Here is an 85,752-nt window from a genome sequence, read left to right as displayed (position 1 = left end):
GTGCCGACTACCGGAATCGAACTGGTGACCTACTGATTACAAGTCAGTTGCTCTACCTACTGAGCTAAGTCGGCACACTTTATTCTTTGTGCTTTTGTCCGTGTTATAACATTTCGTTAAGACACCAACAAATCAAATTGTGGTGCCCGGAGGCGGAATCGAACCACCGACACGAGGATTTTCAATCCTCTGCTCTACCGACTGAGCTATCCGGGCAACGGAGCGCTATTAAACGGATTTTCCCGCGTTGCGTCAACCACTTTTTTTAAATAATTTCAAAAAAGTGGTTGTTCGAACGCTTTTTATTCAACTGTCACTACAAAGTTTGCTTCGAGTTAAATTCCTTTTTGAAATTTGTAACTTTTTCTAGGTAGCGACGCGCTTCTGCGTTCGGGTGTTTCTTGGTTAACGCCCAATAAACTTGGTTGGGTTGCAATGAATTAAGATCTTGCATTGCGCGTTTGCGATCACTGCGATGAAATGTGTTTAAAACTCCTCCAGTACCGCCATTGTAAGCTGAAATCATGCTGTACTCGAGAGAGGTAGGGTGGCGGACTTCTCTTAAATAACGATTTTTTAAGATATAGAAATACGCAGTACCAGTATCTATGTTGTTTTCTGGATTAAACAAATATTCAGGGCTTGGTTGGCCCGAGCGCTTTTTCACGAGTTTGAACACATCTCGTCCCGCTGTTTTAGGTACAACTTGCATTAGGCCATATGCATTTGCCCAACTTACCGCGTATGGGTTGAAACTGCTCTCGGTTTTAATAATGGCGTATATCAAGTCTTCTGGAATGTCGTATTTCTTGGAAGCTCGACGCACGATATCGGCGTATTGGTAGCTGCGAGTTGAAAAGTGGTCTTCAACCATGGGAATTTCGACGTAATACGCTTTCTTGAAATCTACATTTTTGGTTTTTATTTTATTTGCGATGAGGTATTCCGCAAATCGGTTTGCCCGCCAAGACCATTGAATTGGCTTATTGTCTTGGTCGACAACTTGTTTATACAGGAATGGTTGCCCCTCTAACGTGATACCTTTAGAGGAGAATAAGTCGACGTGAGCGGGATCGTCTGGTGTTAATAAGGTGGTGACAATCGCGTCTTTTAGGTGTTTTTGGGGCTCTGTCGGTGATACGGTCTCTATCGTGATCACGCCTTTGCGAAAGTCGACCTCGGCGCGGCTAAGGTAGTTATCGATGTACTTAACGTAATTACTCTTGCCTGCGTACTTGATTTCTTTTTTACCCCAGCGCTTTTGAATATTGCCTGAAAAGCTATTGATTAAGGCATCTAGCGCCGCAGTATCTTTTTCAAATTGTCCTGGTAGCTCAGCTAAGTTATTGGCAAAACGGTTTGTTGGCTCGTAGTTGACGTCATAAATCTTTTCGACGAATTCACGGCTACAGCCTGCCATTAAAAGTGCGGCAGCAATAAAGACAATTTTTTTCATAAGTATCAGAGTTATTGAAGGTAATAGAAAAATGACACCACAAATGGTTGTGATGTCATTGTTTAACTCAAGCGACTTTATTCGCTCGGCGGTGTGTAACCTTCGATATGAACGTCTTTTCCTTCAAAGAGGAAATTTACCATTTCTGTTTCGATCAGTTTGCGGTGTTCTGGATCCATCATGTTGAGTTTCTTCTCGTTGATCAACATGGTTTGTTTGTGTTGCCACTGAGCCCACGCTTCTTTCGAGATGTTGTCGAAAATGCGTTTACCTAGTTCACCAGGGTAAAGTTGAAAGTCTAGACCTTCGCCTTCTTTCTTTAGTCGAGCACAAAATACAGTGCGGCTCATAATGACTCCTTGTATTCAATTAACGAAGTTCGTGGGGTAGCGTTTCCAGCAATAGTTTTACTGGCGCGGCTAAACCGACTTCTTCAGGTTTAGATAAGTTATACCAAAGACCTTTGTTGCCTTCCATTATCACGTCCGGTTGCTTTGATAAATCAATCAAAATTGGCGTGATATCTAGGTGGTAATGGCTGAATGTATGACGAAAGGTAATCAGTGTTTGCTTCTGTTTGATATTGCTGGCTTGAATGCCGCGTTGATCCAGTAGCAATTCAATGTCGCTTTCTGCATCCACATGTTCGGTTTGTGGGAAGCAGAATAAGCCACCCCAAATGCCTGTTTGTGGTCTTTGCTCCAACCACACCTCATGACCATTTTCGGTGTTGTGGTGAAGCATCACGAAACGAGTTTGCTTGATTGGCTTATCTTTCTTCGGTTTTTTGCCCGGGTAGTCGAGCACATTACCTTGTTGCTTTGCCACACACAGGTCAGCAACAGGGCAGAGGCTACATTTGGGTTTGCTGCGTGTGCAGACCATTGCGCCCATGTCCATCATTGCCTGGTTATACTTATCTACATCCGTTTGTGGGGTGTGCGTTTCGGCAATTTCCCACAGCTGGTTTTCAACCTTTTTTTGTCCTGGCCATCCTGCAACTGCGAAACAGCGGGATAGGGTGCGCTTCACGTTACCATCAAGAATCGCGTGTGGTTGTTTATACACAGACGATAAAATGGCGGCAGCGGTAGAGCGACCAATCCCCGGTAGGGCGTTCATTTTCTCTATATCAAGAGGAAACTCACCATTGTATGTAGAGGCGACCTCTTGTGCTGCTTTGTGAAGGTTACGGGCTCGGGCGTAGTACCCTAAGCCAGTCCAAAGGTGTAGGACTTCATCTTGCTCAGCATTGGCAAGATCGATCACGGTTGGAAAGCGCTCCAAGAAACGTTGGTAATACGGAATAACCGTAGTGACCTGAGTTTGCTGAAGCATAATTTCAGACAACCAGACACTGTATGCGGTCTTATTTTGTTGCCACGGAAGATCTTTTCTTCCATATGCGTCATACCATTCTAGGATGGCACTGGCGAAAGGTGTCACGACTTGCTCTGTATTCTATTATTGGTTAGGTGCAAAATTGCACCACATAATGGGCAAGAAGTACAACGGATAAACAGTAGGGATATAAAGAGGTGTGTCGTTGCTTTTGGGTTGCCATAGACCAAGAGCTCAACAAATACTTGCACCTAAGTAAATTCTTTGGATAATCCCCGCTTTGATTAATCAATGTGCAGGCAAAATCAATGAGTGAAGTAACCACTAACGAATACAACGAAGACGGAAAGCTGATCCGCAAAATCCGCAGCTTTGTACGCCGTGAAGGGCGTTTGACTAAAGGTCAAGAGAGCGCGATGAATGAATGCTGGCCTACGATGGGTATTGACTTCAAAGCTGAACTTCTCGATTGGAAAGAAGTGTTTGGCAACGATAACCCAGTAGTGCTTGAGATCGGTTTTGGTATGGGTGCTTCATTGGTTGAAATGGCAAAGAACGCGCCAGAGAAAAACTTCATCGGTATCGAAGTTCATAGCCCAGGCGTTGGTGCTTGTCTTGCCGATGCTCGCGAAGCGGGAATTACTAACCTGCGTGTAATGTGTCACGATGCGGTAGAAGTATTCGAACACATGATCCCAAATGGCAGCTTATCGACACTGCAATTGTTCTTCCCAGACCCTTGGCATAAGAAGCGTCACCACAAGCGTCGTATTGTTCAATTAGGTTTTGCGGAAATGGTGCGTGAGAAGCTTATCCCTAATGAAGGTATTTTCCACATGGCGACCGACTGGGAAAACTACGCAGAGCACATGATTGAAGTGATGAACCAAGCGCCAGGTTTCGAAAACATTGCTAAAGATGGTGATTTCGTTCCTCGTCCAGACGATCGCCCGCTAACGAAGTTTGAAGCTCGTGGTCACCGTCTTGGTCACGGTGTTTGGGATATCAAATATAAGCGTATTGCGTAACCAGAGGAGTTCATGGGATGTACCATTACGCGATATTAGCGAATCCGGGTCATAACCGAATTTACTTTGATAGCGCAATGACCATTGCCTGTTCTGAGCTAAAAGCAATTTTAGCTTCACAAGGCGTGGATGTGACAGAAATTGGTAGTAAAGACGTTGGCTTACCTGCTGCGTTGGTGTTTTCTTGTCAGGAAGCGCTAACCGATGAGCAGGCGCGAAGAATCGCAGCCTCTTCGATTTACTATGCGCTATTTGAAGTGCGCGAAGATGGTTTACTTCGACCAGTTCAAGCGCCCGTATTTAACACTTTCCCGGAAAGCATGAGCCAGATTTTGCGCTACACCGGGAAAACAAATGAGCAGTTTACCCGTTTGATGGTGAATATCGGCATTAGTGCGTCCAATACGGGAAGTGAACAACTGACCTTAATGGATCCAATGTGTGGTAAAGGTACAACCTTATTTGAAGGCTTGATCCACGGTTTGAACGTGGTAGGGGTTGAGATCAACGCCAAGTGGGTGCAAGAGATCCAAACCTTTATTGTTAAGTTCATGAAGAATGGCCGCTTTAAGCACAAAGTGAGCAAAGAAAAGCGCACTGCGGGTGGCAAGAAAGTGGCGGATGGTTTCGTGGTTGAAGCTGCAGCAAATAAAGAAGATTACAACCAAGGCAATCTTCAGTTTATGAAGCTGTATTCGGCTGATACTCGTATCGCTGATCAAGTCGTGAAAAAGAACTCAGTTGATGTGATGGTGTCTGACTTGCCTTATGGCGTGCAGCACGGCAGCAAAAATGCCAAGGACAGCAAACTGAACCGCAGTCCACTAGAGCTTTTAAAAGAGGCTCTGCCTGCATGGAAAGTGGTATTGAAAAAACAAGGTTCAGTGGTGTTGTCTTTCAATGAATTCACATTGAAATGGAAAGATGTCGCGGCATTATTTGAAGAGCAAGGTTGGAAGGTACTTTCAGAAGAGCCTTACATCGGTTATCTTCACCGTGTTGATCAATCTATCAACCGCAATATTATTGTGGCAGTAAAACCATAATCGACTTGAGTCGAACGAACCCTATGGAAAAGCCAACGACACGTTGGCTTTTTTTACCTCTGAGCTCAACGAGTTCTCTTGTAAATAGAAGGTAGAGAATGAAACCGACAGTGGAAATTTTGACAGATATTTTGGCGGAAGTACGCCCTTTAATCGGCCAAGGTAAAGTGGCTGATTACATTCCTGCTCTGGCAAAAGTACCCAGCAACAAGTTAGGTATTGCGGTATACACCAACGAAGGTGAGGTTATTAAGGCGGGTGATGCCGATGAACCTTTCTCTATCCAATCTATTTCAAAAGCATTGAGCTTGACGTTAGCGATGTGCTTGTACAAGCAAGAAGAAATTTGGTCTCGAGTGGGAAAAGAGCCTTCGGGGCAGGCATTTAATTCGCTAATTCAGCTAGAAATGGAGCAAGGTATTCCTCGTAATCCATTTATAAATGCTGGAGCGATAGTAGTGGCAGATTTGTTACAAACTCGCTTATCTGCACCTCGTCAGCGCCTGTTGGAATTTGTGCGTCAGCTTTCTGGTGATACCCATATTGTGTATGACAAAGTCGTTGCGGCATCCGAAATGATGCATGGTGATCGTAATGCGGCGATTGCATATCTCATGCGTTCGTTTGGCAACTTCGAAAATGAAGTGATTCCAGTACTACAAAACTACTTCCACGCTTGTGCGCTGAAGATGAGTTGCGTTGATTTGGCTAAAACGTTTAGCTATTTAGCAAACAAGGGCACATCGGTACAAACGGGTAAGCCTGTAGTTTCTCCTGTGCAAACCAAACAACTTAATGCACTGTTAGCAACGTGTGGCTTGTATGATGGCGCGGGCGAGTTTGCTTATCGCGTTGGTATGCCTGGTAAGTCTGGTGTTGGTGGTGGCATTATTGCGGTAGTACCTGGTGAAATGACCATTTCAGTATGGTCTCCAGAGCTTGATCCTTCAGGTAACTCGCTTGCTGGTACTAAGGCGCTTGAGCTGCTCTCAGAGCGAATTGGCCGTTCAATTTTCTAATGTTGGAAATGTGTCAACCTTATTTAGGACGGCACACAGTTTCTAAATAAAAAGCCTCTCAATTGAGAGGCTTTTTTTGTTTTGGGGTTGCGTTACTCTTCGCTTTCTTCGGCCATAAAGGCTTCGAGCAAATCATTAAGGAAGAGCTTCCCTTTTTCAGTAATTTGCCAGTGGGTAGGCGTTTCACTCAGGTAGCCCATTTCTATCGCCCAGTTGATGGTTTCTTGAATCGTACTGAGCGGTAAGCCCGTGGTGTCTACATAATCTTGCTTCGGACAGGCTTCGATTAAGCGGAATCGGTTCATAAAGAACTCGAATGGACGATCTTCATCCACGACGACATGTTCTGTATGCAGATAAGGTTTGACCATATTTTGATAAGCCGCTAAATAGCCTCGCGGGTGTTTTACCTTTGTCGTTCGAATAATACGTCCGTCGGTAAAACTGAGTTTGCCATGAGAGCCACAACCGATACCAAGGTAATCACCAAAGCGCCAGTAGTTGAGGTTGTGCTGACACTGATAGCCCGGCTTACTGTAACCGGAGATTTCATACTGCACATAACCCGCAGCTGCAAGTTTTTGGTGTCCGAGCTCGAAAATATCCCACAAGTCATCATCGTCAGGTAGCGTTGGTGGCTTGTAGTAAAACATGGTGTTTGGTTCGATGGTCAGCTGATACCAAGACAAGTGCGGCGGTGCCAACTCAATCGCTTTGTCCAAATCTGCCAAGGCTTGTTCGATGCTTTGATCAGGTAAGCCGTGCATGAGATCGAGGTTAAAGCTGTTCAAACCGATTTGGTGCGCCAGCTTAGCAGCATTGACGGCTTCGTCTTGGCCGTGAATGCGCCCCAAACGCTCAAGCTTCTGCTGCTCAAAGCTTTGCACGCCGATAGAGATACGCGTTACCCCGGCTTTACGGTAGCCAACAAAACGCTCTGCTTCGATGGTGCCTGGGTTCGCTTCCATGGTAATTTCGATTTCAGGCTTGAACGGAATACGCGCTTCAATGCCCTTAAGTAGACGCTCGATACCTTCTGCCGAAATCAAACTCGGCGTACCACCACCAATGAAGATTGAATGCAGTGAACGTGGCGCTTCGTTAAGGCGGTATTTCTCAATGTCGGTATCCAAGTCTTCAAGAAGGGCATTGATGTACTCTTCTTCTGGGATCTCGGCTTTAAGCGCGTGAGAGTTAAAGTCGCAATAAGGGCACTTTTGTACACACCACGGGATGTGTACATACAAGCTCAGTGCTGGGGGCGTTAACATGGTCTAATTCGCTCGCGATTACTGAGACACTTGCTCAGACAGTTGAGCAAACAACGACTTGAGTGCTTTACCGCGGTGAGACAGTTGCTTCTTACGTGCTGGCTCAAGTTCGGCAGACGCGCAGTTGTCTTCAGGAACGAAGAAGACTGGGTCGTAGCCAAAGCCATTTTCACCGTGTGCTTCAGTTAGAATGCGACCTTCCCATTTACCGTGACAAACGATAGGGGTTGGATCGTTCTCGTGACGCATCAAAACCAATACGCAGTGGAAGCGAGCGGTGCGATCTGCTTCTGGTACGCCTTCCATTGCTTTAAGTAGCTTCTCTAGGTTCTCTTGGTCAGAGGCTTTTTCACCCGCGTAACGTGCAGAGTAAATGCCCGGAGCGCCTTTTAAGAAATCGACTTCTAATCCAGAGTCGTCTGCAATGGCAGGAAGCCCTGTTTCTTGTGCGGCATGGCGAGCTTTAATGATTGCGTTTTCAATGAAAGTTGTACCCGTTTCAGCTACTTCCGATACATTGAATTCACTTTGCGCTAATACTTCAAAGCCGAAGTCAGACAACAAATCTGCCATTTCACGAACTTTGCCTTGGTTACCAGTTGCTAGCACAATTTTTTTCATGGGAATCTCTTTTAATAGTGATAGAGGAGAACAAATCGTTCTCCTCTAGATATTCTTTAACTAATAAGTGGTTTTTAGCCTGCTTAGATCCAAAAGCTTTTGGAACATCACAACCCAATTACTCTTCAACATAAAACTTCTGGGTGAATTTAAGCTTACCTGAGCCTTTGTTTCCAGCTTTTACGTCAATATCGAAAGTAAAAGTTTCTTCGTGGGTAATTGGCAGTTCGGCTAAATAGTATATCGCATTGCCTTCTTTGACTTCACGAAAGGTCAAGGTCTGAGTTTGGCCGATAAGGTTCTTCGCGCGTCCAGCAATTTTTGCTTCTAATGCTGGCTTACCCAATGAAGCTCTATCTAACACGCTAATATTAACCACAGCGAGGTATCCATTACGTTTGATATCGTAGCTACGTGCGACTTTGGGTGTTAGGAATGTTGAGTTAAACGCGACATAGTGGACTTCGATATCTTTCATATTTTTAAACTGATCGGCGAAGCTTGGTAACGACAACAGGCTAATCAGTAATGCGGTAATCCATTTGCTCATTGTTACTTCCTCAAAGCACTTGTTATAAAACAACCATAGCTGCAATTTTACCTTGGTCAGGGGGTAAAAAATGCGTACTCAGTCGTTGGTATTAGTAAGTGTGGTACAAAATCGTAAATAAAAAGCCATCATATGATGGCTTTAATTTCTGTCGGTATCTGGGTAGGCGATTCTATCCGAATTTGTTTGTGCCGTCCTAATTCACCTTTTTCTATGTGAACCAAGCCCTTAGCGATTTTAAACTGCTTGGCTAAGAACTTAGTTAGGTGTGCATTAGCTTTGCCATCGACAGGTGGAGCAGTAATGGCGATTTTTAGCTCTTCACCATGCAAGCCAACGATTTTATCGCGGCTAGCTTTAGGTTGAATATAGAGCTTCAGGATGATGTCCTCACCATCTTGCCAAACTGCAGCTGACATTATAGCTGGAACCAAATTGGACCAATGATATCGCCCATTAAGAAGTTCGCGAACTGCAAGCCGATAAATAACACCAGTACGCTTAAATCAAGACCACCAATAGCCGGAAGAATACGACGGATTGGAGCGCACATTGGCTCGGTCAGTTGATGGAATACGTACTCGATAGGGCTGCGGCCTTGGCTTACCCAGCTCAAAATTGCACGGATCAATAGTACCCAGAACAATAGGCCACCTGCGGCTTTGATTAATGATAATAAGCCCAAGAATAAGAAGTCAGCGCTGAAAGAGACGGAACCGTTCGAAGCTATTAGGATAAGCACGACAAATTTAAGCACACACAACACGTAGGCAAACAACACGGTTGCTAGGTCAATATTCCCCACGGAAGGGATAACGCGGCGCAATGGACCAATGACCGGCTGAGTCGCTTTTACTATAAATTGCGAGAATGGGTTGTAGAAGTCTGCGCGCGCAGCTTGCAACCAAATTCGCAAAATTACGACCATGATGTACAGGTCAAATAGGGTTGAGATGAGAAAACTCATTGAATTCATAAGGTACCCTTAACAAGTGATGGATGATACTAAACGGAGTTCATCCAAATAATTAAAACAGTTTTTCCATTTCTTCCGCGCGAGCCACAGCAGCTTGCATGGCTTTAGCGACAATATCTGAAAGTTGATGTTCGTTGAATGTACGCAGTGCTTCTGCCGTTGTCCCACCTTTCGAAGTTACGTTCTCACGCAGGGTCGATAGCTCAGTTTCTGGGTTGCTAACCACCATACTGGCCGCGCCCAGTGCCGCTTGCTGAACCAATAGTCGAGCGGTCTCTTTATCAAAGCCTTGCGCAATCGCTTCTGCTTGCATCGCTTCCATAAACAGGAAGAAGTATGCTGGAGCACTGCCCGCTGCGGCAATCACATTATTGATGCCAGACTCTTGCTCAACCCAACATACTTTACCGACCGCTTCCATTAACTCTGCGGCAAAAGCTTTGTCGTGCTCGGTTACATGAGTTGGTGCGAACAACCCACTCATACCCAACCCAAGTTGTGATGGCGTATTTGGCATAACACGAACCAAGTTCAATTTGGTGGCTAGCATATCATCCAATCGTGAACAGTTGATGCCTGCGGCAATAGAAATCACCAGTTTATTAGTGAAATCGATCGATTGCAGTGGTTTACAGACATCCGCCATCATTTGCGGTTTTACAGACAATACCACCACATCCGCCTCGGTCGCAGCTTGGATGTTATCGCTGGTGGTACGGATGCCAAAATCTTGTTCTAGCAGAAGGCGGCGAGCCTCTGAAGGAGCCGTCGCGGTAATGTTTTGCGCTGGATATCCGTTAGCAACCAAGCCGGAAACAATGGCTCTCACCATGTTGCCAGCACCAATGAAGGCGATTTTTTTATGTTCCATTTGTCTGATTTCCATCATGATATTTAGAATTTGTTGTGCGCTCAGGTGTATAATGGCGCCGCTGTTACTTACTGCTCCTATTGGCGAGTAAGATGATTGCGCATTTACGCTCTAACGATTGACGACATAACTTATGTCGCGAGTGAGCGTTTTGTTGATTTAGCTGTAGTCTCGTGCGCCGAAAATAGCGGTTCCAATACGAACCATTGTACTACCAGCTTCGATTGCAGCGGTCATATCACCACTCATTCCCATTGATAATGTATCGATTTCTGGGAACTGTGCTTCGAGTGTTTGCTTCAACGTAGCCAACTTCTGAAATTCACGGAGTTGTGATTCGTAGTCAGACACGTTGGCAGGAATCGACATCAACCCTCTTAAAGTGAGGTTGGGTAGGCGAGAAATCAACTCCGCCAGCTCGAATACTTCCGCTTCAGTGACACCAGACTTAGATGCCTCACCACTGGTGTTAACCTGAATCAGAACTTGTAGCGGTTTAAGTTCGCTTGGCCGCTGATCATTCAGGCGTTGAGCAATCTTGGTTCGATCGATGGTGTGAACCCAATCGAAATGTTCAGCAACAAGTCGCGATTTATTCGATTGAATCGGGCCAATGAAGTGCCATTCGATTCGATTATCTGGATAATGCACGGCAAAGTGCTGAACTTTACTGACGCCCTCTTGAACGTAGTTTTCACCAAAGGCGGTTTGTCCCGCTTGGTAGGCTTCGAGAATTGCCTCGACAGGTTTAGTTTTGCTTACCGCTAGAAGTTGCACTGACTCTGGAGTTCGACCACATTTTTGCTCGTCATATCGAATTTGAGAGGTGATATGTTCAATATTTTGTTGAATACTACTCATAGCTGTACTTTAGACTTAAGGATTTTAAATGGATATCACTGAGTTACTGGATTTTAGTGTAAAACATAATGCCTCGGATCTACATCTTTCTGCAGGTGTCCCACCAATGGTTCGTATTGATGGGGATGTAAGAAAACTAGGCATTCCAGCGTTTACACACCAAGAAGTGCATCGTTTGGTTTTCGAAATCATGAACGATGCCCAGCGCAGTGAGTTCGAAGAAAAACTCGAAGTCGATTTCTCTTTTGAGTTGCATAACGTTGGCCGTTTCCGTGTCAACGCTTTCAACCAATCTCGCGGTTGTGCGGCAGTATTCCGTACCATTCCAAGTAGCATTCCAACTCTGGAAGAGCTAGAAGCGCCAGAGATCTTCAAAAAAATTGCGAACGCTGAAAAAGGCTTAGTTCTGGTCACTGGCCCAACAGGTTCAGGTAAATCGACGACCTTAGCAGCCATTGTTGACTACATTAACCGTAATCACAACAAGCACGTACTCACAATTGAAGATCCGATTGAATTTGTTCACAACAACAATAAATGTTTGATTAACCAGCGTGAAGTTCACCGTGACACCCATAGTTTCCAAAACGCACTGCGCAGCGCATTGCGTGAAGACCCGGATGTCATTCTGGTTGGTGAGATGCGTGACAAAGAAACCATCAGCCTTGCGTTAACGGCGGCGGAAACGGGGCACTTAGTGTTCGGCACGTTACACACCAGCTCGGCGGCAAAAACCATTGACCGTATTATCGATGTGTTCCCTGGCAGCGATAAAGACATGGTGCGCTCGATGCTTTCTGAATCCCTTCGTTCGGTTATCGCACAAAAATTATTGAAACGTAATGGTGGTGGCCGTATTGCATGCCATGAAATTATGATGGCAACGCCTGCGATTCGTAACTTGATCCGCGAAGACAAAGTCGCGCAGATGTATTCGATCATTCAAACAGGTGCGGCTCACGGCATGCAAACCATGGAGCAAAATGCTCGTCAGTTAATGGCGCAAGGCATGGTTGCTCGTGAAGAGGTCGATAGTAAGATCGGATTAGAAGTGCAGCAATTCTCGTAACGTTCATACAGATAATGGTGAATACGGAAGATGGATCTAGATAAATTTCTCGAAGGCATGTTGGCGCTGAAAGCGTCGGATCTTTACATCACGGTTGGAGCGCCAATTCTATTTCGTGTGGATGGCGAATTGCGTCCGCAAGGGGAAAAACTCACCGAGAGTGATGTGGCTGCATTACTCGACAGCGCTATGGAACCAGATCGGCGTCAGGAATTTCGTAAAAGTCGCGAGTCAAATTTTGCCATTGTGAGAGATTGTGGCCGCTTCCGTGTGAGTGCCTTTTTTCAACGCGAGTTACCAGGCGCAGTGATTCGTCGTATTGAAACCAATATTCCTACTTTTGAGCAGTTAAAGTTACCGTTAGTGTTGCAAGATTTGGCAATAGCTAAGCGTGGTTTGGTGCTGGTGGTCGGTGCTACTGGATCGGGTAAATCGACCACCATGGCGGCGATGACAGGCTATCGAAACAGCAATAAAACCGGGCACATTTTGACGGTCGAAGATCCGATCGAATTCGTGCATGAACACAAGCGCTGTATCGTGACTCAACGCGAAGTTGGGTTAGATACGGAAAGCTATGAAGTTGCGCTTAAAAACTCGCTGCGCCAAGCACCAGATATGATTTTGATTGGTGAGATCCGTAGCCGTGAAACAATGGAATACGCGATGACCTTCGCCGAAACGGGTCACCTGTGTATGGCAACGTTGCACGCCAACAATGCAAACCAAGCTTTAGAGCGCATTCTTCACTTGGTACCGAAAGATCAAAAAGAACAATTCTTGTTCGATTTGTCGATGAACCTAAAAGGCGTGGTTGGTCAGCAGCTGATCCGAGATAAAAATGGGCAGGGACGTCATGGTGTATTTGAGATCTTGCTAAATAGTCCACGTGTGTCGGATTTGATTCGTCGCGGAGATTTACATGAGTTGAAGTCAACCATGGCTCGCTCAAATGAGTTTGGTATGCTGACGTTCGATCAATCTCTTTATAAGTTAGTGATGCAAGGTAAGATCAGCGAAGAGGATGCACTACATAGCGCCGACTCGGCGAATGATCTGCGCTTGATGTTGAAAACGCAGCGTGGTGAAGCATTCTCTACGGGCAGTTTGGCAAACGTTAAGATCGATATGGATTAATCCAATCCAGAAACAAAAAAAGGTTGGCAGAAGCCAACCTTTTTTCATTGTGCTTGAAGTGTTTACTCACCCTAAAGGGCTTCAAACCAGCTTTCTAGAATCACCACCGCTGACTGGCAGTCAACATTACCTTTCGATAGGGCTTTGTAGCCGCCCATGCTGAACAACTCCGCACGAGCTTCTGCAGTAGATAAACGCTCATCATGCAGTTCAACTGGCAATCCGTATCGGCCTTGCAGACGCTTAGCAAATTTTCGTGCACGAGGGGTTATGGTCTCAAGGTCTTTACCATGCAGATCGGTCGGTAAACCGACCACTAGCAAATCTGGTTGCCACTCTTTGATTTGCTTTTCGATATCGTCCCAGTTTGGAATACCGTCATTGGCTTTAAAGGCTTTTAATGGGGAAGCTGTACCAGTAATTTCTTGGCCAATAGCGCTACCAATGCTTTTGGTTCCAAAGTCAAAAGCCATAATTGTGCGTGACATAAGGTGTCTCTATCTAATGTAACTGTATATTTGGACTAAGCATGTCCAGAGTCTGCTGAAAGGTGACTTGGGTCGATGCCCAGCTTTTCGACCGCTTTCTTCCAACGCTCGTTGATTGGTGTATTAAAGATAATTTCAGGCGTCGCTTCAATGGTGAGCCAAGAGTTTTCGACCAGCTCACTTTCTAATTGGCCTGCACTCCAACCGGAGTAGCCAAGTGCCACTAAGTAATCACTTGGTTCTGCTTCTGTTCCTAACACCGACAGAATATCACGCGAAGTGGTTACCGCGAGGTCATCGGTCATTTGGACGCTGGACTCGTAGTAATCTTTGGGTTTATGCAAAATAAAACCACGATCTTCCGAGATTGGGCCGCCATTGTAGACTGGTCTATCTAGACTGGCTTCAAATAGGCGCGGGTGTACTGGCTGAACTTCCACCTGCTTGAGCATGTTGCCGACGGTGATATCAACAGGAGCATTGATCATCAGCCCCATAGCGCCGTCTTCGTTGTGCTCACAAACGTAGATCACGCTGTTTTGAAAGTACGGATCTTTCATCCCAGGCATGGCAACCAAAAAGTGATTTGTGAGATTCATACTCATATTGACCCTTAACTCTCGTAAATGCCCTTAAGCAAACATCATACAATTTACCATCTAGGTATGTGCATGAGTTTGCTTAAGTTAATGTACTACGCTCTCTATTAACTGTAATACAGTTTGAGTTATTCGCCTTTTACTCGACGTTCAATCGCATCCATCAGCTTGCCTGTGATTGAGATATCAAAAGCTGCTTCAATTTCGCGAATACAGGTTGGACTGGTGACGTTGATCTCTGTTAGCTTGTCGCCAATTACGTCAAGGCCAACAAAGATAAGGCCTTTTTCTTTCAGTGTCGGAGCAACGGTTTGCGCAATTTTGAGGTCGGTTTCGCTTAGCGGACGAGCTTCACCAGTACCACCAGCGGCTAGGTTGCCGCGCGTTTCGCCTTTAGCAGGAATGCGTGCTAGACAGTAAGGCATAGGTTCGCCATCTACCACTAGGATACGTTTGTCACCGTTGCTGATGTCTGGCACGAAGGTTTGTGCCATTGCGTAGTTTTGACCGTGGTTAGTCAATGTCTCGATGATTACAGAGACGTTTGGATCGTTTTCTTTTACACGGAAGATGGACGCGCCACCCATACCATCAAGCGGTTTCAGGATGACATCACCATGTTTTTCACGAAATTCTTTAATTTTTTCTGCTTTTCGCGTCACGATCGTTGTAGGTGTCAGCTCTGGGAACCATGCTGTAAACAGCTTTTCGTTACAATCACGTAAGCTTTGAGGCTTGTTAACGATCAGTGCACCCTGTTCTTCTGCACGCTCAAGGATGTAAGTCGCGTAGATGTATTCAGTATCAAACGGAGGATCTTTACGCATTAGCACCGCGTCTAGCTCAGACAGTTTGATAGTTTGCTCTGATTTGAACTCGTACCAACCGTTTGGATCTTCTTTTAGTTCTACCACTTTAGTATCTGCAATGGCAACGCCTTGATCGAGATGCAGATCATTCATTTCCATGTAGTGGATTTCATAGCCGCGTCGTTGCGCTTCAAGCATCATGGCAAAGCTAGAGTCTTTTTTGATGTTAATGGACGAGATTGGGTCCATTACGATACCGAGTTTGATCATTATTTTTCTCCGTTTAACCAAGATCGCCGAAACGAACTTGTAAGGCTGTAATTGCTGTCAGAGCCGCTGTTTCGGTACGCAGAACGCGAGGGCCGAGTAGCGTTTCTTCAAATTGGTATTCTCGAGTCATCTCGATTTCTTCAGACGATAAACCGCCTTCAGGACCGATCAGTAGGCGCACTTTTTCAACCGGGGTTGGCAAAGTGTTGATTGAGTATTTAGCACGAGGGTGAAGGTTAAGCTTTAAACCATCGTACTCTTCTTTACACCACTCTTCCAAGCTCATAATTGGACGAATTTCGGGCACGACATTACGCCCACATTGCTCACAGGCACTGATGGCGATTTTCTGCCATTGCGCGAGTTTTTTCTCAAAACGCTTTTGGTCAAGCTTGACACCACAACGTTCAGAAATCAGAGGAGTGATGGTATTGACGCCAAGTTCAACAGACTTTTGGATGGTGAACTCCATCTTATCGCCACGTGAAATGACTTGACCAAGGTGCAGATCTAAAGGGGATTCAATACTGTTTTCTACGCGCTCGGTGATGTTAACCAAAACTGATTTCTTGCTGACTTCACTGATAACCGCTGGGAACTCTGCGCCACTGCCGTCAAAAAGGAGAACGTCTTGGCCTTCTTTCATGCGCAAAACACGACCGATATGGCCTGCTGCGTCGTCACTTAAAGCAAGTGAGCCAAGTTGATGAATGGATTCTGGATGATAAATTCGAGGGGTACGCATGAGATTTCCAGCAAGAGAATAAACTTAAACCCTAACATGGATGCTTTGCACCGAAAAAACAAGGGGCAAGAAGCGTTTCAATATCAGTAATTGAAACGCTTCGAGGTCGGAGGTTACAGTGCGCGGCAGGCTTCTTGAACAAATGGGTTGTGATTGCCCTGTACTTTTGCAATGCGCTCGTCACGCTCACATTCCCATTTATCGACAGGATAGGTTTTGTTCCAAGCACTCATTAATTGCGTTTGCTGCTTCGACAGTTTGAAACCGTACTCTTTGCTCATGTATAGATAGGTACGAGCAATTGAGCCACGCGCACGGTCTGGTGGCATGACTTTACGCTGCTTAAAGTTCACTTGCATCTCACAGCGACCATAACTCACGCCATCCATACCGTTCCATTGGCTGAAGTTGTAGTTCGAACGGTCACCGTTTACTTCACCAATAGCAGGAGTTAGGTTGTGCAAGTCTGCTTCCATCAAACGAAAAGTTTTGTCTTTTTTCTTACAGTTTTTACGTCCGCCATCTTGCCAGCATTGACGCTGGTGGCCAAATTGCCACGCAGGAACAACGTGCTCCCATTCGATTCGTGCAGCCCGTTTTTCTTGTTTACGGACTTGGTAACCGCAAGAGGCTAAATCGGGTGAGCCTTTCTTGCCTTGCCATTGAATGTTACAGCCACAGTAGAAGCTTGTTGGGTGGTCTTGATAAATTTTGACCGCCTCACGTTTGGCTGCAGAGAATGAGCTCGGTGGCGCGGCAATCGCAGTGCTAGAAAGCGCGATAAGCAACAGAGAGAATAAGTATTTCATGATAAAAGTCTTTATAAAGTATGACTTTATTCATGATAACACGCATAAAATAGCTTTAGTGATGAGTAAGTTAACAATAAGTGGCGAAGGGAAGGTTTTGATCAACTCGATCTTTATTTTGGGAACGCAAGTAACACTATGAGGTAAGGGCTACGATAACTGAATACCGGTGAAGTTAAGTGGTTGGCGGCATTTTTGACAAGAGTACGTCGCCTCTTTGCGCAGCACTTTATTATGACGGCGAATCGATAGAGGGTAGGTCATACAACCACAACGATACTCAAAGGTTTTACCTTGAACGGATTTTACTTCAAAGCTGTGAGTGGTTTTGGCTGGTACGTTAAATACGGCTTCCATGACGCCTTTCCATTCTTTACCGTGAGGCCTAACTCGCCCGTAAACCTGATAAGTAATCAGGTGTGCTACTTCATGAGGAATGACTTCATCTAAGAATGCTTGGGTGTTTTCGCGAAATAAAACAGGGTTTAGGCGTACTTGATTTAATTGAAGGTAGGCTTTTCCTGCCGCTTTCCCACGGACGTCGAAGGTGATTGTTGGAATCGGGAAAGAACGTTTGAAAGCTTGTTCCGCCATCGCGATACAGCCCGCCATCACTTGCTTGGCTTTATAGCTGAGTTCTATATCCACAATTCACCTCGATAAATCAAATAAAAAAGCCCCCGCATTTGCGAGGGCCAGATCATAGCATCAGTTAATTATGGTGTGTGTTTTTTCTTGATGGTGGCATGGTAAGCGTGCCATGTACCGTAGCCTAGAATTGGCATGGTAAACAACATTCCGATCCCGTAGGTCGCAAAGCCGATAAGAATACCGCCACAGATGATCGCTGCCCAAACAATCATTGCTGGAATGTTGGATTTCACTGCATTAAAGCTGGTAAATACAGCGGTCATCATGTCTACGCGACGCTCCATCATGAGCGGAATAGAAAAGGCTGAAATGCTAAACACCACACAAGCCAAAACAAAGCCAACTAAAGAGCCGATGACAAGGAAGGGTAGGAACTCACTTAAAGGTGCCCCTTGAACAGAAGGGTAGAGCGCATGAAGTAGAGCGGCAATGCGCATCCAAAATATCATACACACTGCGAGTAACACGGCGAACGCCCATTGAGATGTTGAGTTACGACCGATCGCTTTCATTGAATGGAGCAAGCTTGCTTTGTGTCCGCGCTCTCTCTCCCAACTGGCATCATACAAGCCCAGCGCGAGAAACGGACCGATTAACATGTAAACAATCAAACTGGGCATGACGACCAAGTGTGTGCCTTGCCACTGTACGAGCAAAACAATGCCTATCGCAGCTGCCATAAAACAGATGCCATAGAAAGCACTAATAAGTGGCATTCGCACGAAATCATGCAGACCTAATGCTAGCCAATGAAAAGGTGCAGAAAGATTGACCGTATTGCACGGTATGGTTCTGGCGTATTCGTTGTCTGGCACTTCCTTTCGCTTGTTGTGGAAGTCCGATGGATTAACAGTTCGAGGCATAACTCCTCCTTGATTTATTCCCACATTATCCGCTTATACCAACTGACAGCGGTTTTTGTTCAGTCAAACTTGAAGCGACTTTTTCAAGTTTACATCTGAGCATTGGCTTAGTTTGGTATCGGCCATAAAGATGCCTGACTCATGTCTTTACTTAAGTGTTGCTTCCACAGTCGCCAGCATCCGACGTCTCTATTTAAATTGGAGTTAACAATATTTTAACTATTGGCGGAGATGGGATAATTTACAAATAATTGCTTAAAATTTATTCGGTATAAAAATGAGGGAGAAACAGGACTGCTTTGTGGGGCAGGGCGGTATGAGCCGAAATGGCTGGATAAAAGTTGCTGAAAATAAAAAGCCCCCGCCATAGGCGAGGGCTTGATTGATTCTTGCTTGGCTTGATTATTTGATGCCAGCGAAATCGCGTAGAAGTGCAGCTTTGTCTGTCGCTTCCCACGGGAATTCTTCACGACCGAAGTGACCGTAAGCCGCTGTCTTCTTGTAGATAGGTTGAAGAAGGTTAAGCATTTCTTGTAGACCGTATGGACGTAGGTCGAAGAATTGACGAACCGCTTCAATGATGATGTCGTGAGATACTTTCTCAGTACCGAACGTTTCCACCATGATAGACGTTGGATCAGCAACACCGATTGCGTAAGAAAGTTGGATCTCACAACGGTCAGCCATGCCTGCCGCTACGATGTTTTTCGCTACGTAGCGTGCTGCGTATGCTGCACTACGGTCAACTTTTGATGGATCTTTACCAGAAAACGCACCGCCACCGTGACGAGCTGCGCCGCCGTAGGTATCTACGATGATCTTACGACCAGTTAGGCCACAGTCACCCATAGGACCACCGATTACGAAGCGACCGGTTGGGTTAATGAAGAAGTTTGTTTCTTTGTTGATCCACTCAGAAGGTAGCACTGGCTTAATGATCTCTTCCATTACCGCTTCACGCAGGTCTGAAGTTGAGATTGAGTCACAGTGTTGAGTTGAAAGAACAACCGCGTCGATACCAACGATGTTACCTTGATCGTATTGGAATGTTACCTGAGATTTTGCATCAGGACGCAACCAAGGTAGTGTGCCGTTTTTACGAACTTCTGCTTGCTTTTGAACAAGACGGTGAGAGTAAGTAATTGGCGCTGGCATTAGTACTTCAGTTTCGTTACAAGCGTAACCAAACATGATGCCTTGGTCGCCTGCACCTTGTTCTTTAGGGTCAGCTTTATCAACACCTTGGTTGATATCTGGCGACTGTTTACCGATTGTGTTTAGTACCGCACAAGAATCTGCGTCAAAGCCCATATCTGAATGTACGTAGCCGATTTCACGAACGGTTTCACGAGTTAACTCTTCGATGTCTACCCATGCTGAAGTCGTGATTTCACCACCCACCATTACCATACCGGTTTTAACGTAAGTCTCACATGCAACACGAGCCTTTGGATCTTGCTCTAGAATCGCGTCAAGAACCGCATCAGAAATCTGGTCTGCAATTTTATCTGGATGACCTTCTGATACTGACTCAGAAGTAAACAGGTGCTTAGCCATGTTAGCTCCACTATATCTGGTTTAAAACTGGGGAATGATAAACTCTCCAGCGCAAATTAATACTAATTTTTGTAGGTGTATCTACATCTAGACGTCTATTCTAAATTTGATTGCTCGAATTACAAGCTCTTTTTTGGTTTTTGTTATAACCAAACGTTTGCCTGATTTATTGATAATTTTAAGAACTTCGAACGATTTGGCGCGAAAGGTGCAATATTTGTGAGGTTTTGGACTGGAAAACGTTTGCACACCCAACAGGGCTTTGAGAGAATTATGACCTACTTTTCGTTTCGCTTAATGTACTCAGGAGCAGACATGTCGTCTCGTAAACATCTTGCCAATGCAATTCGTGCTCTAAGCATGGATGGTGTTCAACAAGCTAACTCAGGCCACCCAGGCGCACCAATGGGTATGGCTGATATCGCTGAAGTTCTTTGGCGCTCTCACCTAAACCATAACCCTTCAAACCCAGAGTGGGCCGACCGCGATCGCTTTGTGCTGTCAAACGGTCATGGGTCAATGCTTATTTACTCTCTACTGCACTTAAGCGGTTACGAGCTATCTATTGACGATCTGAAAAACTTCCGTCAATTGCACTCAAAAACCCCAGGTCACCCAGAGTACGGCTACGCGCCTGGTATCGAGACAACAACGGGTCCTCTAGGTCAAGGCATCACTAACGCTGTTGGTATGGCGATCGCAGAGAAAGCACTAGCGGCACAGTTCAACAAAGAAGGTCACGATATCGTTGACCACTTTACGTATGTGTTCATGGGTGACGGCTGTCTAATGGAAGGCATCTCGCATGAAGCATGCTCTCTTGCAGGTACTCTTGGTCTAGGCAAGCTGATTGCATTCTGGGATGACAACGGCATCTCTATCGACGGTCACGTTGAAGGTTGGTTCTCTGACGATACACCTAAGCGTTTTGAAGCGTACGGCTGGCATGTAATCCCAGCAGTCGATGGTCACGACTCAGACGCGATCAACGCAGCAATTGAAGCAGCAAAAGCGGACCCACGTCCTACGCTTATCTGTACCAAAACAATTATCGGTTTCGGTTCTCCTAACAAGTCTGGTTCGCACGACTGTCACGGTGCACCACTAGGTCACGATGAAATCCAAGCGGCTCGCGAATACCTAGGTTGGGAGTACGGCCCATTTGAGATCCCGGCAGATGTTTACGCTGAGTGGGATGCAAAAGAAGCGGGCGCCGCGAAAGAAGCAGCTTGGAATGAAAAATTCGAAGCATACGCTGCAGCTTACCCTGCAGAAGCGGCAGAGCTTAAACGTCGTCTAAACGGCGAACTTCCTGCACAGTGGGAAGAAAAAGCGAACCAAATCATTGCCGATCTTCAAGCAAATCCAGCGAACATTGCATCACGTAAAGCATCGCAAAATGCACTAGAAGCGTTTGGTCAAATGCTTCCTGAGTTTATGGGTGGTTCTGCTGACCTAGCGCCTTCTAACCTGACCATGTGGTCTGGTTCTAAGTCTCTAGAAATGGAGGACTTCTCTGGCAACTACATCCACTACGGTGTGCGTGAATTCGGTATGACCGCTATCATCAACGGTATCGCATTGCACGGTGGTTTCGTTCCTTACGGCGCAACATTCCTAATGTTCATGGAATACGCTCGTAACGCAATGCGTATGGCTGCGCTGATGAAAATTCAGAACATCCAAGTTTACACGCATGATTCGATCGGTCTTGGCGAAGATGGCCCAACTCACCAACCTGTTGAGCAAATGGCGTCTCTACGTGTAACTCCAAACATGAGCACATGGCGCCCATGTGACCAAGTTGAGTCTGCAGTTGCATGGAAACTAGCGATTGAACGTAAAGATGCACCAACTGCACTTATCTTCTCTCGTCAAAACCTAGCGCAACAAGAGCGTACTGCTGAACAAGTCGCAGACATCGCGAAAGGTGCTTACATCCTGAAAGATAGCGAAGGTAAGCCTGAGCTAATCCTTATCGCAACAGGTTCTGAGGTTGAGCTTGCAGTGAAAGCCGCTGAGCAACTAACTTCAGAAGGCAAGAAAGTACGCGTTGTTTCAATGCCATCAACAGATGCTTTCGACAAACAAGACGCCGCTTACCGTGAAGCTGTACTGCCATCAGACGTAACGGCACGTATCGCTATTGAAGCGGGCATTGCTGATTTCTGGTACAAGTACGTTGGCTTCGACGGTCGCATCATCGGTATGACAACATTCGGTGAATCTGCACCTGCTGGTCAGCTATTCGAGATGTTTGGCTTCACGACTGAAAACGTAGTGAACACAGCAAAAGAATTGCTAGCGTAATTGCAGGACCGTCTAAACAGTCGAACGTAAACGACGATTGTTAAACGCTAAAGTTAGAAAGGCCATCATTATGATGGCCTTTTTATTTTTGTCAGGTTTTCCAACCTTGTGGAATGCTTTGGTGAATGCAGTCTAAAAGTACGGATAAGCGCAGTGGTGGTCGTCCTGCTGGTGTATAGCAGTTAATGGAAATAGGCTCAGAAAGCCAACCTTCTAAGCAAGGTGTGATTCGCCCTGGGTGATGTTTCTCATAGCCGCATGCTGTCCAAGTCGGCAGCAGTCCAATACCATGACCATTCGCGATACTGTCTATTTGCATTGCTATGTTGTCGCTGTATAAGCGACTAACAAAGGGTTCTAAAAAGAACTCACCGTGTTGAGGGTGTGCTAGCATCAATCCATTTTCTTGCACTGAACCAAAATCGATCCATGGATGTGCTTCAAGTTCTTTGGGGTGCGGTATAGGCCCATGTTGTTTTAGATAATTTGGAGAGGCAAAAGGCGTATAGCGAAATACCCCCAGCACTTCTTTTCGCCAGTCTAGCTCTTTACGTTCACCGAGCCAGATGAACAAATCTGGGTCATGATGTGCCTCAGAAAAGTCACTGGTAAGTTGAACTCTAACATCGGGATTATCAGCAAGAAAACGATTGAGTACGCCGCCGAGCCAGCTTCTAACTAAGGCAGTGTGACAAACAATATGCAGTGGCCCTGAAACTTGGTTCGTTAAACCTTGCAGTGCATCATAACTCTCTTCGCTTAACTCAAGAATCTGGCGGCTGTAGTGGGCAAAGATCTCTCCAGCTCTTGTCAGAACTAATCGATTACCTTGTCTGGCGGTTAGAGCCTGACCGAAGTCTTCTTCTAATTGTGCCAAGCGACGACTTAGCGTTGATTTTGGCTGATTAAGGGCTTTAGCAGCGGCTGTCAAACTTTTATGCTGATTGAGCGCATCAAAGGCTCTAATTGATGCTAAGTCGTGCATATTTCTTTTACTCCTTACTGCGTTATGTACGAGTTCCATAAATGGAAAGAACCGTTCCATAACTCTCACTATGCATCTCATTCTATTTGTGAATAATTCACTTTCGAAAATAATAATCATTATCAATTATGGAGATGTAGATGTCTACTCTTAGACTGCCAGTTATTACCGCAACTGGTATTTTAGCCTTCGTCAGTGTCCCTCATGTTTTTGCCAATGATGCAGTTTCTAAAATGGAAACAGTGGTTGTAACTGCATCAAGCTACGAGCAATCTCAAGCGGACGCGCCTGCAAGTATTAGTGTGATTTCACGTGAGGAGTTGGACTCCCGTTATTACCGCGATGTGACTGATGCACTAAAAAGTGTGCCAGGTGTTGTCGTGACAGGTGGTGGTGATACTACCGACATTAGTATCCGTGGTATGGGTTCTAAATACACTTTGATACTGGTCGACGGTAAACGTCAAAGCACGCGTGAAACTCGTCCAAATAGTGACGGTCCTGGTATCGAACAAGGTTGGTTACCTCCTCTTCAAGCGATTGAGCGAATCGAAGTTATTCGTGGCCCAATGTCGACGCTTTACGGTTCTGATGCGATTGGTGGTGTGATTAACGTCATCACACGAAAAGATGCGCTAGAGTGGACGGGTAATGTTCAACTGGGCACGGTAATACAAGAGAATAGCCGCTCAGGTGGAGAGCAGAGCGCGAATTTTTTCGTTAATGGTCCGTTGGCTGAAAATTTATCTCTCCAAGTATATGGTCAGTACACAACCAGAGAAGAAGATGACATCGAATACGGTTATGAAGATAAAGATATGCAGAGTATCTCTTCAAAGCTGACTTACCAGATTAATGAGCGCCACTCGGTGCAATTAGAAGGTGGCACCTCGGCACAAAGTCGTCGTGGTAATGTGGGCCTTTCAGTGCCGACCACTGGGTGTCGTGGTGGGTGTGAAGATTCACTGAATGAATATCGTCGTAATTACGTAACGGTAAGCCACAACGGTGATTGGGATTCGGTGGGAATTTCAGATACTTACTTACAGCGAGAAGAGAGCGAGAACAAATCTCGTGAGATGACGATCACCAACACCACGTTCAAATCGAGCTTGGTGACTGGTATTGGAAACCATACGTTGACGACGGGTGTGGACGCTACTCATGCAGAGCTTGAGGATTTCACCTCCAACAAAGCGTCATCGAAGACTGAAACATCGAATACGCAGTGGGCTGTTTTCATTGAAGATGAATGGAGAATTGCTGATCCGTTTAGCGTTACGCTTGGCGGCCGTCTAGATCATGACGAAAACTATGGCGCGCACTTTAGTCCGCGTGTCTATGGTGTATGGCGAGTTGACCCGTCTTGGACTGTGAAAGGCGGTGTGGCAACAGGTTTCCGTTCTCCGCAATTACGTGAAATTACTCCTGGTTGGGCGCAAGTCAGTGGCGGCGGTAATATCTACGGTAACCCAGACCTTGACCCTGAAACGTCGCTAAACAAAGAAATCAGTGTCTTGTATCAAGGTGACTCTGGTTTAGATGTCTCTTTGACTGCGTTCCATAATGAGTTCAAAGACAAGATCACACGTGTTGTTTGTCCAGATACCATCTGTACAGATGGACCAAACCAATGGGGTGCAGATCCAACGTACCGCATTAACGTGGACGAAGCGGTCACACAAGGTATTGAAGCGACCTTAGCATCGCCGTTAACGGAAACCATTTACCTTAGCTCGAGCTACACATTTACCGACTCAGAGCAAAAAACAGGTGAATACAAAGGCATGCCGCTGCAGCAGTTACCAAAGCATCTGTTTAATGTGGATGTGACTTGGCAAACGACAACGGATCTAGAGAGCTGGGCGAAAGTCACGTACCGAGGTAAAGAAATGGATCCGGTTACTGGCCCATCAAGAAACAGTATCGTAGAACCAGCTTATACCTTTGTGGACGCCGGTGTGACATACCAGTTAACCGACAATACTCGTATTAAAGGCGCTATCTATAACTTGCTGGACGAGGAAATCAGTTACGAAGAATACGGATATATTGAAGATGGTCGTCGCTACTGGTTAGGTTTAGACGTCGCATTTTAATTATCTATCGTTGTAATAAGGTCGAGCATAGTCTCGACCTTTTTTAATCCTGCTTTACTGTGATTCAACAGGTGCGTTTGTCAGCCTGATCAGGTAATATCTGTGACACGAAATTTTTGGTAGGGCGAAGGATAAATGCTAAAGGTTGCGATCAATGGATTTGGACGTATAGGTCGTAATGTTCTGCGAGCGGTGTATGAAAGCGGAAAACACCAGCAGATCAAGGTTGTGGCGGTAAACGAACTAGCACAGCCAGAGGCGATGGCACACCTACTGCAATATGACACCAGTCATGGTCGCTTTGGTAAAAAAATTTCCCATGACCAAGAACATTTGCATGTTCATCATGACAGCGGTGAATATGATTCCATTCGCATTCTCCATCTCTCCGAAATCGAATTACTTCCTTGGCGTGATTTAGAAGTTGATATCGTCTTGGATTGCACTGGCGTATTTGGTTCGCAAGCGGATGGGCAAGCGCATATAGAAGCTGGCGCTAAGAAAGTACTGTTTTCGCACCCGGGCGCAAACGACCTAGATAATACGATTATCTATGGCGTGAACCACGAAACTCTGAAAGACGAGCACCGTGTTGTCTCCAATGGCTCTTGCACCACCAACTGTATCGTTCCCATCATTAAAGTATTAGACGAAGCCTTCGGCATAGAGTCTGGCACCATTACCACAATTCATTCGTCCATGAACGATCAACAAGTAATTGATGCGTATCATAACGACTTACGCCGTACCCGCGCTGCAAGCCAATCTATTATTCCGGTGGACACTAAGTTGCATAAGGGGATTGAAAGAATCTTCCCGAAATTTTCCAACAAATTCGAAGCAATTTCTGTTCGTGTTCCAACGGTTAACGTCACTGCAATGGATTTAAGTGTCACAATTAGTACAAATGTGAAAGTTAATGACGTAAATCAAACCATTGTTAACGCATCTCAGTGTACATTACGTAACATTGTTGACTATACTGAATCGCCACTCGTTTCCATCGACTTTAACCACGACCCCCATAGTGCGATTGTGGATGGAAGCCAGACTAGAGTGAGTAACGGGCAACTCGTAAAAATGCTCGTTTGGTGCGACAACGAATGGGGCTTTGCTAACCGGATGCTGGATACTGCCTTAGCAATGCAAGCTTCTTCGCAAGTGGAACAGTAATGACGAAGAAGTGATGGAGAATTTTTATTTCAAGCCTTGAAATAAATCCATAATATCTCCATATCTATAACCAGTTTGAAGAATTAACAGGCTTGGCAGGGTTGCCGAGTTTTCAAAAACTTTAATTATTAAATATTTGAGAGGACACATCATGTCTGTAATCAAGATGACTGACCTGGATCTTGCAGGTAAACGTGTATTTATCCGTGCTGACCTAAACGTGCCAGTAAAAGACGGTAAAGTAACTTCGGATGCACGTATCATCGCATCTCTTCCAACTATTAAGCACTGCCTAGAAGCAGGCGCTAAAGTAATGGTTACGTCTCACCTAGGTCGCCCAACTGAAGGTGAATACGCTGAAGAGTTCTCTCTACAACCAGTTGTTAACTACCTAAACGACGCACTAGATTGCGAAGTGAAGCTAGCAAAAGACTACCTAGATGGCCTAGAGCTAAATGCGGGTGAACTTGTTGTTCTTGAAAACGTTCGCTTCAACAAAGGCGAAAAGAAAAACGACGAAGAGCTATCTAAGAAATACGCAGCACTATGTGACGTATTCGTAATGGACGCATTCGGTACGGCTCACCGTGCTCAAGCATCTACTCACGGCGTTGGTATGCACGCAGACGTAGCATGTGCTGGTCCTCTACTAGCGAACGAACTAGAAGCGCTAGGCAAAGCAATGGACAAGCCAGCTCGTCCAATGGTTGCTATCGTAGGTGGTTCAAAAGTTTCTACTAAGCTAACGGTTCTTGAGTCTCTATCTAAAATCGCTGACCAACTCGTTGTTGGTGGTGGTATTGCTAACACATTCATCGCAGCTGCTGGCCACAACGTTGGTAAGTCTCTATACGAAGCAGACCTAGTTGAAACAGCTAAGAAGCTAATGGACGAGTGTGCAATTCCAGTAGCAACTGACGTTGCATGTGCGAAAGCATTCGACGAGAACGCAGAAGCTGAAATTAAGCACGTTTCTGAAGTACAAGACGACGACATGATCTTCGACCTTGGTCCAGATTCAACAGCTGAACTAGCTGAAATCCTTAAAAATGCTAAGACTATCCTATGGAATGGTCCAGTAGGCGTATTCGAATTCAAGAACTTCGAAGCAGGTACTAAAGGTATCTCTGAAGCTATCGCAGCTTCTGAAGGCTTCTCTGTTGCAGGCGGTGGTGACACGCTAGCAGCTATCGACAAGTTCGGTATCAAAGCGGATGTATCTTACATCTCTACTGGCGGTGGCGCTTTCCTTGAGTTCGTAGAAGGTAAAGTTCTTCCAGCAGTAGAAATGCTAGAAGCACGCGCTAAGTAATTAAAGCAAAGCGGGGGAGTGATTCTCCCGCTTTCTTGTTTGCTGCAACGTGTGAGGAACTCTGCTAGAATAGCCTCAGTTGTGAGCAAACGTTTGCAAGATTTTCAACTTAACAAGTTTTGTTTAAAAACGACAGATAAATAGGATTACATCCATGTCTAAGATCTTCGACTTCGTAAAACCAGGTGTTATCTCTGGCGATGACGTTCAGAAAGTATTTGAAGTTGCAAAAGAAAACAGCTTTGCACTTCCAGCAGTAAACTGTGTGGGTACTGACTCTGTAAACGCAGTACTTGAAGCAGCTGCAAAAGTTAAAGCTCCAGTTATCGTTCAGTTCTCTAACGGTGGCGCTGCTTTCTTTGCTGGTAAAGGTCTAAAACTTGAAGGTCAAGAAGCTCAAATCCTAGGTGCTGTTGCTGGTGCGAAATACGTTCACGCTGTAGCTGAAGCTTACGGTGTTCCAGTAATCCTACACACTGACCACGCAGCTAAGAAACTACTTCCTTGGATCGACGGTCTACTAGACGCTGGTGAAGAGTACTTCGCGCAAACTGGTAAGCCACTATTCTCTTCTCACATGATCGACCTTTCTGAAGAGTCTCTAGAAGAGAACATCGAAATTTCTGCTAAGTACCTAGAGCGCATGGCTAAAATGAACATGACTCTAGAAATCGAACTAGGTTGTACTGGTGGTGAAGAAGACGGCGTTGACAACTCTGATATGGATGCGTCTGAGCTATACACTTCTCCAGAAGACGTTGCATACGCATACGAGAAACTAAGCGCAATCAGCCACCGTTTCACTATCGCAGCATCTTTCGGTAACGTACACGGCGTATACAAGCCAGGTAACGTTGTACTAACTCCAACTATCCTACGTGATTCTCAAGCGCACGTTTCTGAGAAATTCGGTCTTCCAGCGAACTCTCTAAACTTCGTATTCCACGGCGGTTCAGGTTCTTCTCTAGAAGAAATCCGTGAATCTATCGGCTACGGTGTAATCAAAATGAACATCGATACTGATACACAGTGGGCTACTTGGGATGGTATCCGTAAGTTCGAAGCTGAAAACCACGATTACCTACAAGGTCAGATCGGTAACCCAACTGGTGAAGATGCACCAAACAAGAAGTACTACGATCCACGCGTATGGCTACGTGCAGGCCAAGCTTCAATGGTTACTCGTCTAGAGCAAGCATTTGCTGACCTTAACGCAGTTGACGTACTATAATCGTTACTGATTAAGTTACTTAAAAACCCGCTCTTTGAGCGGGTTTTTTTATGTCTATCACTTTCTTCCCTGCTGCTTTCTCCCGATATTTTTATGCGTTAGATTGTATTTGCTAGTGAGATATCTCACCTTTAACGTTTTTTTAAAGAAAACATGGGAATATCAGTCTTAAGAGTGGCGAAATCAGAGTGCATTGCGTAACCTGTAACAAGTCAGTGTCAGAAAGCTCTGATAAAGTCTTGTTTTGCATATCTTTGCGAAACTCTGACTTTGAAAAAAGTCAGAGTTGGGATATTGTGCCAAAAATCTGACACTGTTCAGTGGAGCAATAGGGATGTTGTTTTAGAAAAGAGCCTTTAAAAAACAAGGTTCATAAATTAACGGCAATTGGATTTATATCTCTTTATTTTTGAGGATAAGAATTATGGCAGGTGAATCGGTGGGTATCGATACCACTTTAACGGATGGTCTAACTCAGGCTGAAACTTGGCTGACAAACAATTCAGATCTACTGGTTCAGTACGGTGTGAACATTATCTCTGCGCTGCTTATTCTGTTTATCGGTAATCTTATCGTTAAGGCAGTCGCTGGTAGTGTTTCTAAAGTACTAGAAAAGAAAAACATGGATAAGGCCGTCGTTGAATTTATTCACGGTCTTGTTCGTTACTTGCTATTTGTAATCGTGCTAATCGCGGCTCTTGGTCGATTAGGAGTTCAAACCGCTTCTGTTGTTGCTGTGATTGGTGCGGCAGGTCTTGCTGTTGGTCTTGCACTACAAGGTTCGCTATCAAACTTTGCAGCAGGCGTACTTATTGTTGCGTTCCGTCCATTCAAATCAGGCGACTACGTAGAAATCGGTGGTGTAGCGGGTAGTGTTGAAGCAATTCAAATCTTCCAAACCGTTCTAAAAACACCAGATAACAAAATGGTTGTTGTGCCTAACTCTTCAGTTATCGGCGGTGCCATTACTAACTACTCTCGCCATGCGACACGACGTGTCGACCTAGTGATTGGTGTTTCATACAAAGCAGACCTTAAACTAACCAAGAAAGTGATTCGTGAGACGCTAGAGAAAGATCCACGTATCTTGAAAGACCCAGATATCACAATTGGTGTACTTACGTTAGCAGACTCTTCAGTTAACTTTGTGGTTCGTCCATGGGTGAAAACTGCAGATTACTGGGGCGTATACTTTGATGCAATGCAAGGTATTAAAGAAGCATTGGATGAAAATGGTATCGAGATTCCATTCCCACAAATGGATGTTCACCTGAACAAAGTCGACGCTTAATCAAAAGCAGTCGATATTCAAAAGCGAGGCCAATAGGCCTCGCTTTTTTATATTTCGTAAAGGGTGTGATGACCAGCAAGTAAGAGGCGTTTTAGATGTTTACCTGCAAATCCAAATGTGAACTCAGGTAAGCCAGGCGTATAGAGCAACTCTTGATGTTGATAGAGATTGGTATCAACAATGATAGTGATGTATTCCGGTAAGCCTATTGGGCAAACCGCGCCGGGTACGCAACCTAACACTTCGACCATTTCATCGTCATTACAAATAGAGGGACGTTTACCTGTAATCGCTTTAATCTGCTTGGCATCGAGGCGCGAGTCCTTATCTGTCAGATAAACCGCGTAACCTTGTCCTTTGAGGGTTAAAAAGAGGCTTTTGGTATGCGTACCCGTCCAACCAAGCTCTCTCGCAATGCGTATATCTGTCTCAAAGTCTAAGATGGCTTCGTGCTGCCATTCCCGAAAAGGAATAGAGAGCGCGTTGAATCGCTCTCTATTGTTGTTATAAATACGTTTTAGTGACTCCATGTCTTTGCTGCCTTACTACCTGGTGATTACCAATACTTATCAATAAGCTCACTCGCTAAGATATATGCGATTGTGAACATCATCATTGCGATTGCAATGTCGATGGTTTTTTTCACTTTTGGTTTAGAGAGTGTTGGACCTAGTTTGGCTGCTCCTATCGATAAAGTGTAGAACCAAACAAAGGAAGCCATAATCGTACCTAGTGCAAAAGCAATGCGATCATGGCCTTCAAATTGTCCACCGATCGAACCTAGAATAACGACAGTATCTAAATATAAGTGCGGATTAAGCACAGTGACGGCTAACGCACCTAGAATAACCGTTCGACGACCTCGAGCTACGATCTCCCCTTTTGATTCCGATTCACTCTCTGGCTTAAAAGCACTTTTTAGTGAGAGCAGTCCATAGAAGCTCAAGAAAGCAATACCACCAAGTGTCACCGACGTCAGTAAGATTTCATTTTGAGACAGAATTGCACCACCACCAAAAATACCTAGAGAGATGAAAATCATATCTAGCACGCTACAAATAGTGGCGGTTGTTAGGTGGTGGTTACGCTTTATGCCTTGATTCAAAACATACGCATTTTGCGCGCCGATCGGAATGATCATTGATGCTCCTAAACCAAAACCTTGCAATAGAACCCACAAGCTCACACTTCACCTCACTTCAAAATAACAAATACATTTACAGAAAAGGGAAAGATAAAGCGTTTATCTAAATAAGTATAATTAATGATTTTAATCTTACATTAGATAGACTAATTTAACGGGAGGCGTTTGATCAAGAGTGAGAGGAAAGGTATGCGAGGGTTAGATTACAAATGGATTGAGGCATTAGACGCTATAGTTTATCAGGGTAGCTTTGAGCGTGCTGCCGAGCATTTATTTGTTTCTCAATCCGCCATTTCTCAACGTATCAAGCAGTTAGAGAAGTTTCTCGCGCAGCCTGTTTTAATTCGAAGCCAGCCACCTAAGCCAACGCCAATTGGTAAAAAATTGTTGGGTCTTTATCGGCGAGTACGCTTGCTAGAGCATGAAATTCTCCCCGAACTAAAAAATGATACCAGTACGCGACCTGTGCAACTCTCTTTAGCGACTAATGCAGATAGCCTTGCAACATGGCTACTGCCAGCGCTGCAAAATGTTATGAAGCAGCGTCAAGTTGAACTAAAACTGACTATCTATGGTGAATACCGCTCTATTGAAAAACTCAAAAGTGGCGAAGTGACAGGAGCGATCAGCTTGGAGTCCCAGCCAATCCCCGGATGCAGAGCAGACTATTTAGGTCGCATCGATTATGTTTGTGTCGCGAGCCCAGAGTTCTATCAGCGTTATTTTTCTAAAGGCGTAAATAATCAGACATTGGCAAAAGCACCGGCCGTTTCATATGACCAATATGATGATCTACATAAAACATTTCTTACCGAGCATTTTAACGTCAATCCTGACAGCGTTATTCATCACAACATCAGTAGTTCTGAAGCGTTTCTAAAAGTGGCGTTAGCTGGTGTTGCTTATTGCTTGATCCCCCGCTTGCAAATTACCGACGAATTAGACAGAGGTGTGTTGGTTGATGTGACTCCAGGTTTTTTAATGTCCCATCGGATTTATTGGCACCACTGGCAGTTAGAAACTGGGGTATTACAAGAAATCTCACACGCGATAGTGGGGTATGCGCAGCAGCATCTACCTCAATAAGTTTGTCAGAGCTGCATATCGTTAACTTAGTGTGTTTTGTTTAAAAATTACGCCAATGTTACATAGTCAAAGTTGTGTTAGAAGTCACTATGGGTGCTTGGATAATCGGCGGAAGTTTCTATTATGAAACCACACGCTTTCTCAGCCATGATAGTGATGTTGGAATCTGAGATTAAGTACTTAATTTTGTATGGATGGATTTATTGAATGAAATTGTATTCATTTTTGCTGGCTTCAGCACTCAGCCTTACCAGTGCTTCAGTTTTGGCGAATACGCCAGAGTTTGCTCATGTTACGACAACGGGGTATGGCGAAGTGACGGCCACACCTGATATGGCTACGTTTTCTGTAAAAGTAGTCGATACGACAATGACGGCCGAACAAGCGAAATTGTCCGTAGATAAAACCGTTGAAGAGTTTCTAAAAAGCTTATCGGATGCCGGCTTGTCAAAAGACAATATTACTAGCTCGAATTTATACCTTGCTCCTCAGTACCATTACCCTAAATCAGGAAAAGCAGAACTTGTTGGGTATCGAGCATCTCGCAGTATTGATGTCACGGTGACGGAGCTGAAAAACCTTAACCAATACCTAGATATGGCGTTAGAAGCGGGAATTAATCAGGTTGATAATATTCAACTTAAGGTAAGCAACCAAGCCGAGTATCAGCAAAAGGCACGAATGGCTGCGATTAAGGACGCAAGAGAAAAAGCAGGGTCATTAGCGACTGGTTTTGAGAAAAAGTTGGGCGATGTATGGCAGATCAATTACAGACAGATGCACGTTCAGCCTGTGTTAATGCGTTCAATGGCGATGGATAGTAAAGAAGGAGCGAATAGCTACCAAGATTCAACCATGATCATTCGCGATCAAGTCGATGTCATTTATAAGCTAAAGTAAGGCTTAGCAAACAGTAAAAAGCAAAAGGCAGGGAGTTACAACCCCTGCCTTTGTCGTTTCTGTTTCACTGTTTAGTGAAGGATACGAGCACGGATTGTGCCTTCAATGTTTTTGAGCTTTGTTAGAGCTTCTTCTGCTCGTTCAGTTTCAACGTCGATCACTACGTAGCCTATTTCAGCGGCTGTTTGTAGGTACTGCGCGGCAATGTTAATGCCTTCTTCAGCAAAGATGGTGTTGATCTGAGTTAGAATACCAGGACGGTTCTTGTGAATATGAAGCAGACGAGAGCACTCACCACTGTGTTCTGGCAATGACACTTCAGGGAAGTTTACGCTTGAAAGTGTCGAGCCGTTATCAGAGTACTTAGCCAGTTTGCCCGCCACTTCTAAGCCGATATTCTCTTGTGCTTCTTGCGTTGAACCACCAACGTGTGGAGTGAGAATGACGTTATCGAATTTTTGTAAAGGAGACTCGAACGGGTCAGCATTTGTTTTTGGTTCAGTTGGGAATACATCAATTGCAGCGCCGGCAAGGTGACCAGCTTCTAAGCTATGGCAAAGTGCAGGAATATCCACAACGGTGCCACGTGCCGCGTTGATAAAGATGGAACCTGGTTTCATTCGAGCAAATTCAGCTTCACCCATCATGTTTTTCGTTTCCGGTGTTTCGGGAACGTGCAAAGAAATCACATCACATTTGTTCAATAGTTCACTCATGGTATGTACTTGCGTCGCATTACCAAGGGACAGTTTGTTCTCAATATCGTAGTAGTAAACGCGCATACCTAAGTTTTCGGCAATAATACCAAGCTGCGTACCAATGTGACCGTATCCGATAATGCCAAGGCACTTACCACGAGCTTCGTAAGAGTTGTCTGCACTTTTCTTCCAAATACCGCGATGTGCAAGAGCATTCTTTTCAGGAATACCACGCACTAGTAAAAGGATTTGCCCAAGTACAAGCTCTGCCACGCTTCGAGTGTTAGAGAATGGTGCATTAAAGACAGGAATACCGCGTTTTGCTGCTGCGTCTAGGTTTACTTGGTTAGTGCCAATACAAAAACAGCCAATTGCAACCAGCTTGTTCGCCGCATTGATTACCTCTTCGGATAGGTTCGTACGGGAGCGGATACCAATGAAGTGCACGTCTTTTACCGCTTCAATTAGTTCTTCTTCCGGAAGGGAACCTTTATGGTATTCAATGTTGGTATAACCAGCTGCTTGAAGAACTTCAACTGAAGAAGGGTGGAGTCCCTCTAACAAGAGGATCTTAATCTTTTCTTTTTCCAGTGAAACTTTGGCCATTTTTTCTCGTCCTTAAAATGGAAAGGTGGGCTAATGTGGCGCACATTGGGCAAAACTATTAAAAAGGGGATAATTAACAGTTTTGTAGGAAGACAAACGTTTCCCTGTGCGTCTTCTGTTCAATAAAGTAACAAAAAAAAATTGCTTTGGGTAAGAAAATTACGGAATAAGAGATAATTTTCTTATAGAAAGGAATAAAAAACGGTGCCTTGCAGCACCGTATGTAATGAAATAACAGAAAAGTGAACCAGATAGGTTCATTTTAGGCTGTTATTTACTCTTCAATTTTTGTACCTTCTGGTGTGCCAGTGATCACTACGTCTGCACCACGATGAGCAAAAAGACCCACAGTCACCACACCAGCGATGCCGTTTATTTTGTCTTCCATTTCTTTCGGGTTGGTAATTTGCATATTGTGCACATCCAGAATCACGTTGCCGTTGTCAGTCACAACGCCTTCACGGTAAGCTGGATCACCACCTAGTTTTACCAATTCACGAGCCACGTAAGAGCGTGCCATTGGGATTACTTCAACAGGCAATGGGAACTGGCCAAGTACGTCAACTGCTTTAGTGCCGTCAACGATACATACGAACTTATCAGAGATTGCTGCGAGTATTTTCTCACGAGTCAGAGCCGCGCCGCCGCCTTTGATCATTTCACGTGCTGGGTTGATCTCATCTGCGCCATCAACATACACATCCAGCTTCATTACATCGTTACACTCGTATACTTCAATACCAAGCTCTTTAAGGCGCTCAGTTGAAGCGACAGAGCTAGACACTGCACCTTTAATATCATCTTTGATAGTGCCTAGTGCATCGATGAAGTGATTCACGGTAGAGCCAGTACCAACACCGACAATGCTGCCTTTCTCAACATATTTTAGTGCTGCCCAACCAGCCGCTTTTTTCATTTCATCTTGAGTCATGCCAATCTCCTGAATAGATGTTCGTTAACGTTTGCGGGCGTGATTATAGCGGCTTACTTGTCACTTTCCCATTGCCATATTTGGCTTGGGGTCACGATCTTAGGTAATGGAATGTCCCAGCTTTCAATTGGTAAGCGTTCTACATGTTGGCAGTCATGAGCGATACCAACAGGTTTAGCTCCCTCTCCAGTTATAAACCAACGTGACAGAGTACGATCGTAGTACCCTCCGCCCATGCCTAAGCGGTGTCCGATGCTGTCGAACCCAACTAAAGGCGTGCAGATTAAATCAAGCTGGCGAACGGGTTTGAGGTGTCTGATATCGAGCTTGGGCTCTAAGATGCCGTACTTGTTGTAGACGAGCTGTTCATCACTTATATACTGAAGAAACAGTAACTGACCTTTAGAAAAGGGATGGATGACGGGCAGATAAACCGATTTTCCCTGTTGCCATAACCATTCAATGAGCGGTTTAGTATCAAGCTCACCGTCTGCAGAAAGGTAGATGGCAATATGTTGCGCCTGCTCGATTTCAGGAAGTTGGGAAAATTGAGTAATAAGGTCGATTCCCGCTTGGTATTGTGTATCACTGCACAGAGCGTTGCGCTTTTCACGAATCAGTTTGCGGAAGTCTTGTCGAGAGAGGTCTGACATAGAGAGAATACCCCAGGGTGCCGTTGAGGATTGTGGCCCTTGAACCAGCTGGTTCAAGGCGGATCAGCAATGACAACCGTAGGCTTCTCGGTGCATGCCGAGCTTGCTCAATAGTTACCAAATACTAACCCTTAGGTATTGCTTATCGGCTCAGGGACTTAAATCCTGCTGACGCACACCCCAGGGTAAATTTTGTATTTACTGCTGTCCTTGCGTAACTTTGCTTAGTGCGTTCTCTAAAGACGCGGTGAGCTTTTCCATTCGCTCAGTAATTTCTTGCTGTTGACCATTGGATTCGTATGACTTGGTGTGCAACTCATAGCAAATATTCAATGCAGCAAAGGTCAGCAGTTGGATTTCATTGGTTACCTTAGTACGTTCGCTCATTTCTTTCAATCGGCGATCAAGATCTTTTGCCGCTGCAACAAGAGACTCTTCTTGTCCTGTCGGACAATTCACACGTGTAAGTTTGCCTAATATTTCAACGTCGATCGCTTGATTGCTCATGATGAATAAACTCTATATTCGCGCTATCTAAGGTGTTGCTTCATACAACTACCGAGGAGCAAACTATAGGAAAACCGCTATTAAGATTCAAGCATTTCCCATCACAGAAAGAGAAATGATGACGAGATCACACAGGAATTGGGCAAATTGAACAAATGCTGTCCAAAATTGAATTTGATAGCCGTTTCAGACCACTAACCTTGATGGTAGGATATACCAATACATTATTACGCAAGAATGAGCCAAGTTATGAGTGAAATCACCCTTCCTGAATACCAATCTATTGCTGCTGAACTGCAATCGGCAAGCCTGGCTGTGACACCGGCGGAGTTACATGGCTTATTTGTTGGCATGTTAAGTGGTGGATTGGCGATCAATGATCAAACTTGGCAGCCGATTCTTTTTGACTACACCAATGATGGGATGGGGTGGCCCTCGACAGCACTCACTTTTGCTCAGAGCATATTCAACGTTACTGTTAATGAGCTTACTGGCACATCAATGGAGCTGTCTTTACTATTGCCAGATGAGCCGGGCGAAGAAGGCTTATTCGCATTAGCCGACAGTGTGTCCGACTTTGTAAACCACTTTATTTCTGGGCTAGGTCTAGCAGGCGTTGCGCTTAACAAAGCATCTGATGACGCTAAAGAAGCACTGGCTGATCTAGAAGAGATTGCCAAATTAGGCATTGATGAAGATGACGATCTTGGTGAACAAGCGCAATTGCTAGAGCAAGTGATTGAGCACATCAAAGCTTGCGTACTAACGATTCATGCTGAATTTGGTGTTCGTCCTGAAAGCAGCGACAAAAAACCTACTATTCACTAATCGTAGACCGTCCAGAGGTTAGTATGAAGCAATATGATGTAGTCATTGCTGGTGGTGCCATGGCTGGTGCAACGTTAGCATTGGCGATTGACCATTTGTCTCAGGGAAAGCTCCGCATTGCCGTCGTTGAGCCTTTTAAAGCACAATCAGATATGCACCCTGGTTTTGACTCTCGCTCAATCGCATTGTCTTACGGTACTGTCAATCTGTTGCGTCAACTACAGCTCTGGACGTCAGTAGAACCGTTTGTCACACCCATTGAACATATCCACGTTTCTGACCGTTCTCATGCTGGGATGACGGAGATTACCAAGCAAGAGGTTGGGGTTGAAGCTCTAGGGTATGTTGTAGAATTAGCCGATGTTGGGCGTGTATATCAAGAATTATTAGACAGTAGCGAGTCAATTACGCTGTTTTGTCCTGACTCCGTTACCGATATCGAGCGCGAGCAAAACTGTACCCATGTGACGTTGAAAAGTGGTGAGCAACTTGAAGCAAAACTGCTGGTGGCTGCAGATGGTGCTGTTTCGACCTGTTGTCAGAAAATTGGTCTAGAACTTTCTGAGCAAGATTTTGAACAAGTGGCTGTCATTGCCAATATTGTGACTCAAGAACCTCATCAAGGTAGAGCCTTTGAACGTTTTACTGAGAATGGCCCAGTTGCTTTATTGCCAATGAGTGACAATCGAATGTCCTTAGTTTGGTGTTTGCACCCTGAAGAAGCCCAAGCCGTTCTTGAGTTATCTGATCAAGCATTTCTCCAGCGTTTACAGAACGATTTTGGTTGGCGTTTAGGCGCGATGAAAAAAGTGGGGCGCCGTGCAAGTTACCCATTGCTTCTTCGCCATCGAAAGCAAAATATTTCACATCGCTTTGCGATTGTTGGAAATGCGGCGCAAACGCTGCACCCGATAGCTGGACAAGGCTTTAATCTCGGTATTCGCGATGTAGTCTCACTAGCAGAAGAAATTGTGCAGCAAAGTGAGGATGTGGGTCTTTATCAAGGCCTGATGCGCTTTAGTCAACGTAGAGAAGCAGATCGAAGCGAAACTATTTGGCTAACCAGTGCCTTAGTGCATGTTTTTTCAAATGATTTACCCGCGATGCGAATTGGCCGAAATACTGCCTTAGCAGCGATGGATAACCTTTCTATTTTTAAGCAGCCGCTACTACGCCATACACTTGGCTTGGTAAAACGATGAACGGCCGCACTGAATTAGGTAATAAAAAGCAATGATGCAAAGTGTAGATATCGCCATCATCGGCGGAGGGATGGTTGGGTTGGCACTTGCTGCCGCGTTCAAAGACAGTGATCTGCGTGTCGCCGTTATTGAAGGTAAAGTGCCAGATGATTCGTTGAAAGAATTACCCGATGTTCGTGTGTCTGCGCTGAGCCGCTCTAGTGAGACGATTTTGCGTAAACTTGGTGCTTGGCAGGGCATAGAACAGCGCCGAGCTTCACCTTACCATGGCATGGAAGTATGGGAACAAGATAGCTTTGCCAGCATTGAATTTAATGCACAAAGTATGGCACAACCTGATTTAGGGCATATTGTTGAGAATCGTGTGATTCAACTTGCGCTGCTTGAACAAGTCCAAAAGCTCGATAACGTCACTATGTTTATGCCTGCACGTTGCGCGACTCTCGCGGTCGGTGAGCAAGAAAGCTGGCTGACGCTCGATAATGGCCAAGCCATGACCGCTAAATTAGTGGTCGGAGCCGATGGGGCGAATTCGTGGCTTCGCCATCAAATGGATATTCCATTAACGCATTGGGACTATGGTCATCATGCTTTGGTCGCGAATGTCAAAACTGCTATGCCACACAACAGCATTGCGCGCCAGATATTTACTCCTCACGGACCGTTGGCATTTTTGCCAATGTCGCAACCAGATATGTGCTCTATTGTTTGGTCCACGGAGCCAAATCGAGCAGAGCAGTTAGTGGCGATGAGTGAACATGATTTCAATAAAGCGTTGACGAGTGAGTTTGATGCTCGACTTGGTCTATGTGAAGTAGTGGGAGAGCGTGCTGCGTTTCCTTTGAAAATGCGCTATGCGCGAGATTTTGTTGTCGAGCGAGTCGCGCTGGTTGGTGATGCGGCCCATACCATTCACCCATTAGCGGGGCAGGGTGTGAATTTAGGTTTATTAGATGCGGCCAGTCTTGCTCAAGAAGTATTAGCACTTTGGAAGCAGGGTCAAGATATCGGCAGTAAACGCAACCTAAGAAGCTACGAGCGTTGGCGAAAAGCGGAAGCGGCAAAGATGATCGCTACTATGCAAGGGTTTCGAGATTTGTTCTCTGGCGAGAACCCTGCTAAGAAGCTTGTTCGTGGCATTGGCTTGAGTTTAGCGGGGCAACTGCCGGGAGCGAAAGATGAGATCATGAAGCGCGCGCTTGGTTTAAAGGGACACTTGCCGGATCTGGCGCGTCAGTAAGTGCAAAGCGAACTTCAAATACACAAAAGGCTGGTTAATCCAGCCTTTGTTTTATCAACATTTTGCTAAGCATATGCGCATCGGAGTTTCATTATTTCTTGATTGATCTCTTTGACCGCTCGGAAATGGCGTTGCTCTGCTTTCTCCGGCAGTATTAACTTACCGTTATCAAACTCGAATCTACCGACCCCGTAAATATAAATTCTTCCTTTAAAAAGACGACTTATATGTTTAGCAATCATACTTGGTGTATAGCGCTTAAACAGTCTCATATTTACTTTCCTTTTATCTAACCTAGCCTAGGTATTCTACGTTCTGGACGCGAAAATTATTGTGACAGCAATAGTATTAAATACAGATGTAGGGTGTTGCGTCAGAGAATTGTGTTGTCTTAGACAATTTGACAGTGTCATCTCTTAAATAGCGTGAGGATTACCCCAAAAATAACCTCTCTAAAGGAACCCTTACGCCAATACACTCCTTTTTACGTGACGCATTAAGCAATAGTTTTGTTACAGAATTAAGAATAGAACGAAAACGGTTGTTTGCTAGTTGTTTCTATTAAGGTCGTGCTTCGCGTAACACACTTTACGTTCTAACGATTAGAGGAAATGAAAGAGAAAAAGTTCCACGTAAAAAAAAGCCCGCTTCAGCGGGCGAATAGTCACAGATGCATTACACAAAAGTGGATAACTAACTGCATGAATGCTGTCACTCAGCTAGCTGACTCACTTTATATTGGTTAAGTGCTTGTTTGAAACTTAACCAACAAATTCAGCATATACGAGTTTTATCTTTGTGACTATTTATGTTTTATATGTGATTAAAAATTCTCATGTCTATTTTTGTAGATATGAGCGAGATCACGCAGTGATAGAAACACTACGTGTCATTACATTGTTTTTAGACGATTAACGACAGATCTCAGCTACGGTCGGCTGGCACAATTGGATAAGATCTTGAATAGAAAGCGCCAGCCCAGCCATTCGATCGCCACTGCTGATCGTGACTTCCTGTTCTTCTAGTAAGCTAGGGTCGAACACGATTGGCATATGACGTTTGAGTAGCAGAGGAGTGACAGTACCAATTTTGTAACCAGTGATGGACTCAACATCGGCTTGATCAACACAAGTCATCCGGCGATATTTCAGTAACGAGCGCACTTTTTTGGGATCAACGCTACGATCACCTGGCGCACAGGCGAGTGCATATTGATTACCCATGTCTCGTAGCAAGATTGCTTTCACCATTTGAGAGGGGCGAATGCCGCGTTGGTGCGCGGCATCCTCAATGGTGGTTGCTGGTCTTTGATGCGGTAACAGACGAAACGGAATGTGTTGGTCTGTGAGAAATTGCATCAAAGGAGTATTGATTGTATTACTCATCATCAAGACTGTAAGGCAGTGATTCGATTGTCCATTCACATTCTGGTTGCGCAACCAAACGAAGACGAGTGTCCTCATCGAGATTATTAGGCAGTACGATCAGGCCAATCGCGTGATTGTCACTGAACTGGTAGTGATTTAATAAAGCACCTACTGAACGCCAGTTTTCACCTACGCTGCGTTCGAGCTCAATTGGTTCGTCACTGAATGGAGCAGAAGTTGCACCTTTTACGATATACATCGCACGTTTATTGGTACCGCGATACTTCGCTCGTGCTACCGTTTCTTGTCCCGTGTAGCAGCCCTTTGTGAAGCTTATGCCTCCTAAAGCTTGCACGTTAAGTGCTTGTGGAATGTGAGCATTCTGCGCGGATGCAGAGACAAATGGTAAACCTGCCTCAATATCGAAACGATTCCAAAGCTCATTTGTCGTAAAGACAGCGTCGGTAGTTTCAACGATTTGCTGTGCTTCTGGCGCACTTAATATCAGTAACCAGCGATCTTGTGCAACTTGCACTGCTGTGCCACCGTCAACTGGGCGAACGCTGCCAGTTGTCTTGCTCATTGTTGAAATGAATTCGTCGGCTTTGACGCCAGCAACACCTAAGATAACGTCATCAGAAGCTTCAATCGTTACTTTAGAGAAAATAGCGTATTTCTTTATTTCATTAAGTTCTACGTCAATCGCCGATTTTGGTTGGATCATGCCGTAGCCATCATGATGATGGAAAAGGCGGAACACGCTCCACACTTTTCCTTTCGCATCACAATGTGCGCCCAGTGTTGATTGGTCTTGTTCTAAAGAAACAACATCGCAGGTAACCTGACCTTGTAAGTATGATTTTTTATCATCACCGATCATGGTGATCATGCCGAAGTTATCCAGCAGTGAGATAGATAACTCTGGAAGTACGTCTTGAGTTGAGAGAGGTAATGCTGAAAAACGAGTTTGCCATTCCATAATTACAATGCCTTTTGAAGATATTTTTCCGCTATGTTATACCCAAATAACCTTGAGATACTAGGGGAGCGATTTACGAATCAACATTTGTCTGCTTTCACTATCGTATTGTGACCCGCACACTAGTGACGTAGCACATCCCTTGTTACACTCCGCACTAACAACAAGACATCTATGAAGGAATAGTGAATGTACACTCCGGAAGAAAAAGCGCGTATTAAATGGGCTTGTCGTCGAGGCATGCTTGAGCTTGACGTAGTAATTATGCCGTTTTTTGAAGAGTGCTTTGATACTCTGAGTGAACAAGAGCAGCGTGACTTTGTTTCTTTACTTGAATGCGATGATCCTGATCTGTTTACTTGGGTAATGGGGCATGGCCGTAGCGAAAATTTAGGTCATGCAGCAATGGTTGATAAAATTGTCGCCCATAACCTCAGCAAAGTTCGTTAATTTTACTGCTTCTCCCTCTCTGACTGCCCGAGTCTTCAATGTTGTACTTTTCTTATTGATGACTTGGGCTGTTATCCTCTCTAGCATTCCGCTCGTATTATCGACTTATTTGTTATTACTGATTGTTAAGGCTCTCTCAAGCCAAGGCCTTGTTCAACCTACAAGTCATGGGCATTGGTATGTGCACTGCGATGGCTCGGTTAGGTTGGATGCCCTTGAGTGTGGCGAATGCTCGGAAGATATTGAGTCCGAAAAGGGTCATTTACAGCGAGTCGATACATCGGCATCACCATTCAAGATAACATTCCAATTGCAATCTGGCCGTGTTGTTACGATTTGGCGTGATAGCTGTGACGATGAGCAGTATCGTCAACTATCTTTGGTATTACGCCAATGGGAAATGAAACAGGGAGCTAATGCTCCCTGCTGATGTAATAGTTTACTTGGTAAAGTTAAAGCTGTTTAGCTGGAACCAAAATCGTTGGGCCGCTGTTTTCCAGTTGGTTCGGATAGTCAAGCGTGTAGTGCAAACCTCGACTCTCTTTACGCTGCATCGCACAACGAACCATCAACTCTGCTACTTGTAAAAGGTTACGCAGTTCTAATAAGTTGTTCGACACTCGGAAATTGCTGTAGTACTCGTGTGTTTCTTGTTGCAACAGTTGGATACGGCGTAAGGCGCGCTCTAAACGCTTGTCAGTTCGCACAATGCCCATGTAGTCCCACATAAACAGACGAAGCTCGTGCCAGTTGTGCTGAATGATCACTTCTTCATCACTATTGGTTACTTTACTTTCATCCCAACATGGCACCTGTGAGGGTAGCTCAACGTTAGTGTGATGTTTTAGAATATCTTTTGCCGCAGACCAAGCATAAACCACGCATTCGAGAAGTGAGTTTGATGCCATGCGGTTAGCACCGTGCAGCCCGGTGTAGCTAACTTCACCAATCGCATACAAATTTTTCAGATCGGTGCAGCCATTTCTATCCACCATGACACCGCCACAAGTGTAGTGTGCAGCAGGTACGATTGGGATTGGCTCTTTAGTCATGTCAATGCCCAAGTCCATCAAACGTGAATAAATGGTAGGGAAGTGTTTCGTAATAAAGTCAGCAGGCTTATGACTGATGTCGAGATACATACAGTCGGCGCCTAAACGCTTCATTTCGAAGTCGATAGCACGAGCCACGACGTCACGCGGAGCAAGCTCTTTACGTTCATCGAAATCTGGCATAAAGCGAGAACCATCTGGACGACGCAGGTAAGCACCTTCGCCACGTAACGCTTCAGTTAGCAAGAAGTTACGTGCTTCTGGGTGATATAAACACGTCGGATGGAACTGGTTAAATTCCATATTAGCCACACGACACCCTGCACGCCAAGCAATCGCAATACCATCACCAGACGACACATCTGGGTTAGAGGTGTATTGATAAACCTTTGAAGCACCACCTGTAGCGAGAACCACAAATTTGGCTCGCACGGTTTCGACATGCTCTTCGTTGCGGTTCCAAATATAAGCACCGATAACTTTGTTTTTATCACCGCCAATTTTGTCTTCGGTGATTAAGTCCAGAGCATTGTGACGTTCGAGAACATGAATGTTTGGATGGTTATGAGCGTTATCTTGCAGGGAGGTTTGCATCGCCATACCTGTCGCATCTGCCGCGTGAAGAATACGACGACGGCTATGACCACCTTCACGAGTTAAGTGGTAGCGAGGTTCATCGTCAGAGTCATCTTCTTCACGATCAAATGGGACACCACCGTCAATCAACCACTGTACACACTCTTTTGAATGCTCAGCAATGAACCTTACGGTCTCCTCATCGCAAATACCATCCCCGGCGATTTGCGTGTCTTCAACGTGTGAATCAATGGTGTCTGACTCATCAAATACGGCAGCGATACCGCCTTGAGCATAGTAGGTCGCCCCTTCGCTGCGTGGTCCTTTACTCAGCACCATCACCTTACAGTGGTTAGCAACGCGCAAAGCCAACGACAAACCTGCCGCGCCACTCCCTACCACTAATACATCACACTCATGTTCACGATTTGTGTTCATATAACTTTTATAATCCCAAGCTAAGGTAACAAAGTTACCTTGTGTATTATTTGCACACCATGTGCATTCCATTATCGCGACATCTGTCGCTAAGGGCTAAGTTGGGAGACCTATCGACGTCCGTGTTACTGCGGTGACTGAGCCACTCTTCTTTTTCATGCAGAGCATGAGCATGCTTCCTAAGTTATAATTTGTAACGCGGTGTTCAGATAGCCATTAGCCATGCAAATGAAAAGTAATAGTTTGTCAATGCCATTGCTTTTCCATGCTCGACCCAGCACAATCTGGGACAGAGATCATTCATTATACCCATTTCCCTCCAAGATGCTCGCTTGTCAAACTTAGACTAAAGTCAGGCAGCGGTGGTCATTTGGGTACAGACATCACACTGTGAAAAAACAATGACAAAAAACTTGAGAAACCATGGAACTTTCTCATTCACGTTAGGGTCACAATAGTGCTCAAGTAAGCAGTGGTGTCAATACTACGTTTTGCATAATTAGTACCCATATCTGAGAAGAGTAGGGGCATAACAAATAGGAGTATCCGCTCGAATGAACGAGCAGCTGACCGATCAAGTATTGATTGAGCGAGTTCAGAATGGCGATAAGCAAGCATTCAACCTGTTGGTAACAAAGTACCAGAATAAGGTATGTAATCTTATTTCCAGATACGTTAGTAATCCTGGCGATGTACCAGATGTAGCACAAGAAGCGTTTATTAAAGCTTACCGAGCTATCCCTAGCTTTCGTGGGGAAAGTGCGTTTTATACGTGGCTGTATCGCATTGCAGTGAATACTGCGAAAAATCACATTGTTGCTCAAGGGCGTAGACCTCCAGCGACAGATGTCGATGCTGAAGATGCTGAATTTTACGAAACAGGTAGTGCACTTAAAGAAATATCGAACCCTGAGAACTTAACGTTGTCCAAAGAATTGCAACGGGTGGTGTTCAGTGCAATCGAAGCTTTACCTGAAGATTTAAAAACCGCAATGACATTACGAGAGCTCGATGGCTTGAGTTATGAAGAAATTGCAGAAGTGATGGATTGCCCGGTAGGAACGGTACGATCGCGTATCTTCCGTGCTCGTGAGGCGGTGGAAAAGAAAATCAGACCTCTTTTGCAACGCTAGTACAAGTAATAACTATGGTGAAAATAATGGCTGACAAAGAAAAACTTTCAGCTCTCATGGATGGAGAATTGGTCGATAAGGCTTTAATTCAAGAGTTAGAGCAAGACCAAGAGAGCCGTGATGCTTGGCAGAACTATCACCTGATTGGTGATGTGATGCGAGGCGAAGCGCCAGCAAAACCTGAGTGGAATATTGCTGAAAGCGTGGCGTTAGCGTTAGAAGATGAACCTGCACACCGTGCGTTTGATTCGCACAGTGCAAATGTTATCTCAATTGCGGATACGCCAAAAGAGTCGCAACCAGAACCGCAAAAAGCAAAACGTCAGTTGCCAGGTTGGTTGACGCAGTTTGGTCAAGTTGCTGTTGCTGCATGTGTATCGCTTGTTGTTATTTTAGGTGTACAGCAGCACGGTGGTAGCGATTCAATGTCGCCGCAAACAGATCAATTACCTGTATTGCAGACGGTTCCGTTTGCTGGCAGCGCAGAACCAGTGAGTTTGACTCGTGAGTCTGTAGAACGTTCTGTAGGCGAGGCAAATATGCAAGAGCAGCGCAAGCGTGTTCATGCTATGCTGCGAGACTACGAATTGCAGTTACGAATTAACAGTGATGCATCTCAACAAGATGCAAATCTGAATCCGGATATTGAATGAAAAAATTTCTGATCAGCGCTTGCGCTCTGTTCAGTATGATGTCTTCTCAAGCCTTTGCTGGTGATAAGCCAGCGGAGGCTTTATTGCATCAAATGAGCGAGGCGAGTAAGAATTTAAGTTACGAACTCTCTTATATCCTTATCAAAAAGAACAGCATTGAGCCGTTGCTGTATCGTCATGCCACGCATGGTGACGATCAATATGCTCATCTTGTCTACTTAAGTGGCCCAGTGCGTGAAGTGATTCGTCGCGGAACTGAAGTAAGTTATATCGAAACGGGTTTAGAACCGTTCACCATCGAGTCAGGTAAAATGGTCGCTCCGACTATGCCTATGCTCAACACCAATATCGATGAGCTAAACTTGTATTACGACTATGTAAAAGTGGGTAGAGCTCGTGAAGCTGGTGTGGCAACACAAGTGCTGCGTATTGTTCCTAAAGACGGTCTGCGCTATTCATACGTACTATGGATCGATGAAAAGAGTAAATTGCCGTTACGTGCCGACCTTGTGGACCGCGATGGTGAAATGCTTGAACAATATCGCACTATTTCTTACACGGTAAACCCAAAAATCGCAGAGTTAATGAGTGGCCTGCAAGATGTTCAATTACCTGCTGTTCTCACCATGCCAAAAGGCGATATTGGGACCAGTAATTGGCAGGTTGGTTGGATCCCTGAGGGTTTCGAGCCGAACGAGCTCAACCGCTATCGTATGGCCGTTACTAACCAAATGGTGGAGAGTCAGCTGTATTCTGATGGTCTGTTTAGCTTCTCTGTTTACGTAGCAAACAAAGATGAGCATTCGTTAAAAGGGCAGTTGGTTCGCCAAGGCAGAAGAACGCTACACAGTTTTGTGAGCGGTCAACATGAAATCTCTGTTGTAGGAGACATTCCACCGACCACAGCACAGCGTATAGCCCAATCTGTCACATTTAATGTAACAAAGAGTAAATAACAATGATGACCGCGTTGGCTACCGTGACAGACGTGCATCGTCGCGGCAAGCAATACGAAATTGATTTAAGTTGCGAACAGCAGACCAGTTGCAGTAGTTGCTCTTCACAGAAAAGCTGTGGAACGGGCGTTGTTACTAAAGCCATTGGTAACAAGAGTTTATCTTGGCACCTGCGCACGGATAAATCGGTGAAAATAGGTCAAGTCGTCGAGATTGGTTTTCCTGAGTCGAGCCTAATAAAATCAGCAATGGCGGTTTATTTACTGCCATTGTTTGGTTTGATTATCGGTGCGATGTTTGGTCACGTCCTATTAGCGCCGCTGACAGCCGGCGGGGAAGGCATCATCATATTGGCATCGGTATTGTTTGCCGCTGGTGGAATGTGGATCGCAAAACGTGTTTCTCGTCCGTTAGAAGATGAATCTAAGCGCCAAGTTACCCTCGTTCGGGTACTTGGAGAGCCAATCCAGTAAGTGCTGTCCCCCTCCACTAAAGGTTATTTGGGTATGTACTTTAAATTACGTGCGCCCGTTAACGAAATTCGGTAGAATCTGCCAACTTGATTGAAATGCCGTCAGTAGATGGCGTTTCTTACTGTCCCTATTTGTAAAGAGTTAGTCACCCTAAATCTATGAAGCACATTCGTAACTTTTCGATTATCGCCCACATCGACCATGGTAAGTCGACCCTATCAGACCGTCTAATCCAAGTTTGTGGCGGGTTAACCGATCGTGAAATGGCCGCACAGGTTCTGGATTCAATGGATCTTGAACGTGAGCGTGGCATCACCATCAAATCTCAGAGTGTGACGCTAAACTACACCGCTAAAGACGGTGAGACGTATCAGCTGAACTTCATCGATACTCCGGGGCACGTTGACTTTGCATATGAAGTATCACGTTCTCTAGCGGCTTGTGAAGGTGCGCTATTGGTTGTGGATGCGGGTCAAGGTGTTGAGGCTCAAACACTGGCTAACTGTTACACCGCGATCGAAATGGATCTAGAGGTTGTGCCAATCTTAAACAAGATTGACCTACCTGCAGCTGATCCTGAGCGTGTAGCGGAAGAAATTGAAGAAATCGTTGGTATCGATGCAATGGAAGCAACCCGCTGTTCTGCGAAGACAGGCATCGGTGTTGATGACGTTCTAGAGAACATTGTGTCAGCGATTCCAGCACCGGAAGGTGATCCAGATGCGCCACTACAAGCGCTGATCATTGACTCATGGTTTGATAACTACCTTGGCGTTGTTTCTTTAGTGCGTATTAAAAACGGCGAACTGAAGAAGAACGATAAGATCAAAGTGATGAGTACGGGCCAAGTTTGGGGTGTAGATCGTCTTGGTATCTTTACGCCAAAACAAGTAGATACCGATATCCTTCGTACTGGTGAAGTAGGTTGGGTTGTTTGTGGTATCAAAGACATTCTTGGTGCCCCTGTTGGTGATACGCTGACTCTAGCGAAGAATGGTTGTGATAAACCGCTACCAGGCTTTAAGAAAGTTAAACCTCAGGTTTACGCAGGTCTGTTCCCTGTATCTTCTGACGATTACGAGAACTTCCGCGACGCACTAGGCAAACTAAGCCTAAACGACGCATCGCTATTCTACGAGCCAGAAAACTCTGCAGCACTAGGCTTTGGTTTCCGTTGTGGTTTCCTTGGCATGCTACATATGGAAATCATCCAAGAGCGTCTAGAGCGTGAATACGACTTGGATCTTATTACCACAGCACCAACGGTAGTTTACGAAGTTGAGAAGACGGATGGCGATCTGTTGTATGTTGATAGCCCAGCAAAACTACCAGCGATCAATGATATTGAAGAAATTCGTGAACCGATTGCGCGTTGTAATATCCTTGTGCCTTCAGAGTACCTAGGTAATGTAATCACCCTGTGTGTTGAAAAGCGAGGCAGTCAAGTTGATATGGTTTACCACGGTAACCAAGTCGCTGTGACTTACGATATTCCAATGGCTGAAGTGGTACTGGATTTCTTCGATCGTCTGAAATCAACATCACGCGGTTACGCATCTTTGGATTACAACTTCCAGCGTTTTGAAGCTTCGAACATGGTACGTGTAGACGTTCTTCTTAACGGTGACACTGTTGATGCATTGGCGATGATCACACACAAAGATCAGTCTCAGACTCGCGGTCGTCAGTTGGTAGAGAAGATGAAAGAATTCATCCCTCGCCAAATGTTTGATATCGCAATCCAAGCGGCAATTGGTAACCACATTATCGCTCGTTCAACGGTAAAACAGTTGCGTAAGAACGTTATTGCGAAATGTTACGGCGGTGACGTAAGTCGTAAGAAAAAACTTCTGAAGAAACAGAAAGAAGGTAAGAAACGCATGAAGCAGATCGGTAACGTTGAGCTGCCTCAAGAAGCGTTCCTAGCCATCCTTCACGTAGGTAAAGACTAAAGTTGAACTTTGTCTCACACTTGTCGGTCTTAAGACGTTAGATATTAAAATAAGTGAAAGGGTTTCGGCTCTTTCACTTTCGTATTTTTAGATAAGGGAATTTAATGGCGAATACATTCTCACTGATGTTGGTTATTGCGACTTTGGTAACTGGCGTGGTTTGGCTATTGGAAAAGCTGGTTTTCGCGAAAAAGCGTCAGGAAAAACTGGCTGAGATTCAAGCTCAGACGTCTAATGGTTTGGATGCAGTGACCTTGCAAAAAGTTGAGCGTCAGCCTTGGTGGGTTGAAAATAGCGTCTCTATTTTTCCTGTGATCGCGTTCGTTTTAGTATTACGTTCTTTTATCTACGAACCATTTCAAATCCCATCAGGCTCAATGATGCCTACCTTGCTGGTTGGCGATTTCATTTTAGTTGAGAAGTACGCGTACGGTCTAAAAGACCCAGTATGGCGTACTCAGCTAGTGGAAACTGGTAAGCCTGAGCGTGGTGATATCGTGGTCTTCAAATACCCACCACAACCAAGTGTGGACTACATTAAGCGTGTAGTTGGTTTACCTGGTGATATCGTGCGTTATTCAAGTGATAAGCAGCTTTGCGTGCAAAGCCAAGGCGAATCGGCATGTAAGCCAGTTAAACTGAGCAATGTTGAAGAAAGTCAGTTTAGCTCGAACGGTATTCCAATGATCCAACTGGATGAAAAACTGGGTAACGTTGAGCACAATATTTTGGTTAACCCTCTTGTGCGTAACCGCGTGGAGCAATATTTCCCACGCAGCGGAACGACAGAGTGGGTTGTACCACAAGGTCAGTATTTTGTGATGGGTGATAACCGTGACAACAGTGCTGACAGCCGTTACTGGGGCTTTGTTCCAGAAGCAAACTTAGTCGGTAAAGCTGTCGCGATCTGGATCAGCTTCGAGTTTGATCGTGGCGCAGATAGTGTTCTACCTTCATGGATTCCAACTGGTGTGCGTTTTAACCGCATCGGTGGCATTCACTAACCATTCAAATATCGAGAGAGTATGAATTCTCCAATTGATAAACTAGAGAGAAAGCTCGGCTACCAGTTTCAAGATGCCGGGCTTATCAATTTGGCGCTGACGCACCGCAGCGCCAACAGTAAGCACAATGAACGTCTTGAGTTTCTGGGCGATTCAATTTTAAGTTTTGTCATCGCTGATGATCTGTACCATCGTTTCCCAAAAGTGAACGAAGGTGACATGAGCCGCATGCGTGCTACTTTGGTTCGCGGACATACATTGGCGGAACTGGGTCGTGAATTCGATCTAGGAGATTATTTAAAATTAGGTCCAGGTGAATTGAAGAGTGGCGGTTTTCGCCGAGACTCTATTTTAGCCGATGCGGTTGAAGCCATTATTGGCGCAATTTACCTAGACAGTGATCTTGAAGTTGTGCGAGGCATTGTACTGAGTTGGTATCAGTCACGCCTTGAAGCCATTAAACCAGGCGTTTCACAGAAAGATCCGAAAACTCGCCTACAAGAGTTCCTACAAGGCAGAAGAAAACCGCTGCCTGTCTACACAGTGACTAATATTAAAGGTGAAGCGCACAACCAAGAGTTCACGGTTGAGTGCGAAGTAGCAGGTGTGGATAAGCCTGTAATCGGTAAAGGCACCAGCCGCCGCAAGGCAGAACAAGCGGCTGCTGAAACAGCACTTGAGCAATTAACAAATGGCTGATAACGAATTCGATATCGATGCGTTTTTCGCATCACAAGGTGAGCCAAGCTCGCCAGAAAACCAACACTGTGGCTTTATTGCTATTGTTGGTCGTCCAAACGTAGGTAAGTCGACACTTTTGAACAAGATTTTGGGTCAGAAGATTTCGATCACCTCTCGTAAGCCGCAAACGACACGCCACCGTATTATGGGTGTGGATACGGACGGCGATTACCAAGCGATTTACGTTGACACGCCTGGACTTCACATTGAAGAAAAGCGTGCGATTAACCGTTTGATGAACCGTGCAGCTAACTCGTCATTGAGTGATGTAAACCTTGTGTTCTTCTTAGTCGATGGTACGCATTGGACTAAAGATGATGAGATGGTGCTGACCAAACTTCAAAAATCGAACTTCCCAGTTGTGCTTTGTGTAAACAAAGTCGACAACGTACAAGATCGTAACGACGTGATGCTACACATGGCGGAGATGTCGAAGAAGATGGACTTCGTGGATGTTGTGCCAATCTCTGCCAAGCAAGGTAAGAACATTGACGTACTGCGTAAGCACGTGCGTAATCACTTACCTAAAGCAACGCATCACTTCCCAGAAGAATACGTGACTGACCGTTCTCAGCGTTTTATGGCGTCTGAGATTGTGCGTGAAAAGCTGATGCGCTTTACTGGTGAAGAGCTGCCATACTCAGTAACGGTTGAGATTGAACGTTTTGATTACAACCCAGAAACCGACGGTTTCCACATCAATGCATTGATTCTTGTTGAGCGTAATGGCCAGAAGAAAATGGTGATTGGCAAAGGCGGCGAGAAGATTAAAACCATTGGTCGCGAAGCGCGTTTAGATATGGAAGAATTGTTCGGTCGTAAGGTTTACCTAGAAACTTGGGTAAAAGTGAAATCTGGCTGGGCAGACGACGAACGAGCGTTGCGATCGTTGGGTTATATAGACGATTTATAATCTTGGCTGCGAAGGTGCTTCGCTCCAACATCGATGAAAAATCAGTATCGATTAAAATAAGGAGCCGCTCGGCTCCTTATTTTTTATTTCACAGTTTTTAGGCACAATGACTTAGATGAGTAATCTGTCTTCCGAAGGTTTACAGCGCTGTTTTGTATTGCACCGACGCCCTTACAGTGAATCGAGCTTAATCCTTGATGTATTTAGTGAGGAATATGGCCGAATGACTTTAATGGCCAAAGGCGCGCGCAGTAAGCGTTCGAACTTAAAAGGCGCATTGCAACCTTTTACCCCGCTATTACTTAAATGGTCGGGGAAAGGCTCAATGAAAACTTTGCGTCAAGCCGAGCCGATAAGTCTAGGTTTGCCGTTAACGGGCATTAATCTCTACTCAGCCATGTACGTCAATGAACTGATTGGCCGTATTTTGATGGCTGAAGTGCCGATGCCAGCACTATTTCATGATTATTTGCATGCGTTAACCGAGTTGGCGCACAACGAGAACCCTGAGCCTGCACTGCGTCGTTTTGAGTTAGCCTTGCTGTCTGCGATGGGGTATGGCGTGGATTTTTTGCATTGTGCAGGTACCGGCGAGCCCGTCGATCCAGAAATGACCTATCGTTACCGGGAACAGAAAGGGTTTATTGCTTCGGTTAGGCGCGATAACCTCACGTTTTTAGGGAATGAACTGATTGCTATCAGTGAGCGGCGGTTCGTCACTAAAGAGCAGCTAAAAGCGGCAAAACGCTTTACACGTATAGCCTTAAAGCCGTATCTTGGCGGCAAACCTTTAAAAAGTCGTGAATTTTTCATTCAGACCCCCAGAGCACGGAGTAACGGAAAATGAGCTCAATTTATTTAGGCGTCAATATCGACCATATTGCCACTCTACGTAATGCACGTGGTACAAAATACCCGGATCCTGTTCACGCTGCTGAAATTGCAGAGCGTGCAGGCGCGGACGGTATCACTATCCACTTACGTGAAGACCGTCGCCATATTTTGGATCGTGATGTACGTATTCTGCGTGAAACCATTCAAACGCGTATGAACCTAGAGATGGCAGTGACGGACGAAATGGTTGAGATTGCGCTGCAAACTAAACCAGAGTTTGTGTGTCTAGTGCCTGAAAAGCGTGAAGAACTGACGACGGAAGGTGGTTTAGATGTAGTAGGACAGCTTGAAAAAATTAAAGCTGCGACGAAAAAGCTGACAGATGCCGGCATTAAAGTTTCGCTCTTTATTGATGCTGACCGTCAACAGATTGAAGCTGCGAAAAAGTGTGGAGCTCCGTTTATTGAGCTACATACTGGCCACTATGCAGATGCGACGACAGAAGACGAGCAACAAGCTGAACTGAAGAAGATTGCCGCTGGTGCTAGTTATGCACATGATCTAGGTATTATTGTTAATGCCGGGCATGGCCTGACTTATCACAATGTCGCACCAATTGCTGCATTACCAGAAATTTACGAACTCAACATTGGTCACTCAATCATTGGTCGCGCGGTATTTGATGGTTTAAATAAAGCGGTTGCTGACATGAAAGCATTGATGATTGAGGCTCGCCAGTCATAGGGCTATCTAGATGGCGATTATAGGGTTAGGGACCGACATTGCAGAAATTGAGCGTATTGAAAAAGCGTTAGCTCGTAGTGGTGAACCTTTTGCTCAGCGGATTCTTTCAGAAGAAGAAATGGCCAAATTCTCACAGCTTAAGCTGCAAGGTCGTTATCTTGCTAAGCGCTTTGCTGTTAAAGAAGCTGCCTCAAAAGCATTGGGGACAGGGATCGCAAAAGGGGTCACGTTTCACGACTTTTCCATCTCGAACGATGAGCTTGGAAAACCAGTACTCGCATTGACGGGCACAGCCAAGCAAATAGCGGATGCGATGGGTGTTAACCACATTCACCTGTCCATTTCCGATGAGCGTCATTACGCTGTGGCGACGGTCATTTTTGAATCCTAGCTTGTAAGTCTTAAACAAAATACTAAAAAGCCAGAGCATTTGCTCTGGCTTTTGTTTCTCTTCAATAGATCACTGTTCAAGGTATAACTTTGCGGTTGTTGTTACTTTAATCATTTCATCTTGCAGCTCGAACATTTCAGGCTCAACCTCCTCAAGACTGATCCCTGAGCGCAGTGCTTGCTCAAGCGTCGCACAGAGTGACTTCAGTCTTGGAACGCCACAATATGAACTACTGCCGTGCAGCTTATGGATGACATGAATTAGGTCATCACGAGAGATATCTTCTTGCTCCAGAGCTTGGTCAACGACTGCTTCTACTTCAGGGATGAACTCAATCAACATGCGTAGCATTTCTTTAGCGAGATCCTCTTTATTCGCGCTCTGTTTCAAGGCTGCTTGCCAATCAATAATCACATCCTGCTGAGGCGAAGAAACGGATTGTGGTGCGCTTCCTTCAGGTTCATCAACGTATGAAGGGGCGACTTTGCCAATGCTCTCTGTACAAGCATTTGGGTTCCAGTGAACCAAAACCTGTTGTAGCACATGCTCTTCAATAGGTTTGGTCAAGTAGTCATCCATTCCTGCCGAGAGCAAGCGGTCTCGTTCCCCTGCCATGGCATGTGCCGTTACCGCAATCACTGGCGTGTCTTTATTTAGCTCCAACTCTTTAATGTGCTTACAAGCGGTCACCCCATCCATTTGTGGCATTTGAATATCCATGAAGATTAAATCGTACTTTTTCTCTGTCGCCAGGTTCACCGCTTGCTGGCCATTGCTACAGGCGGTTACGGTTTCTACTCGTTCGCGGAGCAGTGCAGAGATCAGCTTCAAGTTTGCAGGGTTGTCATCCACTGCTAGTACAGTGAGAGGTAAACGGTCCCCTTCGCTTGGCGTAATTGGAGCGCTTAATACCGGTGGCGATTCTACATGTTCGCTAATCAGGCTTTGTAGCAACTTACGGCGAGACAATGGTTTCGTCAGGCACTGGACGTGATGCTCTGTCATTATTTGGTCCGCAAGCGCCAATTCGGTACTCGGTGTCCCTAGGAGAACACTCGGAGCCATGCGTTTCGCTTGTTCTATCCAAGGTGTAATAACTTCCGCATCGTGAGTCTGGTTGGCCGCTAAATTCAACAGTACATAATCATATTGTTCTTCGTTGTTTGGTAGCGAAGAGCGGTAGGTTACTAAAATACCCTCCTGACTTAGAATCTGTTGGGTTACGGACGCGGCTTGCATGTTTGGTTCAATCAGCAGTAACTGCTTCCCAGTCAGAAGTTCCACTTCAATCAGTTCGCTCATTGGCATCTCGGTTGAGTGCAAGCGCACCGTAAACCAGAAGGTTGAACCTTGGTGTAGACGGCTGGTTAAACTGATTTCGCCGCCCATCTGGCTCACCAGTTTCTGAGTGATAACCAGACCAAGACCAGTACCGCCGTAACGACGTGAAATACTTGCATCTGCTTGGCTAAAGGCTTGGAACAACTGCGCTTGCTGACGCTCAGAGATACCAATACCGGTATCACGCACCATGAATTGCAGTTCGACGGAGTCTCCTGATTGAGAGCGCATTTCTACGCTAACATCAATGTTGCCTCGCTCGGTAAACTTGATTGAGTTACCGACTAAGTTCGTCAAAATTTGCTGGATACGTAGTGGATCCCCAACTAAACCTGGTGGAATTTTAGGGTCCACTTTTAGGGTGATTTCTAACCCTTTCTCATGTGCACTTGTGGCTTGTAGGTTAATTACCTCTTCTAAACTTTCTCGGAAATCAAAAGGAATGTTTTCCAGCGCCAGCTTACCCGCTTCAAGTTTCGAGAAGTCGAGAATGTCATTGATGATATTCAGCAAGTTGTTCGCCGATTTCTCAATCGTCTGTAGGTAATCCGTTTGGCTGTTAGAAAGCTGCGTTTTAAGCATTTGACGAGTAAAGCCAATCACCCCATTGAGCGGAGTACGCAGCTCGTGCGACATGTTCGCCAAGAACTCTGACTTAACCCTGGCCGCTTCTTGCGCGCGTTTCTTCGCGATATCCAGCTCAACGTTCTGAATTTCTAGCTGCTCAAGCGTTTCACGTAAGTCGGACGTGGCTTGGTCTATACTGTGCTGCATCTCTACGTGATATTCTGATAACGATACCGCCATGGCGTTGATGCCATTTTTTAGCTGGTCTAACTCACCGTGCATTTTGCCTTCGATACGCACATCCAGATGACCACGGCGAATGCGGTCAACGACATTCTTCATGTGGGTGATAGGTTGGGTCACATCGTGCATTAGACGTGAAGCAAACACACTTGCTAAGCCAAGACCGAGAACCAGAACTAAAAACGCAGAGAAGACTTCTTGATACTGTTGCAGCCTCAAGGAGGAGAGATCTAACTCGACGGCGATGTAACCAATCGCTTTTGTGCCTTGGCTTTCGTTCGACAACTCCGCTAAGTAGTGACCTTCTGACAAAATGGGGACACGCAATATCAGTGAGTTTTCGTAGATTTCCGAATTACCCAGTTGCGGGATCGGTTTATCTTTGGGAAACATCAAGGCTTCAAAATTAGGATGAAAGTTAGAGGTTACAAAGAGCTCATGATGTTCATCAAATACCGCGATACTACGAACCAGTTTGGAGTTTTTGCGGTGCGCGTAGCTTATCAAGCGACGTACCGCCTCTCGGCTTTCTGATAGTAGATGAGTTTCACTGGCAATCGCCAGCGGCTCAATAATGCTGTTACCAGTGGTGATAACTTGTTTCTCAAGGTCTTGGTAGCGGTTAAATGAGAAAAAGCCGCTCAGTAATAAACCAATAATGAGAGTGGGAGCGAGAGTTAGTGTAATTACACGTGCTCGTAAGCCATATCTGGTCATGTTATCTAATTACATCGGAGTCTGGATATGGGAAAATAACGCATTATTTCTCAAGCGCACGATAAAGCCTTGAGCAAAGAAGTGACGTCACCGAATAAACGGTAAGCATAATCAAGTCACTCGAATCACACAACGGCTGCAATCAAGAATAGTGAAGCCGAAGAGCAATTACACATAAATCAGGCACAGAGCATGGCACGCATCTTTCAACCGAAAAAGAAAACCCAACTCAATACTCGGCACCAAGCAGTGCAAGTAGAGCGTTTAGATCACCACGGCGCAGGCATTGCTTACCTCAAAAAGAAGCCATTGTTTATCGATGGAGCACTGCCGGGTGAGGAGGTGGTCACTCAATTGGTGGAAGAAAAGAGCAAATACGCTCGCGGTAAGTTGATTAAAATCCTTAAGCCGAGTGAAGCTCGTGTGGAGCCATTTTGCCCACATTATCATGAGTGCGGTGGTTGTGATTTGCAGCACTTAGATTATGACCAACAATTGACGTACAAACAGCAAACGTTGCGTCAGCTAATGCGAAAATTTTCAGGCAGTGACATTGAACTAGATGCCCCGTTATTGGGAGATTCGCAGGCCTACCGTCGCCGTGCGAGAGTGAGCTTGTTTGTTGATAAAAAAAACCGTCAGCTACATTTTGGTTTCCGTAAAAAGCAGAGTAAGCAAATTGCGCAAGTAACCGATTGCCCAGTGCTGGCACCGGAACTGAATGTTTTGCTGCCAGAGATTTACTCAGCCCTAAAAGCGTTCAAAAAGCCTGAACAATTGGGTCATGTAGAGCTGGTACTTGGTGATAATGGGCCGTGTATTACGCTGCGCCACTTGAGCGCTCTGACAACGAGTGAAACTCAATCTCTAACGGAGTTGGCAAAACGTCATGGCGCATCGTTGTACTTAATGCCATCGACAGAACAATTAGACCTTATCGAAGGCGATATGCCTTTTTATCAAGAAGTTGGAGTGAAAATCCCTTTTGCACCAAATAACTTTATTCAAGTAAACCAAGGTGTAAACCAACAAATGGTCAAACAAGCGGTTGAGTGGTTAGACCCACAAAAGAGTGACCGAGTGTTAGATTTGTTCTGTGGTTTAGGCAACTTTAGTTTACCAGTTGCGAAATTAGCTAAGTACGTGGTTGGAGTAGAGGGTGTTGCAGAGATGGTAGAAAAAGCCACAAACAATGCATCTTTGAACCAAATCAATAACGCGCAATTTTATCACGCTAACCTTGAGCAAGATTTTGAAGGCCAAGCCTGGGCCGCAGAGCGGTTTGATAAAGTATTATTAGACCCGGCACGCGCGGGAGCGAGTGGGATCATCGATCAAGTTTCTGAGCTTGGCGCACAGCGTGTAGTTTATGTTTCTTGTAATCCTGCTACCCTTGCTAGGGATAGTCAAAGCTTGATAGAGCAAGGCTATAAATTAACTAAATTAGGTATGCTGGATATGTTCCCTCATACCAGTCATCTAGAATCGATGGCATTGTTTGAAAAGTCCTAACTTTAGGACTTTGACCCCTTATTTGTGGTGGGTGGTCATAAAGCCAGCGTGTACGCGCGGTAAAAAGAACTAACCTGGACGGTGTTAGTCAAACCACACGAATATAATAATTAGGATGATGAGATGGTTGCGGTAAGAAGCGCGCATTTAAACCAAGATGAACAGTTTGAACTCGAAAACTGGGTGGCTAGCCTAGGACAAGAGAAAAACACAGCCTCACGCTTAATCGAAGTATATCGAGATTGCCAGACGGTATTAGCTGATAACGAGCAAGCGGAGCTGTTGTTGTGGCGTGGACGAGAAATGATCGAAATTTTGATCACCTTGTCTATGGATCAAGCCACTTTAGTGGCTGCTCAACTGTTTCCTTTGGTTTCAAGTGGTGCTTTTAACAGAGAAATTCTGGAAGAGAAATACAGCAAAGAAATCATAAAATTAATCGACGGCGTTGAAGAAATGGCTGCTATTGGCCAACTCAACGTCAACATGGAAGGCAGTGCAGCGTCATCTCAGGTAGATAACGTACGCCGCATGCTGCTTGCCATGGTGGATGACTTCCGCTGCGTGGTTATCAAGCTTGCGGAGCGAATTTGTAACCTTATTGAAGTTAAAAAAGCGCCTGATGAAGTTCGACGTGCGGCGGCAAAAGAGTGTGCCAACATCTATGCGCCGCTAGCAAACCGATTAGGCATCGGTCAGCTGAAATGGGAAATTGAAGATTACGCTTTCCGCTACCAACAGCCGGAAACTTACAAACAAATTGCCAAGCAGCTTTCTGAGCGACGCATCGTTCGTGAACAGTACATCAAAGACTTTGTTGAAGACCTCACGCACGAAATGGAAGTGTCGGGCATCAATGCCGAAGTGAGTGGTCGACCTAAGCACATCTACAGCATTTGGCGAAAAATGCAGAAGAAGAGTTTGGCATTCGATGAGCTATTTGATGTTCGAGCAGTACGTATCATCGCAGACAAACTGCAAGACTGTTACGCGGCTTTGGGTGTAGTTCACACCAAATACAAGCACCTACCGAGCGAGTTTGATGACTACGTTGCTAACCCTAAACCAAACGGTTATCAATCGATCCATACCGTAATTCTAGGGCCAGAAGGCAAAACCATCGAGATCCAGATTCGTACCAAGCAAATGCATGAAGAGTCGGAGCTGGGTGTTGCCGCGCACTGGAAATATAAAGAAGGGGCAAGCAGCCGAAGCGGTTATGATGAGAAGATCACGTGGCTGCGTAAGCTACTGGATTGGCAAGAAGAAATGTCTGACTCTGGCGAAATGCTCGATGAGCTGCGTAGCCAAGTCTTTGATGACCGTGTTTATGCCTTTACACCACGTGGTGATGTTGTCGATTTGCCAATGGGGGCAACGCCGCTAGATTTTGCCTATCACATTCACTCCGAAGTGGGACACCGTTGTATCGGTGCCAAAGTCGGAGGTCGTATTGTGCCATTCACGCATAAATTACATATGGGTGACCAAGTCGAGATTATCACTCAGAAAGAACCTAACCCATCACGTGACTGGTTAAACCCATCATTAGGCTTCGTTCATTCTGGTCGTGCGCGTGCCAAAATTAACGCCTGGTTCCGAAAACAAAGCCGTGAGAAGAACCTTGAAGCAGGTCGTGAAATCCTTGAGCATGAGTTAGCCAAAATTGGCGCAACGTTAAAAGATGCAGAGCATTACGCCCTCAAGCGGTTTAACGTCAAAACACCAGATGAATTGTATGTTGGTGTAGGTAGCGGTGATTTGCGTATCAACCAAATAATTAACCATATCAACGCGTTAGTTAACAAGCCAACGGCAGAGGAAGAAGATCAACAAGCACTGGAAAAACTGCAAGAAGCTGAGCATAAATCACCCGCGCAAAGCCGACCGAAAAAAGACGCAGTTGTAGTAGAAGGCGTCGATAACCTAATGACACATCTAGCACGTTGCTGTCAGCCAATTCCAGGTGACGATATCTCTGGTTACATAACGCAAGGTCGTGGGATTTCAGTACACCGTAGTGACTGTGAACAGCTAGAAGAACTGCGCCATCATGCGCCAGAGCGCATCATCGATACAGTCTGGGGCAGCGGCTTTGTGGGGTCATACATCCTCACCGTGCGTGTTGAAGCGATGGAGCGAGGTGGTCTACTCAAAGACATTACGACACTGTTCGCCAACGAAAAGATCAAAGTGACCAGTATGAAGAACCGAGTCGACTACAGACGTCAACTTGCCATCATGGACTTTGACCTAGAAGTCACCAATATTGAGGTGCTTTCGCGGGTTTCGAAACGTGTGGAACAGATCAAGGATGTCATGACGGTGAAACGCCTCGGCTAAAACTCTCGTCATAGTTATCGTTGTAGCGTTGTTGACTGCACGCACTCGCTCCATCACATGGTGAACCATGCTCAGGAGTCTCGTTTGTTTGTCGCCTAGCTACAACTTCAACTATTTACAGAGTTACACTTGCGTCATATTTGGCTTTTTATCTGCGTTAGCTGCACTTATTCCGACGTGCCGGCTCAGGGGCATCACATAGTAGGCTATGCTCAGGAGTCGCGAAAACTTGTTGCCTTGTCAAAGTAACAATTACTTAGTGAAAGCTGCTGAGAAAATATAATGTAGAAGGTGAGTGGTTTTGGCTGCTCACCTTTTTCTTTAATAGAAAGGTTTAAAGGAACAAAAAATGAGTCATCCAATTGAACAGTTAGAACAAATCATGGCGAAGCTGCGTGACCCCGAAAACGGTTGCCCTTGGGACTTAAAACAAACCTTTGACACCATCGTTCCGCATACAATAGAAGAAACCTACGAGGTGGTGGACGCGATTCAAAATCGAGATTGGCCCAATCTAAAAGAAGAGCTAGGGGATTTGTTGTTTCAGGTGATTTTTTACAGTCAGCTAGCGAAAGAGCAAGAGCTGTTCGACTTTTCGGATGTCGTCGAAACCGTGAACGAAAAACTGACTCGTCGCCACCCGCATGTTTTTTCAGATGTTGAGTTTGAATCTGACGAGGAAATTAACGCGAACTGGGAAGCGGAAAAAGCAAAAGAAAAAGCCCTAGTAGGCAAAGCGGAAGAAAGTATCCTAGACTCAATACCAAACTCTTTACCGGCACTTTCTCGTGCTACAAAAATTCAGAAAAAATGTGCAAAATTTGGGTTTGATTGGGATTCACTTGGCCCGGTTGTCGATAAAGTACGAGAAGAAATTGACGAAGTCATGGAAGAGGCACTGCAAGTTCAGCCCGATGAAGAGAAAGTTGAGTTGGAACTCGGTGATTTGCTATTTGCGACTGTCAATTTGGCTCGCCACCTTGATAAAAACCCAGAAGTCGCGCTAGGAAAAGCAAACGTAAAGTTTGCGCGACGTTTTAAACAAGTTGAAGGCAAGGTTCAGCAGTCAGGCAAAGTACTTACAGATTGTTCTTTATCAGAACTTGACCATTTTTGGGATGAAGTAAAACAAGAAGAATCGAGGCAGAGGTAAACTGGCAGAATACATAATATAAGGTCAGCTTGTTTGGTTACACGAAAACGGACTTTGGTTTGTCTTTGCTCACTTTGATTTGAAGCAAAAAATAAAAAATTACGGTGTGATAGATTTCACGTTGTGGCGGTAAGGAGCTTCTGGTATATTTATCTCCCGTCCAGAAGCACTCCATTTCCCTCATTCAACCAATTTCAGGTTAAACATGACGACAAATTACATTTTTGTTACTGGCGGGGTTGTATCCTCTCTAGGTAAAGGTATTGCAGCAGCATCTCTTGCGGCTATTCTAGAAGCTCGTGGTCTTAAAGTGACTATGATGAAGCTTGACCCTTACATCAACGTTGACCCGGGCACAATGAGCCCTACTCAGCACGGTGAAGTGTTCGTTACAGAAGATGGCGCAGAGACTGACCTTGACCTTGGTCACTACGAGCGTTTCATCCGTACCAAGATGACCAAGCGTAACAACTTCACTGCAGGTCGTGTTTATGCCGACGTACTTCGTAAAGAACGTCGTGGTGACTACCTAGGCGCAACTATTCAAGTTATCCCTCATATCACTAACGCAATCAAAGATCGCGTTATTGCAGGTTCTGAAGGCCATGATGTGGCTATTGTTGAAGTTGGCGGTACTGTTGGTGATATCGAATCACTACCATTTATGGAAGCGATTCGTCAGCTAGCTGTTGAGCTAGGCCGTGAGCGCGCAATGTTCATGCACCTAACACTTGTTCCTTACCTAGCGGCAGCGGGCGAAGTGAAAACTAAGCCGACGCAACACTCTGTAAAAGAACTTCTATCTATCGGTATTCAGCCAGACATCCTAGTTTGCCGTAGCGATCGCGTTATTCCTGCGAATGAGCGTAAAAAAATCGCACTGTTCTGTAATGTTCCAGAAAAAGCAGTAATTTCAATGAAGGATGTAGACTCTATCTACAAGATCCCTCAGTTGATTAAATCTCAAGGGCTAGATGACCTTGTGTGTGCTCGCTTTGGTATTACTGCTCCTGAAGCAGACCTTTCTGAATGGGAACAGGTTATCTACGAAGAAGCAAATCCTACTGGTGAAGTAACCATCGGTATGGTTGGTAAATACATTGAATTACCAGATGCATACAAATCTGTGAACGAAGCGCTTAAACACGCTGGCTTGAAAAACCGTCTAAGCGTCACAATTAAGTATGTAGACTCACAAGATATCGAAACAAAAGGCGTTGAACTTCTAGAAGGTTTGGACGCAATCCTAGTACCAGGTGGCTTCGGCGATCGTGGTATTGAAGGCAAGATCCGTGCGGCTCAATATGCACGTGAAAATAACGTGCCTTACCTAGGTATTTGTTTGGGTATGCAAGTTGCACTAATCGAATACGCGCGTAACGTTGCGGGTATGGAAGGTGCACATTCAACAGAATTTAACAAAGAGACTAAGTACCCTGTGGTAGGTTTGATCACAGAGTGGGTAGACGAATCAGGTAGCGTAGAAGAGCGTACTGAAAAGTCTGACCTAGGCGGTACGATGCGTCTTGGTTCACAGCTGTGTCACCTAGAGAAAGGGACTAAAGCTCGTGAACTGTACGGTAGCGCGACGATCCATGAACGTCACCGTCACCGTTACGAAGTGAATAACGTGCTTCGTCCGCAAATCGAAAAAGCAGGCCTAAAAGTATCAGGTCTATCTGCGGACAAGAAGTTAGTGGAAATGATTGAGAACCCAGCTCACCCATGGTTTGTAGCGGCTCAGTTCCACCCAGAATTCACCTCGACTCCTCGCGATGGACATCCATTGTTTGCAGGTTTTGTTAAGGCTGCGGGCCAAAACGCACGCGGCGAATTCGAGAAGTAAAAGGATACGGGCGGCGGCGAAGGTTGTGCTGCTGCCCTTTAAGATTGACATTTATATTTGAAACGAGAGGAAACATTAATGTCTAAGATCGTTAAAGTTCTAGGTCGTGAAATCATCGACTCACGTGGTAACCCAACTGTAGAAGCTGAAGTACACCTAGAAGGCGGTTTCGTAGGTATGGCGGCAGCTCCATCTGGCGCATCTACTGGTTCTCGCGAAGCTCTTGAGCTACGTGACGGTGACAAAGCACGTTTCCTAGGTAAAGGTGTTCTTAAAGCAGTTGAAGCTGTAAACGGCCCAATCGCTGAAGCTCTAGTTGGCAAAGACGCTAAAGACCAAGCTGCAATCGACGCAGTAATGATCGAACTAGACGGCACTGAAAACAAATCTAAATTCGGTGCTAACGCTATCCTAGCTGTTTCTCTAGCAAACGCTAAAGCTGCTGCTGCTGCGAAAGGCATGCCTCTATACGAGCACATCGCTGAGCTAAACGGCACTGCAGGTCAGTTCTCTATGCCTCTACCAATGATGAACATCATCAACGGTGGTGAGCACGCAGACAACAACGTTGACATCCAAGAGTTCATGATCCAACCAGTTGGCGCTAAGACTCTTAAAGAAGGTCTACGTATCGGTGCAGAAGTATTCCACAACCTAGCTAAAGTTCTTAAGTCTAAAGGCTACAGCACTGCAGTTGGTGATGAAGGTGGTTTCGCTCCTAACCTTAAATCTAACGCTGAAGCTCTAGAAGTTATCGCAGAAGCTGTTGCAGCTGCTGGTTACGAACTAGGTAAAGACGTAACTCTAGCTATGGACTGTGCTGCATCTGAGTTCTTCGACAAAGAAGCTGGCATCTACAACATGAAAGGCGAAGGTAAAACTTTCACTTCTGAAGAGTTCAACCACTACCTAGCTGAGCTAGCTAACCAATTCCCAATTGTTTCTATCGAAGACGGTCTAGACGAGTCTGACTGGGATGGCTTCAAGCACCAAACAGAACTACTAGGTGACAAGCTTCAACTAGTAGGTGACGATCTATTCGTTACTAACACTAAGATCCTTGCTGAAGGTATCGAGAAAGGCGTAGCTAACTCTATCCTTATCAAGTTCAACCAAATCGGTTCTCTAACTGAGACTCTAGCTGCAATCAAGATGGCTAAAGACGCAGGTTACACAGCAGTAATCTCTCACCGTTCTGGCGAAACTGAAGATGCAACTATCGCTGACCTAGCGGTAGGTACAGCAGCAGGTCAAATCAAAACTGGTTCTATGAGCCGTTCTGACCGTGTTGCTAAGTACAACCAGCTAATCCGTATCGAGGAAGCACTAGGTGATCGCGCTCCTTTCAACGGTCTTAAAGAAGTTAAAGGTCAAGCTTAATTCTTAATTGAATTAACCGCTTAACTTAAAGCTTTTGAAAACGCCTCGCACTTGCGGGGCGTTTTTTATATGACGGAAGCTCTAAGTGAGCGCGCTCCTCCATGTTTCAAGGAAGCGGTCTCAAAGAAGTTAAAGGTCAGGCTTAATTCTTAACTGAGTTAACGGCTTATCTTAAAGCTTTTAAAAACACCCTGCCTTGGCGGGGTGTTTCTTTATATAACGGAAGCTCTAGGTGAGCGCGCTCCTCCATGTTTCAAGTAAGCGGTCTCAAAGAAGTTAAAGGTCAAGCTTAATTCTTATTGAGTAAAGTTTCGCTAAATAGCTTTTTGAAACCATCGCTACGGCGGTTTTTTGTATTTATAGGTTTGTATTTTTGGCTCTTACTTTGGTCATGGGTAAGGAGCGCTTCCTATGAGCTTGTTTCATTTTGCTGCTTATTTCTTGTAAGGAGCGTGTGAGTCTCCCTTTCTCCCCTAGAGGCAACCTCGCATTTATGCTATATATGTCACCTTATCTAATTCCTTCCGGTACAGAATGTTAGCAGCGATATGCGAATCTTTGTTATAGCCCTTACGCTACTGTTTGGCTTGCTTCAATACACTCTATGGTTTGGTAAAAACGGAGTGTCTGACTACTACACAGTAAAAGATGAAATTGAAGTTCAGCAACAAGTGAACAGCAAGCTACAAGCTCGCAACAATGAAATGTTCGCTGAGATTGATGACTTAAGGCAAGGTCTTGATGCGATTGAAGAACGTGCGCGTCATGAGCTCGGTTTAGTTAAAGATGGCGAGACTTTTTACCGCATTATAGGTGAGGAAAACCATTAAAATGTTGGATATGAACTCATCGCATATCGCAATTGTGCCAGCTGCGGGTGTGGGTAGCAGAATGAAGGCAGATCGCCCTAAGCAATATTTATTGATCGAAGGTAAAGCGGTACTGGAACATACCGTAGAGAAACTGCTTTCCCACCCAAATATTTCTAAGGTTGTCGTTGCCATTACTGACGGCGACCCATATTACCCAGAATTGTCCATTGCTAAGCACCCAGATGTGATTCGTGTAGCTGGTGGTAAAGAAAGAGCAGACTCTGTGTTATCAGGGCTAAACTATGTCAATGAGCATCTGGAAAGCGAGTGGGTATTAGTCCACGACGCTGCGAGGCCATGTGTATTAACATCCGACATTGACCGTTTGATTGATGTTTGCTGCGCCCACTCAACGGGTGGCATTCTCGCATCTCCTGTGAGAGATACAATGAAGCGAGCAAACGCAGTACAAGATATCGATCATACGGTAGATAGAGAAGCATTGTGGCATGCACTTACTCCACAAATGTTTAAAACTCAGCAGCTTACTCAAGCACTGGCTGACGCATTAGAACAGGGTGTAACCATTACCGATGAAGCCTCGGCTTTGGAATGGTTAGGCGAGAAGCCAGCCTTAGTTCAAGGGAATGCGAACAATATAAAAATCACTCAGCCAGAAGATCTTGCGTTAGCCGAGTTTTATCTAAGCCGTGAGCGCGGCGAATAAAGAAAGGATAGAAAATGATTCGAATTGGTCATGGTTTCGATGTACATAAATTCGGTGGTGAAGGCCCAGTCATTATTGGTGGTGTAGCAATCCCTTATGAGCAAGGTTTGATTGCTCACTCAGATGGCGATGTAGCGTTGCATGCGTTAACGGATGCTCTGCTGGGCGCGATTGCTGCCGGCGATATTGGTCGTCATTTCCCAGATACGGATGATAAATGGAAAGGCGCAAACAGTCGTGAATTACTGAAAGACGTTTACCGTCGAGTTAAAGAGCAAGGCTACCGTCTTGGCAATGCTGATGTAACCATCATGGCACAAGCGCCTAAAATGGCACCACACATTGACGCAATGTGTGCGGCGATAGCCGAAGACCTAGAAACCGACATTAGTAACATTAACGTAAAAGCGACGACGACAGAACGTCTCGGTTTTACTGGACGCAAAGAAGGCATTGCAACGGAAGCCGTTGTACTTCTGTTTAAGCAATAACTAGCAATTTGCTCCTCTAAGCTGTGATATCAGCGGAAACACATCATGTCAGACATTTTATCTTCATTGGCTTACCTAACGGGTAAGCCAGTTGCATCGGCAAAAATTAAAGCGCAGCCAGAGCATTTTCAGGTTCGCGAAGATTTAGGTTTTGCCTTTACGGGCGAAGGCGAGCACTTAATGGTTCGTATCCGTAAAACGGGCGAGAACACCAGCTTCGTTGCTAACGAGTTAGCAAAAGCCTGTGGTGTTAAGTCGAAAGACGTTAGCTGGGCGGGTCTTAAAGACCGTCATGCGGTGACGGAACAGTGGTTAAGTGTCCATTTACCAAAAGGTGAAACGCCAGATTTTTCAGCGTTTTTGGCTCAATACCCAAGTATCGAAATCCTTGCAACAGACCGTCACAATAAAAAACTGCGTCCTGGTGACCTAGTAGGGAACGAGTTCGTGGTTACTTTGTCTGAAGTGACAGATATAGCGGATGTAGAGCAACGTCTTGAAAAAGTGAAACAAGTTGGCGTGCCAAACTACTTTGGTAGTCAGCGTTTTGGTAACGATGGCAACAACCTTGAAGAAGCACGTCGATGGGGACGCGAAAACGTTCGTACCCGCAATCAAAACAAGCGAAGCATGTATTTATCAGCGGCTCGTTCGTGGATTTTCAACCGCATCGTTTCAGCTCGTCTAGAGAATGGTGTGTTTGATAAGTTCATTGATGGTGACATTGCACAGACGAATTCTGGCACTCAGTTGATTGATGCAAACAACATCACTGATTTGCAAGTGCAATTTGCACAAGGTGAAGCGGCAATTACCGCTGCGCTTGCTGGCGATAATGCACTGCCTACTCAAGCCGAGGCTCTGGCATTAGAGCAACCGTTTTTAGACGAAGAGCCTGACCTCATGGCGCTGATTCGTGGTAATCGCATGCGCCACGATCGTCGCGATATTGCGCTGAAGCCAAAAGATTTAGCTTGGACGGTTGAAGGTAACAACATTACGCTGACTTTCTCACTGGATGCGGGATCTTTTGCGACCTCTATTGTTCGTGAGTTAGTTAATGAGGTTGAAGTAGAAAGAGAATACTAATGGAACAGGATTCACGAAACCCGAAGCCCTTAAGAGTCTTAATCAGCAATGATGATGGTGTTCATGCACAAGGGATTCATGCCCTCGCTGATGAGTTGAGAGATATCGCCGAAGTGACCATTGTCGCACCTGATCGAAATCGTTCAGGTGCTTCGAATTCACTCACATTAGAACAACCATTACGCGTGACTGAAATTGCCCCAAATATCTACTCAGTGCAAGGCACGCCCACGGATTGTGTGCATTTCGCGCTGAATGAGCTAATGAAAGATGATTTGCCTGATCTTGTTCTGTCAGGAATCAACCATGGCGCTAATTTGGGTGATGATGTTCTTTATTCTGGAACAGTAGCAGCCGCCATGGAAGGTCATTTCCTTGGCGTTCAGTCGGTGGCTTTTTCACTAGTGGGTAAGCGACATTTCGAATCCGCCGCTAAAATTGCACGTCAAATTGTACAACAGCATTTAGCGTCGCCGATTCCAACGAATCGTCTACTGAACGTAAACGTGCCTGACTTACCATCAGAGAATTTAGGTGAAATTGAAGTTACGCGTTTAGGTGCACGTCATCACGCAGAGAATATGATCAAGCAGAAAGATCCGAGAGGCCATGACATTTATTGGTTAGGGCCACCAGGAAAGGAGCAAGATGCAGGAGAGGGCACGGACTTTTATGCAATTGAGCATGGCCGAGTTTCAATGACGCCTCTGCAAGTTGATCTCACCGCTCACGAGTCGCTGCGTGCTATGGATAGTTGGTTAAAGGAAGAGAAGTAATGAGTAACCCACATGCTGACAGGTTGATAGCGTTTCTTATCTCCAGTGGCATCAAAGACCAAAGAGTTCTGGATGCTATCCAACGCTTGCCACGAGAAAGCTTTGTTTCTCAAGCGATGATGCACCAAGCCTATGATAACAATGCGTTACCAATTGGTCAGGGACAAACTATTTCTCAGCCTTATATCGTTGCTCGTATGACCGAGTTGCTTGAGCTAGAATCGGCGAGTCGTGTTCTGGAAATCGGAACGGGATCGGGTTATCAAACTGCGGTACTGGCGCAAATTGTTGATCATGTATACTCCGTTGAGCGAATTAAATCGTTGCAATGGGAAGCAAAGCGTCGCCTGAAGCAATTGGATATTTACAATGTTTCAACTAAGCATGCTGATGGGTGGCAGGGCTGGGAAGCGAGAGGTCCTTTCGATGCTATCATTGTTACCGCTGCCGCTGAAGTGATTCCCCAAGCTCTTCTCTCACAATTAAGAGATGGCGGCAAAATGGTCATTCCTGTTGGAGATACGGAACAACAGTTATTAAAAATAGAGCGTAAGGGAGACGAATATCTCTCTACCGTTGTAGAAATGGTTCGGTTCGTACCTCTGGTTGCGGGTGATTTAGCTTAAGGGTTAGGGATAGGTGAATAAGTTACTACGTCATATTGGTATTAGCTTTGTGTTTGCTGCAGGACTAGTTGGTTGTGCAGCGCATTCCCCTGCACCTGTCTCTAGCCTAAAAAAAGACTATTCAAGCCTTGAAAGAGGGAGTTACAGAGGGAGTTATTATGAGGTAAAAAAAGGCGATACACTTTACTTCATAGCTTATGTCACAGATAAAGATGTAAATGATCTTGTTCGTTACAATGAGTTAACTCAGCCTTACACTATCTACCCAGGACAGAGGCTAAAACTTTGGGCTCCGAAATATGTCGCCCCTAAATATGGTCAAAAAGTTGAACCCGTTGTGGCTCCTGTTGTTACGACACCCCCAGCTCCAGTGACGAAAACATCAACAGCCTCTAAACCTAAACCTTCGAGTAAAAACTCTAGTCAAAAACCTACAGAGACTAAGCCTAAAGTCGTACAAAAACAGCCTCCAAAGAAGGTTGAACAATCGAAAACAAAGGAGTATGTTGGTTCAAAAGACAACCAAAAAGTGAAGCAAAAATCGCCAACTACCACAGTAAAGAGTGATAAAGTCTCAAAGTGGTTGTGGCCAACAAAAGGGAGAGTAATCAAGAACTTTTCGGCGGGAGAACAGGGAAATAAAGGTATCGACATCGCAGGACAGCGTGGTCAACCTATCGTTTCAACCGCAGCCGGCACAGTCGTTTATTCAGGCAATGCGCTACGAGGTTATGGCAACTTAATTATAGTAAAGCATAACGACAATTATTTAAGCGCATACGCACATAATGACAAACTGCTGGTCACAGAAGGACAAAGCGTAAAAAGCGGACAAAAAATCGCCACCATGGGTAGTTCAGGTGCAAAGTCGGTCAAACTACACTTTGAAATTCGCTATCAAGGTAAATCAGTGAATCCAAAACGCTATTTGCCTTAAAACTTTGAAAAACAACTTGCGACATCATTTAGCGACATATTGAGTTGTCATGTCTTGCTAACTCGCCAGGGGGAGGCGTTATGAGTATCAGCAACACAGTAACCAAAGTTGAAGAGTTTGCATTTGACAATGCGTCAGTGAAGACCATTGATAACGAACTCGAAAGATCATCATCCACAGAAAGCAAAGCGACTGCGCGTGAAGAATTTGACGCGAGCAGTAAAAGCTTAGATGCAACTCAGTTGTATTTGGGCGAAATTGGCTTCTCACCTTTACTTACTGCCGAAGAAGAAGTGCTTTACGCAAGACGCGCCCTACGTGGCGACGAAGCGGCACGCAAACGTATGATCGAAAGTAACCTACGTTTGGTTGTTAAGATTTCTCGTCGATACAGTAACCGTGGTCTAGCACTACTCGATCTGATTGAAGAAGGTAACCTCGGCTTGATCCGAGCGGTCGAAAAATTCGACCCAGAACGTGGTTTCCGTTTCTCTACTTACGCAACATGGTGGATCCGACAAACGATAGAGCGAGCGTTGATGAACCAAACTCGCACGATCCGTCTACCTATCCACGTAGTGAAAGAGCTGAACATTTATCTGCGTACTGCGCGTGAACTTTCTCAAAAGCTCGATCACGAACCGACCGCAGAAGAAATTGCTGCTCAATTAGATATTCCAGTCGAAGACGTAAGCAAAATGTTACGCCTTAATGAGCGTATTAGCTCTGTCGACACGCCAATCGGTGGTGACGGTGAGAAAGCGCTGCTGGATATTATTCCTGATGCAAACAACTCTGATCCAGAAGTTTCGACTCAAGATGACGACATCAAATCATCGTTGATTCATTGGTTAGAAGAGTTGAATCCGAAACAGAAAGAAGTGCTTGCACGTCGCTTCGGCCTACTAGGCTACGAGCCTTCGACGCTGGAAGAAGTTGGTCGAGAGATTGGTCTGACACGTGAGCGAGTACGTCAAATACAAGTGGAAGGTTTACGTCGTCTTCGTGAAGTCCTAATCAAACAAGGTTTGAATATGGAAAACTTGTTTAACGTAGAAGACGATTAAGTAATCCGTATTTCACTAGATACACAAAAGGCTATGGTTCCCCATAGCCTTTTTTCTTTTTTGCTCGTCGGTGTGAGTCTGTTTACAGCATCTTCTTCAAGCGATACAGCTCTTCAAGAGCTTGGCGTGGCGTTAAGTCGTCAGGATCAATACCTGACAGAGCTTGTTCGACCTCGCTAGGCTCTGGAATCAGGCTCAACTGGTTAGCCACATCTACTGCACTTGGACGCGGTGTGTCACTGTTTTGCCCCAGTTGCTCTAGCTGAGATAGCTTGTTACGCGCATTTTTGATGACCGTTTTTGGTACGCCAGCTAAGCCCGCAACAGCCAAGCCGTAAGACTTACTTGCCGCACCTTCTTGAACTGCGTGCATAAAGGCAATGCTGTCTCCATGCTCTACGGCATCCAAGTGAACGTTCGCTAAGTTTGGCAGTTGGTTCGGTAACTCTGTTAATTCGAAGTAGTGAGTTGCAAATAGGGTCATCGCACCAATTTGTGTTGCGAGCCATTCCGCACTTGCCCAAGCTAAAGACAGACCGTCGTAAGTACTAGTACCGCGTCCGATTTCATCCATTAGCACCAAACTGTTCTTAGTTGCGTTGTGAAGAATATTGGCTGTTTCGGTCATTTCTACCATGAAGGTCGAGCGGCCAGATGCAAGATCATCTGATGCACCAATACGAGTAAATATACGATCTAAAGAACCAATCTGTGCGGATTCTGCCGGTACATAAGAGCCGATATGTGCCATCAATGCAATCAGCGCAGTTTGACGCATGTAGGTTGATTTACCACCCATGTTTGGACCGGTGATGATCAACATCTTACGGGCTGGGTTAAGCTCAATTGGGTTCGCGATGAACGGCTCTGTTGTTACTTGTTCTACGACTGGATGACGGCCAGCTTGAATGTGAATTCCTGCGTCTTTCACAAGCGTTGGGCGGCAGTAATCTAACGAATCTGCACGCTCTGCAAGGTTTTGTAATACATCTAGTTGAGACAGAGCAGAAGCTAGGTTTTGCAGCTTCTCAAGGTTTGGCATCAATAGATCAAACAGTTCTTCCCACAACTGTTTCTCAAGTGCTAACGCTTTAGATTTCGAGTTAAGTACTTTGTCTTCGTGTTCCTTAAGCTCTGGGATGATGTAGCGTTCAGCGTTTTTGAGTGTTTGGCGACGTACATAATGCGGTGGAACCAAATGGCTCTGGCCACGGCTCACTTGGATAAAGAAGCCATGAACGTTGTTATAGCCTACTTTAAGCGTATCGATACCGTGTCGTTCACGCTCATCTCGCTCAAGCTGCTCAAGATATTCTGTTGCACCGTCTGCCAATTTTCGCCATTCATCGAGCTCCGCATTGTAGCCTTCAGCGATGACGCCACCATCACGAATAACAACCGGCGGATTTTCTTTAATCGCGCGTTCTAACAGGTCACATACTTCGTCAATCGGAGCTGCATACTTCGCCAATTTCGTTAGGTACGGATGGGTCAAAGAAGCGGTGACAGATTCTAGCTCTGGTAGCTGTTGCATGGCATTGCGAAGTCTAGCCATATCGCGAGGGCGAGCAGAGCGTAATGCAAGGCGCGCTAAGATACGTTCAATATCACCAATTTGCTTTAACGTTGGTTGAAGATCGGCAAACAGAGCTTGTTCTTTAATCTCACCAATTGCATCAAGACGATTGTTTAACGTTTCAATGCAACGCATAGGCTGATGCAACCAACGCTTCAGCATTCGGCTGCCCATCGGAGTTGCACAATGGTCGAGTACTGCAGCTAGCGTGTTATCGGTTCCGCCTGCTAGATTTTGAGTAATTTCCAGATTACGTCGGGTAGCAGCATCAAGGATGACGGATTGATCCTGATGATCAAACGTTAAAGAGCGAATATGAGGTAAAGCCGTACGTTGAGTATCTTTTACGTACTGGATCAAACAACCAGCAGCACATAACCCTAAGGACGCATGTTCTACACCAAAACCAACCAGATCTTTTGTGCCAAATTGTTGATTGAGTTGTTGCTTAGCCGTATCAAGCTCAAACTCCCAGACTGGGCGACGACGGTTACCATTGCGGCTCGCCATTAAATGTACAGGTTCAAAATCTTCTGGGAACAGTAGCTCACGTGGTGCGGTACGTTGAAGCTCGGCTGTCATCGCTTCTTCAGTTTCTGGTTCTGTCAGTTGGAAGCGACCAGAGGTGACATCCAGCGTCGCATAACCGAACTTACCGTTGTGATGGTAAATTGCTGCGATTAAGTTATCGACACGCTCAGAAAGCAGCGCCTCATCCGTCACAGTACCTGGTGTAACGATACGCACAACTTTACGTTCTACTGGGCCCTTGCTGGTGGCCGGATCGCCAATCTGTTCACAGATCGCCACAGACTCACCAAGCTGAACAAGTTTTGCCAGGTAGCCCTCTACGGCGTGAAATGGCACACCCGCCATTGGGATAGGTTCACCTGCAGACGCACCACGTTTGGTCAATGAAATATCAAGAAGCTGAGAAGCTCGCTTGGCATCATCGTAAAAGAGTTCGTAGAAATCGCCCATGCGGTAGAACAGCAAAATCTCTGGGTTCTCAGCTTTTAGCTTGAGGTATTGCTGCATCATAGGCGTGTGTGTGGATTTTAACTCTTTGTTTTTAGTGGTGTTTTTTGTCATTTATCTTTTTAAATTCAATTGGTTACGAGATTCTATGAATCTCACTGAGTCCCACTAAGTTTCAGAGAATTTCACTAAAGCGCGGTTTCTAGTGTAGGTAAAAGTGTAGTTTTTTGGTTTCCTAAACTAGATAATAACTTTACCGCACCATACCAAGATGAGGGACGTCTGTTTATGGCTGAGAAGAAGAGTACCAAAACTGTAACTAATAAGGCAATTGAGGCATTGACTGCCGAGAAAGGTGTCTTATCTGATACAGGTGAAAATAAAGGCTTGCGAATTGCTTGCGGAAAAACTGGTCGAAAGACCTTTACCTATCGCTATAGAAGCCCTGAGCTGAATGGAAAGCTTGTTCAAATCAAATTGGGTATATTCCCCAACATTTCCTTAGAAGAAGCGAGGATAAAGCTTAGGGAGCTAAAAAGGCTGCGTGATAGCGGTGTTTGCCCTAAGTCTCATTTGGAAAGACTTGAGGCTGAAAAACAGAGGGAGCAAGAGGCTTTAGCTGTTCAAAAAATTACAGTCAAAGATGTAGTTGACTATTATCTGGAAAACTATATCGAAGATAAAGTGAGTGACAGTGGTAGGGTTATTAAAGGAGCTCGAAAACCCAAGGGTCAAAAGGAAGTAAGAAGAACGCTCTATGTTGATGTTGTTGATGTAATTGGTGAGCGTGCTGCCACTTCAGTTACAAAAGGGGACATTATCAGACTGGTGCAGGGGATTGTGGATAGAAATGCATCTGTGCAAGCTGGCTCAGTACTTCGAGAGTTATCTGGTGCTTTTGACTATGCGATTGGACTGGATTTCTTACCGGATGAATTTGTTAATCCGGCATTGCTTGCTAGAAACATGTTCAAAAAGAGCAAGGTCAAGCTAACAAGCAATAAGGGCAAGCGAGTGCTTTCTCATGATGAGTTGTTTAGGTTTCTAAAATGGCTACCGGAATCGAAGTTCTCCAAAAATGAAAAGGGAATATTACGTTTGACCTTATGGACAGGTTGCAGGACAGGGGAGGTTTGTAATCTTACATGGAGTCAAATCGATTTTGATAAGAAAACGATTCATCTTATTGAAACCAAGAACGGAAACGCTCGATATGTGCAGGTACCCAATCAAGCCATGGCTTGGCTTAAAAAGTGGCAGCAAGCACAGGGTGTCTCAAAGTCTCTGTACGTTTTCCCCTCACAACGAGGCAATTACCCTATATTGCAAAAGCAACTTACACAGAGTACTTGGCTGATGCGACGAGATGGTCTTATGATTGAAATGCCCCTTTGGACGCCCCATGACCTAAGACGCACTGTTCGGACTGAGCTTGCTCGTATGGGGTGCCCTACAGAAGTTGCTGAAGCGGTATTAGGCCATAGTGCAAAAGGTATCGAAGGCACTTACAACTTACACAGGTATGAATCAGAGTGTCGTCATTGGCTACAACGATGGGCGAATGAGCTGGATGCAATAGCTAACACTGAAACTAATATTGTTCAGTTCCCAGAGGTAAGTTGATACCTATTCAAATTTGATTTTTGATGCAGCAATCTGAACCTTCTCCTCAAAAGAGAAGGTTTTTTCTTCTTCATTGACGTCTTGGTGAGCAGGTTTTTCTGAATTTTTATTCGCCACTTCAAGCTCTCTATTGGCGCTCTCTAGCTCCTGATTCTTTTGGTAGAGCTCGCTTCTAAGCGCGGCGATTTCTTGCTGAAGCTCATCGATGTCATTGCGCTTTTCTTTCTTTTGCGTGACGGTTTCAAAGAGGTCGATACTCCCCTTTTCCATGTTGAAAGCCTCAATTAGCTGGGACAGTAACTCTGCGTGTGTAATGCCTTTTGCTAAAGAGGTAAATTGCTCTAGTAGCTCTGGGGAAACGTCAATGGATAGGGTTGCAACCCTTGAACGACTCTTTTTTTTGTGCCATGCATTTCTGAGTTTTATGACATTTTGGAGCCGCTCTTCAGGCTTGCCCCAGTACTTGTCAATGTTCTTTTTAAACTCACTCACAAACATTCTATCGCCAATGCTTGGTGTTTCAATTATTGCCTTAAAGGTGCCGGGGTAGTTCTTGGCGAGGTACTTTCGAAGCCATAAACGTTGTTCATTATTTTTAGTATCTAGCCACTTTACTGATGATGACATCTCTATTGATACCTTAATTTAGTCGTTTGGAAGTGACAGTTTATCAGGTTGTAAAGTGTGCTTTTGTGACCTATGACGTGGTCATAATGACAAGTCAGATGGTAATTTAAATACAGGGTGTATTTGTTGGTGGGTTAACTTGAAAAATATTATTTCTTTGTTGAGGAGTGAGGCTGTTGGTGTTGGGCCGGAGGAGAAGTATGCCATCGTTCGTCTGCTTCATTTGTCGAACCAAAGTGCAGGAAAGGTGGTTGCTAAATCAGCTCGAACGCTCGCGGGTGACTTGTCGATATCAGTGCAGTCTATGACTCTCGCCGTAAGGTATCTAGAGTCACAAGGTCACTTAGAAAGGTGGGGGGATTGGTCAAAAAACAAAAACGATAAAGAGGTGACTTATGTGCTCACTCCTGACTTTTATGCCAGCCTGAGTAGAAAGGAGCATGGTGCTTCCTTGATGATGTCGGAGCGCGTATCTGCACTTCTGGTATCGAAAGAGTTAAGTCAACTTTCAGTGAGGTCGGCAGTTAAATTGCTTCTGCTAACTTTGGTTGCTCACGCAGATGATAATGGTATTGTTGGTAATCTGACCATTAAGACCTTGGCATCTTTAGTGGGGCGGTTTTCAAAAGACCGTCACCGCTCTCAGTTGGCTCTTCTTAAACGAAAGGGCTTTATTCTAGATTACAGCCCGGGAGCATCTGAAGGTGTGCTGTTTGGGAAGCAAAGTAGTGAATATTTAGTCAATATGAATCATCCTGCGTTTCATCCATTTAGTGCTAAGTGCGGTGTTGTTGTAGGGTGCGAAATTAAGCATGCAGATGAATTGTGCTACCTAGCATCTTTGGTGCGTGATGGGATTTTTGTTGTGCCAAAGGATAGCCCCAATTACCAAGGTTCAAACTATTCAAGAATGCAAAAGCTTCAGCAGGAATTATGCCCCAATGATGAGGAAGGGTTTGGTACGTTACTGCGAGATACAGAGGGAGCTTTTGAGGGTGAAGTAAAAGGGCGTTCGCTGCAAAGGTACGTTCTAAAGTTAGCACTTGAGTTGCTAAAAAGAGATGGCAACAAGGAGTGTAGTGATGCCATATACAGCAGGCTTGTATTTGGTGAATTATTTTCAAATAAGTTCATAGCATCATTACCAGAAAACTTAGGGATAAAGCCAGAGGATAACTGGCTGCAATGGAGATGTGACGTTTGTGGTGTAAAGGTGCTTAATCGTGCGGAAAAACGATGTGTAACTCAGCTCATTGCAATCATCAAGTTCATAGAAAAGCTTGTGCGGGTATCAGTTGAGGCGCTGAGGAGATTGCTTGAAAAATTGGAAGTACGCCTTAAAAGCGATAGTTGTTTAGCGCTCTTTTACCGCCATGATGTGCGAGTTCTTTATCTCTTCAATTTGCAAGAAATCGTAAGCTAAAACAAAAAAATAAGTGGCGAGCTGGCATCTGCTCGTTTTGCTCGTCTTTGCTACAGTTTTGCCTTTGAGTTTGCGTCTATAGTGGACTAAAGCGTTTCGGAATAAGGAATTCTATATATAACTCTAGTTACTCACACTTCAAGCTAGAGGTTTTCTCTGAGTTACCCATTTCATCTACGACCCCTTACAGGGGAAGTCTGAGAAAAAATAAATACATGACTCTTGGTTTGTCTAACAACCGGAGTTTGAATTTATGTCCATACCAATTTACCAAGGGGAAAAGTACTTAGGGTTGCCAGTCAATTGCAAGCATGAATTGCATGAGAGTTATTTAGCGGCAACACATCGAGTTCTTCTCACCGCTCTTAGTCATCATCCCCGAAGCATTCTCTTTCACGTCATATTGAGATATCCGCAAAATTGGCTTAGTGGCTCTGAAGGAAGCATTACGCGCTTCCTTAAGGCGTTCAAGGCTAAGGTTCATGCTGACCAACAAAGGAGAATTAGGTGGGGTAAAAATTGTCACTTGACTCGCGTGAACTACATCTGGTGTCGAGAGAGCAGTACAGAGTTAAAGGAGCACTACCATGTATTCATTTTACTTAATCGTGACTCTTACAGAAAGCTAGGGCACCCAAGTGGACATCGTATAGGGGAGCTTACGTGGATGATATCTTCAGCGTGGGCGGGTGCGATAGGGCTTAACCATACGGATGTCGCGGGGTTAATTGAATTTAAGCATCCCAAGTCAATCATTGTGAAAGATATTCCGGGGAGCATAAAAGAGGAGTATGACGATGTCTTGAGAGACAGCTTTGAGTCAGCGTTTCACTGGATGAGCTATGCATGCAAACTGACTACCAAGGAGTACGGCAATGGGGTGCGTCATTTTGGAAGTAGCCAGTGACTCACTGCAAGAGCTACTGAAAGGCGCGGCCCTATAGAATATTTGGTTGCTAACTTCTTATATCGTATGAGACCACTTGAGCCTCCTTGGGGTTAATTATTTGGAGGTGCGAGGGTAGGCTGGTATTGGCTCTAGGAGGTGTAATGAGATTGATACGATTAAAAGAGGTGCTTCATAAAGTTGGGGTTAGCAAGGCAACGCTGTATCGATTGATTGCGGCGGGAGAGTTTCCTCAAAGCATCAATATTGCAAGCCGTGCAGTGGCATGGGAGGAATCGCAAGTAGATGAATACTTAATGCGAAAGGTTAGTGAGCAAACCTTCAAGCGTGAGCAGCAAGAAGCAAAAATGAGTCCTCACTATGTAAACCCAGAGCGGCTGAGAATGCCTCCTATTTTGCGTTACTAGCAAAAAAAGAAAGGGGCCTTGGCTGGCCCCTTGGTATTTTCGGTGGTGGTGCTAGTGACGGTCTGTGCAGTCAACCAAATCACTACCGCCACTCGACCACGTGCCACAAAGCTTTGAGTTGGTCCCGTCTGGATAAAAAGTCTGAACGGTGTAAACATCATCTGAATTGTGACGAGATACTGTTTGGGTGCCGTCATAGAAATCCGTAGAGCTGTATTCGTTCATTGTTCGAGTCCAACTATTAGCGTTGTAATGGTCGCTATTGTTAAAGTCTTGAATGATAAAGCTCAAGGCATCAAGCTCTGAGCCATCAAGGGCTTCAATGTTGTCACTTAAGCCAATCAAGCTCTCCATGCCAGAAGAGTTACCTTCGTAGTACGAGTGATTTGACTCCATATAAGGGGCGTCAGTTCCTTGATGGTAGATTTTGGTAATCAGAGACTGACCTATATTGTGGCTCACTCTGTCTAATTGCTCGCAGCTCTCCCAGTCAGTAATCTCCATCGTGTAGGCATTGTTGCTAACACCATAAACGGAATTGCCGCGTTGTAGGTAGGTTTCGTTAATTCCACAGCTTTGTTCAGGGCTATCTGGAGTCCAGTTGACAGTTGGGTTTAAGTGAACCATCTCTTCATACTCAATATCATCCGTAAAGCGAGTGAGCTGAGATGTAATGCTGTAGTTGGCTAGATTGGTTGCTAGGTCACGAGACATTGCATCAATGATATCAATCCAGTTTCCACGTGTTGCTTGAACAAATTCACGTCGATACCAGTTATCATCATACTCATTGCTATCTTCTTGCTGCATCCCTAAGAAGTACTCAACAAAAACATAATTTGCGTCTGGATGGGCTTGCTCTAGCTCTAAAGTCTCAGCGTAGGAAGCTTGAAGGCCGGGAACGAGGTCTTGTGCTAGTTGGTGTAACTCTTCATCACCGCTTTCAGCGTAGTCACTATAAAGCTCATCAACCGTCACATTGTAGCGTTGCGCAACCCTAAGTTCTTGCTGCTCAAGTCGCATTACAATTTCCTCTTGAAGTTGCTCTCTCGCTAGAATGCTTTCACAATTGAGCTCAGTGCCTGCACTTGCCAGCTCTTTCTCAACAGAGTCCCAGACGATGGATGTTAGAGGGGTTAGGTTGAGTAACTCTTCATCCGTGCTCATTGCGAAACTAGGCGGAGATACCATGGTGTAGGCTTTTTCAATCGGTTTGTCCGGGAAGTCGGAATCAATAGCACCAACAGGTACGTGCGTTACTGTAGGTACATATTGAGAGCACTCTGAAAGAGAAGAGCCTATCTCCAAGTCAAAGCCTCCATCCTTGCCTGTGATTGCGCTAGGCTCTCCTTCATCCAGCTTGCCGTTGAAGTTTAAGTCTAGAAAGACCGTTGCTCCAGATATATAGCCATCAATGACCTTTCCAGATACGGTGGCTCTTGCTCCTTCATCATTATTGCCGCCGGAGCCTCCACCACCACAAGCGGCAAGAGAAGTGGTGATAACCGTAGCCAAAAGCGTTTTAGTGTATTTATTCATGTTATTTCCTTATTTTGAACAAAGGTGTTTTCGCGATGTATCCCATTGCTGCGCTGCTCTGGATTGCGCTTTTATAGAATAATATGCGTTTGTTTTTCACTTGAATGATGCCTCACTATTCGGTTGGTTGAGTGCTGAATAGTGAGGCTGTGATTCCATGGTTTTCATAGAAGAATGCCAGCGACCTAAAGAGTGATTGGACAGGTCAAAGTCCTCAGGGTAGTCGACGTGAAAAGTAAGAACCTTGAGCTCCATAATATCACTCAAAGGTAGGTCGAGGTAATTGCTGGGTTGATTTTTATAAGTTAAATAAATCTCGCCTGACATCACGTAGAGGCCAAGTGGTGAAACTTGCCTTATCTCCTCACCGGAGTGGAGAGTTAGCGTTACTTGTCGTTGCTGAACAAGAGCTACAGCAATGGGCTCAAAGTGCCTTTCGATAAGTTGAGGGTGTTTCAAGGTGTTGGTGATAGACAGAATTTTGCCCGCCCCCTCTCTAGGAGGTTTTGTTCCGGTGTGCGAGCGAGGTTGGATATCTAAAATGCCAAAAGCAGAGTCAATGGCGTATTGAAGTGATTGAGGTAAGTGCTGAATAGAGTTGATTTTGCCAATTGCAGGAGGAGTAATTCTCTTGCTCCTGGGGTAGGGAAAAAGGAAGCCTTACGACGATAACCATAAGGCTTGCTACGGGTGTCCTTTTCTACATCAAAATACTCAACAATAACGTCCAGATTGCGCTGGACGCTTCTTATGCCGCGATATATTCCTGCGTTAGCAAGCTCTGCTTTCAACTCGCTTGCTGTCACCTTTCGCCCTTGCGGAATGCGATGATACAGCTCAAACACCAATGATAACTGCTCTGTTGCGTTGATTTTATCGTTTGTTGTCATGATTGTATCGATGCTGGTGGTTTGTTAATAAGTCACAAGCCATCCTAATGATAGGTGCGTCATTATCTGACCGATGGAGTTTTAGCTTTGGGTTGTTGTGATGTCGTCGTAGGCGTCAGAGTCTAAGTAGGAGAGGAAGTTGCTTTCCCACATCTTGTAAAAGCCACTCACCCCTAGCGTGTTTATTGGTTGCCAACCAACGCCCGCAAAAAAGCAGGCACCGTTAGCAATATCGAAATCAACACTCCTTTCTAGTTCTGGGTAAGCCCTCCCCATGTAGGCAAAGTCTGTGATGTATTGAATGCACCAGTTGCCAGTACCTGTCTTTGTGAGGCGGATTTCGACCGGGTGATACCCTCCAGATTCTGCTGAGTAACTTGAATCTCGGAAGTTAAGAGTGATGGTTTGGTCTGATGTGTCTGGTTTGCTTTTAAGTAGCCTATCAAGGGCAAGCTTCATGCCATTGGATACAGGCAGGCTGCATGGTTCGATAGGAGAGTATGTTTTCTTTGTCATAGTGATTCCTTTTTATCGGTTGATTTCTAGTTGAAGTTTTTGGTGATGGTTAGTTGCTGTTGGTCGAAGTGGTGCAGGGAAAGATGGTGAGTAAACATGGCAAGCCAACTTTGAAGCAAAGCAATGGCCTTGGGTTGATTTAGGTCGCAGCGTTTAATGTCGGGCTGGTAAAACCATTGGCTCTGGAAATTGAAGTACAAAGCCACATCAACACTTTGTGCGCTTGGACTGGGGTAGTCGAAGGTCGCTATAAGTCGTACGGTCCAGTTCGCTTTGGTTGTCGTCCTATCAACTCTGATTTCTACAGGTTGTATACCTTCACGCAGAGAGTAGAAGTGGGAGTGCTTGAGATTGAGAGTAAGTTGCTTGGCATTGTCTGGCACTGAGTAGTGGCTAATGATGGAGTTGATAAGCTCTTCAATGCGATAGCGGCTTAATAGTGCGTGTGCGTTCGTTTGGCCCTTCATTACATCCATCCTTTCTCAGCAAGAGATACGCAATCTTTTCCAGCAACGATGTGGTCAAGTGCCCTTACGTCTATTAGCGCTAAAGACTCCTTTAGTCTCTGTGTGATTCGTCTGTCTGAATCTGAAGGGGTGGCGTTTCCTGATGGGTGGTTGTGGGCGAATATAACGGCTGCTGCGTTATGGTTTAGGCAACCCTTCACTACCTCTCTTGGGTGGATGGTAGCTGTGTCTATAGTTCCGTAAAAAACCTCCTCAAAAGCAATGAGGCGGTGCTGGTTGTCCAAGTACAACACGGCGAAAACTTCTCTCTCGTAGCCCCCTAGTTTGTACTGGATAAAGTCTTTAACTGCTTGAGGTGAGCTTAGGAGCTCTCCTCTTAAGTAGAGCTCGGTAATTATCTCTGCTGCTTTCTCTAATACTTGGTGAGCGGTTGCTGGCTCTGGAAATGAGTAGGTTTGATTGGTGGTTTTACACATGTACTGACTCCTTTTGAATTTAATCGTCAACTAATTCAAATGGGTAATATGTGTTTGAAATTATTTGGATTGGACTTATGGAGGGTTGGTGGTGGGTTTGGTTAAAAAATACTGAGTCCGGTTATCTCATGAATGAATAATGAGAGGTAAATCATCATGAGATTAATACGTTTAGAAGAAGTCCGTAACCTCACCGCCCTTAGCCGTTCGGCGATATACCGAAAAATGAAAGCAAAGGAGTTTCCTCAAACCGTCAACCTTGGTGACAGGTCGGTCGCATGGGTTGAGGAGGAGGTTAGGTCTTGGATACATGACCTAGTTGAAGCTAGAAATGAATAGGAAGTTTGGCGTCTATTTGGTGAAGGGCGTTTGATTGTGTGTCATTGAGAAATCAAGCCTCAAGTCAAACGCTTTAAACTCTGATATTATCGGCAGAATAAGCCAGATTAAACGCAGAAATGATAGCCTCAAGGCTATGAAACTTGCATGGAGTTACAATGCCAACGTTAGAGTTTAAAGGTAAACAGTTTGTTTACTCGCATCACCTAAGTGTTCCTTTCCGTGAGTTAAAAATCGACTCAGAAAAATCATTACCAAAAAGTGACAGTAAGCCGTCTCTTGATGACAACCTGATAATTCATGGTGACAATCTAGAGGGCTTAAAAGCTTTGTTGCCAACTCATGCAGGTAAGGTTGATTGTATCTTTATTGACCCACCATACAACACAGGTAACGAAGGGTGGTGCTACAACGACAATGTGCGCTCTCCATTAATGCAAGAGTGGCTCAAAAAAGCTGCAAACCCTGTAGATAAGGAAGACTTAGAACGCCACGACAAGTGGCTTTGTATGATGTGGCCTAGGGTGCAGTTGTTGCGCGAGTTATTGTCAGAGGAGGGGAGTATCTGGATGACTCTGGATGATAACGAAATCCATAGAGCCAGAATGCTGTTTGATGAGGTTTTTGGAAGTGACAATTTTGTTGCTTGTTGTGCTTGGGAAAAAACTTACACACCTAAGAGTAATGGTAGGGTCATCAGTACAGACCATGATTATGTACTCATATACTCTAAAACTCAGGCGTTTGTCGAGCATGGCTGGAACTACCTATCCAAAAATGAAGAGCAGGTATCTCGTTATACTAATCCAGACAATGACCCTAAAGGGCCATGGCGAACCTACCCTTTAGATGTAAGAACTGAAGATAGTGCAAAACGAGAAAAATACCGTTACCCGATTACGCTGCCGTCAGGCCGTGTGGTTAAGCCAGCGAAAGGAAGGCATTGGGCTTTGCCTGAGCATGAGTTTGAAAAGCAAAGGGCGGCAGGAGAGATTTATTTTGGAAAGTCGGGTGATGCCTTGCCTAACAAAAAGTCTTATTACAACCCAGATGAAGACAAGGGTGTAATAGCTCGTAGCTGGTGGAGTTATAAAGAAACAAAAGGGAACCAAGATGCCAAAAAGAAATTGTTAGAGATTTTTGGTGAGGATGAATCTGATTTTATTACGCCTAAGCCTTATCAATTGATTGAGCGAGTGCTTGAGATTGCGACTGATAAAGACTCGCTCATACTTGATTCCTTTGCTGGCTCCGGCACTACAGCACAGGCAGTTCTGGAGGCTAATAAGAAAGACGGCGGCAGTCGGAAGTTCATATTGATTGAATGCGAAGACTATGCAGACCATGTGACAGCAGAACGTGTAAGACGTGTAATTAGCGGTTATTCGTTCGGCTATGTTCCCTTTAACTGTTGTTATACTTAAAGTAGGCAACGATTGGAGGGAACTCCTATGCTTCAGTCACAGTT

The 85,752-nt window shown here is 45.1% G+C and carries 86 protein-coding genes, 2 tRNA genes and 1 other RNA gene; 48 read left to right on the top strand and 41 right to left on the bottom strand.

From position 1 onward, the window contains the following. Position 1: 1 nt before the first annotated feature. From R8O11_RS16265 to mutY, 5 genes are all read right to left on the bottom strand, one after another. Positions 2 to 74, bottom strand: a tRNA-Thr gene (locus R8O11_RS16265). A 66-nt stretch (positions 75 to 140) separates the two neighbouring features. Then, positions 141 to 216, bottom strand: a tRNA-Phe gene (locus tag R8O11_RS16260). A 100-nt stretch (positions 217 to 316) separates the two neighbouring features. Next, positions 317 to 1,456 carry a membrane-bound lytic murein transglycosylase MltC gene (gene mltC, locus R8O11_RS16255; RefSeq protein WP_005381001.1) on the bottom strand — a complete coding sequence of 380 codons (1,140 nt, stop codon included), beginning with the start codon at positions 1,454 to 1,456 and terminating at the stop codon, positions 317 to 319. A gap of 77 nt (positions 1,457 to 1,533) precedes the next feature. Further along, complete coding sequence (locus tag R8O11_RS16250) at positions 1,534 to 1,806, bottom strand: oxidative damage protection protein (protein WP_005381002.1); 273 nt, start codon at positions 1,804 to 1,806, stop codon at positions 1,534 to 1,536. Between the two features lie 19 nt (positions 1,807 to 1,825). Next, positions 1,826 to 2,902, bottom strand: a complete 1,077-nt coding sequence (gene mutY / locus R8O11_RS16245; protein WP_017635575.1) for an A/G-specific adenine glycosylase — start codon at positions 2,900 to 2,902, stop codon at positions 1,826 to 1,828. A gap of 203 nt (positions 2,903 to 3,105) precedes the next feature. On the opposite strand from mutY, the gene trmB reads away from it, so the two are divergent. From trmB to glsB, 3 genes are all read left to right on the top strand, one after another. Beyond that, positions 3,106 to 3,825, top strand: coding sequence for a tRNA (guanosine(46)-N7)-methyltransferase TrmB (trmB, locus tag R8O11_RS16240; protein ID WP_005384506.1), 720 nt, complete (start codon positions 3,106 to 3,108; stop codon positions 3,823 to 3,825). A gap of 17 nt (positions 3,826 to 3,842) precedes the next feature. Continuing rightward, on the top strand, positions 3,843 to 4,871 hold the full coding sequence (locus R8O11_RS16235; protein ID WP_005384509.1) for a TRM11 family SAM-dependent methyltransferase: 1,029 nt from the start codon (positions 3,843 to 3,845) through the stop codon (positions 4,869 to 4,871). Between the two features lie 98 nt (positions 4,872 to 4,969). Beyond that, complete coding sequence (gene glsB, locus R8O11_RS16230; RefSeq protein WP_005381007.1) at positions 4,970 to 5,890, top strand: glutaminase B; 921 nt, start codon at positions 4,970 to 4,972, stop codon at positions 5,888 to 5,890. Positions 5,891 to 5,982: 92 nt separating this feature from the next. Here glsB and hemW read toward each other — a convergent pair whose 3' ends face one another. From hemW to R8O11_RS16195, 7 genes are all read right to left on the bottom strand, one after another. Next, positions 5,983 to 7,161 carry a radical SAM family heme chaperone HemW gene (hemW, locus tag R8O11_RS16225; RefSeq protein ID WP_158174167.1) on the bottom strand — a complete coding sequence of 393 codons (1,179 nt, stop codon included), beginning with the start codon at positions 7,159 to 7,161 and terminating at the stop codon, positions 5,983 to 5,985. Between the two features lie 18 nt (positions 7,162 to 7,179). After that, on the bottom strand, positions 7,180 to 7,782 hold the full coding sequence (locus R8O11_RS16220) for an XTP/dITP diphosphatase (RefSeq protein WP_158174166.1): 603 nt from the start codon (positions 7,780 to 7,782) through the stop codon (positions 7,180 to 7,182). Between the two features lie 118 nt (positions 7,783 to 7,900). Next, a complete protein-coding gene (locus tag R8O11_RS16215; RefSeq protein WP_005381010.1) occupies positions 7,901 to 8,332 on the bottom strand; it encodes a DUF4426 domain-containing protein in 432 nt (143 codons plus the stop codon). A gap of 128 nt (positions 8,333 to 8,460) precedes the next feature. Continuing rightward, positions 8,461 to 8,751, bottom strand: coding sequence for a DUF167 family protein YggU (gene yggU, locus R8O11_RS16210; RefSeq protein ID WP_005381011.1), 291 nt, complete (start codon positions 8,749 to 8,751; stop codon positions 8,461 to 8,463). Then, positions 8,751 to 9,308 carry a YggT family protein gene (locus R8O11_RS16205; RefSeq protein WP_005381012.1) on the bottom strand — a complete coding sequence of 186 codons (558 nt, stop codon included), beginning with the start codon at positions 9,306 to 9,308 and terminating at the stop codon, positions 8,751 to 8,753. The genes yggU and R8O11_RS16205 overlap by 1 nt, the downstream gene beginning before the upstream one ends. 52 nt (positions 9,309 to 9,360) lie before the next feature. Beyond that, positions 9,361 to 10,179 carry a pyrroline-5-carboxylate reductase gene (gene proC / locus R8O11_RS16200; RefSeq protein ID WP_005381013.1) on the bottom strand — a complete coding sequence of 273 codons (819 nt, stop codon included), beginning with the start codon at positions 10,177 to 10,179 and terminating at the stop codon, positions 9,361 to 9,363. Between the two features lie 159 nt (positions 10,180 to 10,338). Beyond that, on the bottom strand, positions 10,339 to 11,040 hold the full coding sequence (locus tag R8O11_RS16195) for a YggS family pyridoxal phosphate-dependent enzyme (RefSeq protein WP_258480968.1): 702 nt from the start codon (positions 11,038 to 11,040) through the stop codon (positions 10,339 to 10,341). Positions 11,041 to 11,068: 28 nt separating this feature from the next. Between R8O11_RS16195 and R8O11_RS16190 the strand changes: the two genes are divergently transcribed. Together R8O11_RS16190 and R8O11_RS16185 are read left to right on the top strand one after the other, a co-directional pair. Then, on the top strand, positions 11,069 to 12,109 hold the full coding sequence (locus R8O11_RS16190; protein WP_005381015.1) for a type IV pilus twitching motility protein PilT: 1,041 nt from the start codon (positions 11,069 to 11,071) through the stop codon (positions 12,107 to 12,109). Between the two features lie 30 nt (positions 12,110 to 12,139). Beyond that, positions 12,140 to 13,246 (top strand): PilT/PilU family type 4a pilus ATPase, encoded by a 1,107-nt coding sequence (locus tag R8O11_RS16185; protein ID WP_005381016.1) that lies wholly within the window; start codon positions 12,140 to 12,142, stop codon positions 13,244 to 13,246. A gap of 71 nt (positions 13,247 to 13,317) precedes the next feature. On the opposite strand, the gene ruvX is transcribed toward R8O11_RS16185, so the two are convergent. The 8 genes from ruvX to metK all read right to left on the bottom strand — a co-directional run bounded on the left by ruvX (position 13,318) and on the right by metK (position 20,037). Next, positions 13,318 to 13,734, bottom strand: a complete 417-nt coding sequence (gene ruvX / locus R8O11_RS16180) for a Holliday junction resolvase RuvX (RefSeq protein ID WP_318194279.1) — start codon at positions 13,732 to 13,734, stop codon at positions 13,318 to 13,320. Between the two features lie 35 nt (positions 13,735 to 13,769). Further along, complete coding sequence (locus tag R8O11_RS16175; RefSeq protein WP_005381020.1) at positions 13,770 to 14,333, bottom strand: YqgE/AlgH family protein; 564 nt, start codon at positions 14,331 to 14,333, stop codon at positions 13,770 to 13,772. Positions 14,334 to 14,461: 128 nt separating this feature from the next. Further along, positions 14,462 to 15,412 (bottom strand): glutathione synthase, encoded by a 951-nt coding sequence (gshB, locus tag R8O11_RS16170; protein WP_017635580.1) that lies wholly within the window; start codon positions 15,410 to 15,412, stop codon positions 14,462 to 14,464. Positions 15,413 to 15,425: 13 nt separating this feature from the next. Further along, on the bottom strand, positions 15,426 to 16,157 hold the full coding sequence (gene rsmE, locus R8O11_RS16165) for a 16S rRNA (uracil(1498)-N(3))-methyltransferase (protein ID WP_017635581.1): 732 nt from the start codon (positions 16,155 to 16,157) through the stop codon (positions 15,426 to 15,428). Between the two features lie 113 nt (positions 16,158 to 16,270). Continuing rightward, complete coding sequence (gene endA, locus R8O11_RS16160; RefSeq protein ID WP_017635582.1) at positions 16,271 to 16,966, bottom strand: deoxyribonuclease I; 696 nt, start codon at positions 16,964 to 16,966, stop codon at positions 16,271 to 16,273. Between the two features lie 150 nt (positions 16,967 to 17,116). Continuing rightward, positions 17,117 to 17,614, bottom strand: coding sequence for a SprT family zinc-dependent metalloprotease (locus R8O11_RS16155; protein WP_005381025.1), 498 nt, complete (start codon positions 17,612 to 17,614; stop codon positions 17,117 to 17,119). A gap of 68 nt (positions 17,615 to 17,682) precedes the next feature. Continuing rightward, entirely contained in the window at positions 17,683 to 18,480 is a 798-nt protein-coding gene (locus tag R8O11_RS16150) for a DUF2189 domain-containing protein (protein WP_042521290.1), read from the bottom strand. Between the two features lie 402 nt (positions 18,481 to 18,882). Further along, positions 18,883 to 20,037 (bottom strand): methionine adenosyltransferase, encoded by a 1,155-nt coding sequence (gene metK / locus R8O11_RS16145; RefSeq protein ID WP_005381027.1) that lies wholly within the window; start codon positions 20,035 to 20,037, stop codon positions 18,883 to 18,885. A 315-nt stretch (positions 20,038 to 20,352) separates the two neighbouring features. On the opposite strand from metK, the gene tkt reads away from it, so the two are divergent. Beyond that, on the top strand, positions 20,353 to 22,347 hold the full coding sequence (gene tkt / locus R8O11_RS16140) for a transketolase (protein ID WP_115386293.1): 1,995 nt from the start codon (positions 20,353 to 20,355) through the stop codon (positions 22,345 to 22,347). Positions 22,348 to 22,438: 91 nt separating this feature from the next. Here tkt and R8O11_RS16135 read toward each other — a convergent pair whose 3' ends face one another. Beyond that, on the bottom strand, positions 22,439 to 23,332 hold the full coding sequence (locus R8O11_RS16135) for a LysR family transcriptional regulator (RefSeq protein ID WP_017633561.1): 894 nt from the start codon (positions 23,330 to 23,332) through the stop codon (positions 22,439 to 22,441). Between the two features lie 140 nt (positions 23,333 to 23,472). Here R8O11_RS16135 and R8O11_RS16130 point away from each other — a divergent pair, with 140 nt between their 5' ends. From R8O11_RS16130 to mscS, 5 genes are all read left to right on the top strand, one after another. Continuing rightward, positions 23,473 to 25,431, top strand: a complete 1,959-nt coding sequence (locus R8O11_RS16130; protein ID WP_017633560.1) for a ligand-gated channel protein — start codon at positions 23,473 to 23,475, stop codon at positions 25,429 to 25,431. Between the two features lie 135 nt (positions 25,432 to 25,566). Continuing rightward, positions 25,567 to 26,604: an erythrose-4-phosphate dehydrogenase gene (gene epd / locus R8O11_RS16125; RefSeq protein WP_005384545.1), complete on the top strand. Its 1,038-nt coding sequence runs from the start codon at positions 25,567 to 25,569 to the stop codon at positions 26,602 to 26,604. 151 nt (positions 26,605 to 26,755) lie between these two features. Continuing rightward, a complete protein-coding gene (locus R8O11_RS16120; protein WP_005384547.1) occupies positions 26,756 to 27,916 on the top strand; it encodes a phosphoglycerate kinase in 1,161 nt (386 codons plus the stop codon). A 154-nt stretch (positions 27,917 to 28,070) separates the two neighbouring features. Continuing rightward, entirely contained in the window at positions 28,071 to 29,147 is a 1,077-nt protein-coding gene (fbaA, locus tag R8O11_RS16115; RefSeq protein WP_005380996.1) for a class II fructose-bisphosphate aldolase, read from the top strand. A gap of 424 nt (positions 29,148 to 29,571) precedes the next feature. Continuing rightward, on the top strand, positions 29,572 to 30,438 hold the full coding sequence (gene mscS, locus R8O11_RS16110) for a small-conductance mechanosensitive channel MscS (RefSeq protein WP_005380995.1): 867 nt from the start codon (positions 29,572 to 29,574) through the stop codon (positions 30,436 to 30,438). 47 nt (positions 30,439 to 30,485) lie between these two features. Here mscS and R8O11_RS16105 read toward each other — a convergent pair whose 3' ends face one another. After that, complete coding sequence (locus tag R8O11_RS16105; protein WP_005380994.1) at positions 30,486 to 30,968, bottom strand: YbaK/EbsC family protein; 483 nt, start codon at positions 30,966 to 30,968, stop codon at positions 30,486 to 30,488. Between the two features lie 26 nt (positions 30,969 to 30,994). Further along, the gene (locus R8O11_RS16100; RefSeq protein ID WP_025998531.1) at positions 30,995 to 31,624 is read right to left on the bottom strand and encodes a LysE/ArgO family amino acid transporter; all 630 of its coding nucleotides are present in this window, start codon (positions 31,622 to 31,624) and stop codon (positions 30,995 to 30,997) included. Positions 31,625 to 31,771: 147 nt separating this feature from the next. Between R8O11_RS16100 and R8O11_RS16095 the strand changes: the two genes are divergently transcribed. Beyond that, positions 31,772 to 32,668, top strand: coding sequence for a LysR family transcriptional regulator ArgP (locus R8O11_RS16095; RefSeq protein ID WP_005380990.1), 897 nt, complete (start codon positions 31,772 to 31,774; stop codon positions 32,666 to 32,668). 207 nt (positions 32,669 to 32,875) lie between these two features. Continuing rightward, positions 32,876 to 33,568 (top strand): oxidative stress defense protein, encoded by a 693-nt coding sequence (locus R8O11_RS16090; protein WP_064377011.1) that lies wholly within the window; start codon positions 32,876 to 32,878, stop codon positions 33,566 to 33,568. A gap of 71 nt (positions 33,569 to 33,639) precedes the next feature. Here the strand turns inward: R8O11_RS16090 and serA are convergent, their stop codons facing one another. The 5 genes from serA to R8O11_RS16065 all read right to left on the bottom strand — a co-directional run bounded on the left by serA (position 33,640) and on the right by R8O11_RS16065 (position 36,963). Further along, positions 33,640 to 34,872: a phosphoglycerate dehydrogenase gene (gene serA, locus R8O11_RS16085; protein ID WP_017821632.1), complete on the bottom strand. Its 1,233-nt coding sequence runs from the start codon at positions 34,870 to 34,872 to the stop codon at positions 33,640 to 33,642. 274 nt (positions 34,873 to 35,146) lie between these two features. After that, a complete protein-coding gene (gene rpiA, locus R8O11_RS16080; protein WP_318194278.1) occupies positions 35,147 to 35,803 on the bottom strand; it encodes a ribose-5-phosphate isomerase RpiA in 657 nt (218 codons plus the stop codon). Between the two features lie 53 nt (positions 35,804 to 35,856). Continuing rightward, positions 35,857 to 36,456 carry a 5-formyltetrahydrofolate cyclo-ligase gene (locus tag R8O11_RS16075; protein WP_025768838.1) on the bottom strand — a complete coding sequence of 200 codons (600 nt, stop codon included), beginning with the start codon at positions 36,454 to 36,456 and terminating at the stop codon, positions 35,857 to 35,859. A 5-nt stretch (positions 36,457 to 36,461) separates the two neighbouring features. After that, positions 36,462 to 36,646: non-coding RNA, 6S RNA (gene ssrS / locus R8O11_RS16070), on the bottom strand. Between the two features lie 8 nt (positions 36,647 to 36,654). After that, positions 36,655 to 36,963: a cell division protein ZapA gene (locus tag R8O11_RS16065; protein WP_005384553.1), complete on the bottom strand. Its 309-nt coding sequence runs from the start codon at positions 36,961 to 36,963 to the stop codon at positions 36,655 to 36,657. A 249-nt stretch (positions 36,964 to 37,212) separates the two neighbouring features. On the opposite strand from R8O11_RS16065, the gene R8O11_RS16060 reads away from it, so the two are divergent. From R8O11_RS16060 to R8O11_RS16050, 3 genes are read left to right on the top strand one after another with little or no spacing between them, the layout of a single operon-like run. Further along, the gene (locus R8O11_RS16060; protein WP_005380976.1) at positions 37,213 to 37,791 is read left to right on the top strand and encodes a YecA family protein; all 579 of its coding nucleotides are present in this window, start codon (positions 37,213 to 37,215) and stop codon (positions 37,789 to 37,791) included. 23 nt (positions 37,792 to 37,814) lie between these two features. Next, a complete protein-coding gene (gene ubiH / locus R8O11_RS16055) occupies positions 37,815 to 38,993 on the top strand; it encodes a 2-octaprenyl-6-methoxyphenyl hydroxylase (RefSeq protein WP_005380974.1) in 1,179 nt (392 codons plus the stop codon). 31 nt (positions 38,994 to 39,024) lie between these two features. After that, complete coding sequence (locus R8O11_RS16050; RefSeq protein WP_033907445.1) at positions 39,025 to 40,233, top strand: FAD-dependent 2-octaprenylphenol hydroxylase; 1,209 nt, start codon at positions 39,025 to 39,027, stop codon at positions 40,231 to 40,233. A 65-nt stretch (positions 40,234 to 40,298) separates the two neighbouring features. On the opposite strand, the gene R8O11_RS16045 is transcribed toward R8O11_RS16050, so the two are convergent. The 3 genes from R8O11_RS16045 to ygfZ form a co-directional block, all read right to left on the bottom strand. Next, positions 40,299 to 40,505: a DUF1107 domain-containing protein gene (locus tag R8O11_RS16045; protein WP_005380970.1), complete on the bottom strand. Its 207-nt coding sequence runs from the start codon at positions 40,503 to 40,505 to the stop codon at positions 40,299 to 40,301. A 639-nt stretch (positions 40,506 to 41,144) separates the two neighbouring features. Then, positions 41,145 to 41,618, bottom strand: coding sequence for an aminoacyl-tRNA deacylase (locus R8O11_RS16040; RefSeq protein ID WP_054575410.1), 474 nt, complete (start codon positions 41,616 to 41,618; stop codon positions 41,145 to 41,147). Continuing rightward, complete coding sequence (gene ygfZ / locus R8O11_RS16035; protein ID WP_033907444.1) at positions 41,611 to 42,579, bottom strand: tRNA-modifying protein YgfZ; 969 nt, start codon at positions 42,577 to 42,579, stop codon at positions 41,611 to 41,613. Before ygfZ ends, R8O11_RS16040 begins: the two co-directional genes overlap by 8 nt. A gap of 189 nt (positions 42,580 to 42,768) precedes the next feature. Here ygfZ and R8O11_RS16030 point away from each other — a divergent pair, with 189 nt between their 5' ends. Then, on the top strand, positions 42,769 to 43,029 hold the full coding sequence (locus R8O11_RS16030) for a succinate dehydrogenase assembly factor 2 (RefSeq protein ID WP_005380951.1): 261 nt from the start codon (positions 42,769 to 42,771) through the stop codon (positions 43,027 to 43,029). Further along, on the top strand, positions 42,998 to 43,459 hold the full coding sequence (locus R8O11_RS16025) for a protein YgfX (RefSeq protein ID WP_258675390.1): 462 nt from the start codon (positions 42,998 to 43,000) through the stop codon (positions 43,457 to 43,459). Before R8O11_RS16030 ends, R8O11_RS16025 begins: the two co-directional genes overlap by 32 nt. Before the next feature lie 22 nt (positions 43,460 to 43,481). Here R8O11_RS16025 and nadB read toward each other — a convergent pair whose 3' ends face one another. Then, positions 43,482 to 45,095 carry an L-aspartate oxidase gene (gene nadB / locus R8O11_RS16020; RefSeq protein WP_005380947.1) on the bottom strand — a complete coding sequence of 538 codons (1,614 nt, stop codon included), beginning with the start codon at positions 45,093 to 45,095 and terminating at the stop codon, positions 43,482 to 43,484. Positions 45,096 to 45,649: 554 nt separating this feature from the next. Here nadB and rpoE point away from each other — a divergent pair. The 11 genes from rpoE to acpS all read left to right on the top strand — a co-directional run bounded on the left by rpoE (position 45,650) and on the right by acpS (position 54,889). Then, positions 45,650 to 46,228, top strand: coding sequence for an RNA polymerase sigma factor RpoE (rpoE, locus tag R8O11_RS16015; RefSeq protein WP_005380946.1), 579 nt, complete (start codon positions 45,650 to 45,652; stop codon positions 46,226 to 46,228). A gap of 26 nt (positions 46,229 to 46,254) precedes the next feature. Further along, positions 46,255 to 46,881, top strand: a complete 627-nt coding sequence (locus R8O11_RS16010; protein WP_318194277.1) for a sigma-E factor negative regulatory protein — start codon at positions 46,255 to 46,257, stop codon at positions 46,879 to 46,881. Continuing rightward, positions 46,878 to 47,837, top strand: coding sequence for a sigma-E factor regulatory protein RseB (rseB, locus tag R8O11_RS16005; RefSeq protein ID WP_005380941.1), 960 nt, complete (start codon positions 46,878 to 46,880; stop codon positions 47,835 to 47,837). Before R8O11_RS16010 ends, rseB begins: the two co-directional genes overlap by 4 nt. A gap of 2 nt (positions 47,838 to 47,839) precedes the next feature. Next, positions 47,840 to 48,310 carry a SoxR reducing system RseC family protein gene (locus R8O11_RS16000; RefSeq protein ID WP_085570062.1) on the top strand — a complete coding sequence of 157 codons (471 nt, stop codon included), beginning with the start codon at positions 47,840 to 47,842 and terminating at the stop codon, positions 48,308 to 48,310. A 158-nt stretch (positions 48,311 to 48,468) separates the two neighbouring features. Continuing rightward, positions 48,469 to 50,262: a translation elongation factor 4 gene (gene lepA, locus R8O11_RS15995; protein ID WP_005384577.1), complete on the top strand. Its 1,794-nt coding sequence runs from the start codon at positions 48,469 to 48,471 to the stop codon at positions 50,260 to 50,262. A gap of 104 nt (positions 50,263 to 50,366) precedes the next feature. Beyond that, a complete protein-coding gene (lepB, locus tag R8O11_RS15990) occupies positions 50,367 to 51,266 on the top strand; it encodes a signal peptidase I (protein ID WP_005380933.1) in 900 nt (299 codons plus the stop codon). A gap of 21 nt (positions 51,267 to 51,287) precedes the next feature. Then, entirely contained in the window at positions 51,288 to 51,965 is a 678-nt protein-coding gene (gene rnc / locus R8O11_RS15985) for a ribonuclease III (protein WP_005380932.1), read from the top strand. Next, positions 51,958 to 52,920: a GTPase Era gene (gene era, locus R8O11_RS15980; protein WP_005380931.1), complete on the top strand. Its 963-nt coding sequence runs from the start codon at positions 51,958 to 51,960 to the stop codon at positions 52,918 to 52,920. Before rnc ends, era begins: the two co-directional genes overlap by 8 nt. Positions 52,921 to 53,035: 115 nt before the next feature. Next, positions 53,036 to 53,767 (top strand): DNA repair protein RecO, encoded by a 732-nt coding sequence (recO, locus tag R8O11_RS15975; protein WP_005384578.1) that lies wholly within the window; start codon positions 53,036 to 53,038, stop codon positions 53,765 to 53,767. Next, complete coding sequence (gene pdxJ / locus R8O11_RS15970) at positions 53,764 to 54,498, top strand: pyridoxine 5'-phosphate synthase (RefSeq protein WP_005384579.1); 735 nt, start codon at positions 53,764 to 53,766, stop codon at positions 54,496 to 54,498. The genes recO and pdxJ overlap by 4 nt, the downstream gene beginning before the upstream one ends. A gap of 10 nt (positions 54,499 to 54,508) precedes the next feature. Further along, complete coding sequence (acpS, locus tag R8O11_RS15965) at positions 54,509 to 54,889, top strand: holo-ACP synthase (protein ID WP_005380927.1); 381 nt, start codon at positions 54,509 to 54,511, stop codon at positions 54,887 to 54,889. A gap of 69 nt (positions 54,890 to 54,958) precedes the next feature. Here the strand turns inward: acpS and barA are convergent, their stop codons facing one another. Further along, positions 54,959 to 57,757, bottom strand: a complete 2,799-nt coding sequence (gene barA / locus R8O11_RS15960) for a two-component sensor histidine kinase BarA (RefSeq protein WP_138939849.1) — start codon at positions 57,755 to 57,757, stop codon at positions 54,959 to 54,961. A gap of 192 nt (positions 57,758 to 57,949) precedes the next feature. Between barA and rlmD the strand changes: the two genes are divergently transcribed. The 13 genes from rlmD (at position 57,950) to rpoS (ending at position 72,516) form a co-directional block, all read left to right on the top strand. After that, on the top strand, positions 57,950 to 59,269 hold the full coding sequence (gene rlmD, locus R8O11_RS15955; RefSeq protein WP_053306774.1) for a 23S rRNA (uracil(1939)-C(5))-methyltransferase RlmD: 1,320 nt from the start codon (positions 57,950 to 57,952) through the stop codon (positions 59,267 to 59,269). A gap of 123 nt (positions 59,270 to 59,392) precedes the next feature. Next, positions 59,393 to 61,612, top strand: coding sequence for a GTP diphosphokinase (gene relA, locus R8O11_RS15950; RefSeq protein ID WP_005380915.1), 2,220 nt, complete (start codon positions 59,393 to 59,395; stop codon positions 61,610 to 61,612). Positions 61,613 to 61,961: 349 nt separating this feature from the next. Next, the gene (mazG, locus tag R8O11_RS15945) at positions 61,962 to 62,765 is read left to right on the top strand and encodes a nucleoside triphosphate pyrophosphohydrolase (RefSeq protein ID WP_005383780.1); all 804 of its coding nucleotides are present in this window, start codon (positions 61,962 to 61,964) and stop codon (positions 62,763 to 62,765) included. A 205-nt stretch (positions 62,766 to 62,970) separates the two neighbouring features. Continuing rightward, positions 62,971 to 64,611 carry a CTP synthase gene (locus tag R8O11_RS15940; RefSeq protein WP_021034029.1) on the top strand — a complete coding sequence of 547 codons (1,641 nt, stop codon included), beginning with the start codon at positions 62,971 to 62,973 and terminating at the stop codon, positions 64,609 to 64,611. Between the two features lie 78 nt (positions 64,612 to 64,689). After that, complete coding sequence (eno, locus tag R8O11_RS15935) at positions 64,690 to 65,991, top strand: phosphopyruvate hydratase (protein WP_005380909.1); 1,302 nt, start codon at positions 64,690 to 64,692, stop codon at positions 65,989 to 65,991. A gap of 548 nt (positions 65,992 to 66,539) precedes the next feature. Continuing rightward, positions 66,540 to 66,821: a cell division protein FtsB gene (ftsB, locus tag R8O11_RS15930; RefSeq protein ID WP_005380907.1), complete on the top strand. Its 282-nt coding sequence runs from the start codon at positions 66,540 to 66,542 to the stop codon at positions 66,819 to 66,821. Position 66,822: 1 nt separating this feature from the next. Continuing rightward, the gene (gene ispD / locus R8O11_RS15925; protein WP_017821625.1) at positions 66,823 to 67,530 is read left to right on the top strand and encodes a 2-C-methyl-D-erythritol 4-phosphate cytidylyltransferase; all 708 of its coding nucleotides are present in this window, start codon (positions 66,823 to 66,825) and stop codon (positions 67,528 to 67,530) included. Between the two features lie 14 nt (positions 67,531 to 67,544). Then, positions 67,545 to 68,021, top strand: coding sequence for a 2-C-methyl-D-erythritol 2,4-cyclodiphosphate synthase (gene ispF, locus R8O11_RS15920; RefSeq protein ID WP_005380896.1), 477 nt, complete (start codon positions 67,545 to 67,547; stop codon positions 68,019 to 68,021). A gap of 45 nt (positions 68,022 to 68,066) precedes the next feature. Further along, a complete protein-coding gene (truD, locus tag R8O11_RS15915; protein WP_033907437.1) occupies positions 68,067 to 69,110 on the top strand; it encodes a tRNA pseudouridine(13) synthase TruD in 1,044 nt (347 codons plus the stop codon). Continuing rightward, positions 69,110 to 69,886 carry a 5'/3'-nucleotidase SurE gene (gene surE, locus R8O11_RS15910; protein WP_005380894.1) on the top strand — a complete coding sequence of 259 codons (777 nt, stop codon included), beginning with the start codon at positions 69,110 to 69,112 and terminating at the stop codon, positions 69,884 to 69,886. Before truD ends, surE begins: the two co-directional genes overlap by 1 nt. After that, complete coding sequence (locus R8O11_RS15905; protein WP_033907436.1) at positions 69,886 to 70,512, top strand: protein-L-isoaspartate(D-aspartate) O-methyltransferase; 627 nt, start codon at positions 69,886 to 69,888, stop codon at positions 70,510 to 70,512. The genes surE and R8O11_RS15905 overlap by 1 nt, the downstream gene beginning before the upstream one ends. Before the next feature lie 13 nt (positions 70,513 to 70,525). Further along, positions 70,526 to 71,449, top strand: coding sequence for a peptidoglycan DD-metalloendopeptidase family protein (locus R8O11_RS15900; RefSeq protein ID WP_033907434.1), 924 nt, complete (start codon positions 70,526 to 70,528; stop codon positions 71,447 to 71,449). Positions 71,450 to 71,529: 80 nt separating this feature from the next. Then, the gene (rpoS, locus tag R8O11_RS15895; RefSeq protein ID WP_005380887.1) at positions 71,530 to 72,516 is read left to right on the top strand and encodes an RNA polymerase sigma factor RpoS; all 987 of its coding nucleotides are present in this window, start codon (positions 71,530 to 71,532) and stop codon (positions 72,514 to 72,516) included. A gap of 82 nt (positions 72,517 to 72,598) precedes the next feature. Here rpoS and mutS read toward each other — a convergent pair whose 3' ends face one another. Further along, on the bottom strand, positions 72,599 to 75,184 hold the full coding sequence (mutS, locus tag R8O11_RS15890; protein ID WP_318194276.1) for a DNA mismatch repair protein MutS: 2,586 nt from the start codon (positions 75,182 to 75,184) through the stop codon (positions 72,599 to 72,601). A gap of 174 nt (positions 75,185 to 75,358) precedes the next feature. Here mutS and R8O11_RS15885 point away from each other — a divergent pair, with 174 nt between their 5' ends. Beyond that, positions 75,359 to 76,693, top strand: a complete 1,335-nt coding sequence (locus R8O11_RS15885; protein ID WP_318194275.1) for a tyrosine-type recombinase/integrase — start codon at positions 75,359 to 75,361, stop codon at positions 76,691 to 76,693. Between the two features lie 3 nt (positions 76,694 to 76,696). Here the strand turns inward: R8O11_RS15885 and R8O11_RS15880 are convergent, their stop codons facing one another. Beyond that, on the bottom strand, positions 76,697 to 77,320 hold the full coding sequence (locus R8O11_RS15880) for a hypothetical protein (RefSeq protein ID WP_318194274.1): 624 nt from the start codon (positions 77,318 to 77,320) through the stop codon (positions 76,697 to 76,699). A gap of 139 nt (positions 77,321 to 77,459) precedes the next feature. Between R8O11_RS15880 and R8O11_RS15875 the strand changes: the two genes are divergently transcribed. From R8O11_RS15875 to R8O11_RS15865, 3 genes are all read left to right on the top strand, one after another. Beyond that, a complete protein-coding gene (locus tag R8O11_RS15875; protein WP_318194273.1) occupies positions 77,460 to 78,743 on the top strand; it encodes a hypothetical protein in 1,284 nt (427 codons plus the stop codon). 253 nt (positions 78,744 to 78,996) lie between these two features. Beyond that, positions 78,997 to 79,650: an inovirus-type Gp2 protein gene (locus R8O11_RS15870; protein ID WP_318194272.1), complete on the top strand. Its 654-nt coding sequence runs from the start codon at positions 78,997 to 78,999 to the stop codon at positions 79,648 to 79,650. Between the two features lie 143 nt (positions 79,651 to 79,793). Beyond that, the gene (locus R8O11_RS15865; protein ID WP_318194271.1) at positions 79,794 to 80,057 is read left to right on the top strand and encodes an AlpA family transcriptional regulator; all 264 of its coding nucleotides are present in this window, start codon (positions 79,794 to 79,796) and stop codon (positions 80,055 to 80,057) included. A 51-nt stretch (positions 80,058 to 80,108) separates the two neighbouring features. On the opposite strand, the gene R8O11_RS15860 is transcribed toward R8O11_RS15865, so the two are convergent. From R8O11_RS15860 to radC, 6 genes are all read right to left on the bottom strand, one after another. After that, a complete protein-coding gene (locus R8O11_RS15860) occupies positions 80,109 to 81,596 on the bottom strand; it encodes a hypothetical protein (protein ID WP_318194270.1) in 1,488 nt (495 codons plus the stop codon). 96 nt (positions 81,597 to 81,692) lie between these two features. Then, on the bottom strand, positions 81,693 to 82,055 hold the full coding sequence (locus R8O11_RS15855; RefSeq protein ID WP_318194269.1) for a WYL domain-containing protein: 363 nt from the start codon (positions 82,053 to 82,055) through the stop codon (positions 81,693 to 81,695). Positions 82,056 to 82,132: 77 nt separating this feature from the next. Beyond that, entirely contained in the window at positions 82,133 to 82,486 is a 354-nt protein-coding gene (locus R8O11_RS15850) for a hypothetical protein (protein ID WP_318194268.1), read from the bottom strand. Positions 82,487 to 82,567: 81 nt separating this feature from the next. Then, positions 82,568 to 83,002 carry a DUF2787 domain-containing protein gene (locus R8O11_RS15845; RefSeq protein ID WP_318194267.1) on the bottom strand — a complete coding sequence of 145 codons (435 nt, stop codon included), beginning with the start codon at positions 83,000 to 83,002 and terminating at the stop codon, positions 82,568 to 82,570. A 26-nt stretch (positions 83,003 to 83,028) separates the two neighbouring features. Further along, on the bottom strand, positions 83,029 to 83,469 hold the full coding sequence (locus tag R8O11_RS15840) for a DUF2787 family protein (RefSeq protein ID WP_318194266.1): 441 nt from the start codon (positions 83,467 to 83,469) through the stop codon (positions 83,029 to 83,031). Continuing rightward, the gene (gene radC, locus R8O11_RS15835; RefSeq protein WP_318194265.1) at positions 83,469 to 83,945 is read right to left on the bottom strand and encodes a RadC family protein; all 477 of its coding nucleotides are present in this window, start codon (positions 83,943 to 83,945) and stop codon (positions 83,469 to 83,471) included. Before radC ends, R8O11_RS15840 begins: the two co-directional genes overlap by 1 nt. Positions 83,946 to 84,101: 156 nt before the next feature. On the opposite strand from radC, the gene R8O11_RS15830 reads away from it, so the two are divergent. Further along, positions 84,102 to 84,284 carry an AlpA family transcriptional regulator gene (locus R8O11_RS15830; RefSeq protein WP_318194264.1) on the top strand — a complete coding sequence of 61 codons (183 nt, stop codon included), beginning with the start codon at positions 84,102 to 84,104 and terminating at the stop codon, positions 84,282 to 84,284. Positions 84,285 to 84,442: 158 nt separating this feature from the next. Further along, complete coding sequence (locus tag R8O11_RS15825; protein ID WP_318194263.1) at positions 84,443 to 85,708, top strand: site-specific DNA-methyltransferase; 1,266 nt, start codon at positions 84,443 to 84,445, stop codon at positions 85,706 to 85,708. Positions 85,709 to 85,752 lie beyond the last annotated feature (44 nt).

This window comes from Vibrio sp. 1288 (assembly GCF_033344475.1).
Note: the sequence above shows the minus strand (reverse complement) of the source record. Positions and strands in the feature narration are given on the sequence as shown.

Bases quoted from the DNA above. Each gene is read 5' to 3' on its own strand.
- era (WP_005380931.1), top strand. From the start codon at position 51,958: ATGGCTGATAACGAATTCGATATCGATGCGTTTTTCGCATCACAAGGT.
- R8O11_RS16000 (WP_085570062.1), top strand. From the start codon at position 47,840: ATGATGACCGCGTTGGCTACCGTGACAGACGTGCATCGTCGCGGCAAG.
- R8O11_RS16130 (WP_017633560.1), top strand. From the start codon at position 23,473: ATGTCTACTCTTAGACTGCCAGTTATTACCGCAACTGGTATTTTAGCC.
- R8O11_RS16075 (WP_025768838.1), bottom strand. From the start codon at position 36,456: ATGTCAGACCTCTCTCGACAAGACTTCCGCAAACTGATTCGTGAAAAG.
- rseB (WP_005380941.1), top strand. From the start codon at position 46,878: ATGAAAAAATTTCTGATCAGCGCTTGCGCTCTGTTCAGTATGATGTCT.
- ubiH (WP_005380974.1), top strand. From the start codon at position 37,815: ATGAAGCAATATGATGTAGTCATTGCTGGTGGTGCCATGGCTGGTGCA.
- rnc (WP_005380932.1), top strand. From the start codon at position 51,288: ATGAATTCTCCAATTGATAAACTAGAGAGAAAGCTCGGCTACCAGTTT.
- R8O11_RS16220 (WP_158174166.1), bottom strand. From the start codon at position 7,782: ATGAAAAAAATTGTGCTAGCAACTGGTAACCAAGGCAAAGTTCGTGAA.
- R8O11_RS16190 (WP_005381015.1), top strand. From the start codon at position 11,069: ATGGATATCACTGAGTTACTGGATTTTAGTGTAAAACATAATGCCTCG.
- R8O11_RS16150 (WP_042521290.1), bottom strand. From the start codon at position 18,480: ATGCCTCGAACTGTTAATCCATCGGACTTCCACAACAAGCGAAAGGAA.
- R8O11_RS16250 (WP_005381002.1), bottom strand. From the start codon at position 1,806: ATGAGCCGCACTGTATTTTGTGCTCGACTAAAGAAAGAAGGCGAAGGT.
- R8O11_RS15880 (WP_318194274.1), bottom strand. From the start codon at position 77,320: ATGTCATCATCAGTAAAGTGGCTAGATACTAAAAATAATGAACAACGT.
- R8O11_RS15850 (WP_318194268.1), bottom strand. From the start codon at position 82,486: ATGACAACAAACGATAAAATCAACGCAACAGAGCAGTTATCATTGGTG.
- fbaA (WP_005380996.1), top strand. From the start codon at position 28,071: ATGTCTAAGATCTTCGACTTCGTAAAACCAGGTGTTATCTCTGGCGAT.
- acpS (WP_005380927.1), top strand. From the start codon at position 54,509: ATGGCGATTATAGGGTTAGGGACCGACATTGCAGAAATTGAGCGTATT.
- R8O11_RS15870 (WP_318194272.1), top strand. From the start codon at position 78,997: ATGTCCATACCAATTTACCAAGGGGAAAAGTACTTAGGGTTGCCAGTC.
- R8O11_RS16010 (WP_318194277.1), top strand. From the start codon at position 46,255: ATGGCTGACAAAGAAAAACTTTCAGCTCTCATGGATGGAGAATTGGTC.
- tkt (WP_115386293.1), top strand. From the start codon at position 20,353: ATGTCGTCTCGTAAACATCTTGCCAATGCAATTCGTGCTCTAAGCATG.
- R8O11_RS15865 (WP_318194271.1), top strand. From the start codon at position 79,794: ATGAGATTGATACGATTAAAAGAGGTGCTTCATAAAGTTGGGGTTAGC.
- R8O11_RS16185 (WP_005381016.1), top strand. From the start codon at position 12,140: ATGGATCTAGATAAATTTCTCGAAGGCATGTTGGCGCTGAAAGCGTCG.
- ruvX (WP_318194279.1), bottom strand. From the start codon at position 13,734: ATGTCACGCACAATTATGGCTTTTGACTTTGGAACCAAAAGCATTGGT.
- endA (WP_017635582.1), bottom strand. From the start codon at position 16,966: ATGAAATACTTATTCTCTCTGTTGCTTATCGCGCTTTCTAGCACTGCG.
- mscS (WP_005380995.1), top strand. From the start codon at position 29,572: ATGGCAGGTGAATCGGTGGGTATCGATACCACTTTAACGGATGGTCTA.
- glsB (WP_005381007.1), top strand. From the start codon at position 4,970: ATGAAACCGACAGTGGAAATTTTGACAGATATTTTGGCGGAAGTACGC.
- proC (WP_005381013.1), bottom strand. From the start codon at position 10,179: ATGGAACATAAAAAAATCGCCTTCATTGGTGCTGGCAACATGGTGAGA.
- ispD (WP_017821625.1), top strand. From the start codon at position 66,823: ATGTTGGATATGAACTCATCGCATATCGCAATTGTGCCAGCTGCGGGT.
- metK (WP_005381027.1), bottom strand. From the start codon at position 20,037: ATGGCTAAGCACCTGTTTACTTCTGAGTCAGTATCAGAAGGTCATCCA.
- R8O11_RS15940 (WP_021034029.1), top strand. From the start codon at position 62,971: ATGACGACAAATTACATTTTTGTTACTGGCGGGGTTGTATCCTCTCTA.
- recO (WP_005384578.1), top strand. From the start codon at position 53,036: ATGAGTAATCTGTCTTCCGAAGGTTTACAGCGCTGTTTTGTATTGCAC.
- relA (WP_005380915.1), top strand. From the start codon at position 59,393: ATGGTTGCGGTAAGAAGCGCGCATTTAAACCAAGATGAACAGTTTGAA.
- R8O11_RS16205 (WP_005381012.1), bottom strand. From the start codon at position 9,308: ATGAATTCAATGAGTTTTCTCATCTCAACCCTATTTGACCTGTACATC.
- lepA (WP_005384577.1), top strand. From the start codon at position 48,469: ATGAAGCACATTCGTAACTTTTCGATTATCGCCCACATCGACCATGGT.
- lepB (WP_005380933.1), top strand. From the start codon at position 50,367: ATGGCGAATACATTCTCACTGATGTTGGTTATTGCGACTTTGGTAACT.
- gshB (WP_017635580.1), bottom strand. From the start codon at position 15,412: ATGATCAAACTCGGTATCGTAATGGACCCAATCTCGTCCATTAACATC.
- rsmE (WP_017635581.1), bottom strand. From the start codon at position 16,157: ATGCGTACCCCTCGAATTTATCATCCAGAATCCATTCATCAACTTGGC.
- ispF (WP_005380896.1), top strand. From the start codon at position 67,545: ATGATTCGAATTGGTCATGGTTTCGATGTACATAAATTCGGTGGTGAA.
- R8O11_RS16095 (WP_005380990.1), top strand. From the start codon at position 31,772: ATGCGAGGGTTAGATTACAAATGGATTGAGGCATTAGACGCTATAGTT.
- barA (WP_138939849.1), bottom strand. From the start codon at position 57,757: ATGACCAGATATGGCTTACGAGCACGTGTAATTACACTAACTCTCGCT.
- R8O11_RS15905 (WP_033907436.1), top strand. From the start codon at position 69,886: ATGAGTAACCCACATGCTGACAGGTTGATAGCGTTTCTTATCTCCAGT.
- trmB (WP_005384506.1), top strand. From the start codon at position 3,106: ATGAGTGAAGTAACCACTAACGAATACAACGAAGACGGAAAGCTGATC.
- R8O11_RS16045 (WP_005380970.1), bottom strand. From the start codon at position 40,505: ATGAGACTGTTTAAGCGCTATACACCAAGTATGATTGCTAAACATATA.
- R8O11_RS16195 (WP_258480968.1), bottom strand. From the start codon at position 11,040: ATGAGTAGTATTCAACAAAATATTGAACATATCACCTCTCAAATTCGA.
- radC (WP_318194265.1), bottom strand. From the start codon at position 83,945: ATGTGTAAAACCACCAATCAAACCTACTCATTTCCAGAGCCAGCAACC.
- R8O11_RS16065 (WP_005384553.1), bottom strand. From the start codon at position 36,963: ATGAGCAATCAAGCGATCGACGTTGAAATATTAGGCAAACTTACACGT.
- ftsB (WP_005380907.1), top strand. From the start codon at position 66,540: ATGCGAATCTTTGTTATAGCCCTTACGCTACTGTTTGGCTTGCTTCAA.
- rpoS (WP_005380887.1), top strand. From the start codon at position 71,530: ATGAGTATCAGCAACACAGTAACCAAAGTTGAAGAGTTTGCATTTGAC.
- R8O11_RS16105 (WP_005380994.1), bottom strand. From the start codon at position 30,968: ATGGAGTCACTAAAACGTATTTATAACAACAATAGAGAGCGATTCAAC.
- R8O11_RS15830 (WP_318194264.1), top strand. From the start codon at position 84,102: ATGAGATTAATACGTTTAGAAGAAGTCCGTAACCTCACCGCCCTTAGC.
- nadB (WP_005380947.1), bottom strand. From the start codon at position 45,095: ATGAACACAAATCGTGAACATGAGTGTGATGTATTAGTGGTAGGGAGT.
- R8O11_RS15825 (WP_318194263.1), top strand. From the start codon at position 84,443: ATGCCAACGTTAGAGTTTAAAGGTAAACAGTTTGTTTACTCGCATCAC.
- pdxJ (WP_005384579.1), top strand. From the start codon at position 53,764: ATGAGCTCAATTTATTTAGGCGTCAATATCGACCATATTGCCACTCTA.
- R8O11_RS16215 (WP_005381010.1), bottom strand. From the start codon at position 8,332: ATGAGCAAATGGATTACCGCATTACTGATTAGCCTGTTGTCGTTACCA.
- R8O11_RS16175 (WP_005381020.1), bottom strand. From the start codon at position 14,333: ATGAATCTCACAAATCACTTTTTGGTTGCCATGCCTGGGATGAAAGAT.
- serA (WP_017821632.1), bottom strand. From the start codon at position 34,872: ATGGCCAAAGTTTCACTGGAAAAAGAAAAGATTAAGATCCTCTTGTTA.
- truD (WP_033907437.1), top strand. From the start codon at position 68,067: ATGTCAGACATTTTATCTTCATTGGCTTACCTAACGGGTAAGCCAGTT.
- mazG (WP_005383780.1), top strand. From the start codon at position 61,962: ATGAGTCATCCAATTGAACAGTTAGAACAAATCATGGCGAAGCTGCGT.
- epd (WP_005384545.1), top strand. From the start codon at position 25,567: ATGCTAAAGGTTGCGATCAATGGATTTGGACGTATAGGTCGTAATGTT.
- rpiA (WP_318194278.1), bottom strand. From the start codon at position 35,803: ATGACTCAAGATGAAATGAAAAAAGCGGCTGGTTGGGCAGCACTAAAA.
- R8O11_RS16060 (WP_005380976.1), top strand. From the start codon at position 37,213: ATGAGTGAAATCACCCTTCCTGAATACCAATCTATTGCTGCTGAACTG.
- R8O11_RS15845 (WP_318194267.1), bottom strand. From the start codon at position 83,002: ATGACAAAGAAAACATACTCTCCTATCGAACCATGCAGCCTGCCTGTA.
- R8O11_RS15885 (WP_318194275.1), top strand. From the start codon at position 75,359: ATGGCTGAGAAGAAGAGTACCAAAACTGTAACTAATAAGGCAATTGAG.
- hemW (WP_158174167.1), bottom strand. From the start codon at position 7,161: ATGTTAACGCCCCCAGCACTGAGCTTGTATGTACACATCCCGTGGTGT.
- R8O11_RS15840 (WP_318194266.1), bottom strand. From the start codon at position 83,469: ATGAAGGGCCAAACGAACGCACACGCACTATTAAGCCGCTATCGCATT.
- R8O11_RS16090 (WP_064377011.1), top strand. From the start codon at position 32,876: ATGAAATTGTATTCATTTTTGCTGGCTTCAGCACTCAGCCTTACCAGT.
- R8O11_RS16135 (WP_017633561.1), bottom strand. From the start codon at position 23,332: ATGCACGACTTAGCATCAATTAGAGCCTTTGATGCGCTCAATCAGCAT.
- eno (WP_005380909.1), top strand. From the start codon at position 64,690: ATGTCTAAGATCGTTAAAGTTCTAGGTCGTGAAATCATCGACTCACGT.
- rpoE (WP_005380946.1), top strand. From the start codon at position 45,650: ATGAACGAGCAGCTGACCGATCAAGTATTGATTGAGCGAGTTCAGAAT.
- mutS (WP_318194276.1), bottom strand. From the start codon at position 75,184: ATGACAAAAAACACCACTAAAAACAAAGAGTTAAAATCCACACACACG.
- rlmD (WP_053306774.1), top strand. From the start codon at position 57,950: ATGGCACGCATCTTTCAACCGAAAAAGAAAACCCAACTCAATACTCGG.
- R8O11_RS16050 (WP_033907445.1), top strand. From the start codon at position 39,025: ATGATGCAAAGTGTAGATATCGCCATCATCGGCGGAGGGATGGTTGGG.
- yggU (WP_005381011.1), bottom strand. From the start codon at position 8,751: ATGTCAGCTGCAGTTTGGCAAGATGGTGAGGACATCATCCTGAAGCTC.
- R8O11_RS16040 (WP_054575410.1), bottom strand. From the start codon at position 41,618: ATGAGTAATACAATCAATACTCCTTTGATGCAATTTCTCACAGACCAA.
- R8O11_RS16120 (WP_005384547.1), top strand. From the start codon at position 26,756: ATGTCTGTAATCAAGATGACTGACCTGGATCTTGCAGGTAAACGTGTA.
- R8O11_RS15860 (WP_318194270.1), bottom strand. From the start codon at position 81,596: ATGAATAAATACACTAAAACGCTTTTGGCTACGGTTATCACCACTTCT.
- R8O11_RS16030 (WP_005380951.1), top strand. From the start codon at position 42,769: ATGTACACTCCGGAAGAAAAAGCGCGTATTAAATGGGCTTGTCGTCGA.
- mltC (WP_005381001.1), bottom strand. From the start codon at position 1,456: ATGAAAAAAATTGTCTTTATTGCTGCCGCACTTTTAATGGCAGGCTGT.
- R8O11_RS16235 (WP_005384509.1), top strand. From the start codon at position 3,843: ATGTACCATTACGCGATATTAGCGAATCCGGGTCATAACCGAATTTAC.
- ygfZ (WP_033907444.1), bottom strand. From the start codon at position 42,579: ATGGAATGGCAAACTCGTTTTTCAGCATTACCTCTCTCAACTCAAGAC.
- surE (WP_005380894.1), top strand. From the start codon at position 69,110: ATGGAACAGGATTCACGAAACCCGAAGCCCTTAAGAGTCTTAATCAGC.